Consider the following 114,026-nt stretch of genomic DNA (forward strand, 5'->3'; position numbering starts at 1 on the left):
TGTGCGCGGACTCGGAGTCCCGGGAAATGACCGAGGCCCGCCATCGTGCGGGCCTCGTGTCACGGGGCCGTGTCACGTCAAGGTGTGTCACGCGCCGGGCGCGGATTCGAGCAACAGCGGTCCGGGTAATCCGGCTCCACATCGACCTCCACGCGCCTTGGGCCTGGGTCGATCCCGGCACCGGGCAGGCGAACACGACGACCGTCCGGAATGGCGTCGTCATCGACGACATATCCCGCGATGCTCGCGGCATTGTCGATCGCCAGATCGGGATGTGACCGCCCCCATGCGGGAAGGAACCGTGTGATGTTGCACGGCTTGCCGGTTGCCGTCCCGGTATCGAGGACACGGCTTGCTTCGTGGATGATCACGGACACCTGCGAATCGGCGTGCGCGGACCACGGGCGCATCGTGCAAAACCGCGTCCCGACGAAGGGCATGTGCATTGCGGTGTCCGTCGCACACATGTGCGCGGCTCCCCGATCGGGTCCAGGCGAAATGCTGTTGCATACCGTCGACGCGCCGGCAGCGCTGCCGGTGCGAACGACGCTGTGCTCGTTGAACGAACGGACGACCTCCTGGACTTTCGTCAAGCCGGCCAGAAGCCGTGAGCGCGTCTGCTCGTCGTCGCGACCGAACCACTTGATCACACGGCCTTTCTCGGACTGCGGCCAGCCTTTCAGGGAAGCAATACGCGCCGCCAGCAGGCCGATGGCCAACACCTGCGCCTTCGCGAACATGATGCTGAATGCCAGGTGAGTCATGTTTTCGCAGATCGGTCGCATGTCAACGTCCACCAGCCCCGGTGATCCTTCGGTGGTGTTCATCGTTGTTCCGGCAACGGTAGTTCGACTCCCCATCGCGTCGTTCCCCGCCCGAACGCTGCAGCGTTTGAGCGCGTTCCGTGCCCACATGTCCGGCGCATTCCGCTGCGACGCTCACGCCTCCCGCAGTACGTTGCCGGATCGATCCTCGCCTTGAGGTTGCCTGTTGCTCAAGGATCGTCGTATCCGCTCGTCGCATCATGGTGAGTATCTCGGATGAAGTCGGGGTATGGGTTGTTTCGACGCAGTCTCGTGGATCGACAGTCGATCCACGGGCGCATCGTCGGTTGCAATGGTCGAACGCTTGTGCGATCGCGCCGGTTGAAAAGCGAGCAATGGCCGCCCGGCCGAACAGCACACTATCCAACGAAAGCGCTTGCGAATCAGAACATCCCCCGCGCCTCACCCCGCAAGGGCGAGCGTTTGATTTCGAATTTCTCCGACTGTGAAACGCCCACTTGCGATTTGTCTGGCGACCCGCGTCATTCCAATCGAACCAATTGATACACATCCCAAAAAACTGATTCGCCTGACCAGCAATCGTCCTGCGCCATGGATGCGCATCGGCAATCGGGAAACCGTTATAGACCGTGACGGAGCACCTCCCCGGCCGCCCACCCGCCACTCGTCCGGCGCTGGCCCAAGCGAAACCTCCCGACTGGCGCTACCGCCAAAAACGAGCGCTCACTAACGTGTCGATACCGCGTGCCGCATGCGCGCCAGCGCCTTGCGCACCGCTCACCATTCGACAGGAGACACGTTATGGCAGACACGCTCACCGGCCCCGTCACGGCCGCCACGCTCGCGGCATTTTCCGACGCATTCAACCGTCACGACGCCAACGCGCTGATGGGCTTCATGACCGAGGACTGCGTATTCGACGCGGCCGGTGGCCCCGACATCCACGGCACGCGCTTCGTCGGCCGCGACGCGGTACGCGCCGCGTTCGAAGCCGTGTTCAAGACCTTCCCCGACGCGCACTGGGGTCGCGGCCGCCATTACGTCGCCGGCGAACGCGGCGTCTCCGAGTGGGTGTTCACGGGCACGCACGCCGAAGGCTGGCGCATCGAGGCCGAAGGTTGCGACCTGTTCGAATTCCGCGACGGGCTGATCGCCGTCAAGCGCGCTTTCCGCAAGGAACGGCCGAAGCAACCGGCCTGAGCGCACCACCCAGGGCCACCCTGCCCCGCGCGCATTTTGAAACGAATCATTTCATTTCATTCCACATTCCCCGGCAGCGGGTGGAATGACTTGACCGGCCTTCCCCAGCAAATAGCATCTGGAACAAGGCGTTCCGTTAATTGAACAATCGGAGACAACCCATGAGCGAACAATCCACTTCCCTGCGTGCATCGGCCAACGGTCCGCAGGACATGACGCCGTCCGAAGCCTTCGTCGAGACCCTCGCGGCCAACGGCGTGACCGACATGTTCGGCATCATGGGCTCCGCGTTCATGGATGCGATGGACATCTTCGCGCCGGCCGGCATCCGCCTGATCCCGGTGGTGCACGAACAGGGTGCCGGCCACATGGCCGACGGCTATGCGCGCGTGTCGGGCCGCCACGGCGTCGTGATCGGCCAGAACGGCCCCGGCATCAGCAACTGCGTGACGGCGATCGCGGCCGCGTACTGGGCGCACAGCCCGGTCGTGATCGTCACGCCCGAAGCCGGCACGATGGGTATCGGCCTCGGCGGCTTCCAGGAAGCGAACCAGCTGCCGATGTTCCAGGAATTCACGAAATACCAGGGCCACGTCACGCACCCGGCGCGGATGGCCGAATTCACCGCGCGCTGCTTCGACCGCGCGCAGGCCGAGATGGGCCCGACGCAACTGAACATCCCGCGCGACTACTTCTACGGCAAGGTCAAGGTCGAGATTCCGCAACCGCGCCGGCTCGATCGCGGCGCCGGCGGCGAACAGAGCCTGGACGACGCGGCCGCACTGATCGCGCAGGCGAAATTCCCGGTGATCATCTCGGGCGGCGGCGTCGTGATGGCCGACGCGATCGAGGAATGCAAGGCACTCGCCGAACGGCTCGGCGCACCGGTCGTCAACAGCTACCTGCACAACGACTCGTTCCCGGCGAACCACCCACTGTGGTGCGGCCCGCTCGGCTACCAGGGCTCGAAGGCCGCGATGAAGCTGCTGTCGCGCGCGGACGTCGTGATCGCGCTCGGCTCGCGCCTCGGGCCGTTCGGCACGCTGCCGCAGCACGGGATGGACTACTGGCCGAAGGACGCGAAGATCATCCAGATCGACGCGGACCACAAGATGCTCGGCCTCGTGAAGAAGATCTCGGTCGGCATCTGCGGCGACGCGAAAGCCGCGGCGATCGCGCTCACGCAACGCCTCGAAGGCCGCACGCTCGCGTGTGACAGCTCGCGCGGCGATCGCGCCGACCAGATCGCGACCGAGAAGGCCGCGTGGGAGAAGGAACTCGACGACTGGACGCACGAGCGCGACGCATACAGCCTCGACATGATCGACGAGCAGAAGCACGAGAAGCCGTTCAGCGGCGGCCAGTACCTGCATCCGCGCCAGGTGCTGCGCGAACTCGAGAAGGCGATGCCCGAGGACGTGATGGTGTCGACCGACATCGGCAACATCAACTCGGTCGCGAACAGCTACCTGCGCTTCAACAAGCCGCGCAGCTTCTTCGCGGCGATGAGCTGGGGCAACTGCGGCTATGCGTTCCCGACGATCATCGGCGCGAAGGTCGCCGCACCGCACCGCCCGGCCGTGTCGTATGCGGGCGATGGTGCGTGGGGCATGAGCCTGATGGAAACGATGACCTGCGTGCGCCACAACATCCCGGTCACGGCCGTCGTGTTCCACAACCGCCAGTGGGGCGCGGAGAAGAAGAACCAGGTCGACTTCTACAACCGCCGCTTCGTCGCGGGCGAACTCGACAACCAGAGCTTCGCGGCGATCGCGCGTGCGATGGGCGCCGAAGGGATCACGGTCGACCGCCTCGAAGATGTGGGCCCGGCGCTCAAGCGCGCGATCGACATGCAGATGAACGAAGGCAAGACGACGATCATCGAGATCATGTGCACGCGCGAACTCGGCGATCCGTTCCGTCGCGATGCGCTGTCGAAGCCGGTGCGCATGCTCGACAAGTACAAGGACTACGTGTAACGCCGCGTCGCTGACGCACCCCGTTGCCGGTCGCGCGCCCCTCTCGCGCGGCCGGCCCTCCGGCCGGACGCCGTGCCCCGTGCGGGCCGCCGCATCCGGCCGTTTTTCTTCCTTACCCGAGCGAACGATGAAAGCCCTCGACCGCATTCTCGAATCCGCGCGCCGCCAGCCGATGCGCATCGCGCTGTGCGAAGCCGACGATCCGCGCGTGCTGCAGGCCGCCGCGCGCGCGACTCGCGACGGCACCGCCCGCATCGTGCTCGTCGGCAACCGTGCGGCGATCCACGCGGCGGCCGCGCGCGACGCGATCGATCTCGCCGGCATGACGCTCGTCGATCCGGCCACGTCCCAGCAACGCGATGCCTATGCCGACACGCTGCATGCGCTGCGCAAGAGCAAGGGCATGACGGCCGACGCCGCGCGCGACGCGGTGCTCGACCCGCTCTGCCACGCGAACCTGATGGTGCGGCTCGGCGATGCGGACGGCTCGGTCGCGGGCGCCGTGCATGCGACGACCGACGTCGTGCGCGCGGCGATCCAGTTGATCGGCGTCGATCCGGCGTTCCGGATCGTATCGAGCTTCTTCCTGATGATGCTGTGCGAGCCGTTCCACACGATCAAGGGCGGCCTGATCTTCTCCGACTGCGCGCTGGTCGTCGATCCGGACGCCGATCAACTCGCCGAAATCGCGATGGCTGCCGCCGACAGCGCGCACGCGCTGCTCGGCGAAGAACCGCGCGTCGCGATGCTGTCGTTCTCGACGAGCGGCAGCGCGCATCACGCGGCGGTCGACAAGGTGACGGCCGCGACCGCGCGGGTGCGCGAACTGCGCCCCGCCCTCGCGATCGACGGCGACGTGCAGCTCGATGCGGCGATCGTCGCGGAGATCGCCGAGCGCAAGATCGCGCATTCGCAGGTGGGCGGACACGCGAACGTGCTCGTATTCCCGAGCCTCGAAGCCGGCAACATCGGCTACAAGCTCGCCGAGCGGATCGGTCGCGCGAAGGCCGTCGGCCCGCTGCTGCAGGGGCTGCGCCGGCCCGCGAACGACCTGTCGCGCGGCTGCGGCGCCGACGACGTGTATCACGTGATCGCGGCGACCACCGTGCAGGCGCAGGCGGCCGCGCAACGCGCCGCAACCGGCGAGGCCGCGCACGCATGACAACCGACAAACTGGCGATCCTGATCGCGGTGATCGGCGCCGGCAGCTATTTCCAGACCGTCACCGGCTTCGGGCTCGGGATGATCGTGATGGGCGCGACGAGCGGCTTCGGCCTTGCGCCGCTCGCGACCGTCGCCACGCTCATGAGCGTCGTGTCGCTCGCGAACGGCGCGACCGCGCTGCCCGGCCGGCTGCATCACATCGACTGGCGCGCGGTCGGCGCGGCGACGCTCGGCATCCTGCCGTCGGTCGTCGCGGGCGTGCTATTGCTCGAATGCCTGAGCCGCTCGGCGGCCGACCTGCTGCAACTGATCCTCGGCGCGGTCGTGCTGTACGGCGGCCTGAGCGCGGCGCTGCGGCCGACGCCGCTCACCGAGCGCTCGGACAACCGCAGCTTCTTCGTCAGCGGCCTGTTCGGCGGCTTGCTGAGCGGGATGTTCGGCGTGTCGGGGCCGCCGCTGATCTTCCAGTTCTACCGGCAGCCGCTGACGCTCGTGCAGATCCGCTGCGCGCTGATCGTGCTGTTCACGACCACCTCGGCCACGCGCGTGCTGTACAGCGCATGCGAAGGCCAGCTCGATCGCGACATCTGGCTGCTGGCCGCGATCGCGACGCCGGTCGTGATGCTGACGACGGTGGCCGCGCGCCACTACCCGCCGCCGCTGTCGCCGGTCGCGCTGCGCCGGCTCGCGTTCGGCGTGCTGATGGCGATCGGCATCGGGCTGATCGCAACGTCGCTGCCACCGCTGCTGCGCGGCGTGTGATGCCGCGTGGCGCGGCGCCCCACGCGCGCCGAATCGAACCGCCGTACGCCCGGCACTCTGCCGAGACGCATGCGTATCGCCGCATCCGCATCGAATGCCATCGCCCGCCTCACCGCCGCGCACCGATCCACCTCGCGATTTCGACGAGCCGCTTCATGTCCGGCGCCGACGCAAGATCGATCGCCAGCCGGTGCCAGTAGTACGGGCCGAGATCGAGCCCGACGCCGAGCCCGAGGACTTCGACGCGGCCGGCCGCCTCCTGGCGCGCGACCACCTGCTTCAGGTGGTTGTCGAGATAGAACGGATCGTTCGCGAGCGCCGTCGCGCCGTCCATCGGGCTGCCGTCCGAGATCACGACGAGGATCTTGCGTGCCTCCGGCCGTGCCGCGAGCCGCGCGCACGCCCATTCGACCGCTTCGCCATCGACGCCTTCGCGGAACAGATCTGCCTTGAACAGCGCGGCGATGCCCGTGCGCGCATGCCGCCAGCGCGTGTCCGCGTCCTTGAACACCAGGTGGCCGGCTTCGTTGAGCCGGCCCGGATGACGCGGCTTGCCGCGTGCGAGCCAGTCCTGCCGCGCGCGGCCGCCGTTCCACGCGAGCGTCGTGAAGCCAAGCACTTCGGTCGCGAGACCGGCGGCATCGCCCGCGCGGGCCAGCGTGTCGACCATCAGCGCGACGCCATCGATCCACGTCTTCATCGACCCCGAGCAGTCGATCAGGAACGCGAGCGCGCAGTCGGCGTGCGGCCGCACGCGTTCGAGCCGGAACAGGCGCCGTTCGGCCGGCGAGCTGACGAGCTGCGCGAGCCGGCGGCCGTCGAGGCGGCCATGCTCCTCGCCGAACGACCAGCCGTCGGCCTGCGGCACGACCAGCGCCGCGCGCAGCACGCGTGCGAGCCGCGTGACGTTGATCCGCTGCGCGGCGACCTGGCCGTCGAGCCGGTCGCGGTACTCGCGCAGCAGTGCCGCGCGGATCTGCGCAGCCGGCCGTAGCTCGCGGTCGTAGCGCGTCGTATATGCGCGGTAGACGGCGTCGCCGCCCTGCAGCACAACGCTGTCGCCCGTCTCCACGAGAGCCGGCATATCGATGCCTGACTCGTCGAAATCGACCCACAGCGAGAAACTCGTTAGCGCATCGTCCTGCTCGCGTGCGTCTTCCGTCTCCGTTTCCACGACGGCCGCGCGCGCGTCGCGGATCATCGCAGCAATCCGCTTCGCAAGCGCCAGTGCGTGTTCCGCGAATGCGCGCTGATCGTGCCGGCACCGCTTGAGCCCCGCGAGCTGCACGCCGATCTCGGGCACGATCGCCGCGCGCGACGCTTCGATCAGGTCTTCCGTTTCTTCGAGCACCGGCCAGCCCGTCAGCCGCGACCATGCGATCTGCGCGACCGTGTACACGAGAATCCCGACATGCGTATCGGCCTGCCCCGACCGATGGAACGCGCGCGACCAGGTTTCGAAACGATGGCGCAGGTTCTGCACGACGCCGCGCATCGCAGGTGGCGCGAGCGATTCGCAGCGCAATTGCTCGAGCATTTCGAACAGCACGCGTTCGACCGGATCGTCGCCGGACAGTGCTCGATGCAATTCCGCATCCGAATGCAGGATGCGCAGCGCGGCGCCGTCGGCCGCGCCGCGCCACGACGCGAGATCGTCGTCAGCGGCCGGTGCGCGCAGGTGCGGCGCATGGATCGGCAACGGCCGCAGGTCGCGGCACACGCGGCCCGCACGGTAATGCAACGCCGCGTCGCGTGTCAGCGCACGCACGGTCGACGCGCCCAGTGCTTCGCGCGCCGACGCGCGGCGCGCGGCGTCGCGATCGGCGCTCACCGCCCGGCTCCCGGCTCGCTGCCGCCGGCCCGCGACGCGACCGCCAGCTCCTCGCCGAAACAGCGCTGGTAATACTCGGCGACGACCGGCCGCTCGGCATCGTCGCACTTGTTCAGGAACGTGAGCCGGAACGCGAGCGCCGGATCGCGGAAGATCTGGCAGTTCTCGGCCCAGTTGATCACCGTGCGCGGCGACATCAGCGTCGACAGGTCGCCAGTCGCGAAGCCGTTGCGCGTCAGCTCCGCGAGGCTCACCATCGATTCGAGCAGCGGGCGGCCGGCTTCGTCCGCGAATTCCGGCACGCGTGCGCGCACGATGCCGATCTCCTCGTCGCGCGGCAGGTAGTCGAGCGTCGCGACCACGTTCCAGCGGTCCATCTGCGCATGGTTGAGCATCTGCGTGCCGTGGTAGAGCCCGTTCAGGTTGCCGAGCCCGACCGTGTTCGCGGTCGCGAACAGCCGGAACGACGGATGCGGATGGATCACACGGTTCTGGTCGAGCAGCGTGAACTTGCCGTCGCGCTCCAGGATCCGCTGGATCACGAACATCACGTCGGGCCGCCCCGCATCGTATTCGTCGAAGATCAGCGCGACCGGCCGCTGCAGCGCCCACGGCACGATCCCTTCCTGGAACTCGGTCACCTGCACGTCGTCGCGCACGACGATCGCATCCTTGCCGACGAGATCGAGCCGGCTGATGTGGCCGTCGAGGTTCACGCGCACGCACGGCCAGTTCAGCCGTGCGGCGACCTGCTCGATATGCGTCGACTTGCCGGTGCCGTGCATCCCCTGCACGAGCACGCGGCGATTGCGCGCGAAGCCGGCGAGGATCGCGAGCGTGACGTCCGGGTTGAAACGGTATGCGTCGTCGATATCGGGTACGTGGTCGTCGCGCGTGCTGAACGCGGGCACCATCAGGTCCGAATCGAACCCGAACCGTTCGCGGACCGACACCATGCAGTCCGGCTTGTTCGCCACCCCATCCATTGCGTTGCGCTCCTGTCGTTGCTGGTCGCGCAGGCGTCGATCGTCGCGCCCGCGCCAGTCGTGTTTACGGAACGATTCGTTCCGTTGCCGAAAATACGTGCCGGTTCAACGGCCCCGCCGCCCCGCGCGGCCGGCCTGCCGGGCCGTTCGGTACAATGGCCGCAGTCCAGTTTCCGGAACGCCTGCCATGCTGCCCGCGGATACGCCCACGCTGCGCGCCTTCGCGCTGCTCGAACATCTCGTCCAGGCCGGCGATGCCGTGTCGCTCGCCGATCTCGTGCGCGAAGTCGATATCCCGAAGGCATCGCTGCACCGGATGCTCGCGTCGCTCGAAGCCGGCGGCCTCGTGATCCGCGAGCCGGGCCGCAAGAATGCGTACGCGATCGGCCCGCGCCTCGCGCGGCTCGGCACCGGCGTGATGCTGCATGCGGGCGCGCGCCGGCTGCGCCATGCGATCCTCGAACGGCTCGTCGCCGATCTCGGCGAAACCTGCAACCTGACCGCGCTGCACGAGACGGAAGTCGTCTATCTCGACCGCGTCGAGGCCGACTGGCCGCTGCGGCTCGACCTGAAACCCGGCTCGCGCGTGCCCGCGCACTGCAGCGCCAGCGGCAAGCTGCTGCTCGCGCTGCTGCCGCGCGACGAACGCGCCGCGCTGGTGCACGCGCTGGCGCTGCCGCGCTACACCCCGAACACGATCTCGGATCCCGAGCTGCTCGAAGCCGAACTCGATCGCACCGCGCACAAGGGGGTCGCGATCGACAACGAGGAATTCGTTGCGGGCATCGTGTGCATCGCGGCACCGATCGCAGGCGACGACGGCGCGTGCATCGCCGCGGTCGCCGTGCATGCGCCCGTGTCGCGCACACCGCTGTCGCGGCTGCTCGACCACGTGCCGCGTTTGCAGGAAGCGGCGCGCGCGCTCGCGGAAACGTTCTAGTTCCCGCACGGCGTGGCAACGCACACGCAACGTCATGACGCGCGCTGGTAGTAGATGTTCTGCGGATGCCGCGCATCCGCGAAGAAGAACCAGCGTTCCGCGACCAGCCCCGCATACTGGATCACGAATGCCGCGCCAAGCGCGACGGCCGCCGCGACCGACGTCGGCGCGAGCGCGCCCGCGCCGGTCAGCACGAACGGCACCGCGAATGCGCCGATCAGGAAGCCGGCCTTCACCGCACGCAGCGTGCCGTTGCCCTGCCCGTGAAAGAACTCCCGCGTATTGAACGCGCTGGCCGTGAAGCCGCGCGACTTCTGTTCGACCTTCTCGCTGCGGATCCCGGTCGCGCTCTGCACGGTCGACTTCGGCCGCAGTCGTGCATTGCGTGCGAGCGACGCGAGCCGTGCCACGCAGCCCGCGAGCGTCAGCACGCACGCGGCCACCGCGAGCCGGCCGACCAGCGCCGGCGTGAGCCACGCGGCGCAAGCCGTCGCCAGCGTGCAGCCCGACGCGCAGCCGAGCAGCACGAAGTTCACGAGCGTCAGCGGGCTCGCCCATTCCTGCAGGAAGCGCAGGCACGCGTAGATCATCGCGGTGCACACGAACAACGCGACGCTCGCGAGCGCGCCCGCCGCGCCGATCAGCAACGTGCCGGGCCAGCCGAACAGGTGCGCCGCGCCATACGCGAACGCGCACGCGAGAAACACCGGCAGCGCGATGCACTCGCGTGACAGCCACGACGTGCGCCACATCGCGATCGCGCGCCATGCACGTTCGGGGTGGCCGAGATGGAAGAACGACGCCAGCAGACCGAGTGCGCCGAGCGCGACCGACAGCGCGGCGCCCGTCACGTAGAACGACGCGGCGATCTCGACGCCCGCCGCGCGCGCAAGTGCCTCGACGATCACGAGCGTCAGCAACAGGCCCTGTGCCGCGCCGCACAGGGTGGTGAGGAAAACGACCGAAAAGGCTGGGCGCATGGGGACTCCGTTTTTTCGTATGAGTGAAGGGCTTCGCGCTCAGCGCTGCGCCGCGAGCGACACGAGATTGATATCGCCGCGCGCCGCGCGGGCCTCGAATGAATCGTCTTCGCCGACGCCGTTCGACGCGCTGCCGCACCCGCCGCTACTCCCGCAACCGCACGACGCTTCGGTTTTCACGCGCGGCAGGTAATGGTTCGACGGCCGCGTGCCCCATTCGGGCATCAGCGCATAGCCGCCGCGCTCGCGGATCGCGCGCGACACGTCCGACTCCGGATCGTGCACGTCGCCGAACAGGCGCGCCGACGTCGGGCATGCGAGCACGCAGGCCGGCTTCCGGTCACGTTCGGGCAACGCTTCGTTGTCGATGCGGTCCGCGCACAGCGTGCACTTCGTCATCTCCTTGCGGCCTTCGTCGAGCTCGCGTGCACCGTACGGGCACGCCCATGCGCAGTACTTGCAGCCGATGCACTTGTCGTAGTCGACCAGCACGATCCCGTCCGACTTGCGCTTGTAGCTCGCACCGGTCGGGCATACCGGCACGCACGGCGGATCCTCGCAGTGCAGGCACGATTTCGGGAAATGGATCGTGTCGGTCATCGGGAACACGCCCGCTTCGTAGGTCTGCACGCGGTTGAAGAACGTGCCGGACGGATCGTCGTCGTACGGGCGCAGGTCGGCAAGACTGCCTGCTTCGCCCGACGTGTTCCATTCCTTGCAGCTCGTCACGCAGGCATGGCAGCCGACGCACACGTTCAGGTCGATGACGAGGGCCATCTGGGTCATGGTTGTGCTCCTTCGATCAGCGATCTTCAGACTTCGGGCCGGCCGACGTCGCGCGCCGCAGCCGCGCGGCGAATGCGCCGGTTCCCGCGAAATACGCCTGCACGCGCTGCAGCACGCGCGGCGTGCCCGGCAGCGCCGGCATCGGCGCGAACTGCGGCAAGGTCGTCGCTGCATCGGCTTCGGCCGGATAGATCCGCACCTGTACGTCGTACCAGCCGGCCTGCCCCGTGACCGGATCGGAGTTCGACATCCGCGCCCCGCCGCGTGCCGCATCCGGCAGCTCGTCGGTAATCACGTGGTTCAACAGGAAACCGCGCTGCGACTCGCCCGCCTGCGGCCCGAGGTTCCACGCGCCGGCCGCCTTGCCGATCGCGTTCCACGTCCACACGGTGCCGGGCTCGACTGCCTCGCTGTAGCGCGCGCGGCAGCGCACCTTGCCCCATGGCGATTCGACGTAGATCCACGCACCGTCTTCGATCTGCTGCGCGGCGGCCGTCACCGGATTCACGAACAGGTGGTTCTCGCCGTGGATCTGCCGCAGCCACGCGTTCTGCGAATCCCACGAGTGGTACATCGCCATCGGCCGCTGCGTGATCGCCGCGAGCGGATAGCGGCCCGCATCGGTCAGCCCGCTTTCGAGCGACCGGTGCCAGAACGGCAGCGGATCGAAATAGCGCGCGATGCGCTCGCGCAGGTGGTCGGGCGGCTGGCGGCCCGACGTGCGGCCCTGCGCGGCGAGCCGGAATTTCTGCATCACGTCCGAATAGAGCTGGATCACGATCGGCACGCCGAACTTGCGCATCCCGTTGTCGACCGCCCATTGCATGTACGGGCCGTTGCAGTTGCGCATGTACTGCAGCGGCTCCGGCAGCCGATGGTGGTACACGCAGTTGTTCTCGGCGTAGCGCTTCCACTGGTCGGGGTTCGGCTCGCCGACCACGGCCTTGTCGCCGTCCTTGCCGCGCCAGCCGATCAGGAAGCCGGTGCCCGAATCGGGCGCGGTCTGGAAGTTGATGACGAAATCCGGATAGTCGCGGTACTTGCGCTGCCCGTCGGGCGTCGTGAAGGCCGGAAACTTCAGCCGGCTCGCGAGCTCGATCAGCACTTCCTGGAACGGCTTGCATTCGCCGGTCGGCGGCACGACGGGCACGCGCACCGAGTCGACCGGCCCGTCGAATTCGGAGATCGGCCGGTCGAGCACCGACATCACGTCGTGCCGTTCGAGGTAGGTCGTGTCGGGCAGGATCAGGTCGGCGAACGCCGTCATCTCCGATGCAAACGCATCGCACACGACGAGGAACGGGATCCGGTATTCGCCGTCGTCGCGCTTGTCGACCAGCATCTTGCGCACTTCCGTCGTGTTCATCGACGAATTCCACGCCATGTTGGCCATGAAGATCAGCAGCGTGTCGATCGGATAGGGATCGCCGCGCCACGCATTGGTGATCACCGAATGCATGAGCCCGTGCACCGCGAGCGGGTATTCCCACGAGAACGCCTTGTCGAGCCGTGCAGGCGTGCCGTCCGGGTGGACGAACAGGTCCTCGGGGCCGGCGGGCCAGCCGAGCGGACCGGTGGCGAGCGGCGTGTTCGGCTTGATCTGCGCCGGGTCGTTCGGCGGTTTCGCCGACGGCGGCACCGCGCGCGGATACGGCGCCTTGTGCCGGAAGCCGCCCGGCCGGTCGATCGTGCCGAGCAGCGACATCAGCACCGCGAGCGCGCGGATCGTCTGGAAGCCGTTCGAATGCGCGGCGAGCCCGCGCATCGCATGGAACGCGATCGGCACGCCCTTCACCGATTCGTGTTCCTTGCCCCACGAATCGGTCCAGCGCACCGGCAGCTCGATCGCGTGCTCGCGTGCAACCGTCTCCATCTCGCGCGCCAGGCGGCGGATCGTGTCGGCCGCGATGCCGGTGATGTCGGCCGCCCATTCGGGCGTGCATTCGGCCACCTGTTCGCGCAGCAGCGTGAACGACGGCGCGACGGGCGTGCCGTCGTCGAGCGTATAGCGGCCGTCGAGCGCCGGCTCCGCGCCTTCCGTGTGATGCAGCACCGCGCGGTTCGTCTTCGTGTCCCACCACATCCGGTTCTGCGGATACAGCGCATTGACCTCCGGCGCGCCGGCGTCGCGCACGAACAGCCCGAACGTGTCGGCGCCGTCGCGCTGGTCGACCAGCTCGGCCGCGTTCGTGAAGCGCGACACGAATTCGAGGTCGAACGCATCGCGCGCGATCAGCTCGTGCATCAACGCCATGAACAGCGCGCCGTCGGTGCCGGGGCGAATCGGAATCCATTCGTCGGCGATCGCCGCGTAGCCGGTGCGCACCGGATTGATCGCGATGAAGCGGCCGCCCGCGCGCTTGAACTTGCCGAGCGCGATCTTCAGCGGATTCGAATGGTGGTCTTCCGCGGTGCCGATCATGAAGAACAGCTTCGCGTGGTCGAGATCGGGGCCGCCGAACTCCCAGAACGAGCCGCCGATCGTGTAGATCATCCCGGCCGCCATGTTCGCCGAGCAGAACCCGCCATGCGCCGCATAGTTCGGCGTACCGAACTGTTTCGCGAACAGGCCGGTGAGCGCCTGCATCTGGTCACGGCCCGTGAACAGCGCGAAGCGCTTCGGGTCGGTGGCGCGCAGGTGCGCGAGGCGCTTTTCGAGCACGTCGAACGCGACGTCCCACGACACCGGCTCGAACTGCGCGTCGCCGCGCTCGGCGCCCGGCTTGCGCATCAGCGGCTGCGTGAGCCGGGCGGGCGAATACTGCTTCATGATTCCCGACGAACCTTTCGCGCAGATGACGCCCTGGTTCAGCGGATGCTCGGGATTGCCGTCGATATAGCGCACCTCGCCGTCGCGCAGGTGCACGCGGATGCCGCAGCGGCATGCGCACATGTAGCACGTCGTCGTCTTGATCTCGGCCTGCTCGTCGCGCTCGCGTGCCCGATGTTCCATCGTCTGTCCTCGTTCGTGGATGTGGGCGCACCCCGCCGGGGCGCACCCGTGAATCGGTTCATCCATGCTATGCCGGCACGCGGCCGACATAAAGTCGCATCCTCTGATCGGTGCTATCGGTCGGCCCGATAGTTGCCCCGGCCATCCATCGGATCGGGCCGGAAGCCGCATGCGCGAAGGCCCGGCTTGCGGGCCGGGCCTTCGGTGTCACGCGTTACCGCGCATTACCACGCATCACCGCGGCGGATAGGCGAGCAGTTCGCTGTCGTCGAGATGCTCGCGGCGGCTGCGGCGCGTCAGCCCGTAGGCGACGACCAGCACGCCGAGGCTGGCGACGCCGAGCCACAGCGGCTTGCGCTGGTCCGGGATGAACGCCATCGCGACGAGGATGCCGACCATGCCGATGATCGCAACCCAGGTGAGGTACGGATACGCCCACATCTTGACGCGCAGCTTGCCGGCGGCCACCGGGTCGAGACGCTTGCGCAGGCGCAGCTGCGAGAACGCGATCAGCACGTACACGAACAGCGCGACGGTGCCGTACGAATTGACGAGGAACGCGAACACGGTATCGGGCGACACGTACGACATCACGACCGACACGTAGCCGAACACCGTGCCGAGCAGGATCGCGCGCACCGGCACGCCGCGCTTGTTGACCTTCGCGAGCGCGGCCGGCGCGTCGCCGTGGCGGGTCAGCGCGAACAGCATCCGCGACGCCGCATAGAGGCCCGAGTTGAGCGCGGACAGCACGGCCGTCAGCACGATCGCGTTCATCACGTTGGCGGCGGCAGGCAGGCCCATCACTTCAAGCGCGCTCACATACGGCGTGGCCATCTGATGCGAATTCCACGGCACCAGCGCGACGACGAGCGCGACCGAGCCGACGTAGAACACCAGCACGCGCGTGATCACCGAATTGGTGGCCTTCGCAACCGCTTTCGCCGGCTCCTTGGCCTCGGCCGCCGCGATCGTGACGATTTCAGCGCCGAAGTAGAAGCCGGTCGCCGCGACCGCCCCGCTCATCACCGGCCCGATGCCGAGCGGCATGAAGCCGCCGTGGCCGAGCAGCGTCGGCAGCACGGACGTCGTGTGCATCGACGCGGGCCACAGGCCGAGCACGTAGAGGCCGCCGAGGAACAGGAACACGATGATCGCGCCGACCTTGATCGACGAGAACCAGAATTCGAACTCGCCGTAGCTGCCGACCGAGATCAGGTTCGTGAGCGTCAGCACGATCAGCAGCGCGAGGCTGATGATCCACGCCGGTGTATCGGGCAGCCAGAACTGGATCAGCTTGGCGCCGGCCACCGCTTCGAGCGCGACGACGATCACCCAGAAATACCAGTACATCCAGCCGGTCAGGAAGCCCGCCATCTTGCCGGGCCCGCGCCAGTTGCCGAACGCGAGCCGCGCGTATTCGTAGAACGAACCGACGGCCGGCATCGCGCACGCCATCTCGCCGAGCATCCGCATCACGAGCACGACCAGCCCGCCCGTGATCAGGAACGACAGGATCGCGGCCGGCCCGGTCTGCTGAATCACCACACCGCTGCCGACGAACAGCCCGGCACCGATCACGCCGCCAAGCGCGATCATCGTCATGTGGCGCTGCTTGAGTCCACACTTCAGGTCACTCTGATTCGAGGGTTGCATGTCTTCTCCATATCCAGTTGTCCGGACGCCGCCCGCACGCCACCATCGGGTGAGCACGGGCGCCGCCGGCGACGGCGCGTGCAGGGGCGCCTGCAGCCCCGGCCGCACGGATTTCTGTTGCTTTTATTGTGTTGGACAGCCCGGCGCGGGTTGCATCACGCCGGGCGAAATGCACTGCGTTCAGGGCTTTTCGTCGTTCCTGAAATACGACAGGTAGAGCATCCGCTGCCCGAGGCGCCGGAACGGCGCGAACGGGTGGCCAGGCAGCGGCGACGTGAAGATCGGCAGCGTCTGGCGTGCGCCCTTCCCCGCGATCTGCTCGGCGAGCCGGCGGCCGGCCTGCTGCGAATACGACACGCCGTTGCCGCCGTAGCCGAGCGCGTAGTACACCGACTGCCGCGGGTCGGGCTGGCACACGCGCGGCATCATGTCGTGGCTGACGTCGACCCAGCCCCACCATGAATAGTCGATCTCCACGCCGCTCAGCGCGGGAAACTTGCGCGCCATCCCTTCCTTCAGCAATTCGAAGTGACGCGGATTCGGCGCATCGTCACCGGTAATCGCGCTGCGGCTGCCGATCTGCAGACGGCGATCGGGCAGGAAACGGTAGTAGAAGCGCAGCGTACGCGTATCGGTCAGCACCTGTGTCGTGCGGAAATTGCATGCGTCGATCTCCGCGTCGGTGAGCGGGCGCGTGACCATCGAGTTCGACAGGATCGGCATCACCTTGCTGCGCAACGACGGATGCAGCGTCTGAGCGGTGTATGCACCGGTCGCGATGCCGACCGCGCGGGCCCGCACGACGCCGCCGGGCGTGCGCAGATGATGCACGCCGTCGATCGTCTCGAAGCCGAGCACGGGGCTGCTCGTATGCACCTTCGCGCCGGCTGCGCGCGCGAGGCGCAGGTAGCCGAACGCGAGCTTCAGCGCATGGATGCCGATGCCTTCCGGCTCGTGCAGCGCGCCGGCCGCCTCGTGGTCGTTGATGAATTCGCGGCGGAAGGTTTCGGCGCTCAGCAGCTCGGACGGATAGCCGAACACGTCCTTCCACACCTTCGCCTCGGCCGCGAGCTTCGCCATGATGCGTGGACGGTGCGCGATCAGGAAATGGCCGCCCGGCTGCGGATCGCAGTCGATTTCCGACACGAGCGACTTGAAGTGCTCGAAGCCTTCGAGGATCTCGTCGTGCATCTTCAGCGCGACGTCCTTGCCCCAGCGCTCGATCCACTGCGAGCGCGACAGCCGGCCCGACGCGTTCTGCCCCTGCCCGCCGTTGCGGCTGCTGCAGCCCCAGCTCGTGCGGTTGGCCTCGAGCACGACGGCCTTGATGCCGTGGTCCCTCGCGAGGCACAGCGCGGTCGCGAGGCCCGTGTAGCCGGCGCCGATGATCGCGACGTCGACGTCGAAATCTCGCGTGACGGGGCCGTCGTCGGGCGGCGGGGTGCCGGCTGTCGCGACCCAGTAGGTCGGCGCGTACTGCTTGCCGCACCCGGGCCCCGGCGACACGAGCGGATCGTAGGTCGGGTCGTAACGTGTATCGTTAGCCCGGCCGCCGGCGAAGCCGCTCGCGGTACGTTCGATGGAAGGGGTCGACATGCTCAGACCTCCGACGCGGGCTGGCCTGCCGCGCCGCAACGGGCGCACGAGGCGATTCGACTGACTGATGCGGGGCGCGCGCTCGTCGCACGGGCGAATGCTGCCGACTGCCTGTTGGTCATGCCTGTCTCCTGATCGTTCTCTTCGGGTCGATCGTGTGCAGATGCTTCAATGCGGCGATCTGTCGAGGAAAGTGTAGGCAGGCCGATTTTTCGCAGGTAGGGCCAGTGGCCCGGATTCGCTTGGACCAGCGTGCGGGATGGCGAATGGCGGATAACTTCGGGCGACCGGTGGCCGGCGCCGATCGGCAGCGGTCGCGGCGCGGAGGCGACGCCGCCGGACGGCGGGCAACAGCGGGCGACCAGCAGACGACGACGGTCAGCAAGGATCGGCGGCGCGGGTGCGACGCCGCCGGACGACCGGGACGCCGAACGGCGAGTAACAGCGGGCGACCGGCAGGCGGCGGCGGTCAGCAAGGATCGGCGGCGCGGGTGCGACGCCGCCGGACGACCGGGACGCCAAGCGGCTGACAACAACGGGCGTCGGTCAGCGACGCAGGCACGACACTGCCAGAAAACCAGGCCACCGATACGGCATCACGCCGCGCCCCATCCATCCACCTGGCGCTGCATCACATCGCGCGTACCGCAACGCCGTCCACGCTGCCGCGCTTCTCGATCGCCCGCGCGGAAACGATCGACAGGAGTGCAGACAACATCACGTAAACCCCAACGAGCCAGGGCGCCCCGCCGTTCACGCGCAGCAATGCGGTCGCGACGATCGGCGTGAGGCCGCTCGCGAAGATCCCCGACACCTGGTAGACGAACGAGATGCCCGTATAACGCACGTTCGCGTCGAACAGCTCCGCGAACAGCGCGGCCTCCGGCCCGTACGCCATCGCATAGAAGATCCCGAACGGGATCACCAGCGCGAGCCACACGGCGAGCAGGTTCGACGATTGCGTCTGCAGCAGCCAGAACGCGGGCAGCACCGACAGCCCGCACAGCGTCGCGCCCCACCGGTACACGCGTGCGCGGCCGAGCCGGTCCGACAGGCTGCCGAACACGGGAATGAACACGCACATCACGACCGCCGCGCTCATCACGCCGAGCAGTGCGTCGCCGCGCGAGATCGACAGGTTGCGCGTCATGTAGCCGATCGAGAACACCGCGAACACGTTGAAGAACACACCGTCGATATAGCGCGCGCCCATCCCGAGCAGGATCGCCTGCCGATAATTTGCGAGCAGCTCGACGACCGGCAGCTTCGTGTCGCGCCGCTGGCGCTTGAGCGCAACGAACTCGGGCGTATCGGCCACGCGCGTGCGGATGTAGAAGCCGACCGCCACCAGCAGCAGCGACGCCGCGAACGCGACGCGCCAGCCCCACGCGAGGAACGCGGCGTCCGGCAGCGCGCGCGACAGCGCCGCGACCACGCCGGCCGCGAGGCACAGCCCGATCGCGAGGCCGATCTGCGGCAGGCTCGCATACAGCCCGCGCCGGTGCGGCGGCGCGTACTCGTACGCCATCAGCACCGCGCCGCCCCACTCGCCGCCGAGGCCGATGCCCTGCAGCACGCGCAGCGTCAGCAGCAGCACCGGCGCCCACATGCCGATCTGCGCGTAGGTCGGCAGGAACGCGACGCCGGCCGTCGACACGCCCATGATCAGCATCGTCAGGATCAGCGCGGACTTGCGCCCGACGCGGTCGCCGAGATGGCCGAACAGCAAGCCGCCGAGCGGCCGCGTAACGAAGCCGACCGCGAACGTCGCATACGCGAGCATCGTCGACACGAACGCGTCGCCGGCCGGAAAGTACTGCTTGTCGAACACGATGCCGGCGACCACGCCGTACAGGAAAAAGTCGTACCACTCGACGGTCGCGCCGATCACGCTGGCCGCGGCCACGCGTCGGACGACCCGGGAATCGATTGCCATGCGAGCTTCTCCAGGTAAGGATGCGCCGCAACCTGCCCCTGCGCCGTACCGGCGGGGGCATCGATGAACGCGTGGCGGCCGTCCGGGCGCAGGAGCACGGGCCACGCGGGTGGATGCGTGGCGACGCCCTACGCGAGCGCCTCGGCGGCCGGCGCGACGCTGCGGCCGCGATCGACCGCGCGCGCGTCCTCGAGGATCATGTCGGACGCCTTCTCGGCGACCATCACGATCGGCACGTTGGTATTGCCCGATACGAGCGTCGGCATGATCGAGCAGTCGACCACGCGCAACCCGCGCGTGCCGTACACGCGCAGCCGCTCGTCGACGACCGCGAGCGGATCGCTCGCCACGCCCATTTTCGCGGTGCCGGACGGATGGAAGATCGTCTGTCCGTATTCGCGGCAAAACTCGAGCAATTCGTCGTCAGTCTGCGCGTCCGCGCCCGGCCGTACTTCGCGCTTCATCAGCGGCGCCATCGGCTCGGTGGCCGCGACACGCCGTGCGAAGCGCACGCCGGCCACCGTCGTGCGGCGGTCGCGCTCGGTATCGAGATAGTTCGGCTGGATCGACGGCGCGTCGCGCGCATCGTCGGTGCGGATGCGCACGGTGCCGCGCGATTCGGGCCGCAGCTGGCAGATCGAATACGTGCAGCCGGGAAACGGATGCACGCTGCCGCCCGCCGAATCGGCCGACAGCGTCGAAAAATGGAACTGGATGTCAGGCGTCGCCGATTCGTCCGGCAGCGCACGGCAGAACATCCCGCCCTGGTTGATGCCGATCGCGAGCGGGCCGCCGCGGAACAGCGCCCATTGCAGCCCCATCTTCGCGCGGCCGACCCACGAATGCAGCTCGTCGTTGGTCGTGATCGGCTTCGTCACTTCGTAGATCAGACGAATCTGCAGATGATCCTGCAGGTTCTCGCCGACGCCCGCGCGATCGGCGACGACCGGAATTCCGTGCCGGTCAAGCAGCGCGGCCGGCCCGACGCCCGACACCTGCAGCAGTTGCGGCGACTGCAGCGCGCCGGCCGCGAGGATCACCTCGCGCAACGCACGCACCTCGTGAACCTTGCCATGCTGGACGTAGCGCACGCCGGACGCCTGCGCGCCGTCGAACAGCACCTTCAGCGCCTGCGCGTCGGTTTCGACATGCAGGTTCGGCCGCCCGCGCGCGGGCTTCAGGTAGGCCACCGCCGTCGAGCAGCGCAGCCCGTTGCGCGTGGTGAGCTGGTAGTAGCCGACGCCTTCCTGGTCGCCCGTGTTGAAATCGTCGACCGTGCGCACGCCGAGCCGGTTCGACGCGGCGACGAACGCATCGACGAGTTCGTGCCGCTGCCGGATCGCGGACGCCCACAGCGGGCCGCCGGTGCCGCGCGTCGGCCCTTCTCCGAGCGTGTTGTGTTCGAGCCTGCGGAAATACGGCAGGCACTCGCGCCAGCTCCAGCCGCGATTGCCGAGCGCGGCCCAGTGGTCGTAGTCCTGTTGCTGCCCGCGCACGTAGATCAGCCCGTTGATCGAGCTGCAGCCGCCGAGCGTGCGGCCGCGCGGCCAGTACAGGCGGCGGTTGTGCATGTTCGGATCGGGATCGGTGTGGAAGCCCCAGTTGTACACGGGGTGGAACATCGTCTTGCCATAGCCGATCGGCACGTGGATCCACATGTACTTGTCGGCGGGGCCGGCCTCCAGCAGGCACACCGTGTGGCGGCCGCCGTCGGACAGCCGGTTGGCGAGGACGCAACCGGCCGATCCCGCGCCGACCACGACATAGTCGAAGCTGCGTGTCATTCGTGTCTCCGTTCCGGGGTATTGGAAAAATCCGGTATGTTTTGTCCAAATTTATTGAGCACACGGAACGCATACAAGCCGATTTATTGTCCACGCCGCGAATGTGGTACAAAAACCGTTCAATTCGTTTCATTTCCATCGCACACACCATCCCGGGACGCACGCCGATCCCGACGGAGGAGACACATGCGCGAAACCGCCCCCGCGCCGCCCGACGGCGCGCCCGCCGACGACGCACGCGTGCTGCGCGCGCTCGCGGTGCTCGAAGCGCTCGCGTCGGCCGGCCAGCCGTACACGCTGTCGCAGCTCGCCGCACGTTTGCACATTCCAAAGGCGACGCTGCTGCGGCTGATCGAGTCCCTCGAAACGCGCGGCTACGTGATCCACATGCCCGACTCGCGCGGCCACGACCGCGGCATCGCGCTCGGCCCGCGCGCCGCGCAGTTCGCGCTCGCGGCGCTGTCGAACAACACGTTCACGCGCGGCTGCCGCTCGGTGCTGCGTGCGCTCGTCGACATGCTCGGCGAGACCTGCAACCTCACCGCGCTCGATGGCGACACGGTGCTGTACGTCGAACGCGTCGAGACGGCCGAGCCGCTGCGGCTCGAAATGCGCCCCGGCATGCGCGTGCCGCTGCATTGCACGGCGAGCGGCAAGCTGTTCCTGTCGCAGATGAATGCACTGGAGCGCAACGCGATGCTCGCGCGGCTCACGCTGAAGAAGATGACCTACCGGACGCTGACCGATGCGCAGTTGCTCGCGACCGAGCTCGACCGGCTCGCCGCGCGCGGCGTCGGGATCGACAACGAGGAATTCGTGCGCGGGATGGTCGCTGTTGCGGTGCCGGTGAAGGATGCCGCGAGCGGCCGCATGCTCGCGGCGCTCGCCGTGCATGCGCCGACCGCGCGTGCGACGCTCAACGATTTGCTGGAGAACGTGCCGAAGATGCGGGAGGCAGCCACGCGACTCGCGCCGCTGCTGCATGCGGCTGAGGGCGCGCCGCCGGGTTGATGCAGTCGCGCGCGGTCATGCCGTTACGCGCTCATGCGTTGAAACGTTCAAGCCAGGTGGTAACGCAGCCAGAAAGTCTCGCGGCATGCGTTGTCGAACGTCATTCGCGTCGGGCCGATCAGCTGCGCATCGGGATGGCGAAGCACGTCGTAGTCGATCCAGCATTCGGCGCACAACAGATCGGACGGCGCGCGATCCTGCTCGACCGAGCGGCGCACGATCGCGCCGTTGTCGAAGCGGTATTCGGTTTCGTCGCGCGTGACCTCGACATCGTCGTCGGTCCAGCGGTCGTGCGACGTCGTGTGCGACACGATCGACACCGGGCCCGCGAGCCCGTGGATCGCGGCGACGTAGGAAATGAGCTTGTCCATGGCGAGGCGGCAAACGGATGGATGGCCGCATCGCGCAACGCATGCTGCGCGATGCAACCCGAGCGGCGAGTATAGCCGCGCGCCGAAGACCTTGCCGTCGGCGGGGTTTCGCGCGCTACGCGTCCAGCACCGGCAACGCGAATGTCACGACAAGCCAGTGCCCGCCCACGTAGTCACCGGCCACGTGCGTGCGCGCGCTCGCGAGATGCCGTTCAACCTACGCGAACAACGCTCGCACCGCGTCGAGATGGGGCGCGAGAAACACCGCGCTATCGGCCTTGCCGGTGAACACATCCGCTGCACCGTCCGCCGTCACGAAACGCATGTCCTCGACGCCCAGAAAACCGAACAGCGTTCGCAGCCAGGGTTCGAGGAAGTTGCGCTGCGCCCGTTCCGCGTCCGGCCCGTAACGCCATCCCGCCGCGATCACGAAGGTCGCGCGTCGCCCGCCGAGCAACCCGCGCGGCCCGGACGCCGTCGTTTCGACGGTCACCCCCTGCCTGACGATATGGTCCAGCCAGAGCTTGAAGTTCGCGGACGGCCCCCAGTTGTGCATCGGCACGCCGATCACGTACTCGTCGGCATCGCGCAATTCGGTCGTGAACGTCGTCGACAATGCCAGCATCTCGTTCTGCCGCCCGGTCCGCACGTCCGGCGGCGTGAAGTTCGCGGCGATCCAGGCCGCGTCGATCGGCGGCATCGCGATGCGACACAGATCACGCTCCACGACATGCCCGTCGGGATGCGCACGCAGCCAGTTGCGCGCATACTCCTGCGTCAATCGACGCGAAATGGACGCATCACCCATTGGGCTCGAATCGATTTGCAATAACTTGATCATCGGAATTCTCCGGTTGAAGGCGATCCGATGTTATTCAACCCAAAGGTTGATTGTCAACCTTGAGGTTGAATATAATTTCGCCATGAGTCTCTCCATGAATCCACACGATCGTTCGCCCGACAGGCTGGACGCCATCTTCAGCGCGCTTGCCGATCCGACCCGGCGGTCGATACTCGGGCGGCTGCGCGACGGCAGCCTGACCGTGGGCGAGCTGGCGGCGCCCTACGACGTGAGCCTCAATGCGATCTCCAAGCACGTCAAGACGCTCGAGAAAGCGGGGCTGATCCGCCGCGAAATCCGGGGGCGCGAGCACGCGTGCCAGCTCGACGCGGCGAATCTCGAGGAAGTACAGCGCTGGCTCGACCATTACGCCGAGTTCTGGAGCGAGCGGCTCGACGCGCTCGACCGGCATCTCGCCGCCAAGCGGAAACAGAAGCCGCCCCGGTCATGAGCGGTCATGCGATCACGGTCCGCAAGCTCCTCCATGCGTCGCGCGACGAGGTGTTCGACGCGTGGCTCGACGCGGAGGGCCTGTGCGCGTGGATGCTGCCCGGCACGATGAAGCATTGCGACGCGATGCTGGAACCGCGCGTCGGCGGACGCTTTCACATCTTCATGCGTTCGTCGCGCATCGAATACACGCACTCCGGTGAATATCGCGTGCTGGACCGCCCGTCGAAGCTGGTATTCACGTGGCAGTCCTCGTACATGAACCAGCAGGAAACGCTCGTCACGATCGATCTGTTCGACCGTGACGGCCTGTGCGAGCTCGTGCTGACGCATGAGCGCGTACCGCCCGAGCTCGCGCCGAAGGGCGTAGGGATCGGCTGGCGGCAGATGCTGGACAAGCTTGACGTGTCGCTGCAGGCCCCGGGCGACCACGCGATGGCGCGGCCCCGGGCCTGAACCGCCGGGCAGCCCCCTTCCCGCGCGCTACGCCTCCAGCGCCAGCAACGCGAACGTCGCGAGCCAGTGCTCGCCCATGTAGTCGCCGGCCACGTGCGCGAGCGCGCTCGCGAGGTGCCGGTCGGCCGCGTCGAGCAGCTTCGCGCGTCGCGCATCGCCTTCCGGCAGCGCGCCGGCGAGCGAGCGCTGGCACCACGCGCGGCTCAGGTTCAGCCCGTCGAGGTGCGCGATCTTGCCGTCGCTGCGATCGCTGACCGTCGCCGGCTCGAACAGCGTCGCCGGCTCGCCGAGCGCGAGATCGGGCAGGAAGCGCGCGAACCAGCCGTCGAATTCGGCAGCCGGCAGCACGCGCCGCATCAGCTCAGCTTCCATCAGCGCGGGCGACAGGAATTCGTCGCCCGACGGCTCCCACGCCTGGCACGCGACATCGTTCTGGTGCCAGCGCTTCGCGGTATCGACGATCAGCGCCGCGAGCCCGTCGCGCTGCGTGTCGCGCGCGAAGTCGAGCGTGAGCGCCAGCGCGAACGCGGTGTTGAAGTGCGTGCCGACGCGCAGCGGATAGGTCGCTTTCGGCAGGAAGGTTTCGAAGCGCGATACGAACAGGTCGGTGAGCGGCGCCATCGTCTTCGCCCAGCGCGCGGCTTGCGGCAGCGTGCCCTTCAGCGCGAGCCGCTCCAGCTGCGCCGACAGCGCGAGCAGCCACGCCCAGCCGTACGGCCGCTCGAAACCCGCGTTGTGCGGCCGCGCGAGATACGCGCGCTCGCCGGCGACGTTCGCATCGGTGAAGTGCGCATCGACGATCGCGACGATGCGTTCGGCCTCCGGCAACGCCGGGTAGCGTTCGAGCACGCGCAGCACGAGCCAGTAGCCGTGCACGCACGAGTGCCAGTCGTAGCTGCCGTAGAAGATCGGGTGAAGTGCGCGCGGCCCCTGCACGTCTTGCGGGCCGGCGAGCGAATGCGTGAGCTTGTTCGGATATTCGCGGGTCAGGTGCGCGAGCGCGAGCGACGCGAATTTCGAGGCGAGTTCGGGCGTGAGTCGGTCGGTCATTGGGATCTCGTCAGAAGCGGAATGCGAACGCATACATCAGCAGCGTGTTCACGGCGAGCAGCAGCAAGGCCGTCGGCCACTGCACCTTGATCACGCCATTCTTGTCCTTCAGTTCGAGCAGCGCCGCCGGCACGATGTTGAAGTTCGCGGCCATCGGCGTCATCAGCGTACCGCAGAAGCCGCTCAGCATCCCGATCGCGCCGACGATCGCCGGGTTGCCGTGGAACTGGTGGACGATCAGCGGCAGGCCGATGCCGGCCGTCATCACGGGGAACGCGGCAAAGCCGTTGCCCATGATCATCGTGAACAGCGCCATGCCGACCGTGTAGGCCGCGACCACCGCGAACGGCGAATCGATCGGCACCCAATCCTTCACGAGCCCCGACACCACGCCGCCGACACCCGCGACCGCGAACAGCGCGCCGAGCGCCGCGAGCATCTGCGGCAGGATCGCGGCCCAGCCGACCGCGTCCATCGTGTGGCGTGCCTCCTTCACCGCATGCACGGGCGAATCGCGCAGCATCGCGAGCGCGACGGCGAACGCGACGAGCGTGCCGAGCACGAGCGAGATCAGCGTCACGCTCTTCTGATCGACGAACGGCACGAGCTTGAGCGCGAACGTGCCGATCAGCGTGACGACCGGAATCAGCAGCGCGGGCAGGAACAGCTTGTTGCCGAAACGCTGCGCGAGCGTCTCGCGCCGCACGGCCGCCGCTTCCCCTGCTTCGTCGGACTTGCCGCGCCCGAGCTTGCCCGAGCCGGCGATCACCGCGAGCGCGATCGCGAGGCAGCCCGTCACGAAATGCGGCAGCAGCGCGCCGAACAGGAACGTGACCGCGTAGATCGCCCAGAACGCGAAATTGACGACGCGGCGCGGGTTCGTGCGGTCCGTCAGGTTGAAGAATGCGAACGCGGCGAACATCAGCCCCGCGAGCGTGTACAGCGATTCGAGGCCGATCATCGCGCGCCCTCCTGCCCCACCAGGCCGAAGCCGCGCGTGAGCCGGCGGTCGAGCAGCGCGAGGCGCGTGCAGTGGATCAGCAGCGCGGCGATCGCGGTCGGGATCGCCCACACCGACAGGTGCAGCGGCTCGATGGAAATCCCGTTCTGTTCGAGAAAGCCCTTGATCAGCAGGATCGACTGAATCGCGATGAAGATGTCCTCGCCGAAGAACACGGCGACGTTGTCGACGCCCGACGCATGCGCGCGAATCTGCTGGCGCACCGATTCGGGCAGCTCGCCGTGCCGGTTGACGGCGGCGGCCTCGGCCATCGGCGCGATCAGCGGCCGCACCATCTGCGCATGGCCGCCGAGCGACGTGAGGCCGAGCGCGGCCGTCGCCTGGCGCAGCACGAAGTACAGCATCAGCACGCGGCCCGTGGTGGCCGCCTGCACGCGCGAGATCATCCGCTTCGCCTGCTCCTTGAGCCCGTTGCGCTCGAGCAGCGCGATCACCGGCAGCGTCAGCCAGATGAGCCCCATGTAGCGGTTTTCGGTGAACGCCTTGCCGAATGCGCTGACGATGTCGACGAGATTCAGCCCGCCCGCCAGCCCCGTCGCGAGCCCCGCGATCGTGACCACCAGCAGCGCGTTGAAGCGCAATGCAAAACCGATCACGACGATCGGCACCCCAATCAGCACCAGCATTGCTCCTCCTTGTATCGGACGCGCGGCGCCTTGGAACGCGCCGCCTGCCCGGTTTGGACCGGGCTCTGACGGCGAAATCTAACACGAGACTTTATCGATAAAAAGTCGACAATTTGACGCCTCGGGTAAACGTTGAAGCGCGCGGATACCGTGCCCGGGTCATGTGTCGTTTGTGTTTCATCCGAGGAATCGGCGGTCGGCCGGCCGGTGCGGGCGCGCCGGTCGCGGCCCGCGCGTTTCCGCTCCGGGGGCGGCGTGCGACGGGCCGCCGCGCGTGGCGGAGCCCCGGTGCGCCGACTAAACTGGAAAGCATCGGCAACGGACGGGAGAGCCGCCATGATTGACGTATTCCAGACCATCGGCAGCCGCGCGTTCTCCGCTCATCTGGCGAAGGACGGGATGGTGACGCTGATGGAGCAACGCCATGAGGTCGATCGCGTGACGCTCGCGACCGCATATGCCGCGCTCGTCGAGGAGGCCGAGCAGGAAGGCGACCTGCGCGACGCGACGGTCGAAGGTATGATGCGCGCGCTGATCCAGGGGTACGCGCGCAGCCATTGACGGCGCGGGTGCACGGCCGGTGCACGGCCGGTTTCCGCCCGCGGATGCGGGTGGCGGGCTTGCCCGGGCGCTAGGCGGCCGGCGTACCGGCGCCCATGTCGAACCACCGGCCCGCGCGCAGTTGCCGGTAGTCGGCCTGCGTGAAGATCCTCAGCAGGTTCGCGACCGCGCCGTTGCTGGCGCGGTCGAGTTCGGTCATGAACGCTTCGACTTCCTCGCGGCCGGCAAACAGGATCGTGCGAAAGTAGCGTTCGCGTTCCGCGTCGGACAGGTTCGTTGCGCTCAGCTGGTACGGATGGTGAAGCGCCGCGAACAGGAAGTAAAAGCGCTCGGCGTCGTCGCGCAGCACGCGCACCGCGTCCGGATCGACCGGAAAATCGCGGTAGAACGACGCGTGTCCGCTCTCGATGTAGATCCGGTACATCAACCGGCCGTCGCGTTCGATCACGATCGGCGCGTACGGGTCGCGACTGACGAGTTCGGTGTCGGGCGCGGTCATCGCGAATGCCTCGCGCTCGCGATGCGGTTGCCCGCACCCGTCCGGATTGCCTGCCATGTTCCGCCTGTGAAAGCCATCTGTCGTGATTCCCCGTCTGCTGGAAAAAGCGCTGTGTGACGCTGCCGGCCGCACCCCGCCGGTGCTAGCGCCTGTCGTCAACCAGGCGAAGCAGAAGATACACGGGATGCCATCGCCATGACGATGAGCGCGGCCTCGTGCCCCGACGCCGTTTCGGCGCAACGGCGCGCGAGCCGCCCGGAACCGAACAGTCCGATGGCAAGCAGCAGCATGCCGCCGACCAGAAGCGCCGCGAGCAGCCCGATGCCCCACCCCGGCCAGTTGCCCGCCGGCACGGCAGACAGGAAAAACGCGCTGCCGCCCGCGAAGGCGGCGCCGAGCGTCACCAGATAGCTGCGGCAATACGTGGCGCTCATGTCGCGGTCGCGCTTTCCATACCCCATGTTTCGTGATGGCCATTCTTTTTGTCGAAGGCGGCACGGTAACATGTCCGCTTCGACGGCCCGTGCCCGTTGCCAGCCTGAAACACCGCACAGTCATAGAGGAAACGCACTGAAACGGCACAATGCGCAAAATTTTCGATTGCCGCCGCCCGCGCCGCATGACAGCATGCGGGCGTCGCCAACCAGAAAGAATGCCGTGCCGTCCGGCCGCCGATGCCGCCCGACAGCGCCGAACAGGCAGCGCCTTCCATGAACCCGGCCCACCTCCAACATTACGAACCGACCGGAGAATTCCGCTTGTGAACATCGGCATCGTCAACGACCTCCCGCTTGCCGTCGAGGCGATGCGCCGCGCGATCGCGCGACGGCCCGAGCACCGCGTGCTGTGGGTCGCGACCGACGGCGCGCAGGCCGTCGAACTGTGCGCCACGCAGCCGCCCGACGTCGTGCTGATGGACCTGATCATGCCGAAATTCGACGGGATCGAAGCGACGCGGCGGATCATGCGATCCGAACGACCGTGCGCGATCCTGATCGTGACGAGCTGTATCGGCGCGAATGCGTGGCGCGTGTTCGAGGCGATGGGCGCCGGCGCGCTCGACGCGGTCGATACGCCGCGGCTCGGCGACGGCTCGGCCGGCGACACGACCAAACTGCTGCTCGCGAAGATCGACCAGATCGGCCGCCTGCTCGACGCCCCCGGCGGCTCGCGCCTCGCCGGCACGCCCCCCCGCACCGGCGGCGGCCCGCTGATCGCGATCGGCGCATCGGCCGGCGGCCCCGGCGCGCTCGCGTCGGTCCTCGGCGGCCTGCCGGCCGATTTCAGCGCGCCGATCGTGATCGTGCAGCACGTCGACCGCGCGTTCGCCGAAGGCATGGCGCAATGGCTCGACGGCCAGACGCCGCTCGCCGTGCGTGTCGCACACGAAGGCGACCGCCCGCAGCCGGGCGTCGCGCTGCTCGCCGCGACCGACGATCACCTGCGCATCACGCGCGCCGGCACGCTCGAATACACGCGCGAACCGGCCGCCACGCCGTACCGCCCGTCGGTCGACGTGTTCTTCAACAGCCTGACCGAGCACTGGCCCGGCCGCGTGATCGGCGTGCTGCTCACGGGGATGGGGCGCGACGGCGCGATCGGCCTGAAGGCGCTGCGGATGAAGGGCTACCATACGATCGCGCAGGACGAGGCGACGAGCGCCGTGTACGGCATGCCGAAGGCGGCCGCGACGCTCGGCGCGGCGCGCGCGATCCTGCCGCTCGGGCGCATCGCGGGCGAGCTGGCGGCACTCGCAAGAATCTGAGCCCGACGATGAACCCGCGCAACACCCATGCCTGCCCCCGCAACAACCGCAACAACCCGCCTCGACCATGAACCTTGACCTGACTCGCCCGCCAGGCGGCCACTATGCGCCGCCCGCCGACGTGCCGGCGATGGTGCTGCTGGTCGACGACCAGACGATCGTCGCGGAAGCCGTGCGGCGCGCGCTCGTCGACGAGGAAGGCATCGATTTCCACTACTGCCCGCGCTCGGACGACGCGATGGCCACCGCGATCGAGACGCGGCCGACCGTGATCCTGCAGGACCTCGTGATGCCCGGCACCGACGGGCTGAGCCTCGTGAAGGCGTACCGCTCGAATCCGGCGACGCGCGACGTGCCGATCATCGTGCTGTCGACGCAGGAAGAGCCGGTGATCAAGAGCGCCGCGTTCGCGGTCGGCGCGAACGACTACCTCGTGAAGCTGCCCGACCGCATCGAGCTCGTTGCACGCGTGCGCTATCACTCGCGCTCGTACATGAACCTGCTTCAGCGCGACGAGGCCTATCGCGCGCTGCGGCAATCGCAGCAGCAGTTGCTCGAAGCCAATCTCGAGCTGCGGCGCCTCACGCATTCGGACGGCCTCACCGGGCTGTCGAACCGGCGCTATCTCGACGAATACCTCGCCGCCGAATGGCGGCGCGGCACGCGCGAGCGCAGCGAGCTGTCGCTGCTGATGATCGACGTCGACAATTTCAAGCTGTACAACGACACGTACGGCCACGTGTCGGGCGACAGCGTGCTCAAGCAGATCGCGTCGACCATCGAGCGCTGTCTCGGCCAGTCGGGCGACCTCGCCGCGCGTTTCGGCGGCGAGGAATTCGCGGTCGTGATGCCCGCCACGTCGCCGGGCGCCGCGCGGCTGCTCGGCGAGAAGATCCGCCTCGCGGTCGAGGCGCTGCGGCTGCGGCACGCGCATTCGTCGACCGGCAACACCGTGACGATCAGCATCGGCGGTGCGAGCATCGTGCCGATGCCCGGCCTGCCGACGACCGTGCTGATCGAAGCAGCCGACCGCGCGCTCTATCGCGCGAAGCACGAAGGCAAGAACCGCGTCGAGATCGATGCGACGCCCACGACGCCGGTCCCTGGCGGGTTTGGCGGGCCGCGCGTCGACTGAACGCCGAACGCGCGCCGCGCTCAAGCGGCGCCGAGCCGGCGCGCGTAATCGTTCGGGTCCAGCGGGCGGCTGAACAGATAGCCCTGCTGCATGTCGCAACCGATCTGCTGCAGGAACCACGATTGCGCCTGCGTCTCGACGCCTTCGGCCGTGACCTTCATCCCGAGCGAATGCGCCATCGCGACCACGGCCTGCGTGATCGCCACCGAGTCGTGATGATCGGGCACGCCCGACACGAACGAGCGGTCGACCTTCAGGTTGTGCAGCGGGAAGCGCTTCAGGTACGCGAGCGACGAATAGCCGGTGCCGAAATCGTCGACCGAGATCCGCACGTTCATGTCCGTGAGCGCCTCGAGCATCGGCAGCACGGTGTCCGTGTCGTTCATCAGCAATCCTTCGGTAATCTCGAGTTCGAGCGCGGATGGATCGAGCCGCGTCTGCGCGAGGCAGCGATCGACCGATTCGACGAGCCCTTCGTGGAACTGCCGCGGCGACAGGTTGACGGCCAGCATCAGGTCCGGCGCGATCGTGCGGCGCCATTCGGCTGCCTGCCGGCACGCGGTTTCGAGCACCCACTGGCCGATCGCGACGATCAGCCCCGTATCTTCGGCGACCGGAATGAACTCCGCCGGCGACATCGGCCCGAGTTCGGGGCTCGTCCAGCGCAGCAGCGCCTCGGCGCCGACGGTGCGGCCGCTGCGCGCGTCGACGACGGGCTGATACGCGAGCCTCAGCATGTTCGACGACAGCGCGCGCCGCAGCGACTGCTCGATCGCGAAGCGGCGCTGCAGCCGCAGGTTCAACTGCGCGGTGAAGAACGTGAAGTGGTTGCGGCCGCGCTGCTTCGCGTCGTACATCGCCGAATCGGCGTTGCGCATCAGCGTGGCGGCATCGTCGCCGTCGCGGGGCGCGACGCTGATCCCGATCGACACGCCGAGCCAGTATTCGTTGTTCGCGATTGCAAACGGCTTCGCGATCGCGTCGATCACCTCGCGCGCGAGCGCCGATAGCCGGTCCGGATCGTCGCAGTCGTCGACGAGGATCACGAACTCGTCGCCGCCGACGCGCGTGAGCGCATACTGGCCGCCCCCGCAGGCCGCGAGCCGCGCGGCAACGCTGCGCAGCAGCGCGTCGCCCGCGTCGTGGCCGGCCGTGTCGTTGACCTTCTTGAAGCCGACGAGATCGATGAACAGGATCGCGACGCGCGCGGGCCCGCCCGCCGCATCGTGCCCGCCGAACAGCTCGCGCATGCGGTCGCCGAGCCAGCGGCGGTTGTAGAGGCCCGTCAGCGCATCGCGCGTCGCCAGGTAGCGCAACTGCTGCTGCGCCTCGCGCACGGGGCCGATGTCGTTGAACGACACGAGCACCGAGTCGGCCTGCTTTTCGCCCGGCCTCACGATCGGCACCGCGTTGCCGCGCACCCAGATGATGTCGCCGTCCGCGAGGCCGAAGCCGACCGTGTAGTCGAGCAGCGGCGTGGCTGTTTCGAGCGCGCGCCGGCTCGGCCAGTCGTCGGGCGCGATCGGCGTGCCGTCCTCGTGCAGCTTGCGCAGGATCACCGTCGACAGCCGGCGGCCGACGAGGTCGCCCTTCACGCGCATCATCCGGTTCGCACTCGGGTTGCTCGCGACCACGATGCCGTCGCGCGACACGACGAGGATCCCTTCGTGCAGGCTGTTGACCAGGAGCCGGTGATGTTCCTCGCTGCGCGCAAGCTGTCGCGCGATCCGGTCCTGGTGCACCGCGAGGCCGACACTGTTGCCGATATCGCGCAACAGCTCGGTTTCCTCGTCACTCGGCCGGCGCGGCATGCGGTAATAGACGGCGAACGCGCCGAGCACGGCGCCGGTATCGTCGAGGAACGGTACCGACCAGCATGCGCGCAAACCCAGCGGCAAGGCGACGGCCCGGTAGTCGGCCCACAGGGGATCGGTTTCAATGTCTTCGACGGCGACCATCCGGCGCAGGTACATCGCGGTGCCGCACGAGCCGGCCACCGGCCCGATCGACGCGCCTTCGATCGCCGCGCTGTACTGGGCAGGCAGCGATGGCGCGGCACCGACGTGCACGTGCACGCCGTCGATATCGAGCAGCAGGATCGTGCATGACGCACCGTCGCCGAGCAAAGCCTCGGCACGCCGGCAGACTTCGACCAACAGCTCCGGCAGCGGTGTATTGCGCGTGATCAGCCTCAGCACGCTTTGCTCGGACGCGAGCACTTCCGCCGCGAGCCCGAGACTGTAACGACAACTTTGCGGTTCGGTATTCAAGATGAATCCTGCCGTCCGTCCGATCGGGTCTGATGCGCCCGATTCGTTTTCGGTCCTTCGTGCCGTTTTTCGCTCCGGGTTTACGCCGATACCCGGTGCGCCCCGTGTCGCGCGCGGTGCCAATGCGCGCCGAAATACATTTAACACCAATCCGCGACACCCCGGGCATCCACGCGCATCAGGGGTTACGCGCGGTCGGTGCCGCGTTGGCGGCCGGCAGTCAGCTCGCCGAAAGACTGCACGTGGCGCGCGCCGCGTTTGCAAACGATTCGTCAGATTGCGGCGGCGCGCAGGCTCCGTTCGCGTTCATGCGACCGCGCCGGGATCCGTGCGCGTCACGGCCTTCAACGCATCGATCGCGGCCGTGACCGACACGCTCGCGGGCGCCGCGTACAGCGCGCCGACCGTTTCAGGCATCGTCGACAGCTTCAGCGGCAACCGGCCGACGCGCTCCCCTGCACGCTCGGCGAGTTCGAACGCGCGGGCCGATTGCACGAACAGGCACGGCGACTGCTCGGCCACCGCGCGATTGGTCTGCCATGACACCGATTCCATCAGCACGGAAGGCGGCGGCAGGCCCGCCTTCGCGAACTCGGCGTCCAGCGCCGTGCGCGCGGGCGACCCGAGCGGCGGCGCGATCCACGGGAACGCGGCCGCGTCGCGCCAGCCGATCCGCGCGCGCCTGAGCAGCGGATGGCGCGGACCGCACACGACGATCATGTCGTCGCGGTACAGCGGCGCGACGTCGAGCCCCGCGCTCAGCGCCGACGCGTCGAGCCGGCACACGAGCAGGTCGAGCTCGCGGCGCTGCGCCTGCGCGAGCATCCGGTCGAGCGTGTCCTCGCGCACGTTGAGCTGCACCGGACGGCCGGCGTCCCGCAGCCACGCCAGCGCGCCCGGAATCAGTTGCGGTGCCATGTTCGGCAGCAGGCCGATCGACACCGGGCGGCCGGTGCCGGTGCGCAACGCGTCGAACGCGGGCGCGACGCCGCGCATGTCGGTCAGCACGCGGCCGATGCATTCGAGCAACGCATCGCCGTAGGCGGTCGGCGCGACGCGCCGCGACGTGCGTTCGAACAGCGGCAAGCCGAGCGATTCCTCGAGCTCGCGCAGCCATTTCGACAACGCGGGCTGCGTGATCGATGCGGCCTCGGCCGTGCGCGCGAAGCTGCGCGTGCGCCCGAGCGTGTCGAGCGTTTCCATGTCGCGCACGCGCAGCCGGCGCAGCGCCTGCGCGATGCGCTGTTCGTGGGCCGGCGCGCCGGGTGGCGCGAGCGATTCCGGCCGCGTGCGGCCGGCCGGGCCGCGTGGGTCGTGGGTCACGGGCGTCTCCGTCATTCATGTTCGTCAGGTTATCGATCGACCCCGATCTTTCATCGATCGATACGCGATCCTGCCGCATAGTCGTCCGCATGAAAACCCCCGGCACGAGCCGGCATGACCAGGAGACAGCCGACGTGAAAGACGATCAGGACACCCCCGCCGCCGCCGAACCTACCCCGCGACGCCAGTTTCTCAAGCTGGCCGGCGCGGCGGTCGCGGCGGCCGGCTTCGGCGCCGACGCGCTGGCCGCGAACACGCCGCCGGCCGCCCCGGTTGCCGCCGGCGCGGGCGTCGATCCCGCGCCCGCGTTCCACGGCGCGACGAGCGCGCCCACCGCACCGCCCGCCGGCTACAACATCCTGTTCATCCTGACCGACCAGGAGCGCCACTTCGACCGCTGGCCGTTTCCGGTGCCGGGCCGCGAAGCGCTGCGCCGCGACGGCATCACGTTCATGCACCACCAGATCGCCGCGTGCGTGTGCTCGCCGTCGCGCTCGACGGTCTACACGGGGCAGCACATCCAGCACACCGGCGTGCTCGACAACGCGGGTGTGCCCTGGCAGAAGGACATGTCGCCGGACGTGCGCACCGTCGGCCACATGCTGCGCGACGCCGGCTACTACGCCGCGTATCTCGGCAAGTGGCACCTGAGCGCGTCGATGCACGAAACCGCGAGCCCGTACACGGCGCCCGTGGCCGAATACAACCGCACGATCCGGTCGTACGGCTTCGACGACTATTTCGGCGTGGGCGACCTGATCGGGATGGTGCGCGGCGGCTACCAGTACGACGGAATCACGGCCGAGGCCGCGGTGAGCTGGATGCGTAACCACGCGCCGCGTCTCGCGAAGGAAGGCAAGCCGTGGTTCCTCGCGGTGAATCTGGTGAACCCGCACGACGCGATGTTCGTGAACACCGATACGAACGGCTCGACGGTGCAGGACGCAAACCACCCGATGCTCGGCAACGCGCCGCCGCCGAACGACGCGCTGTATCGCACGTCGTGGCACGACGTGCCGCTCGCGGCATCGCGGCGGCAGCCGTACGACGAGCCGGGGCGGCCGCCCGCGCACGGGATGTTCAACGCCGCGCATGCGAACCTCGTCGGCCGCTATCCGTTCACCGACGAACGCCTGCGCATCTATCAGGATAACTACTTCAACTGCGTGCGCGATTGCGATACGCACGTCGTGCGCCTGCTGCAATCGCTGCAGTCGCTCGGCCTCGACGAACGCACGATCGTCGTGATGACGGCCGACCACGGCGATCACATCGGCGCGCACCAGCTCGTCGGCAAGGGCGCAACCGCGTACCAGCCGCAGAACCACGTGCCGCTCGTGATCCGTCATCCCGCGTATCCGGGCGGCATGCAATGCGATGCACTGACGTCGCACATCGACATCGCGCCGACGCTGCTCGGGCTCACTGGCCTCGACGATGCGCGCCTCGCGTCGATCCGCGGCAGCGCGCTGAAGGGGCACGACCTCACGCGCTGGCTCGCGAAGCCGGCCGATGCGAAGCTGCACGCGGCGCGCGATGCCACGCTGTTCAACTACGCGATGCTGCTCTACTACGACAGCGAATGGATGCTGAAGGAGCTGGGCACGATGCGCCAGAAAGGCGTGCCGGAGGACGAGCTGCTGCGCCGCGCGCTCGCGCAGCAGCCGGATTTCCGGTTGCGCGGCACGATCCGCAGCGTGTTCGACGGCCGCTACCGGTTCACGCGCTATTTCTCGCCGCTCGAATTCAACCGGCCGACGACGATGGAGGACCTGTTCGCGCGCAACGACGTCGAGCTGTTCGACATCGCGAGCGATCCGGGCGAGATGCGCAATCTCGCGATGGACAGGAAGCAGCACGGCGAGCTGCTGCTCGCGATGAACGGCCGCCTGAACGACCTGATCGCGAGCGAGGTCGGCGACGACAGCCCCGACGTGATGCCGATCCGCGACGGCAAGGTGCAGGTGCAGATCCGCAAGTGGCATTGAGGACCCAAGCGCCTCCGGACGCGGTGCAAACCGGGCGCCTTCGCGACCGGTCAAACCGCCTTTCCGTATCCGTGATTCAATGACGATCGAACCGGCGTCGCGCAGTCGGGCGGCACGGCGATTCGACACCTCATCGATCGACCCTCACTGGATCACCATGACGAACCCTGCCGAAATCAAGGCGCTCGTTTTCGATGTCTTCGGAACGATCGTCGACTGGAGAAGCGGCGTCGCCCGCGGCGCCGCCGCGTTCCTCGACCGCTACGCACCCGCGCTCGATCCGCTCGAATTCGCCGATGCGTGGCGAGCCGAATATTCGCCGTCAATGGAAGAAATCCGCAGCGGGCGCCGCCGCTACGTGCGGCTCGACGTCCTGCACCGCGAGAACCTCGTCCGCACGCTCGACCGCTACGGGATCGTCGACGTGCCCGACGCCGACATCGACGCGCTCAACCTCGCGTGGCACAGCCTCGACCCGTGGCCCGACGCCGTCGCGGCGCTGCAACGGCTGAAGCGGCGCTTCATCATCGCGCCGCTGTCGAACGGCAACATCCGGCTGATGGTCGACGTCGCGAAACGCGCGGGGCTGCCGTGGGATGCGATTCTCGGTGCGGAAGTCGTCCGCGCGTACAAGCCGTCGCCGCAGGTGTACAGCGACACGGTAGAGATTCTCGGCGTCGAGCCGGCCGAGCTGTGCCTGGTTGCCGCGCACAACGGCGATCTCGCAGCCGCGCGCCGGCAGGGGCTGTCTACCGCGTTCGTGCTGCGACCGACCGAACACGGGCCCGGCCAGACGACCGACCTGAAAGCCGACGATGCGTGGGACTTCGACGTCAAGGATCTGCACGAGCTCGCCGACCGGCTGGGTTGCCCGGGTTGATGCCGGAGTCGATGCGCGATCGCAGCGCGCTGCCGGCCGCACTGCAGGGCCGGCGGAACAGTGCGTCGGGCGCGTCGCGCATAAAGTCAGACGACTGGTAGACTCCGCCAACCCTGTCCCGTGCGGCCGCGTACCACTATGTCGTCACCCCTGCGTCTTGTCGAAGGCAAACTGACCGCATTGCGCTTTCTCGAGCGCCCCGACCAAGGCACGGCCGGAAGCAGTCAGGTGCCGCCCGTCGACCCCGAAGCCCGCAAGAAATCGCTCGGCTACTGGTTCACGCACAGCGTGGTGCCGATCATGGCAGCCCTCACCGGCAACGGGGCCGCGGCCAATGCGCTGGTGTTTCAGCAAACCGACGAAGACCTCATCCTGGCCCGGTTGAACGCCGCGGCCGACAAGATCGAGCATCCGGCGACGTGGTCCTACGCGAACCTGCGCGAGACCAAAACGTTCGTCTCGGAAAACGCGTTCGTGACCGTAGGGAAGAACGGCAAGATCCTGTTCGCGAAGCTTCCGGTGGAAATCGAAATCGGCGGCGAGTCGTACCGCGGGTTCCTGGGCGGGCAGTGTTTCGATATCGGCGACGACGTGGTTGCCGTGGTCGATCGCCGCGGCCGCCTGTTCGCGCTGTCGTCTCCCGACCGACACCGCATGGTCATGGATCACGCGTGCAGCGACACCGGGCTGGCCGGCCTCACGCACAGCCTCTGGCTGGCGTGGAAATGGATGTTCATCGGCACGAACTGCTTGCTCATCCCGATCATGATCCTGGCGCTATGGACCAGTGACGGCGGCTTTTCCGACAGGGGTATCGATCTGGCCATGCTGCTGGGCGGGCCGCTCACGGTGGGCGTCCTGCTCGCGCTGCTCGTGGGCGTGCGGTTGTCATGGTCCGACTGGCTGCCGGCGTGGCGCACGTCGGGCATCCTGAAGGCGCTGGGCCGGCCGGATCTGTGCACGTTCGATTTCTTCGATACCCGCACCGAGGCCGAACGCAACGGCCAGGCGCGCGACACGGATATCGGGCGGGTCTATTACGCGCCAGCAGCCCGCCAGGCCTAGCGCGCCGGCGCCATCTCGACCGCCTGCCCCCGTGCCGCCATCGCGAGGCGCCGCCAGTTGCGGGCCGCATACCGGTGCGCCTGGCGCAACGCGAGCCACAACCCGATCTGCCGGACCGGCTTGAAGAGGCCACGCGCACTGAACACGGTGCGCCGTTCGACGCGTGTCCTGCCGCCTTCGATGGGCGTCAGCGTGAATTCGTCCTCCAGCAGCCCGACCCAGTCGCGGCACCACACAGTCGACGCCACCATCCGGTAACGCAGCCGGCGATGCTCGTCGAGCACGAGGATCCGCTGGTCGATGGTGCCGCGATCGGTCGTGCACTGCCGCGTGTTGCCCACGGCCGGCACGCCTTCGAGCACGCGGCAACTGACCGGCTTCGGCACGCCGAGGCGGAACAGCAACGGCCGCGTGTCGTCCATCCGGGCATGGAGGAAATGCGGCCATACATGCTCGGGCCGGCAATCGAACGTCCACTGCGAATGAATTTCCACGACCGTCTCCTGGCGGCTGTCGGTGCGGCCATGATGGCACAACCGCGCCGCCGCCTCCGTTACTTCACGACCGCACGCCAGGCGGTTCGCGCATAGATGAGCAGCAACGGCAGCAGCGAAAGCGCAAACAGCAGGCAGAGCGCCAGCACCCACACCGGCCACTGTTCCGGATTCCCCCGCGCCCAGTAGCGGTAAGGCACGCTCAGGAACCCGATTTCCATCAGCAACGCGCCGAGCGGCACGAGCCCGTTCATCACCACCGCCACGCCGAAGCGGGCCGCGCGGTCGAGATTCCGGCCGGCGCCGTACGCCGCGATCAGGTAAAGGAAGTACCCGGTCATTGCGACCATCAGCCCGCCGCCGGCCAGCAGGCCGACACTGCGCACGCTGCGTTCGTGCAGTTGATTCGCGCCCTGGGGCAGCACGACATCGACGCGCTCGCCGATCTCCGGCACGCTGCCCGAGCGGATGTTGCCCGGCAGCACGATCCGCTCGCCATCCGGCATCACGGCTTCCAGGATCGACGTGTACTTGATGCACCGATATGTTGCGGTGCGCCCGCTGCTGTCGCGGCGCTCGCAGGTGTCCCACTCGGACTGGTAGGACACGACGGTCGCCTCGTATTTCGGCGACACCGCCAGTTCGTAGAGTTCGTCGCCGATCCAGTACGCGAACGGGAAGAACAGCGACACCAGGCAAAAGCACACGAGCCACCAGAACGCGACCGCGCCGCCAGCCCCGCGCTTGCCGCCGGTCTGGCGGCGCACCATGCGCGACGCGAGCCAGTACGCGGCGACGCCGAATACGGCCACACAGACCACGAAAACCTTGCCCGCATGCGTCAACGCCATCTGCGTTTCCCCCGATAACCGGCCGGATCTTCGCCAGCCGCTTTTTTCGACCAGATCGATCAAATCGTCGTCACTGCCACCGCAACCGCCGCACTCGCCCGCTCCGCTATTCCGGCTCGCCGACGAATCTCAGCCGCCCCGATTCTCCCGACAGCAGCGCGCGATTCGCGTCCGCCGCCGCGCGCAGGTAATCCCACAGCGCGGTCACGCGCCGCAGCTTGCGCAAATCCTCGCGGCACGTCAGCCAGAAGCACCGCGTGACGACCACGTCGTCCGGCAGCACGGGCACGAGCGCCGGCTGCGTGGCCGCCATGAAGCACGGCAGGATCGCGAGCCCGCCGCCCTGCAGCGCCGCGAAATACTGCGCGATCACGCTCGTCGTGCGCAGCCCGGCCGTCGCGCCCGGCACCGCGCGGTCCAGGTACAACAATTCGTTGCTGAACGCGAGATCGTCGACGTAGCTGATGAACGCGTGCTGCGCGAGATCGGCCGTGCAGGTGATCGGCGCGTGATTCGCGAGATAGTCGCGCGTCGCATAGAGCCGCAGCTGGTAGTCGCACAGCTTGGTGACCACGTAAGGCCCGCGCTCGGGCCGCTCCAGCGTGATCGCGAGATCCGCCTCGCGCTTCGGCAGGTTGACGAAATGCGGCACCGGCAGCAGGTCGACCGTCACGTGCGGGTGCTCGGCGCGAAACTGTGCGAGCTGCGGCGCGAGGAAAAAGCAGCCGAACCCTTCCGTCGACCCGATCCGCACGTGGCCCGACAGCGCCTCGCCCGTGTTCGCGACCTGGTCGCAGGCGGACTGCACGGTCGTCTCCATCGCGTCCGCATACGCGACGAGCCGCTGCCCTTCGGCCGTCAGCGTGAAGCCGCCGGATCGCGACTTGTCGAACAGCAGCGTGCCCATCGCGGCCTCGAGCGCGCGGATGCGCCGCGCGACGGTCGTGTAGTCGACGCCGAGCCGCTTCGCGGCGCCGCTCGCGCGCTGCGTGCGCGCGACTTCGAGGAAAAAGCGCAGGTCGTCCCAGTTCAGGTTGCCGGAAACCGGCTCGGTGGCATGTCGCATCGGCGAGGGAAAAAGGGGCTGGAGTCTCCGGGCCGGCCGTCGATATGCATAAATGCATATCCAACCGGTTTCTTTATCGGTACATGATGAATCTGCGCATAACTATACTCGACCGTGACCTGCGGACTACGAGCCGCGGCACCACCACGGAGACACCATGCAGACCCGATCCACCCTCGATGAGCATGCGACAGTCGCGGCGCCGGCACCCGCCCGCACCGCGAAGCACTACCTGCTGGCCGGCTGGGCCAGCATGGCCGGCACCACGATCGAGTGGTACGACTTCTTCCTCTACGGCACGGCCGCCGCCCTCGTGTTCAACCGCATCTTCTTCCCGTCGCTGGACCCGGTCGTCGGCACGCTCGCCGCGTTCGGCACGTTCGCGGTCGGCTTCATCGGCCGGCCGATGGGCGGCATCGTGTTCGGCCACTTCGGCGACCGCATCGGCCGCAAGTCGATGCTGATGATCACGCTGCTGCTGATGGGCGTGCCGAGCATGATCATCGGGCTGATCCCGTCGTACGACAGCATCGGCTACTGGGCCGCCGCACTGCTGATCGCGATGCGCTTCCTGCAGGGAATGGCCGTCGGCGGCGAATGGGGCGGCGCGGTGCTGATGGCCGTCGAACACGCGCCGAAGGGCCGCAAGGGGCTGTTCGGCAGCCTGCCGCAGACGGGCGTCGGGCTCGGCCTGATCCTGTCGTCGGTCGCGATGGCCGCGGTGGCCGCGCTGCCGGAAGCCGACATGCTGTCGTGGGGCTGGCGCGTGCCGTTCCTCGCGAGCATCGCACTCGTCGGCCTCGGCTGGTTCATCCGCGCGAAAGTGCCCGAATCGCCCGACTTCGAGAAGATGCAGCGCCAGGGCAAGGCCGAGAAGTCGCCGGTGACGGCCGCGCTGCGCCGCCACCCGCGCGAGGTGCTGACGATCGTCGGCGCGCGCGCCGCCGAGAACACGTGGTTCTACATGGTCGTCACGTTCGCGCTCGCGTACGCGACGCAGCAGCTGCACCTGCCGAAGGCCGAGATGCTGCACGCGATCACGGCCGGCGCCGCGCTGTCGCTCGTCACGATGCCGCTGTGCGGCCACCTGAGCGACAAGATCGGCCAGCGCCGGATGTTCGCGATCGGCCTCGTGCTGATGTGCGCGTTCGCCGCGCCGTTCTTCATGATGCTCGCCACGCAGCAGGTGTCGTACGCATGGTGGGCGATCGTGCTCGGCCTCGGCGTCGTGTTCCCGATCCTCTATGCGCCGGAATCGCTGCTGTTCGCGCAGCAGTTCCCCGCGGAAATCCGCTACAGCGGCATCTCGCTGTCGGTGCAGCTCGCCGGCGTGATCGGCGGCGGCTTCGCACCGATGATCGCGACGTCACTGCTCAAGGTCGGCGGCGGCCAGCCGCACTACGTGATCGCGTACCTCGTCGGCTTCGGCGTGTTCGCGCTCATGTGTACCGCGCTGATGCGCCCGGCACGCACCTGAGCACGCCGGCCGCATCCGTTCGATTTCAGTTCAGCCCGCTGCCCGCCGCGCATGCACACGCGGCGGAAGCAGCCCCCCTTTTTTCATCGTCACACCGCTTTCCGGAGAGTTCCATGAACGCCGCAGTTCCCCAGACCACCCTCGCCCTGCCCACCGCCAAGCTGCTGATCGACGGCGCGTTCGTCGAATCGCAAAGCGCCGAATGGGGCGACATCGTCAACCCCGCGACGCAGGAAGTGATCGGCCGCGTGCCGTTTGCGACGCTCGACGAGGTCGATGCCGCAATCGCGGCCGCGCAACGCGCATTCCAGACGTGGAAGACGACGCCGATCGGCGCGCGGCTGCGCATCATGCTGAAGTTCCAGGATCTCGTGCGCCGCAATCTCGAACGGATCGCGCACACGCTGACGGCCGAGCAAGGCAAGACGCTGCCCGACGCGCAAGGCGACATCTTCCGCGGCCTCGAAGTGGTCGAGCACGCGTGCTCGATCGGCACGCTGCAGCAAGGCGAATTCGCGGAGAACGTCGCGGGCGGCGTCGATACCTACACACTGCGCCAGCCGATCGGCGTGTGCGCGGGCATCACGCCGTTCAACTTCCCCGGCATGATTCCGCTGTGGATGTTCCCGATGGCGATCGTCTGCGGCAACACGTTCGTGCTGAAGCCGTCCGAGCAGGATCCGCTGTCGACGATGCAGCTCGTCGAGCTCGCGATCGAGGCCGGCGTGCCGCAAGGCGTGCTGAACGTCGTGCACGGCGGCAAGACGGTGGTCGACCGCCTCTGCACGCATCCGGACATCAAGGCGATCTCGTTCGTCGGCTCGACGCGCGTCGGCACGCACGTGTACAACCTTGGCAGCCAGCACGGCAAGCGCGTGCAGTCGATGATGGGCGCGAAGAACCACGCGGTCGTGCTGCCCGATGCGCACCGCGAGCAGTCGATCAACGCACTCGTCGGCGCAGGCTTCGGCGCGGCTGGCCAGCGCTGCATGGCGACGTCGGTCGTCGTGCTCGTCGGCAAGGCGCGCGACTGGCTGCCCGAACTCGTCGAGAAGGCGAAGGCGCTGAAGGTCAATGCCGGCGCCGAAGCCGGCACGGACGTCGGGCCGGTCGTGTCGAAGGCGGCGAAGGAACGCATCCTGTCGCTGATCGACTCGGGCGTGAAGGAAGGCGCGACGCTGTTGCTCGATGGCCGCGACGTGAAGGTGCCCGGCTACGAGCAGGGCAATTTCGTCGGCCCGACGATCTTCTCGGGCGTGACGACCGACATGTCGATCTACAAGGAAGAAATCTTCGGGCCGGTGGTGGTCGTGCTCGAGGCCGACACGCTCGACGAAGCGATCGCGCTCGTCAACCGCAACCCGATGGGCAACGGCGTGGGCCTGTTCACGCAAAGCGGCGCGGCCGCACGCAAGTTCCAGAGCGAGATCGACATCGGCCAGGTCGGCATCAACATCCCGATCCCGGTGCCGGTGCCCTACTTCAGCTTCACGGGCTCGCGCGGCTCGAAGCTCGGCGATCTCGGCCCGTACGGCAAGCAGGTCGTGCAGTTCTACACGCAGACCAAGACGGTCACCGCGCGCTGGTTCGACGACGACGCGACGGCCGGTGGCGTGAACACGACGATCGCGCTGCGCTGATCGATATGCATGGAATTCGACTAGGTGCTAGAGCGCCAAGCCCGGTCGACCGCGAAGCATGGGACCGGACCAAGCGCTGAAGCGCCAAGTCCGGTCGACAAAGGAACCACACACATGGAAATCGCATTCATCGGGCTCGGCAACATGGGCGGCCCCATGGCCGCCAACCTGCTCAAGGCCGGCCACGCGCTGACGGTGTTCGACCTCGACGCGCACGCGGTCGACGTCGCGGTACGCGCCGGCGCGACGGCCGCCGGCTCGCCGCGCGAAGCGGCCGCGCGCGGGGCCATCGTGATCACGATGCTGCCGGCCGCGCAGCACGTGCGCGCGGTCTACCTCGGCGACGAAGGCGTGCTGGCCGGCGCACGTGCCGGCGCAACGCTGATCGACTGCAGCACGATCGATCCGGGCACCGTGCGCGCGGTGGCCGACGCCGCCGCACAGCGCGACTTCCCGCTCGCCGACGCGCCCGTGTCGGGCGGCACCGGCGGCGCGCAGGCCGGCACGCTGACCTTCATGGTCGGCGCGGACGCGGCACTGTTCGAGCGCATCCGCCCCGTGCTGCTCGACATGGGGAAGAACGTCGTGCACTGCGGCGGCACGGGCACCGGGCAGATCGCGAAGATCTGCAACAACCTGCTGCTCGGGATCTCGATGATGGGCGTCTCGGAAGCGATGGCGCTCGGCGCCGCGCTCGGGATCGATCCGGCCGTGCTGGCCGGCATCATCAATACGTCGACCGGCCGCTGCTGGAGCTCGGACACGTACAACCCTTATCCAGGCGTGAGCGACACCGCGCCGGCCGCGCGCGGCTACGCGGGCGGGTTCGCGGCGAACCTGATGCTGAAGGATCTCGGGCTCGCGACCGAAGCGGCGCGCAGCGCGCACCAGCCGGTGTGGATGGGCGCGCTCGCGCAGCAGCTCTATCAGTCGATGAGCCAGCAGGGGCTCGGCACGCTCGACTTCTCCGCGTGCGTGAAGCTGTACGAGGCGCAGCCGGCGTAACCGCCGCAGCCTGCACCGGACGTGCGCCGACCCGCGATGCGCGTGAACGGCATCGCGGGTCGTTTTGCTAGCGGGGAAAGAAAAACGCGGGCGGCGACGGCGCGTCAACGCCGCCGGTCGTTCAGCCGCGCGGGTTCGACGCGGTCTCGAAGGTCGGATGGCACTCGAACGCGAGTTCGGAGCGCGCGTCGACACTGCTGCGGCCGGTCAACGATTCCTGCTTCATGCTCGCGCGCATCCCGCGCTGCGTGCAGTAATCGGCGGCCTCGCTGAGCGCCTTTTCATGGGCGTCGGCCCACGACGTCGATACACCCACCGTGCGGGTCTTCACGGTGTAAACGTTCGGGTTGGACGTCGCGGTCACGTCGGAAGCGGTCGAACACGCGGCGAGCAAGCATGCAGCAGCCGCGACGGTCAACCATCGCAAGGTTCGAAAGGAAACTGGAGTGGACATGGGGGGCAAGCGCGCGCCGTTCGACGCGCATTGAGCAACATAGCCGACAGTATGCCTGCTCGATCGCCGGAGATCATGCCCCTTTCAGTGAACACATTGTTTCGAATGGTTAAACGATGAGGAAAATGGGGCAATATTTCCGCCCCATTTCCGGGCCAGATCGCGCCAACGAGTAGTTTTGCCCGGTCGGCCCGCCACAGCGCGTTGCACGGTGGCCGATCAGTGCGCGGCTTCCCGCCGGATCCTTGCCGACGCTTCCGCCAGGTTCCGCCAAGCCGGCTGCCCCGGCGCATAGCGCGCGCGGATGTAGGCGGCAAGCTCGGCCATCTGCCGGTCGTCGAACGCGTCGCCGAAACCCGGCATGTAGCCGAGCTCGCCGGTGGCCGGCTGGTCGATCCCGTGATGCAGCACGCGCAGCAGGTTGTCCGGCGCGGCCTGGCTGACGCTCGTGTTGAGCCCCATCAGCGGGCGTACGCCGAAATGCCCGACGCCGCCCGATTCCGCATGACAGACCGCGCACGCGGCGTCGAACGCCCGGCGACCGTTCTCCAGGCCCAGCGTCGCGACGGCTTCCGCGCCGCGCGCCTGCCGGGCGGCCGCGTCCGCGGCGGCCGCCGCATCGACGGGCGGCGACAGCGACGCGAGATAGTGCGCGATCGCCTGGACATCGGCCTCGGGCAGCGACGCGAGCCCTGCGACGACGGGCGCCATCGGCCCGGCCGCGACGCCATGCTGCGCGGAGAAGCCCGTGCGCAGGTAGTCGAACAGCGCACCTTCGGTCCATGGCACCGGCGTCGCCGGCGACGCGACGAGCGGCGGCGCGACCCAACCCTCGGCCTCGCCGCCCGACAGGTACGCAAAACCGCCCTTCTCGGCACCCAGCGCGTTGCGCGGCGTATGGCACGCGCCGCAGTGCCCGGCGCCGTCGACCAGATACTTGCCGCGATTCCACATCGCGGAGCGCGACGGGTCCGGCGCGAACGGCCGCGCATCGTGAAACAGCCAGTTCCAGCCGGCGACGAGACGCCGCTGGTCGAGCGGGAACGGCAGCTTCGTCTTCGGCGGCACGTGCTTCACCGGCGGCTGCGACATCAGGTACGCATAGAGCGCGAGCAGGTCGGGCTCGCTCAGCTTCGCGAACGCCGTGTACGGGAACGCCGGGTACAGGTGCGTGCCGTCGCGCGAGATGCCTTCGCGCATCGCACGCGCGAACGCCGGATACGACCATGTGCCGATGCCGGTTTCCGGATCGGGCGTGAGGTTCGTCGTGTAGATCGTGCCGAACGGCGTATCGAGCGCGAGCCCGCCCGCGTTGGTCGCGCCGCCGGGCGCGGTGTGGCACACCGCGCAGTCGCCGGCGAGGGCGACCAGGCGGCCGCGCTCGAGCGTCGCCGCGCTCCACATCGCGCCGTCCGCGCCGCCGGGCGCAATGGGTACGATCGACGCGGGGCCGGGCAGGATCGCGCAGGCCAGACCGATCAGCCCGCCGACCACCCCACCCACGCCACCGCCGGCCAGCCAGCGGCGCCAGCGCGATGCGCGACGCGGGTCGCTGCGCCCCGCTTCGGCGGAATCGGCCGGCACCGGTCGCGCGAGCGCCGCGCGAATGCGCTCGGCGTCGAACGGCGGGGCGCGAAACCGTACGCCCGTCGCGTCGTACAGCGCGTTCGCGATCGCCGCCGCGGCGGGCGCCGCCGCCTGCTCGATCCGGCGCGCATCGTGCACGGACAGTTCGCCGTGCGCGCGATGCGCGGTGTCGTCGAACGCAATCAGTTCGTGCGCGATCGCATCCGGCTGCGCACTCATGTCGGTTTCGTCGTACGCGGGCCGTGCGGACAAGCGCGCGCCCATCACGCGCGAAATCGCCGCCTCGATCTGCCATGCGGGCAAGCCGCCCATCGACGCGTCGCCCGGCTCGCCGGCGCCCTGCCCGGCCACAACGCGCCGCACCGCGACGTCGCCCGTTGCACGATCGACATCGAGATCGACGACCCATGCGGACCAGCGTGCATCGCCGTCGCTGTCGTGTATCGCATCGGCCGTCGGCGGTGGGTTGCCAGACCGTGCTGCCGCGCCATCGAACGCGAAGCCGCGCCCGCTCAGGCGCGCATGCGCCCCCGCGTCGACCGCGGCCGGCGCGCCCCATGCAGCGCGCTCGCTGACCATCCGGATAATTTCGCGCGGCCCCGCGTCCCGCGCCGCATCGAGATGCTGCAGGCGCAACGCGACCGGGTCGCACCGCAGCGCGTCCGCAAGTTCGTCGACGAAGGATTCGCGCGCGAATGCGTGCGCGTGTCCGGGAATCGTGTGGCCGGCGTCGGCGAGCTCGATCGACGTCCGCGCATGCCGGTAGACGAACGGCGCGGCGGGGCCGGTATCCGCAGGTTCGGTCTTCGCACCGTGCGGCGTGTGACGATCGTCCGTTGCCGCCTGCGCGCGATAGCGCCAGGTCGTCATCCGCCCGTCGGACGCGGTCCGCGCTTCGATGTCGAGCGATACCTGCGCGTCTGCATGCGCATCGCCGATCGGCCATGTGTAGCGCGCGTGGTGCGCGCGCGATGCATCGGTGCCGGCTTCGTCGGGCAGCCCGGGTACCGTCACGCGCTCCGGCGCGACAGGCAAGCCTGCGTCAGGCTTCATCGCCGCCTCGCAGGTAGCGTGCCGCGCGATGCACGGCCCGGATGATCTCCAGGTGCGTGCCGCAGCGGCAAAGATTGAAGCGCAGCGCATCGCGGATCGCCGCATCGTCCGGCACGGGATTGCGGCCGAGCAGCGCCTTCGTGCTCATGATCATCCCGTTCAGGCAATAGCCGCACTGCGCGGCCTGCTCGTCGATGAACGCGCGCTGGATCGGATGCGGCGCGTCGCGCGACCCGAGCCCTTCGAGCGTCGTGACGTCGCGCCCGCTCGCGGCGGCGGCCGGCACGACGCACGAACGCGTCGCCTGCCCGTCGACCAGCACCGTGCATGCGCCGCACTGCCCGAGCCCGCAGCCGTATTTCGGGCCGTTGAGCGCGCAGTCGTTGCGCAGGACCAGCAGCAGCGGCGCATCGGGCGCGGCATCGTCGAAGGTGTGCGGCGTGCCGTTCACGCGAAACGCCAGCGGCCGCGACGGAGAAGCGGGATGGGACATGAATGGATCCGGAATGCGGCGCGCGGGCCGAGGGCGACGGACAGCAGGCGACCGGCTGCGGGCAACCGGCAGCGGGCACTGCCGCCGGTTGGCGCCCGCCGGCGCGCGCCCGACATATAACACGCCGAAAACACACGTACCGGCGCTCGCGACGGCGCAGCGCCGGCCGGCACGGGCATCGCGTACGCGTCAGGCCACGGCCGCGACGCTGTTGCGCGACGGCGAGACGAGCGGCACGTCGAACACGTCGTAGCCGAACACCCACGACGGATCCTCGTTCGTGCGCAGCCACGTGTTGTTGTGCGACACGAGCTGCACCTTCGACGCGCGCGCCGCGCGATTCGCCTCGTACAGCGCGAACGCGCCCGCGTAGTCGCTGACGCCGACTTCGTCGAGGCAGCGCGCGAGCATCGCCGCATCCTCGATCGCCATCGCCGCGCCCTGCGCCATGTGCGGCTTCATCGGATGGCACGCGTCGCCGAGCAGCACGAGGCGGCCGCGGCTCCACAACGGCAGCGGATCGCGCTCGAGCAGCGGCCATTTGGTGATCGACGGCGACACGTCGATCAGGTGCTGGATGTCGGCATGGAAACCCGCGAACGCCTCGCGCATTTCGTCGCGGCTGCTGTCGACCATCGATACGCCCTCCGGCCATTCGGCCTGCGGCACGCCGGTCACGTAGTAATACTCGTCGCGCTTCTCGGTCACGTAGTAGACCATCATGTGGCGATCCTCCGACCACCATTTCACGCACATGTCGTACGGCTTGTTGCCGAGCAGCGACGCCGGGAACACCGCGCGGTGCGCGACGTAGCCCGTGTAGCGCGGCGGTTCCGCGCCGAGCAGGTGCTCGCGGATCCGCGAATTCACGCCGTCCGCGCCGATCACGATGTCGGCCGTGTCGACGCTGCCGTCGGTGAACGTCAGGCGCACCGCGTCGCCGGTGTCCTCCACCGCCGCGAGCCGCTTGCCGAAGCGGATCGTGCCGGGCGTCACCGCCTGCGTCATCAATGCATGGAAATCGCCGCGATGCACGGTCAGGTAGCTCGCGCCGTAGGCCTTGCGAGCGTAGTCGCCGAGCGGGATCTGCGCGAGCACGTCGGCCGTCTGCCAGTCGCGGCTGTACCAGAAATCCGGATGCGAACCCATCGTCTCCAGCGCGTCCTCGCAGCCGATGCGCCGCATGATCTTCATCACGTTCGGGCCAAGGTGGATGCCCGCGCCGAGGCGCGAGAACGCCGGCGCCTGCTCGTACAGCGCGACGTCGTAGCCGCCGCGCTGAAGCAGCGCCGCGGCGGCCGTGCCGCCGAGACCGGCGCCGATGATTGCGATACGGGGTGTGCTCATGCGGATCTCCTGATCGTGGGCCCGTCGCCGGACACGGCGCGAGAACGGGCGGATTGAATGGCGTTTATGTAGCGTACACACTCAATTTATTCAGGACAAGCGGATTATCTTTCGTTGCCCGGACACTCGGGAAAACACCAATAATTCCTCGATAATCCGCACGCTCAAGAGGATGAAGCACGATCGACACCATTTTGATCCATTGCCATTTTCAAATGTACACACTAGACTTTGCTCGACATCCGGCGATCCCGCACCAGCGTGCCGCCCCACCCTTACCGACACGGAGCCTCCCGTCATGAGCAAGACCTACCGCATCGGCCAGATCGTGCCGAGTTCCAACACGACGATGGAAACCGAGATTCCCGCGATGCTGCGGCTACGCGAAACGATCCGCCCCGAGCGCTTCACGTATCACTCGAGCCGGATGCGGATGAAGAAGGTCGTCAAGGAAGAACTCGCGGCGATGGATGCCGAATCCGACCGCTGCGCGGTGGAGCTGAGCGATGCGCGCGTCGACGTGCTCGGCTACGCGTGCCTCGTCGCGATCATGGCGATGGGGCACGGCTACCACCGCGTGTCGCAGGCGCGCCTGACCAAGCACACGGCGGACAACGGCGCGCAGGCGCCGGTGCTGACGAGTGCGGGCGCGCTCGTCGACGCACTGAAGGTGATCGGCGCGAAGCGGATCGTCGTCGTCGCGCCGTACATGTTGCCGCTGACCGAACTCGTGGTCGACTACATCCGCAACGAAGGCTTTGACGTGCTCGCGTACCGTGCGCTGGAGATCCCCGACAACCTCGACGTCGGCCGCCACGACCCGGCACGCCTGCCCGACATCGTGAAAACGCTGCCTTACCAGGACGCCGATGCGATCGTGCTGTCCGCGTGCGTGCAGATGCCGTCGCTGCCTGCCGTCGCGAAGGTCGAGGCGATGACGGGCAAGCCCGTGATCACGGCCGCGATCGCAACGACCTACGCGATGCTGCGCGAGCTCGACCTCGAGCCCGTCGTGCCCGGCGCCGGCGCGCTACTGTCCGGCGCGTACTGAGCGCGGCCCATTCGACGGAGTCCATTCATGCCCTCGACTTTCCTGTATGGCGCGAACATCCGCGCGAACGGCATCCGCCAACACTACCTGCGCTACGGCGGCGCGACCGGCGCGCGCGCAGCGCGCCCGGCGATCGTGCTGATTCCCGGCATCACGAGCCCCGCGATCACGTGGGGTTTCGTCGGCGAAGTATTCGGCGCGGCGTTCGATACCTACGTGCTCGACGTGCGCGGCCGCGGGCTGTCCGACGCGTCGCCGTCGCTCGACTACAGCGTCGATGCACAGGCCGACGACATCGCGGCATTCGTCGCCACGCTCGGCCTGCCACGCACGAGCCTCGTCGGCCATTCGATGGGCGCGCGGATCGCTGCGCGCGCCGCGCGGCGCACCCTCCGCGGGCTCGAATCGGTCGTGCTCGTCGATCCGCCGGTGTCGGGCCCGAACCGCCGCGACTATCCGGGCAAGCTGCCGTGGTACATCGACTCGATGGCGCTCGCGCGCGCCGGCACCGACGCCGAAGGCATGCGCGCGTTCTGCCCGACCTGGACCGACGCCGAACTGCAGTTGCGCGCCGAATGGCTGCACACCTGCGACGAGCGCGCGGTGCGCGCGTCGTACGAAGGCTTCCACACCGACGATTTCCACGCGGATGCCGCGCAGCTGGCCGTGCCGTCGCTGCTGATCACGGCCGAACGCGGCGACGTGGTACGCGACGACGATGTCGTCGAGCTGCAGCGCGCGACGCCGTCAATGCGGCACGTACGCGTGCCCGACGCCGGCCACATGATTCCGTGGGACAACGCACCGGGCTTCTACGCGGCGTTCGGCGACTTCCTCGGCGCGCCGCTCGCGGCCTGATCGCGCGGCGCCCGCCTCTTTCCTTCACGCCTTTACCGGAGCCGACGATGCCAGTCAGCGATACCCAACTGATCGACGCGTGGAAGCAGGTGCTCACGCTGTCACGCCTCGAACCGGGCCAGACCGTCACGATCCTGACGAGTGCGGCCACCCACCCGCAGACGCTGTCGTGCGCGCTGATCGCGACGCAAACGATGGGCGCGATCGTCAACCGGCTCGACCTGCCGCCGGTGAACGGCGACAAGGCGTTCAGCCGCGACCCGCTCGCGTATCTCGGCACGACGCCGCTGACCGGCAACAAGGCCGCGATCGCCGCGCTGCGCGAGAGCGACCTCGTGCTCGACCTGATGACGCTGCTGTTCTCGCCCGAGCAGCACGAGATCCTGAGGTCCGGCACGAAGATCCTGCTCGCGGTCGAGCCGCCCGAAGTACTTGTGCGGATGGTGCCGACGCTGGCCGACCGCACGCGCGTGCTCGCCGCGGCGAAGCACATTGCCGCCGCCCGCGAGATGCGCGTGACGTCGGCGGCCGGCACCGCGCTCGTGTGCCCGCTGGGCGAGTTCCCGCCGACGGCCGAATACGGCTTCGTCGACACGCCCGGTCGCTGGGACCACTGGCCGAGCGGCTTCGCACTGACCTACCCGAACGACCGTACCGCGCGCGGCACGATCGTGATCGATCGCGGCGACATCCTGTTGCCGCAGAAGCACTACGTGAGCGAGCCGATCGTGCTGACCGTCGAAGGCGGCTACGCGACGCGCATCGAAGGCGGCATCGATGCCGACCTGCTGCGCGACTACATGGAAACCTTCGCCGACCCCGAAGGCTATGCGATCTCGCATATCGGCTGGGGGCTGCAGCCGCGCGCACGCTGGTCGACGCTCGGGCTGTACGACCGCGAGGCGACGATCGGGATGGACGCGCGCGCGTTCGAGGGCAATTTCCTGTTCTCGCTCGGCCCGAACAACGAAGGCGGCGGCAACCGCACGACCACCTGCCACATCGACATCCCGCTGCGCCGCTGCACGGTCGAACTCGACGGCACAACCGTCGTGCGCGACGGCCGCGTGACCGACCAACCCGCCTGACCGACGAGCCCCCAACACCATGAACGATCTCTCCCGCCACGCCGAAGCGAACGTCTATCGCCAGCAGGGTTTCGGCACGCCACTGCCGCCGCACGGCAACATCGGCCTCTTGATCGTCGACTTCGTGGTCGGCTTCGCCGATCCCGCGACGTTCGGCGGCGGCAACATCGCACCGGCGATCGCGCGCACGACGCGTGCGCTCGCGCTCGCGCGCGAACGCGGCTGGCCCGTTGCGCACAGCCGCATCGTGTACGCGGAAGACGGCAGCGACGACAACGTGTTCTCGCTGAAGGTGCCCGGCATGGCTACGCTGACCGAGCACCATCCGAACAGCGCGATCGTGCCGGAGCTCACGCCCGCACCCGGCGAGCTCGTCGTGCGCAAGACCGTGCCGTCTGCATTCTTCGGCACGCAGCTGGCACCGTGGCTCGCGCAACGCGCGGTGCAGACGCTGCTCGTCGCGGGCGCCGTGACGAGCGGCTGCGTGCGCGCGAGCGTGGTCGACGCGATGTCGCACGGGTTCCGCCCGCTCGTGCTCGCCGACTGTGTCGGCGATCGCGCGATCGCGCCGCACGACGCGAACCTGTTCGACATGCAGCAGAAATACGCGGCCGTGATGCCGCTCGACGATGCGATCGCGGCGATCGATGCGGTGCAGGCGCGCACGCGCTGAATCGTCGCGGCGGGCCGGCGGCTTCACTGGCCGGCGCCCGCCCGCGCGATTGACGCTGCGCTTTTGGCGGCCTAGATTGGCGTCGCGTGCGCTCGCGACGGCCACCGCCGTTGCGCCCGACGCACCCCGCGAACAGGACGCACGGGCCGCCGGCCGCCTCGCCCCGCGCAAGCCGCAGCCGGCCGCGCGCCGCCCCTCCCTCGACAGGACCCTTCATCCGTGAACCGCTCCGAACTGCTCGCGCGCAACGGCTGCCTGACCGTGATCCGGCCGCCCGCGCCACCCGTCAAGCCGGCGCCCGGCCAGCCGGGCAGCCTGTCGTCCTACGTGCCGGCGCTGCCGGAAGTGTTCGTCGCGATTCTCGACGACGGCCGCATCCTCGCGTTCAACGGCCACGTCGATCTCGGCACCGGCATCCGCACGTCGCTCGCGCAGATCGTCGCCGAGGAACTCGATGTGCCGGTCGCGCGCGTGACGATGGTGCTCGGCGACACGGCCGCGACACCGAACCAGGGCCCGACCATCGCGAGCGCGACGATCCAGATTTCCGCGACGCCGCTGCGCTGCGCGGCCGCGCAGGCACGCCAGGCGCTGCTGGCGCTTGCCGCCGAACGGTTCGATGTCGACGCGGCGCAACTGCACATCGACGATGCGACTATCTCGGCGAACGGGCAAACTGCCACGTTCGCCACGCTTGTCGCCGCGCACCGGATCGCGCTGACACTGGACCTGAACACCCGCACGAAAGATCCCGCCCTATACCGGATCGTCGGCAGGTCGTCGCCGCGCGTCGACCTGCCCGCGAAGGCAACCGGCCAGCTCACGTTCGTGCACGACATGCGCGTGCCGGGCATGCTGCACGGCCGTGTCGTGCGGCCGCCGTATGCAGGGCACGACAGCGGCGCATTCGTCGGCACCTCGCTCGTCGACGTCGACCGCGCGTCGGTGGCCGACGTGCCGGGGCTCGTGGCCGTCGTCGCGATCGGCGATTTCGTCGGCGTGGTGGCCGAGCGCGAGGAACACGCGATCCGTGCGGCGCGCCAGCTGCGCGTGACGTGGCGCCCGCTCCCCGCGCTGCCGCCGCTCGACGCACCGGCTGCCGCGATCGCCGCCGCGCCGGCCAAACGCCGCGTGCTGCTCGACGAAGGCGATGTCGACGCGGCGCGTGCGCAGCCCGACACGATCACACTGTCGCGCACCTACGCGTGGCCGTTCCAGATGCACGGCTCGATCGGCCCGTCATGCGCGCTCGCCGACTATCGCGAGCCCGGCGACGGCCGGATCACCGTGTGGTCCGGCACGCAGAATCCCGTATCGCTGCGCTACGACCTCGCGACGCTCGTCGCACGCGACGAAGCCGATTTCGACGTGGTGCGGATGGAAGCGGCCGGCTGCTACGGCCGCAACGGCGCGGACGACGTGTGCGGCGACGCGCTACTGCTGTCGCGCGCGGTCGGCCGCCCGGTGCGCGTGCAGCTCTCGCGCGCGGACGAACATCTGTGGGAACCGAAAGGCGCGGGCCAGTCGATGCAGGTGACCGGCACCGTCACGCACGACGGCCGCCTGCTCGGCTACGACTTCACGACGCGCTACCCGTCGAACGACGCGCCGCTGCTCGCGGCGCTGCTGACCGGCACGATCGCGCCCGAGCCGCGCGTGTTCGAGATGGGCGACCGCACCGCCGTGTCGCCGTACGCGAGCCCGCATCGCCGCTTCGTCTGCGAGGATCTCGCACCGCTCGTGCGCGCGTCGTGGCTGCGCGGCGTGTCGGCGTTGCCGAACTCGTTCGCGCACGATGCGTTCGTCGACGAATGCGCGGCGCTGACCGGCGTCGACCCGCTCGCGTTCCGGCTGTGCCATCTGCAGGACACCCGCGCAACCGAACTGCTGCAGGCCGTGGCCGACCGCGCGGGCTGGACGCCGCGCGTGCGGCGCACGCCGCATGAACCCTCTGCATCGCGGCTCGCGCACGGCCGAGGGATCGCCTACGCGCGCTACGTGCACAGCCGCTTCCCCGGCTTCGGCGCCGCATGGTCGGCATGGATCGTCGACCTGTGCGTCGATCGCGTGTCGGGCGAGATCCGCATCGAACGCGTGACGGTCGGCCAGGACACGGGCACGATGATCAACCCCGATGGCGTGCGCCACCAGATCCACGGCAACGTGATCCAGGTATTGAGCCGTACGCTGAAGGAGCGCGTGCGCTTCGCCGACGGCAAGGTCGCGTCGCGCGAATGGGCGAGCTATCCGATTCTCACCTTCGCGGAAGTGCCGGACGTCGATGTCGTGCTGATGCCGAGGCAGGGCGAGCCGCCGCTCGGCGCGGGAGAATCGGCGTCGGTGCCGGGCCCTGCCGCCGTCGCGAACGCGTTGTTCGATGCGACCGGTGTGCGGTTCTACGCGCCGCCGTTTACGCCGGAGACGGTCCGGGCCGCGTTACGCGACGCAGGCCGGCTGATGACGGCCGACGCGGCTGGTGCGCAGGTCGCAACCGGCACGGCTTAGGCACCGCGCGCTGCGTCGCAGGATCGAATCGGCCGACCGGACGGGCACGACTACGACCCCGCGAGCGACGCACATCAAGCGTCGCCGTCTTCTTCCATCATCTTGCGCAGCAGGAACTGCAGCGCGACCCGCTCGCCCGGATTGAGCGCGCCATACGTACGCTCCGTCACCTGCCGTGCGAACGGCACCGTGCGGTCGATCAGCGCGACGCCGGTCGCGGTGGCGCGCACGATCAGCTTGCGGCCGTCGTTCGGATCGGGCAGCACCTCGATCAGCGCGCGCGCCTTCAGGCGATCGACCACGCCGCGGATCGTCGCCTGGTCGATCGCGGTCGCCTTGACGATGTCATTCAGCGAGCACCCCTGGCGCTCCTTGACCGCACACAGCGTGACGAACTGCGCGGCCGTGAGATCCGAATCGGGGATCGCTTCCTGGAAGATCGACACGTGCCGCTGATACGCGCGGCGCAGCAGGTGCCCGACCTGGTCGTGAAAGTCGTAGGAATCCTTCGAAGACGCCATGAAAGTAAAGGCCCGTGCCGCATGTAAGTGAAAGACAAGCAGTGTACACCCTCAATTTGGCACAACCTGCAGCCGGGTCGCCGCTTCATTGCGGTGCATCAGGATTCGCGGCACCGGGAGTGCGGCGCGCCTGACGATCGGCCGACAGCTGCGCACTGCCGGCCGAGCACGTCGCCGCGACGGCAGGCCATGCACGTTCGAAGCTGCTGCCGCGCACGTGCTTGCGCGCATCGGCAGACTTTCGTGCACACACTTCACTTTTAAGCGCATACGCACGAATTTTGTGCATGATTCCGCACCTCTCAATCCTCTTTCAAATCGCGCTCATTTCTGTCAAAAACCTCATCAAACACGCGGTTTTTCTCACGCAAACGCTTGCCTTATCGTGGCCGGAATCGTGCCTGTGCGATTCGGTATTTTCTAGTGTGTACGCTATTTAATTGCCGTGATATACAGACTCCAGTGCGCAGCGGAACGTCCGCTCGCGTCGATCGGCCACCCATTCATCCGACACATTCGAACAGGGGCAATCCCATGTCTACCGCACACCCGAGCGCCGCCGTTTCCCCCGACGACGCGCTGCACGGCAATCTGTATCGCAAGGTCACGCTGCGCCTGATCACCCTCTTCTGCCTGTGCTACTTCGCGGCCTATCTCGACCGCATCAACATCGGGCTCGCGAAACTCCAGATGCTCGACGCGCTGAAGTTCAGCGATACCGTGTACGGGCTCGGCGCCGGCCTGTTCTTCGCCGGCTACATCCTGTTCGAAGTCCCGAGCAACCTGGTGCTGCAACGCGTCGGCGCGAAGCTGTGGATCGCGCGGATCATGATCACGTGGGGCCTGCTGTCGGGTGCGACGATGTTCGTGCACACGCCGATGCAGTTCTACACCGTGCGCTTCCTGCTCGGCGCGGCCGAGGCCGGCTTCCTGCCCGGCGTGCTGCTGTACCTGACGCAGTGGTATCCCGATGCGCGCCGCGCGCGGATCGTCGCGCTGTTCATGGTCGGACTGCCGTTGTCGAGCATGATCGGCAGCCCGATCTCCGGGTGGATCATGCGCGCGTTCGACGGCGCGCACGGGCTCGGCGGCTGGCAGTGGCTGTTCCTGCTCGAAGCGCTGCCGTCGGTGCTGCTCGGCTTCGCGGTGCTGCGCTGGCTGCCCAACAACATCGAGTCCGCGCAGTGGCTGAACGCCGACGAGAAGCACGCGCTGCGTACGAACCTCGATGCCGATCCGTCCGGCAACAAGAGTCATGCGCTCGGCAAGGCGTTCTCCGATCCGAAGGTATGGGCGCTCGGCCTGATCGACCTGTGCGTGCTGCTCGGCCTCTATGCGGTGAGCTTCTGGCTGCCGACGATCCTGCGCGACACCGGCGTGAAGGATGCGTATCACATCGGCTGGCTGATGGTGATCCCGAATGCCGCGGCCGTGCTCGCCACGCTGTACTGCGGCGCAAGCTCCGACCGCGCGCGCGAACGCCGCTGGCATATCGTCGTGCCGTTCATGGTGTCGGCCGTTGCGCTGGCGATCGCGGCATCGTCGTCGCACGGCACGTTCGGGACGGTGCTGCTGTTCTCGCTGATCAACGCGGGCGCGGCCGCCGCGATGCCGGTCGTCTGGGCGTTGCCTTCGACGTTCCTGAAGGGCTCGGCCGCCGCCGGCGGGATCGCGTTCGCGTGCTCGATCGCCAACCTCGGCGGGTTCGGCAGCACCTACTTCATCGGCTGGCTGCGCGACACGTTCCATTCGCAAAGCGCGGGACTGTACGGTTTCGCCGCGTGCATGGTGATTGGCTGCGCCCTCGCGCTCGCGTATCCGGCCCGGCTCGTGAACCGCTGACGCAGCGCAACGGCCGCGCAACGCGGTCGTTTTTACAACCGCGCCGAGCGCGCGGCCCACTCCACGTTCCCCGCTTCGCCCCGCGCACGCTGCCCCGCCGGCGCGTGCGCACTTCCCGCCGCCGCTTCCCCACGCCCTTCCCGCCGCCCTTCGCCGCGCAGGCACATCGCTTGCGTCATCCACACGCCCGCCGATCCGGCGGACAGCATCCTTCCCTCAATCGGCGCTGCGCACCGCGCGATCCCTCGCGCGACGATCCCGCATCGCAATCAGGATGCCGGCGAAGACGGCTCGCGATACATGACGAAGTGAATATCGCCGCATGACGCCTCCGCTGATGTCGACGTGGATGGAGCCCGCTGGAGAGCAATTCCCGTGCCGAACCGGCCGTCGGCGGCCCCTGGATTCCATTCATTTTTCAAATGACGCCTAACCGAATATTTAATTTCCCATGACCGTGCCGGCCTTCCATACTCGCGAACAAATCCGAGACATAACGTCCACGGCGGCCGGGCCGGCGCAGCGTTCCCACGCTGCCGGTTTTGCGCCCCGCACATGGAAGGAGACAACGGCGTGCAACTGGAAGCCACCCACCGCCCGGGCATCGTGCTCGGCGCGGACGACGCATCGTATCGAACCGATTCGGCCGCGCGCGACCCGGCGCTGAGCCCGCGGCTGCACAACTCCGACCTCGCGCCCACCAAGGCCGAGGGCCGGACGTGGGGCCGCTACAGCATCTTTGCGCTGTGGACCAACGACGTGCACAACATCGCGAACTACTCGTTCGCGATCGGGCTGTTCGCGCTCGGCCTGTCGGGCTGGCAGATGCTCGCGTCGCTCGCGATCGGCGCGGTGCTCGTGTACTGCTTCATGAACCTGACCGGCTACATGGGCCAGAAGACCGGCGTGCCGTTCCCGGTGATCAGCCGGATGAGCTTCGGCATCTACGGCGCGCTGCTGCCCGCGATGATCCGCGCGGTGATCGCGATCGCATGGTTCGGTATCCAGACCTATCTCGCGTCGGTCGTGCTGCGCGTGCTGCTCACCGCGATCTGGCCGGGCCTCGCCGCATTCGACCAGAATGCGATCTTCGGGCTATCGTCGCTCGGCTGGGTCACGTTCGTCGCGATCTGGCTCGTGCAGATCGGCATCCTCACGTACGGGATGGAAATGGTCCGCAAGTACGAGGGGCTGGCCGGCCCGGTCATCCTCGTCACGACGCTGTCGCTCGCCGCATGGATGTATAGCCGCACCGGCGGCCATCTCGCGATGTCGATCGGCAAGCCGCTGACCGGCTTCAAGATGTGGACGGAGATCTTCGCGGGCGGCTCGCTGTGGCTCGCGATCTACGGCACGCTGGTGCTCAACTTCTGCGATTTCGCGCGCTCGTCGCCGAGCGCGAAGACGGTGCGCGTGGGCAACTTCTGGGGCCTGCCGGTCAACATCCTCGTGTTCGCGACGATCAGCTTCGTGCTTGCCGGCGCGCAGTTCAAGCTGAACGGCCACATCATCCACAGCCCGACGGAAATCATCGCGACGGTGCCGAACAAGCTGTTCCTCGTGCTGGGCTGCCTCGCGTTCCTGATCGTGACGGTCGCCGTGAACATCATGGCGAACTTCGTCGCGCCGGCCTTCGTGCTGACGAGCCTCGCGCCGCATCGCCTGTCGTTCCGCCGCGCGGGCCTGATCAGCGCGACGGTCGCCGTGCTGATCCTGCCGTGGAACCTGTACAACAGCCCGATCGTGATCGTCTACTTCCTGTCCGGCCTCGGCGCGCTGCTCGGCCCGCTGTACGGGATCATCACGGTCGACTACTGGCTCGTGCGCAAGCAGCGCGTGAACGTGCCCGACCTCTATACCGAAGCGCCCACCGGCACCTATTTCTACACGCGCGGCGTGAACCGCAAGGCGCTCGCGGCGCTCGTGCCGTCCGCGCTGATCTCGATCACGCTCGCCGTCGTGCCGGCCTTCAGCGCGATGACGCCGTTCTCGTGGCTGCTCGGCGCGGCCATCGCGGGCAGCGTGTACTGGCTGCTGGCCGATCGCAAACGGCACTACGAGGAGCGCTCGGGCGAACCCATCGCGGTCGCCTGCGCCCAACACTGAAACACACGCATACGGAGTCGCAATGAGGATCCTGGTAGTCAACGTCAACACGACCGAGTCGATCACCGACGCGATCGCCGCGCAGGCGCAGGCCGCCGCGTCGCCGGGCACGGAGATCGTCGGGCTGACGCCGCGCTTCGGCGCGGAGTCGATCGAAGGCAACTTCGAGAGCTACCTCGCGGCGATCGCCGTGATGGATCGCGTGCTGAGCTACGACGAGCCGTACGATGCGGTGATCCAGGCCGGCTACGGCGAACACGGCCGCGAAGGGCTGCAGGAACTGCTGACGGTGCCCGTCGTCGACATCACCGAAGCGGCCGCGAGCGTCGCGATGCTGCTCGGCCACCGTTACTCGGTCGTCACGACGCTCGACCGCACGGTGCCGCTGATCGAGGATCGCCTGAAGCTCGCCGGGCTCGACGCGCGCTGCGCGTCGGTGCGCGCGAGCGGCCTCGCGGTGCTCGAACTCGAGGAGAACCCGGCCCGCGCGATCGAATCGATCGTCGGCCAGGCGCAGCGCGCGGTGAAGGACGATCACGCGGAAGTGATCTGCCTCGGCTGCGGCGGGATGGCCGGCCTCGACCGGCAGATCGAGGAATGCACGGGCGTACCGGTCGTCGACGGCGTATCGGCCGCGGTCGCGCTCGCCGAGTCGCTGGTGCGCCTGAAGCTGAAGACGTCGAAGGTCCGCACCTACGCGCCGCCGCGCCCGAAGCGGATCGTCGGCTGGCCCGGCACCTTCGCAAAATGACGCGCCGCCGGCCCGCTGCTGCGTCGCACTCGGGCATCGGGTTGCCGGGAGGCGGATCGGCATGCGGGACCCACTAGACCCGAACACCCTGCCCCGCGACGTGTCCGACGCCGCGGGCGCGCTCGACGTGCTGGATGCGCGGCTGATGCGCATCCTGCTCGTGCTGCTGACCGAGCGCACCGTGTCGCGTGCGGCCGTGCGCCTGAACATGTCGCAGCCGGCCACCAGCGCCGCGCTCAAGCGCCTGCGCACGCTGCTCGGCGATCCGCTGCTGGTGCGCAGCCGCTACGGAATGGTGCCGACCGAATTCGGCGCGCGGCTGATCGAACCGCTGCGCAACGCGCTGCGCGTGATCGACTTCATCCGCATCCAGCAGCCGACGTTCGACGCGCGCACGTCGGTGCGCACCTACCGGATCGGCTGCCCCGACTACCTGAACGTGCTGTTCGTGCCGAAGCTCGTCGCGCTGTTCCGCGAACGCGCGCCGAACGCACAGCTCGTGTTCCATCCGCTCGGCGACGGCTTCGACGACGAGCGCGCGCTCGCCGACGGCGAACTCGACGTCGTGATCGACAATCGCCCGGCACGCTCGTCGCGGTTCCGGCAGGACGACCTGTTCGACGACCGCGTCGTGTGCCTGATGCGCGCGACGCATCCGCTCGCACGGCGCGGCACGATGACGGCGGGCGATTTTTCCCAAGCCCCGCAGCTGTGCCCGACGCCGTCGTGGCTCGAAGCGTCCGGCGCGATCGACAAGCAGCTCGAACGGGTGGGCCTGCAGCGGCGGATCGTCGTCACGCTGCCGCACTTCGAACTCGCCGCGCATGCGCTCGTGCGCACCGACATGCTGCTGACCACCACGTACCGGCTCGCGCGGCACTATGCGAAGCTGCTGCCGCTCGCCGCCGTCGCGCTGCCGGCCGAACCGCCGGACATCGTGTACCGGATGACCTGGAACGAATCGGGTGAGTGTGCCGAAGGCGTGCGGTGGCTGCGCGGACTGATCGCGGAAGCGACGCGTGCGTGGCTCGATGCGGAAGCGATGCTGCCGGCTGTCGCGGCGGTGGCGGCCGGTGCAGCCTCGAACGCGGACGCGCGGAACGGCACGCCGGCCGCGGCCGATTCACCCGAGCCCACACGGCGTACGCGCCGCAGACAGGCGACGCATTGCCACGCCGCGCATCACCCGCGTGTCGCACATGCGGCACGCATCCACCGGCTCGCGACGAAGTCGCATTGATCGCGCGCGATCGACAGGCGCGACAACCGGCCGATACGTCGTTCCAACTCCGTCGACAAGCCGCATGGCACGACAACCCATCGCGAGACGCGATGTGCGCTGAAGCACTACGCGAATGAGCGACAGCGCGATTTCAAGCATGCCGCGCACGCGCGGGCAGCACGGACAGCAACGCGATCGCCCCGAGCATCGACAGCAGGATCGTGCGCGACGTCACCTGCGCTTCAAGCCCGCAGAACTCGGCCAGCGCCTTTCCCTAGATGGCATGACTGGCCGAGACCCTGGCAACTCGCGCGGGCACCAGGCGAACCAGGAGAAGCATCCCTGTCAACAGCAGGCTCGCTACCACCGTGAGGGCAACATATGGCGTGCCATAGCGGCTGGTGAGCATGCCCATCAGCCCCGAGCCAAACGCGCCACCGAGTGATCCCAATGCGCTGATCATTGCGATGCCGGCCGGCGCGCTACGCTTGTCGAGTTGCGCGGTCGGAATCGTCCAGAACAGGATCGGCACCGTGAACATGGATAGCTGCGCCACGCAGACCAGTCCGACCGTGGCACGAATATCGCCCACCGCGAACTGCAGCAACACAAGGCATAGCGCGGTGGCAAGGAAGCAGCCGGCCAGATGCCAGCGTCGCTCAAGGTAGCGATCGGAGCTGTACGCAATCAGCACGTTGCCGACCATCGTGAAGGCAGAAATCAGGCCGGACAGCTTGCCAATGGTTGCAATGCTGGAGACGCCGGCAGCCTTCAGGATGGTGGGCGTCCAGAACGTGACGGTGCTCAGGCCCAGATGGACGCTGAAGTAGACGACCGTCAATCCGATCACGCGCCGATCGAGCAGAATCGAAAGCAGCGATGCCCGGCCTGCCAACACCATCGCGTTGTCTTGCGTCGCCTGGAGATCGCGCACGAGCATTTCCCGTTCCGCATCGGACAGCCAGGTCACGCTTTCGGGACGATCACTCAACAGGAACGGCGCGAGTATCCCCAGTGCAACCGCCGGCAGACCTTCGAGCAGGAACAGCCACTGCCATCCGTGCAGGCCCCAGCTGCCTTGCATCCGGTTCATGATCCAGCCCGATAGCGGGCCGCCCGTGATACCGGCGATCGGCACGGCGAGCAGAAGGAGGCTGTTGACGCGCGCACGCACTTTGTCGGGAAACCAGTACGAGAGATACAACATCAGGCCCGGAAAGAATCCAGCCTCCGCCGCCCCCAACAGGAAGCGCACGAGGTAAAGCGATGCAGCACCGCTGACGAACATCTGCGCGACCGTACACATGCCCCAGAGCACCATGATCCTCAGCAGCGTCCGCTTCGCGCCAATGCGCGCAAGCAGCAGATTGCTGGGCAACTCGAACGCGGCATAGCTCACGTAGAACACGCCCGTTGCAACACCAAAGACCGTCTCGCTCAACCCGAGATCCGCCAGGAACTGCAGCTTTGCGAAGCTGATGTTGACCCGGTCGACGAAGTTCAGGACGTAACACAGAAACAAGAACGGCAAGATCCGGAGCGCGATCTTTTGATAGAGCCGTGAAGACCGAAACAGGGACATTGGCACTCCTCTACGTCTGGGCTGGATAACGACTCGATCCTTGTCGCATACACGACAGGCGGTGCGGTGACCGAATCCGGAGGCACCATCCGTCGATATCGGCGACCGCGACGGCAGCGCTCGGGCACGACGGAAATGGGCCATTGGACCGAGGCATGCAAGCCCTTACGGTGTGCCGCCATCCCGCTCGACCCTGCGGCAAATTCTAGATTGCCGACGCGGCATCACGCCCTTGGTAATTTCCCTTAAATCCCGTATTTTGGAATTTTAATAAATTTCTGTCGGGAAATTTACAAGACGAAAGAAACATCAATTCCCCAATGAGGAACCTGCGCAAAAATCGAGCCGCACGGCGCGCCATCGCGTTCGCAGCCGGCCCGATTGCAGGCATGCGCCATGCGCGACCGCACACCGGGATGCCGCGCTACGCGTCGCGCATCGGTTGCGCAAGCAACTTGTAGGCGACGACGGCCGCGACCAGCGCGAGCACGCCGCTCACCGTCAGCGCATTGGCGAACCCGCTCGCGAACGCGACGGGCGCCGCCTGCGCGAGCGCACCGGCGGCCGACGGCGGCACCCGCTCGAGCGCCCGCGCCAGGTCGCCGGCCAGCAGGCTCGACATGAACGAAGCATCGGCGAACGCGCGCAGGCCGGGCGCGGCAGACAGCAGCCGGTCGAGCCGCGCATGCGTGCTCGCCGCCAGCACCGCGCCGAGCACGCCGACGGCCGTCACGATCGCCGAGAAGCGCGTCGTCGTGCTGATGCCCGACGCCATGCCCGTGCGGTTCGGCGGCACGCACGCCATGATCGCCTTCTGCGTGTCGCCGTTCATGATCCCCGCGCCGCACCCCGTCACGAACATGCCGAGCGCGACGAGCCGGTAGTCGCCGCTGGCCGTCAGCGCCGCGGTCGCGAGGTTGCCCGCGCCGATCAGCGCGAGCCCGCCCGCGAGCACGCCGCCGGACGACACGCGCGCGGCCAGCGCCGCGCCGAGCGAGGGCCCGGCGATCATCGCGAACGCGAACGGCAGCATCCCGAGCCCCGCGTCGATCGCCGACATCCCGAACGCGTTCTGCAGGTACAGCGGCAGGAACGTCATCATCACCTGCGCGCACGCCGCATAGCCGAACATCGCGAGCACGGCGCCGACGAAGCGCGGCTGGCGGAACAGCGCGAGATCGATCATCGGCCGCGCCTGCCAGCGCTCCGCGCCGATGAACGCCGCGAACAGCGCGGCGGCGAGCGCGAGCCGGCCGAGCGTCGCGGCCGACAGCCAGCCGTGCGACGGCGCGCCGATCAGCGCCGCGATCGCGCACGCGAGCGCCGCACCGAACAGCAGGCTGCCGGCCGCGTCCACGCGCTTCGCGTGCGGATCGCGCGACTCGTCGATCGCCACGCGCGCACCGGCCGCGAGCAGCAGGCAGACGGGCAGGTTCAGCAGGAACACCCAGCGCCAGCCGATCCATTGCGTGATCGCGCCGCCGACGAGCGGCGCGATGGCCGTCGCGATCCCCATGCACATGCCCCAGATCGCCCACGCGCGCGCCCGTTCGCGCCCTTCCGGAAAACGGTTCGCGATCACCGCGAGCGCGGCCGTCAGCAGCAGCGCGGCGCCGCCGCCCTTCACCGCCCGCGCGGCGATCAGCCAGCCGGCCGACGGCGCGACGCCGCAGCCGAGCGACGCGAGAAAGAACAGCGCGAGCCCCGTGAAGAGCATCCGCTTGCGCCCGAACCGGTCGGCGAGCCCGCCGGCCGGCAGCAGGCACGCGGCGAACGCGGTCATGTACGCGCTCACGACCCATTCGATATCGGCGAAGCTCGCGTGGAAACTGCGCGCGATGCTCGGCAGCGACACGGCGACGACGTTCGTGTCGAGCACGATCAGCGAGCAGGTCGCGGACGCGACGGCGAGCGTCGCGGCGGCAGGCATGCGGGCGCCCGGGCGCGGGGTGGCAGCCGCGCCCGCGCGCGACGCCGGTGAAGACTGGGACATCGGCTACTCCGGAACAGGATGAACGAACCGTATGCTAGGCTTGGCCAGTATTGCCTGTCATTGATACTCCGATGCTGTTTTATTGACGAAAATTGCAATCATGGACCGGCTCGAATTCCGTCACGTGCGCGCGTTTCTGAGCGTCGCGCAACACCTGCACTTCGCCCGTGCGGCCGAAGCGCTCGACATGGCGCCGCCCGCGCTCACGCGGCAGATCCAGGAGGCCGAACGCGTGCTCGGCGTGCGCCTCTTTCACCGGTCGCGCCGCGCGGTCACGCTGAGCGCGGCCGGCGAGGCCTATCTCGCCGAGGCGAGCGCCGCGGTCGAGCACCTGCAGCGCGGCCGCGAACTCGCCGCGCTGGCCGAGCGCGGCGAGCTCGGCCGGATCGAGATCGGCTATGTGTCGTCGGCCGTCTATTCGGGCACGCTGCAGCGCACCGTCGGCGCGTTTCGTGACGCGCACCCGCGCATCGAGCTGAACCTGCGCGAAGTGCCGATGGACGACGTCGCGAACCAGCTCGACACGGGCCGGCTCGACCTCGCGTACGTGCGCCCGCCGCTGCCGCTGCCCGGCGGCCTGCGGATCGTCACGCTGCAGCGCGACGTGTTCGTCGCGGCCGTGCCGGCCGGTTCGCGCTACGCATCGATGGCCGCCCTTCGCGCGGCCGACCTCGCCGACGCGCGCTTCGCGGTACCCGAACAGGAGCGCGGCACGCTCGAAGTCGCGCGCCGCGGCCGTTTCGCGCCGCTGATCGCCGCCCGCCCGGGCGGCCTGCTCGCGGTGCTCGCGTGCGTATCCGTGAACGGCTGGGTCGCGGTGATTCCCGATGCGCTCGCCGGCTGCGTGTCGCTGCCGGGCGTCGTGTACCGGCCGATCGCCGGCAAGCCGATCACGTCGGAACTGGCGCTCGCGCATCGGCGCTTCGAAAAGGCGCCGGCGGTGCGCGCGTTCCTGCGGACGGTTTCATCGGCCGCGCAAGACCCCGCATGAAACGCCCGCGTGCGGCGATCTCGGCCATGCCGGCGGTCGCCACGCGAATATGCATTGCACGATTCGATGTTTGTCGGCCGGAAACCGATTCCGTAACCTGCCCGGCAGCCGCGCCGCCCGTGCGCGGATCACCGAGGACACCCCGCCGATGAACCCATCCTCCGCTCCGGCGCGCCGCCGCGTGCTGCAACGTCTTGCCGCCCTCGCCGCCGCGCCGCTCGCCGGCGGCATCGCAGGGCCCGCCGATGCGGCCGGCGCCGACCTGTCGGGCGTCACGCTCGTGCTCGGCGACCAGGCCGGCGGCTTGCGCGCGCTCGCCGAAGCCGCGCGCGTGCTCGACGGTACGCGTTACCGGTTCCGCTGGGCCAACTTCCAGGGTGCCGCGCCGCTGTTCGAGGCGCAGCGCGCGGGCGCGATCGATCTCGCACCGGCCGGCGACCTGCCGGTGCTGACGGCCGCGCTCGGCGACCCGTCGTTGCGGATCGTCGCGACACGCGTCGGCTCGCCGGCGTCGCTCGGCATCGTCGTGCAGCCCGATTCGCCGGTCCGCACCGTCGCCGACCTGAAAGGGCAAACCGTCGTCGTGTCGTCCGCGCGCGGCAGCATCTCGCAGTACCAGTTGTACGGCGCGCTCCGCGAACACGGCCTCGCGCCGAGTGACGTCGACGTGCGCTTCGTGCTGCCCGTCGATGCGTTCGCCGCGTTCGAGGCGAAGCGGATCGGCATCTGGGCGACGTTCGACCCGTACTACGGGCATGCGGTACGGCGCGGCGCACGCATCGTCCGCGACGGCAGCGGCATCAATTCCGGGCTGGCGTTCCTCACGTCGCCGGTCGAAACGCTCGACGATCGCGCGAAGCGCGCGGCGCTCGCGGACGTGCTGGCACGGCTCGCCCGCGCGGGCCAATGGGCGCTCGCGCACCCGGCCGACTATGCGAGCGTCTATGCGTCGCTCACTCGCCTGCCGCCCGACGCGGCCACCGACATCACGCGCCGGGCCGCACTCGCGCAGCGCAGCCTCAGCGGCACCGACATCGACGCGCTGCAGCGTGTCGCCGACCGCGCGGCAGCCGACGCGATCCTGCCGCGGCGCGTCGATGTCGGCGCGATCGCGATCCGCAATGTGTCTGCCTGAACGATGACGCGCGTGGCGGCGCTCAGCGCGGCCGCGCCATATCGAGGTCCGGCACGTCGTCGCCAAAAGTAGAAGCGACGAGCGTGCGCATCGCGGCGACCAGCAGCGTCGGGCCCGACTGGTTGAACGTGCAGCGCTCGCCTGCAGCGGGCACGGCCCGGTACAGCACGGCCCGCCACGGGCCGCGCCCGCCGTCGCGCTCGAATGCGGCGAACGGCAAGCGCTCGACGATCGGGCCGCCGTCCGTCCACGATGTCGACGGCGCGAACGGAGCCGACGCACCGCCCGCCGCGCGAATCGACGTGCACCCGGATGCATCGGCGCGCGGGGCGTCATGGCCAACGGCAACCGCGACCCAGTAATCCAGCGGCGCGCCTGTCAGATCCTGGACTTGCATGACTGTCTCCGTCACCGTCGTCGTCAAGTCGACATGCTAACCGTTGCACACGCGTCCGTTGCAGTCTCCGACGATGCCGCGGCACCGTGCCGTCGCGCCGGCCCTACTGCTGAAGCGCGACGCCTGCTCCTTCCGCGCGGAGCGGCCAACCGTCGCGGCCCGGCCGCTGCGTCGCGCCTGCATCAATTCGTGTTACGAATCCCCGAATCCTGCCTACAATGGATCGGAACACCTGTCGTCCGGCCTGCAGCGGACGACAACCGGATCCATACGGTGCAGCGCAGGCCGGATCTCTCGGGGGACGTATGTCCGTGCATGCCAGAAAGCCACTGGTCTCGCTCGTCGTGCCGTTCCACGACGAGGACGAAGCAATCGACGCATTCTTCGCAGCCACGCTGCCCATCCTCGAATCGATCGATGCAGTCCGTTTCGAGATCGTCTGCGTCAACGACGGCAGCCGCGACGATACGCTGGGCAGGCTGATCGACGTCGCAGCCGGCGACTCGCGCGTGCGCATCGTCGATCTCACCCGGCGCTTCGGCAAGGAAGCCGCGCTCACCGCCGGCCTCGATGAAGCCGCCGGCACCGCGGTGATCCTGATCGACGCCGACCTGCAGGACCCGCCCGCGCTGATCCCCGCGATGGTCGAACGCTGGCTCGCCGGCGCCGAGGTCGTCGCCGCGAAGCGCACCGACCGCATGTGCGACCCGCTGATGCAGCGCGTGGCCGCCGCGCTCTACTACCGTGTGCACAACCGCCTCTCCGAAGTCGAGATGCCCGAGAACGTCGGCGATTTCCGGCTGATGGACCGCCAGGTCGTCGACGCGCTGCGCGCGCTCCCCGAGCGGCGGCGCTTCATGAAAGGCCTGTTCGCGTGGGTCGGTTATCGCACCGAGATCATCGAATACACACGTGCGCCACGCAGCGGCGGCCGCTCCAAATTCTCCGGATGGCGGCGCTGGAACTTCGCGCTGGAAGGCATCACGAGCTTCAGCACCGTGCCGCTGCGCGTGTGGACCTACATCGGCCTCGCGTTCGCGGCGCTGTCGTTCATCTACGGCGCGTTCATCGTGATGCGCACGCTGCTGTTCGGCAACCCCGTGCACGGCTACGCATCGCTGATCTCCGTGATGCTGTTCGTCGGCGGCATCCAGCTGATCGGCATCGGCGTGATCGGCGAATACCTCGGCCGCATCTATCACGAGTCGAAGCAGCGCCCGGTCTATCTCGTGCGGCGGCGCTATCAAGCGCAGCGGGACGCCGCCGCGCATCCGGCGTCGAAGCTGCTGCAGTTTCCGCTCAAGCGCGCGCACGCGGCCCGCCGCCGCGCGGCGCCGCCCGCGGCCGCCGGCCACGGTGCTGCGCGCAAAGCGTCCGTCAAGTAACCGCGCACACGACGCATGGATCTCATCCGGCAATCGATACGATCGGCGGACCAGCCCGTCCGCGCATGGCTGACACCCCGGCGCGTCGCGGCGTACAGCGCGGCAGCGCTCGCGTGCTATGCGCTGTTCGTCGCGATCTGGGTCACCGTCGTCCGTCACGCGCCCGCCACCGCGCTGTCGCGCCCGGGCCCCGACTACGCGGTGTTCTGGTCGGCGTCGTACGTGATGCTGCACGGCGCGCCGTGGCAAGCGTACGATTTGCCGACCTTCTCGCGGCTGGCAGCCGAACTGTTCCCGCAGTTCCGCCGCGACGACCTCGTCGCGTGGCTGTACCCGCCCACCAACCTGCTGCTCGTGACGCCGCTGGCGCTGCTGCCCTATGCGGTCGGCTATCCGCTGTTCGTCGCGTTCGGCGTCGCCGTGTTCGGGTTCGCCGCGTCGCGCGCATCGGGCCTCGGCGCGCTCCCCGGTGCATCGCGCATCGGCGGGTTCGCACTGGTCGCGGCCCCGTGCGTGTTCGTCACCGGACTGTTCGGGCAGAACGCGTTCCTGACCGCGTCGTGCGCGGCGCTGGCCGTCTGCTGGGCGGACCGTCGGCCGATGTGGGCAGGCCTCTGCATCGGCCTGCTCTCGGCCAAGCCGCAACTGGCACTGCTGTTCCCGTTCGTGCTGGTCGCCACTCGCGCATGGCGCACGATCGCATGGGCCGCGCTCGCCACCACCGCATTCGCCGCGTTGAGCGTCCTGATCTGCGGCGTCGAGTCGCTACACCTGTTCGTCGCCGGCACGGCGCTCGCGCGGACACTCCTCCTCGAGCAAGGCGTGGTGTTCTGGCTCGTGTCGCCGGCGCCGTTTGCCGCCTTCCGACTCGCGGGCCTGCCGCCCACCGTCGCATATGCCGCGCAAGCGTGCATCGCGGCGCTGGCGATCGCCGTCGCCTGCCTCGTGTGGACGCGCTCGCGCGACGTCCGCCTGCGCGCGGCGGTGCTGGCAGTCGCGACGCTCGCGGCAAACCCGTACGTGTGGCACTACGAGCTCGCCTGGCTCGGCATCGCGATCGCGTGCATGCTGGCGATCGGCTGGCAGGACGGCTGGCTGCGCGGCGAGCAGACCGCGATCGCGCTCATGTGGCTGCTGCCGGCCGTCGAATACCTGAACCCGTGGCTGCAATGGCCGCAAATCGGCCCGGCCGTGACGCTGTTCACGCTGCTCGTTCTGCTGCGCCGCGCCGGCCCGGGCACTCAAAACGCGAGCCGCGGCGGCACGTATACGCCGTAGTACGGCCCGACGCCGGTCGCGACGCCCGTCATCTTCCAGCCGGCGACGAAGTGGCCCTGGACGTACTTGTATGTGCCGCCCAGCGACACGTCGATATGAAACGGCGCGAACGCGACGATCGGCACGGTGGTGCTGGTCGAGGTCTGCGTGACGACCGGCAGCACTACTGTCGTGCCGACCGGTACCGACGTATAGAGGGTCGCCTTCACGCCGGTCGCGAGATTGATGCTGTCGCCGATACTGAGCGTCGTCGGATTGCCGGTCGCCATCAGGCCGCCCATCGTCGTCGTGTCGGTCGCGGTCGACTGGAACGACGTCCACTGCCCGCCCATGCACAGCAGGCCGTAGACCTGGCCGTTCGTGATCGAGAATTCAAACGGCTGGCCCGTCAGCGGATTGATCAGCGGCTGGTTGGTCGCCGCGTTCCAGTACAGGTTGTACACGCACTGGTCGATCGCGATCGGAAACAGCCCGCCTGCCCCGACCCCGCCCGGCGCCGCCAGCACCGCCACGGCGGTCGCACTATCGGATGCACCGGGGATCCCCAGCAGCCCGCCAAGCAGCAGCGGAATCGAGCCGCCGTTTATACCGGGTGCACGCGACACGGTGACCTGCACCGCCGGCACGTCGTACTGGCCGGGCGTGATGGTCGTCGGCTGCATGGATGCGGGGCTGCGCGTCACGTTCCAGTATCCGGTCGTCACCGTGCCGGTCGACAGCGCCGCACCGGCCGCCGAGTTCTGCGCGATCACACCGTTCGCCGCCGGCGCGGCCTGCGACCAGTTCACCGCACCGCCGCTCGGCGACATCATCGCATCGGCCCCGGCGAGCGCCGCCGCATCGGCCGCGTTCTGCAACTGGTTGTTCACCGTGACCACCCACGCGATATCGATCGCGAGCGCGCCGAACGACAACAGCGGAATCAGGAACAGCAGGAAGAACAGCGCGACCGAACCGCGCTGCCGCACGGGGCCGTCGGGTTGTGTGGCGGTCACGTCATTCATAGAGCATCACCGACGTCGCCGAGACCGTCACCGGGCCGGTCAGCGCACTGAACGCGGACCCCAGCACGAGCCCCGAATACGTGTAGGTCACGGTCACCGTCAGTGCGGTGCCCGACGTCGTGCCGTTCGCCTGCGTCACGGTCACCGCCGGTGTCGTCGCGGTGCCGCCGGTGATCAGGCTGTTCTGCATCGCGTTCTGCGCGATGTTGGCGATCTGCGTCGTGGTCAGCATCGGCACGCGCAGCATGACGCCGGCGCGCGCCGCCTCGCGGCTCGCGTTCGTGATGACGGCCTTGTCGCACAGGATCAGGCTCGTGTCGATGATGCCGATCAGCACCATCAGCAGGAACGGCAGCATCAGCACGAATTCGAGGGACACGACGCCGCGCGCGCGGCGCGCGCTCGTCGCCCCGCGTGTCATTTTGCGGACCCCGCGCTCGGCGGCACGACGCCCGGCTCCAGCGCCGCGCCGGACAACGGCGGCGGGCTGCCGGCCCCTCCGGCAACCCCTGCGCCTCCGCGCGACGCAAGCCGCGCGCGCACCGCCTGGTAGAAGCGCAGGTTGTCGGCCACCGCCGACGCGGGCAAGTCCGCCGACAGCAGCTTCTTCGCCGAATCGGTGTTGCCGAGCACGCCGTACGCGAACGCTAGATTCTGGCGCGCCTGCCACGGCGCGGACGGCAGCCCGGCCACGTCGAGCAGCACGTTCACGCCCTCGCGCGGCCGGTTGCTCAGCACGAGCGACAGCCCGAGGTCGACGCGCAGCCCCTGCGCATCCGGGTGCGCGCGCAGCGCCTCGCGATACACGACCTGCGCATCCGCATGCCGCCCCTGCAGGTCGAGCACGGTGCCGAGCCCTTCCGCCGCGAGCGGATGGTTAGGCTGCGCGGCCAGCAGGTCGCGATAGCGCTGCGCCGCTTCGTCGAGACGCCGCTGCCGCAACGCGACGCGCGCAAGCCCGAGCCGCGGGCCGAGCTCCGCGGGCGCCTGCCGCTGCGCCTCGTCATAGAGGATCCGCGCGCGCTCCAGGTCGCCCGCGCGGTAGTTGACGTCGCCGAGCCCCAGGCGCGCCGCGAGAGAATCGGGATGCTTCGCGAGCACCTTCTCGTACAGCGTCGACGCGAGATCGACGTTGCCGCCGGCGAGCGCGCTGTCCGCGATGCGCAATTCGGCCTGCGGGTCGTCGCTCTTGTGCGACAGCACCGGCCGCGTCTGGATGCCCGGCGCGCCGCAGCCGGCCAGCACCGGCAGCACGGCCGCGAGCGCGAACGCGCGTACGACGGATCGTGTCATCTGAATACCTCGAGCAGGCGGATCGCCGCCGGGCCCGCCGCGATCAGGCAGACCGTCGGCAGGATGAACAGCATCATCGGCAGCGTGATCTTTGGCGCAAGCTTCGCGGCCCGTTCCTCGAGCGCGACGATCTGCTCGGTGCGCTCGGTGCGCGACAGCGTGCGCAGCGCCTGCGTGATCGGCGTGCCGAACCGCTGCGACTGCGTCAGCGTCGTCGCGAGCGAGCGCGCCGACGTGAAATCGACGCGCGTCGCGAAATGCGCGAGCGTCGCGGACACGTCGCCGCTCAGCGTCAGCTCGTCCGCGCACACGGTCAGCTCGTCGGCGAGCGGCGCGCAGATGCGCGACAGTTCATGCGCGACTCGCCGGATGCCCGACGCGAGGCTGTTGCCGGCCATCGTGCAGATCACCAGCAGGTCGAGCGCATCGGGAAAGCACGCGGCGATGATCCGCCGCCGCCGCCGGATCATCACGCCGAGCACGTATTCCGGCACGATCACGCCGATCACGAACGCGGCGATCATCGCCAGCGCGCGGATCACGAAGTATTCGCCGAAGCGCGGAATCAGCGGGCTGAACACGATCGCACCGCACGCGAACAGCACGCCGCAGCTCAGCTTGATCCCGATCATTACCGACACCGCGCGGCGCTCGCGAAAGCCCGCGCGCGTCAGCTGCAGGCCAAGCTTCACGCGCTGCATCGGGTCGAGCACCGGCAGCCGTTCGCCGAGCTGCGCGAGCCGGCGCGTGATGCCCAGGCGAACGCCGCCCGGCTGCAGCCACCCCGCCACCGGTGCCGGCGGGTGCTGCCCGGCAGCCAGCCGCACGCGCGCGGCGATCCGCTGGCGGGTACCGCCGCCGGGCGTGCCGAGCGCCACCGCGACACAGGCGAGCAACAACAGCAACTCGAGGCCGCGGGCGGCCAGTATCGACAGCGTCATCGCGCGGTATCCAGTTTCGAGATCTTGCGGATCACCAGCAGGCCGACCGTCAGCAACCCGGCCGCGATCGTCAGCATCGTGTGCCCCGGGTGCGTCGTGAACAGCAGCATCACGTAGTCGCGGTTCACGACGAACAGCGCGCCGATCATCACGAACGGCACCGCCGAAATGATGTTCGTCGTGATGCGCCCTTCGGCGGTCAGCGCGCGGGTCTTCAGGCGGATGTCGCGGCGCGTGCGGATGATGCTCGACAGCTCGTCGAGCGTTTCGCCGAGACTGCCGCCGGTCTCGCGCTGCAGCAGCAGGTAGACGGTGAAGAACGAGAAGTCCGCGATCATCAGCCGGTCCGCCGCGTGCGTCAGCACGTCCTTGAGATCCGCGCCGACCCGCAGGCTGTCGCCCATCGAGCGGAACGTCGCGCGCACCGGCTCGGCCGCGCCGTCGCCGACCATGCTGATCGCCTGCGTGACCGGAATGCCCGCGCGCACGGCCCGCACGATCACGTCGATCGCGTCGGGGAACGCTTCGAGAAAGCGGATCCGGAAGCGCTCGACCAGCGCACGGTAGCTGGCGCGCATCGCGACCAGCGGCAACCCGGCGTAGATCAGCGGACGCAGGAAGTCCGGCGGCCCGATCAGCTTCACCGCGACGATCGCCGCGATCGCGCCCGCGATCGTGCTCGCGACGACGATCCTCACGCCGCCCTTGCCGCCGACCGCGCGCACGCGTGTCACGCGGCGTTGCAGCCACGCACGCAGGCGGCCTTGCCGGCGCTCGAGGTTGAACAGCGCGACACCGGGTGCGGCGGCCGCGTGCCCGTCGCGCCCGGTCAGCGACGGCGACAGCCGCCGCATCCGGGCGCGGATGCGCTGGGCCGGCGTGTGGCTCGCGCGATCGAACCACGACGACAGCACGAGCCCGATCGCGAGGATCATCAGGAACGCGCCGGCCGCGAACAGGTCGGCGGCCCTCATTGCCGGAATACCTCGGCGAGCGCATCCTCGACGCCGTAATACGCGGCGCGCGCCGCGAATCCCGGCCGCAACGGCGACGCGTCGAACACGCCCTTCACCGAATCACGCGTCGTGTCGCCTTCCTGGCGGAACGCGAACAGGTCCTGCGTGATGACCACCTCGCCTTCCATCCCGACGATCTCGGTGATCCGCGTGACGCGCCGCACGCCGTCGCGCATCCGCTCGATCTGCACGAACAGGTGCACGGCGCTCGCGATCTGGCGCCGGATCGACAGCAGCTGCAGGTTCGCGTTCGCCATCATGACCATGCTCTCGAGCCGGCTGATCGCGTCGCGCGGCGAATTCGCGTGGATCGTCGTCATCGAGCCGTCGTGCCCCGTGTTCATCGCCTGCAGCACGTCGAATGCCTCGGGGCCGCGAATCTCGCCGAGGATGATGCGGTCGGGCCGCATCCGCAGCGCGTTGCGCACGAGATCGCGCTGCGAGATCCCGCCGAGCCCCTCGGTATTCTCCGGCCTCGTTTCGAGGCTCACGACATGCGGCTGCAGCAACTGCAGCTCGGCCGCATCCTCGATCGTCACGATCCGTTCGTGCTGCTCGATGTGCTGCGACAGCGCGTTGAGCAGCGTCGTCTTGCCCGAGCCGGTGCCGCCCGAGATCACGATGTTCAGCCGGCACGCGCACGCAACCTTCAGCACCTGCAGCATCGGAGGCGAGATGTTGCCCTGCTGCGCCATCCGCGCGAGCGTGATGTCGCGCTTCGCGAACTTGCGGATCGAGATCGACGGGCCGCGCATCGCGATCGGCGGCAGCACGACGTTCACGCGGCTGCCATCGGCGAGCCGCGCGTCGACCATCGGGCTGCTCTCGTCGACGCGACGCCCCACCGCCGCCGCGATCCGCTGCGCGACGCTCGCCACGTGCGCGTCGTCGCGGAACTTCAGCGACGTGAGTTCGAGCCGGCCCGCGCGCTCGACGTAGACCTGGTCGGGCCCGTTGACGAGAATGTCGGTGACGGTGTCGTCGGCGAGCAGCGGCTCGATCGGCCCGACGCCGAACATGTCGTTCAGGATCGCATCGACGATCAGCACCTGCTCGCCGGCCGTGATCTTCAGGCGCTCGCGATCGACCGTGTGCGCGGCCACTTGTTCGATGCCCGCGCGCACTTCGTCGCGCGTCTTCATCAGCGCCGCCGACATGTTCATCGACGCGAACACCGCGGTGCGGATCGCGTCGAACTTGCTCGACCGGATCAGCGCTTCGTGGGTATCCGCGGCCACGGGCGCGCGGGCCGGAGCCGGCGCAGGCGCCGGCGTGTCTGCCGCGGCCGGGACCGGAGCCGGTGCGGGCTCATGCGTCACGGCGGGCGTCGCGGCCGGTGTAGCGGCCGGTACGGGGTCCGCCGGCGGCCGGTTGCGGGTACCGAACGTCACGATCCCTTCCTCCACTTGACGAGCCGCGCGTACCACGGCTCGGCGACGACCATCGGCTCACCGGTGATGCCGTTCGCGAGCTGCCGGATCTGGTCCACGAAGCCGTTCCGCTTCGCGCCGTCGATCGGCTCGCCAAGGTTCTCGGCAACCGCGAGCGTCTGCGGCTCGTGCGGCAGTTCGTGCAGCTTCGCGCCGCCGAACGCGTCCTCGAAATCGACCGGCTCGACGCGGCCCGCGACCGGCGCGAGCGGATTGTTCAGCACCATCGACAGCAGCCGCTCGCCGGGCAGCTCCCGCACGAAGCGCACGAGCCGCGCGGCTTCGTACGCGGCGTGCACCGAGCGGTCGACCACGACATGGACGAGATCGGACGCCGCGAGCGCGTCCTCGAGCAGCTTGCCGGCGCCGCTCCCGACGTCGAACAGCACGTAGTGGAAGCGGTCCTTCAGCATGTCGACCAGGCGCGCGACGGCCTCGTCGCCCACCGGCGCGTCGGCGCCGTACGCCAGCTCGGCGGACAGCACGTGCAACCGGTCGCCCTTCGTCACGAACATGCGCTCGAACAACGCGTCGTCGGGACGCTGCCCCATGTTCAGCAATTCGATCAGCCCGTTGTTGCTGGACAGCCCGAACATCGAGTTCGCGCCACCGCCATGCAGGTTCAGGTCGACATAGGCCACGCGGCGGCGCTTCTCGCCCGCCAGGAAGCGCGCGAGGCTGACCGTGATCGTGGTCGCGCCGACGCCGCCGCGCGCGCCGACGAAACTGACGATCTTGCCGGTGCGCGCCTGCACGACCGATTCGGTCGCCGTCAGCGCACGCCGCATCAGCTCGACGGTCAGCGGCTTGACGATATAGTCCTGCACGCCGATGCCGAGCAGGTTGCGAAACAGCCCGACATCGTTCTGCGTACCGATCGCGATGACGCGCACCGACGGGTCGCACACGTCGGCGAGCCGCATCAGGTCCGACACCGGCAGCACCGAATCCGACACGTCGATGACGAGCTGGCGCGGCGAACGCTCGGACTGCTGCAGCAGCCGGATCGCATCGTCGCAGATGCCCAGTTGCAGATGGGTACGCGCGATCGACAGCTCCTGCGTGACGCGCCGTATCACGTCCTCGCTGCCCGAATCGGAGACGACCGCGACGAGATCGGCCGCGCCCGCGGACGCGGCGCGCCGGGTGTGCTGGCGGTCGAGGAGGTTCATGGGCGGCATCGTGATGGCATCCGGGTCAGTTCAATGGCTGGGCGAGCCGGTCGTCAGCGTCTTGCCTGGCGTCGGCTGCTTCACGCGATCCTCGACGTAGCGGCGCACCGCGTCGGCCGCGGTCTGCGCGTCCGCGCCGCCGTACGGCACCGGCGCGACGAGATCCTCCGGCCGCGCGAGCATCGCCGCGAGGTTCGAGTAGGTCGCGCAGCCGAACGGCACGCCGGGCCGCGCGAACCCCGCGTCGACGAGATGCGACGGCTGCATCAGCTTCGCGCAATCGGGCGGCACCGCGTGCGCGCCGTCGAAGCCGATCGCACGCGCATCGGGCAGGTTGACCGGCGGCGGCGCCGACAGGCAGCCCGCAAGCACCAGCGGCAGCAGTGCGGCAACGGTCGATCGGGTTCGCATGCGCGCTCCTCCGGTTCAATACACGAAGCCCGCGGCGCCGACGAGGCGCGGCGTGTCGCCCGACAGCAGGTCGAGCCCCAGGTTGCGCTGCACCGCGAACTCGAGGTCGCTGCTCGGCCGCGCGACGGTGTCGATTGCCTGTTCGAGCTGGCCGGGCCCGGTCGGCTGCACGATGTACGGCGTGACGATCACGACCACCTCGGTCTTGTTGTCCTGGAAGTTCTTCGACGAAAACAGCCGGCCGATGATCGGCAGCCGGCCGAGCCCCGGGATCTGCGACACGGTGTCGGCCGTCTGGCTCTGCAGCAGCCCGCCGATCGCGAAGCTCTGCCCGCTCGACAGCTCGACCGTCGTGTCGACACGCCGCACCGTGAGCCCCGGGACCTTGACGCCGCCGGTCGTCACGCTGTTGTTCGCGTCGACCTCGCTCACCTCCGGCCGCACCTTCAGGCTGATCCGGTTGTCGGCGAGCACGGTCGGCGTGAAGTCGAGCGACACGCCGAACGGCTTGAACTCGACCGTGATCGCGCCGGTGGACGAACCGGCCTGCGCAACCGGGATCGGAATCTCGCCGCCCGCGAGGAAGCTCGCGGTCTCGCCGGACATCGCGGTGAGGTTCGGTTCCGCGAGCATCGTGATCAGGCCCTCCTGGTCGAGTGCGTCGAGCACCACGTCGATCGACCAGCGCCCCGCGCGGAACCCGCCGAGCACCGAGAAGGCGCCCGTCGGCGACAGGTTGAACAGGCCGTTCGTCGGATCGAACAGCGTGCGTCCGTTGAACAGCCCGCCGACGAAGTTGCCGGCGCCGCCCAGCGAGCTCCAGTTGATGCCGAGCTGCTGCGTGATGTTGCGGCTCACCTCGGTCACCCGCACGCGCAGGTTCACCTGGATCGGGCGCGACAGCGTGAGCCGGTTGACGATCTTTTCCTTGTCGTGCAGGTACGGTGTGAGCGACTGCATCACCGCATCCGCGTCGGCCGCGCTCGGTACCTTGCCCGACACCATCAGCGAGCCCGGCGCACCGGATACCGACAGCTTCAACTGCGGAAAGCGGCTGTCGAGCACGCCCTGCAGCGACGCCGTGTCGACCTGCACGATCACCGTCTTGCGCAGGATCGGGCGATGGTTCGCGCCGAGCGCGATCAGCGTGGTCGTGCCCGCCTTCTTGCCGAACACGAACACGGTGCGCGGCGACGGCACCTGGATGTCGGCGATGGCCGGATCGGCGACGAACATCGCGGTCGCGGGCTCCGGCAGCGACAGCAGTTCTCCCTTGCCGGTCGCGATCGACAGCGCCGCGCCTGCGTCCGGCGCCCGCGCGACCTGCGCGAACGCGGCCCCGGACGCAAGGACGCAGGCCAGGCCCAGGAAAGCGATCCAACGAACCATGCGCACCATGCGTGTTCCCGTCAAATGCCGGCCGCCGGGCGGCCGGCCCGAATCGTCAATCCGTCACTGCGCCGCCGCTCCTGCCGGCTGCGCAGTCGCGTCCGCCGCGACATTGGCGCTGCCCGTCGCCGCGGGCATCGTGGGCATCGCGGGTATCGCCGGCCAGGTCGGCAGCCCGGACGGCAGCGGTGGCAGGCCCGGCGTGCCGGTACCGCCGCCACGCGATCCGTCGTCGACCGACGAACCGCGATAGATCACGACCGCATTGCTCCGCCACGCCGGCCGCGTGCCCGTCTCCGGCCCGGCGGATGGCTCGCGTGCGGCCTCGCGGGCCGCGCGCGACACGTCGCCGGCCCACACCGGCTGCGTATCGGGTTCCTGCTCGTCGCCGCCCGCCGGCTGCCGCCGGTCGCTCGTCGCGAAGCTGCGCAATGCGAGCGACAGCGAACCGAGGCGTGTCGCCACCAGCACGACCTGCGCGGTGCGCGGCGCGACCTCGAGCGTGACCGTGCGTGCGCGGGCCGTCGCGTCCGGTGCGCTCGCGGGCGCCTTCGCGCGCTGGAATTCGGAACCGACCGCCAGCACGCGCGCGCGCCGCACCACCGTTTCCGCTTCGAACGTGCCGGGCGACGTCGCCGAGCCGCCGATCTGCTGCGTCAGCAGCACGTCGACGAAGTCGCCCGGCTGGATCAGCCCCGCATTGCCCGACACGTCGTCGACCGGCACCGAGATCGCGCGCATGCCGGGCTGCAACGCGGCCGCGAGAAAATCCGGCGCGCCGGCCGGAATCACGTTCTCGACGCGAATCGGTGCGCCGGCGCCGACGTGGTTGCGCAGCAGCGCACCCTTCAAGTCCGCGCCCGGTTGCGTCTCGACGAACGCGCCAGCCGGCACCTGCGCGCGCGGCATGCGTTTCCACGCAAGATCGTTGTCGCGCAGCAGCAGCCCTTCCGGCAGATCGGCGGCGGCGACCCGCACGCGCGCCTGATCCGTTTCGGCAGGCACCGATGGCGTCGACGCGGCGACGTACAGCTCGCGCAGGATGAACGCACCGATGCCGGCGGCAACGACGAGCACGGCCAGTCTCAGCGGTTTGGGCATGGCGGCGTGCGTCCCCCCGGCTAGGTAAGCGAAACCGTGTGTGGAAACGACGCCCAGACGGCCAGCGTGCCGCCGAGCGCGAGCGCAACACCGTACGGCACGCCGCGCGCGGCAATCGCGCGAACCTGCGCGGCGTGGCGCGGCCGTGACGCCAGCAACGCGAGGCCGCACAACGCACCGCACGCGCCGACGCCCGTCAGCACCGGAAACGCCAGTGCCGGGCCGGCCCACAGGAATACCGCCGCCGCCAGCTTGACGTCGCCTCCGCCGATCCAGCCCGCGTGGCGCATGCCGCCGAACAGCAGCAGCATCGCCGCGCCGGTCGCGACATGGCCCGCCAGCGGCGCGAACCCGTCTCGCGCGAGCGCCGCCGCGACGAAATACAGCGCCGCGAACGCCAGCACCGCGCGATTGGACAGGCGCCGGTCGCGCAGATCCTGCGCGGCGAGCGAGGCCAGCAAGACCGTGGCCACCGACTGCACGAGAGTGAGCATGGGAGAGCCGTCCGTCGACACGCCCCGGCCGGATACGTTCTACCGCTGCAGATCCCGGTGTTCGTCGGTGGCGCGCGGGTTCAGGGGATCAGATCAGGCTCGTCACCTTGTTGATCAGTGTCGTGAACACGCTCGGCAAGCCGCCGCTGGTGCTGCTGAGGATCACGCCGACCGCCGCCAGCGCGACGACGACGATACCGGCCAGCACGGCGTATTCGAGCGAGCTGACGCCGCGTTCGTCACGCAGCAGGGACTTGACGTATTGCAGCATGGCAACCTCCGTGTAACGGGTCGGGACCGACCGTTGAACGCAAAGACGCTCCGTTGCTCCGGTGGTTGCGCAGGGCATTCGCCCATTGCTATCCATGCGTGCGACCCTGGCACAAGGTCGCTCGCATCCCCCGGAATCCTCTCGACTACTGCAACACGCGGTGTGCAACGACGACATCGGTCGTTGCGTGCCTGCATTCCTGGTGCGGGCTTCCCCGCACGATGCAACCGCGCTGATTCGTCTAGGGTATAGACAATTTTTCAGGCGAATTCAAATTATTTGGCGTCGGAATGCATTTATGGATTTCACCGTGCAACGATGAAAGCGATTCCGTTCATTTGCGGTCATTTTTTCTCACATCACATCGAATGGTTCGCGTATCGGAACAGGCATGGCGACTGTTTCGGAGCATGATTTACCGACCGGAAGCCGAACCGTTTCCATTCGATTTACCGGCATGCCGGGGCGCTTCACATGCGCCCGCCGCGCCCCGCCCGACCGGCCGTCCCGGCAATCATGGCGGGCCCGCATCACATTTCCCCGATTACCCGGCCCCGTTTTCCCACCCTGATCCTGCAAGCGGTCCTCACTCGAATTCATGCTCGTCGCCATCGCGATTTTCCAATCGGCGATTTCCTGATTCGGCATCCGGTTTCAATCGACATGATTGGAATCCTGAATAAATGTCCTATGCATGTGAATGCGATTCTCGTTCATATGGAACGAAACGGCCGGCGCGGCAACCCGCAAAGCGGCGATAAGCATAGTTCAAATCGTTTCTTGTCCGGCCCCGGCCCGTCATCGAGAATGCGCCGACGGGCTACGGCCCGGCCTCGCTCCCCAACGTTCCGGATCATCGATTCATGCTTCCACTGCGCCTGCTTCGATCGCTGCTGATCGCATCCGTCTTTGCGTTGCCGGCCGCCGCCGCGCACGCCGACAAGCCCGCCACCATCCGCATCGGCGTCGCCCAGCAAGGCGCCGGCGATCCGCCGACGTTCGGCGGATCGAGCGCCGCCACCGCGCAACTTCAGCAACTGGTCGAAAAGGAGTTCGCGGCCGACGGCATCAAGGTGCAATGGCTGTTCTTCAAGGGCGCGGGGCCGGCCGTCAACGAGGCGATCGCCAACAAGGCGCTCGACTTCGCGTACCAGGGCGACCTGCCCGCCGTGCTCGCGCGGGCGAACGGGATCAAGACGCGCCTGCTGCTCGCCGCGAGCGTGCGCTCGGGCGTCAAGATCGCGGTGCCGCCCGACTCCACCATCCGCTCGATCAAGGACCTGAAGGACCGCCGCGTATCGATCTTTCGCGGCACGAACCTGCAGCTCGTCGCCGACAACGCGCTCGCGAAAAACGGCCTCGGCGAACGCGACCTGCGCGTGATCAACCTTGACTCCGCGAGCTCGCTCGCCGCGCTCGCGTCGAAAGGCATCGACGCGTCGGTGGGCGACTACCAGCTGTACAAGCTGCGCGACGCGGGGCTCGCGAAGATCATCTACGAATCGCAGAACGACGGCCCGCAACTCACGCGCCAGACCCACCTGCTCGTGCTCGACGATTTCGAGCACGCGCATCCGGACATCGTGCAGCGCGTCGTCAACGCGCTCGTGAAGGGCGCGCAATGGTCGTCCGATGAAGCGAACCGCGATGCGCTGTTCAAGCTGTGGGCAAAAAGCGGCGTGCCGGTTTCGTCGTGGCAGGCCGACTATGCGAACCAGCGCCTGAAGGATCGCTTGTCGCCGTTGATCGATCCGTTCGTCGTCGCACGCTACAAGTCCGTCGCGCAGGACGCGCTGGCGCTGAAGCTGATCCGCCAGCCGGTCGACGTCGATGGCTGGTTCGAGCCGAAGTATCTCGACAATGCGCTGCGCACGCTGAAGCTCGAAAGCCACTGGCAACGCTACGACGCGGCCGGCAAGCCCCTTTCCTGACCCGGACCCGCCCCGATGAGCGACACCACCTTTTCCATCCCGTCATCCGGGCGCCATGCGCTCGCCGTACCGCCGCACCGTGCGGCGGGCGTGAAACGGTGGTCGTGGCGGCTCGCGCCGTGGCTGCTGCCTGCGTTGCTGTTCGCGCTGTGGAGCGTCGGCAGCGCGCGTGGCTGGATCGCGCCGCAGATCCTCCCGCCGCCCGAACGCGTGTTCGACGCGCTCGCGGATCTCGCGACGAGCGGCGATCTCGTGCGCCACACGCTGATCAGCCTGCAGCGCGTGCTGGTCGGGTTCGCCGCCGGCACGCTGCTCGGTTTCGCGACCGGCGTCGCGATCGGCCTGTCGCGCACGCTCGAAGCCTACGTGCTGCCGAGCTTCAACGCGCTCGTGCAGATTCCGGTGCTCGGCTGGCTGCCGTTCCTGCTGCTGCTCGTCGGCGTCGGCGAACCGCTCAAGTACCTGCTGATCGCGCATGCGGCGCTCGTCCCCGTCACGCTGAGCGCGTTGCAAGGGTTTCGCCAGACCCCGCCCGCGCTCGACGAAGTCGCACGCGTATTCGGCTACACGCGCCGGCAACGCATCGTGCACGTCGTGCTGCCCGCCGCGATCCCGACGCTCGCGACCGGCGTGCGGCTCGCGTTCACGAAGTCGTGGCTCGCGCTCGTCGTCGTCGAGCTCGTCGCATCGTCCGAAGGGCTCGGCTACCTGATCGTGTACGGGCGGCAACTGTTCCAGCTCGACCTCGTGATGGCGGCCGTGATCGTCGTCGGGGCGGTCGGCCTGCTGATCAACCGGCTGCTCGATGCGCTCGAAGCGCGCTTGCGCCGCGGCGTGCCGTCCGCGTTCCGCGGCTGAACCGCCGCCCCTGCCCGCGCAATCGAAGGAGATTCACCCGTGACGCATTCCGCCTCGCCGGACGCTACCTCGCCGGCCGCCACGGCCGCCCGCCGCCTGCATGCGCCCGACTGGCGCGGCTTCGTGCTGCCGCTCGTCGCGTTCGCGCTGTGGTGGGCGATCGCTTCCGCGCACCTCGTGAGCAGCGGGCTGCTGGTCGGCCCGGGCGACGTGCTGCGTACCGCGTGGGCGCAGGCCACGAGCGGCGCACTCGGCCGCGCGCTGTCCGCGTCGCTCGCGCGTGAAGCCTGCGGTTTCGCGCTCGGTGCGACGGGCGGGCTGCTGCTCGGCGCCGCGCTCGGGCTGTCGCGCGTCGCGGCGCGGATGGTCGGCCCGAGCTTCGACACGTTCAAGCAGATCTCGCTGTTCGCATGGATTCCGCTGATTTCCGTGTGGTTCGGCCTCGGCGACGTCGCCAAGGTCGTGTTCCTGTCGCTCGCCGCGCTGCTGCCCGTCGCCGCGCACACCTGCGACGGCATTCACGCGGTGCCGCGCGCGTATGTCGACGTCGCCCGCGCGCTGCGCTACTCGCGGCTCCAGCTCGTGCGCTACGTGATCCTGCCGGCCGCGCTGCCGTCGATCTTCACCGGGCTGTATCTCGGGCTGATCTATTCGTGGCTCGCAACGCTCGGCGCCGAATACCTGCTGGTCGCCGGCAGCGGCATCGGCAACACGCTGATCGACGGCAGCGAGCAGTTCCGGATGGATCTCGTGCTGTTCGGGATCATCGTCGTCGGCGTGACCGGCTGGGCCCTGAACGCGGTCGCGCGTGCGATCGAACGCAAGGTGCTGGCCCGGCGCGGCGACCTGCCGCGCTGATCGCCCTTTCCCTCCCCCGCCACACCTTCCTCGCACCGCCATGACGACCCTCGCCTCCGATTCGCTCGACATCCTCCACGTGAGCAAGCACTACGCGCAACGCGGCGCCGCGCTCGCCGTCCTCGACGACGTGTCGCTGCACGTGCGCGCCGGCGAATTTGTGACGATCGTCGGCGCGAGCGGTTGCGGCAAGTCGACGCTGCTGCGGCTGATCGCCGGGCTCGATGCCGACTACTCGGGCGAGATCCGGGCCGGTGCCGAGCGCGTGCGCGACACGTCGCTGCAGCGCGGGATCGTGTTCCAGGATCACCGGCTGTTCCCTTGGCTAACCGTCGCGCAGAACATCGAGGCCGCACTGCGCAACGCGCCGCTCGACGCGGCCGCGAAGCGACGCGCGGTCGCGGATCACATCGCGCTCGTCGGGCTGAACGGCTTCGAGCACGCGTATCCGAACCAGTTGTCGGGCGGGATGGCGCAGCGCGTCGCGATCGCGCGCGGCCTCGTGAACCGCCCGCGCGTGCTGCTGCTCGACGAGCCGTTCGGCGCGCTCGACGCGCAGACCCGTGCGCGGATGCAGAACGAACTGCTGCGCATCTGGGAACAGGAGCGCATCACGATGATCCTCGTCACGCACGACGTCGACGAAGCCGTGTATCTCGGCGACCGCGTCGTGACGATGGCGCCGCGCCCGGGCCGCATCGAACGCATCGTCGATGTCGCATTGCCGCGCCCGCGCCGGCGCGATTCGCCGGAATTCGCGCGGCTGCGCGACACCGTGCTCGCCGATTTCGACGACAGCGACCCGCCGGGCGACGATCGCCCGGGCGGCAAGCGGATCGACACGCCCCGCCCGCACCGGATCGGCGAATGGCGGCTGGCGTGGTAGCTCGCACGACGCGGCACATTGCTCAGCATGACGACGCATATCGATCATCGCTGCGCACACGCTAAGGTTGTGACGATTCATCGGTTCCGGTTCCGCGCGGTCCCTGCTTGAATGGAGACTCGACCGATCCGACTCCAGGAGATTCCCGATGTCCGAAGTCCAGCACGCCGCTCATCCGTCTTCGCATGCTTCGCACGCCGCGCCGCGCACGGCCGCCGCCCCGCTCCAGCTTCGCCAGGTCGCCGGCAGGATCGGCGCCGAGATCGCCGGCGTGCGGCTGTCGGGCACGCTCGACGACGCGACATTCGACGCGATCCAGGCCGCGCTGCTGCGCCACAAGGTGCTGTTCTTCCGTGGCCAGCAACATCTCGACGACACCGCGCAGGAAGCATTCGCGCGCCGCTTCGGCAATATCGTCGCGCACCCGACCGTGCCGTCCGCCGACGGCAGCGCGCATCTGCTCGAACTCGATTCCGCGCACGGCGCGCGCGCCAATTCGTGGCACACCGACGTGACTTTCGTCGATGCGTACCCGAAGATCTCGATCCTGCGCGCCGTCGTGATTCCGCCGTTCGGCGGCGACACCGTGTGGGCCAACACGGCCGCCGCGTACACGAACCTGCCCGACCCGCTGCGCGCGCTCGCCGACACGCTGTGGGCACTGCATACGAACGCGTACGACTACGCGTCGACCCACGTGCATGCCGACGATGCGCAACTGAAGCGCTACCGCGAAGTGTTCACGTCGACCGTCTACGAAACCGAGCACCCGGTCGTGCGCGTCCATCCGGAAACCGGCGAACGCACGCTCGTGCTCGGGCATTTCGTGCAGCGGCTCAAGGGGCTGTCGGCGCAGGATTCCGCGCACCTGCTGCAGGTGTTCCACGAACACGTGACGCGCCTCGAGAACACCGTGCGCTGGAACTGGCAGGAAGGCGACGTCGCGATCTGGGACAACCGCGCGACGCAGCACTACGCGATCAACGACTACGGCGATGCGCGCCGCGTCGTGCGCCGCGCGACCGTGCACGGCGACGTGCCGGCCGGCATCGACGGCCGCCAGAGCGTCCTGCTGAAGGGGCCGGGCGCGACGCTGCAATAACGCGCGTGCACCACGGCGGCGGCGCTCCGTGCGCGCCGCCGCGCCCGCTCCGCTTTCCGCCACCGGACACCGACCATGCACTCCCCGCCACCGGGCCGACGCGCACACGCGCAACGATGTCGGCCCTCCGCCCCGTTCACTTCCGCCAGGAGCGTCGCATGAGCGCCCTACTCGAACCCGCCGCCCAGCCGGTCGACGTGATCCCGCTGTCCGCCCACATCGGTGCGGAAATCCGCGGCGTCGACCTCACGCAACCGTTGACCACGCCGCAGATCTCGGCGATCCGCGCCGCACTGCTGAAATGGCGCGTCATCTTCTTCCGCGAGCAGTTCCTCACGCACGAACAGCATGTCGCGTTCTCCGCGCAGTTCGGCGAGCCGACGGTCGGCCACCCGGTGTTCGGGCACGTCGACGGGCATCCGGCCGTGTACTCGGTCGCGAAGCATCGCAAGGCGACCCGCTTCGAAGGCGAGCCGGTGCGCCGGCCGTGGACCGGCTGGCACACCGACGTGACGGCCGCCGTGAACCCGCCGTGGGCGTCGATCCTGCGCGGCGTAACGATCCCGCCATACGGCGGCGACACGCACTGGACGAACCTCGTGCGGGCGTACGAGACACTGTCCGCGCCGCTGCGCGGCTTCGTCGACGGCCTGCGCGGCATTCATCGCTTCACGCCGCCGGCCGGTGCGCGTGCCACCGGCGCGTTCGACGAGGCGGTCGAACGCCGCCCGCTCGTGACCGAGCATCCGCTCGTGCGCGTGCATCCGGAGACTGGCGAACGCGCGCTGTACGTGAGCCCGAGCTTCCTGAAATCGATCGTCGGGCTGACGCCGCGCGAGAGCCAGGCATTGCTCGAACTGCTGTGGGAACACGTGACGCGGCCGGAATTCACGATCCGCTTCAAGTGGGAACCGCGCAGCATCGCGTTCTGGGACAACCGTGCGACCGCCCACCTCGCGCCCGTCGACATCTTCGATCTCGACTTCGACCGCCAGCTCTATCGCACGACGCTCACCGGCGACGTGCCGGTCGGCCCCGACGGCCGGCCGTCGGTCGCGCTCGAAGGCTCGCCGGTCGAAGCCGCGGCGGCGGTCGCGCTCAACTGAACTGCACTGACGGCAGCCGGCGCGCACTGCATCGCGCCGGCCTTTCCCGCCGTCACGCCACGCGGACGAAAGCACCGTCCGCGCGGCCCTCCCGTCAATCCAGCCACACCCCGTCGAAGCGGTGCCCGCCGAGCGGCGAGAACGTCAGCCCGTGCACGCGCTTGGACACCGGCAGCGACACGATCGACGTCGCGATCGGCGTGAACGGCACCTGGTCCTTGAACACGACCTGCGCCTGCTCGTACAGCGCCGTGCGCTTCGCGACGTCCGCATTGGAACGCGCCGCGTCCACCAGCTTCTCGAAATCCTGGTTGCACCATTTCGCGAGATTGCTGCCGTGCACCGCGTCGCAACCGAGCAGCGTGCCGAGCCAGTTGTCGGGGTCGCCGTTGTCGCCCGACCAGCCGTACAGGATCGCGTCGTGCTGCCCGTCGTGCTTCGCGCGGCGGTTGTATTCGCCCCACTCGTAGCTGACGATCTTCGCGCGCACGCCGATCTTCGCCCAGTCCTGCTGGATCAGCTGCGCCATCAACTGCGCATTCGGGTTGTACGGGCGCTGCACCGGCATCGCCCACAGCGTCAGGTCGAAGCCGTTCGGGAACCCGGCCTGCGCGAGCAGCGCCTTCGCGGCCGCCGGATCGCGCGGCGCATCCTTCAGGCGCGGGTTATATGACCATTGCGACGGCGGCATCGGGTTCGTCGCGATCTTCGCGTCGCCGTTGAACACGGTCTTCACGATCGCCGACTTGTCGATCGCGATGTCGAGCGCGCGGCGCACGTCGACGCGATCGAGCGGCGCATGCTGCGTGTTGTACGCGACGAAGCCGACGTTGAAGCCCATCCCCGAGAACAGCGTCAGCTTCGGGTCGCGCCGCACCGTGTCGAGGTCGGCAGGCCGCGGGAACACCGATATCTGGCATTCGCCGGCCACCAGCTTCTGCAGGCGCGCGGCCGGATCGGGCGTGATTGCGAACACGAGACGCGAGAGCTTCACGTCGTCCGGCTTCCAGTAGTCGGGGTTCGCGTCGTAGCGGATCAGCGCATCCTTCTGGTACGTGCGCAGCAGGAACGGCCCCGTGCCGACCGGGAACTGATTGATGTCGGCTTCGCGATGGCGTGCCGTGAGCTGCGACGCATACTCGGCCGACAGGATCGACGCGAACGCCATCGCGAGATTGCGCACGAACACGACGTCCGGCGTCTTCAGCACGAAGCGCACCGTGTAGTCGTCGACCTTGTCGATGCGCTCGACGTTGCGGTCGAAACCGAGGTCGCTGAAATACGGGAAGCTGACCGGATAGGCCTTGCGGAACGGATCGTCCGGATCGAGCATCCGGCGGAACGTGAAGACGACGTCGTCGGCCTGGAACGGCCGCGTCGGCGTGAACCACGCGGTGGTCTGGAATTTCACGCCACGCCGCAGGTGGAACGTGATCGTGCGCTGGTCGGGCGACACGTCCCAGCTCGTCGCGAGCGACGGCTCGAGATCGAGCGTGCCGCGCTTGAACTGCACGAGCCCGTTGTAGACCGTGTACGTGCTCGCGTCGAAATCGGTGCTCGTCGTGTGCTGGCCCGGATCGAAGCCGGCCGGGCTGCCTTCGGTGCAATACACGAGCGTCTTGCCGGACGGTGCGGCGAGCGCCTGTGTGGCCGCGCCGGCGAGCAGCAGCGACGCCGCGATGCAGCGCAGGGCCGTCGCGGCATGGGGGATGCCACGCGCACGACGCGCAGCGGGCGAAACGAAAGCGTTCTTCATGGTGGCGGAGATGAGAGAGGGCTGTCATGCGAATGACGACGGCCGATCTTCGCGCGCATCCCGCCGATCGCTTACCAATTAATTTCGCGTTGCTTATCGCCGTGGATGCATCCCGCTGCCCGTGCATGAAAACGTCCATGCGAGCGCCGGGCGGCCTTCTCGCGCCGCCGCCTTCCGGCCCCCTGCAGACTCTCCCGAAATGGCGCATCGTAGCGGCTGGCACACGCCGGCACGGGCGCGCCGGGATCCGCCCGGCACCGTCGCGCCGCCGTTTCCTGGAGGACATACACGATGTCGATCCGCCCCGATACGTCTTCTCGTCCCGTGAAATCGCCGGGCCCCGATCATCCGATCACGGTCGAACCGCATCCGCGGCGCGTCGTGGTCAAGGTGGCCGGCAAGGTCGTCGCCGATACGCGCCGCGCGCTTGCGCTGCGCGAAGCCAGCTATCCGGCCGTGCTCTACATCCCGCGCGAGGACGCCGACATGTCGCTCCTGCAGCGCACCGATCATTCGACCTATTGCCCGTACAAGGGCGACTGCGCGTACTACTCGATCCCGGCCGGCGGCGCGCGTGCGGCCAACGCCGTCTGGACCTACGAGGCGCCGTATCCGGCCGTCGATGCGATCCGCGGGCACCTCGCGTTCTATCCGGATCGCGTCGATTCGATCGAGGAAAGCCCGGCCGGCTCAGATTGAGCGTCGCGGCAGCCGTGCGTCTGACGCCGGGCGGCTGCGCGAGCGACGCAGCGATTTCGCCTGCCCTGCCCGCCCTGCCGGCTCGGTCCGGCGGTTCGTGTGCTCGCCACCGACCCGACCGACGCCACCGGGTCCGCCGCTGATTTGCATATGCGCATTCGTTGGTTGGCCGCCGGCGCACGCGGACGTATCGTCACGAGTCCGGCGCGGGCCGGCCCGTGGCGTGCAGCGCCCGCATCCGGCCCCGCCCTGCGCCGACCGCGCGCCTTTCGCGCGCGGCCCGCTCCTTCGCACGCAGGACGCCTCGATGAACGACACACCGCACGCAGACGTTGAACCGACACCGGCGAACCCGCATCGCCGCCAGTGGCTGCAAGGCGCGGCCGCCGGGCTGGCCGGGCTCGCGCTCGGCCCGCTCGCGGGCCTGCCCGCGCACGCGCAAGACAGCGGCACGCGGCTGCGCGTCGGTTTCCAGAAATACGGCAACTTCGTCGTGCTCAAGGCGCGCGGCACGCTGGAGAAGCGGCTCGCGAGCCAGGGCGTCACCGTGCAATGGCTCGAATTTCCGGCCGGCCCGCAATTGCTCGAGGGCCTGAACGCCGGCGCGATCGACGTCGGCACGGTTGGCGAAACGCCGCCGATCTTCGCGCAGGCGGGCGGCGTCGATTTCGTCTACATCGGCAACGAGCCGCCCGCGCCGCAGGGCGAGGCGATCGTCGTGCTGCCCGATTCGCCGATCCGCAACGTCGCGCAGCTGCGCGGCAAGAAGGTCGCATTCAACAAGGGTTCGAACGTCCACTTCCTGCTGGTGAAGGCGCTCGAACACGCGGGCCTCACGTATGCCGACATCCAGCCGATCTACCTGACGCCCGCCGACGCGCGCGCCGCGTTCGTGCAGCGCAACGTCGATGCATGGGTGATCTGGGATCCGTACCTGGCCGCCGCCGAGCGGCAGATCGGCGCGCGCGTGATCGCGAACGGCGAAGGGCTCGTGCGCAATACGCAGTACTACCTTGCCGCGCGCAAATACGCGTCCGCTCACCCGCAGGTGGTGCGCGCGCTGCTCGAAGAAGTCGACGCGGTCGACCGCTGGGCGCGCGACCATGTGCCGGAAGTCGCCACGCAACTGTCGCCGCTCGTCGGCCTCGACGCGCCGACGCTCGAAGTCGCGCTCAAGCGCGCGGGCTACGGCGTGCAGCCGATCAGCGACGCGACGCTCGCCTATCAGCAGAACATCGCCGACACGTTCAGCGCGCTGAAGCTGATTCCGGGCAAGCTGTCGGTCGCGAGCGCACGCTGACGCACCGCCGCGACCGACGCACGGCGCGGTACGCGTGCATCAGCACACGGGTGCCGCGCCGACGCGCCGCCATTCGTCGTAGTCGGTGACGAGGCCCGCTTCGTCAACTGCGACATCGGCCGCATACGTGCCGCTTTCGTAGCGGTACACGTGCTCCGCCGTACGCGTATAGCGCTGCTCGCCGCGCACGAACGCGAAATCCGGAAAGCGCAGCCACGCGGTATGAATCACCGCCGCCTCGCCGACGGCCAGTCCGAGCCGGCGGATCGGCAACGTATTCGTCGATGGGCTGAAGCCGAGATCGATATCGGTCGCGCCCGCGAGCGCCGGTACGTCCACGCCATCGATCGTCCATCGCCCTGCTTCGCACGCGATATCCCACTGCCGCGGCGGCTGCGTGCCGCCCCACTGCGTGATGCGTGCCGAGCGCGTGAGCCAGTCGGCGCCGCATGCGATCGCATAATCGATGCGAAACGGCGAGCCGTCGATCGCGCCCGACACCGAACCCGACAGGTCGATTCCGGATCGCGACTCGACGAGCCGGCACCATTCGGCCGCCTGCCACGTCTGCACGATCTGCCATGCGACGCAGCGCGTGCGCACCGCTTCATCCTGTTGCGTCATGTCATCGTCTCCATTCGATCGCACGGAAGCGAATTGTCACTCATCGCTCCGGCGAACACACGCGACTCCGGCAACCGATGGTCAGTATCGGTTCAACGCGCACCTTCGGGCTGCCCTGCTTTGGTACCATCCGTCGATCGGCATCAACCGGAACCGGACAAGGGGCGCGACTTCATGGATTTGCTGGCGACGATGCGCATCTACGTCAGGGTCGTCGAGCGCGGGACGATGTCCGGCGCGGCGCGGGATCTCGACATGGGCCAGCCGGCCGTCAGCGAGCGCATCGAGCGGCTCGAGAAACATCTCGGCACACGGCTCCTGTTGCGCAGTGCGCGCACCCTCGCGTGCACGGAAGAAGGCCGGATCTTCTACGAACGCAGCAAGGAACTGCTCGAAGCGGCCGACGATGCGGTCGCATCGGTGTCGAAGACGGAAAACGCGCTCGACGGCACGATCCGGCTCGCGGCGCCGCAATGCTTCGGCGAGATCGTGCTGCCGGGCGTGCTGATGCATGTCCGCACCGCGTATCCGAATCTGCACATCGACCTGGTCCTGAACGACGACATCGTCGATCCCGTCACGGAAGGTGTCGACATCTCGATCCGCGTCGGACAGCTCGGCGACGGCGGGTTCGTCGCGCATCCGGTCGGCGCGGTCGGCCGCCGGCTCGTCGCCGCGCCGTCGTATCTCGAGCGGCATGGCCCGATCGACACGGCGGCCGATCTCGCGAACCATCCGTTCATCCGCGTGAAAGGCGTCTTCGCCAGCGAACGGCTGCCGCTGCAGCGCGCAGGCGACGCGCTCGAATACGCGCGCATCCGCACGATCATGACGACGAGCCACTGGCGCCCGATGTTCGACACGATCGTGGCCGGCGGCGGCATCGGCGTGGTCCAGCAGCCGGCCTGCGCCGAGGCGCTCGAGGCCGGCACGCTCGTCGAGCTCCTGCCGCGGTACGCGATTCCCGACTTCGCGCTCAACGTGCTCGTGCACGCGCAACGGCCGCTGCCGCCGCGCGTGCGGGCCGTCGTCGACCTGCTGAAGCAGGACATCCCGCCGCTGCTGGCCCGCGCTGCCCGATAACGGCGGCGACCGCCGCCCCCGTCACGCCTGCAGCGACTTCCCCGGCTCCTTCACGTGCGCGTCGACTTCCATCTGGTAGAAGCGCGCGCTGACGAAGCCGAACAGCGTCCAGCCCAGGAACACGCACAGGCCGCCGAGCATCAGCGCCTGCTCGCCCGAGCTGAACAGCGCATAGAAGCTGTACGCGGTGGCCACCATCGCGATCGCGTTGGTCAGCAGCGCCTTGGCCGGCGGCACCTTCGCGACCTTCTGGATCGTGATCAACGCGGCCATCGACATCACGTAGGGCACGAGGTTCGTGACGACCGCCAGATCGACGATCTTCTGGAACTGGCTGCTCAGTTCCGGGCTGATCGTCATCAGCGCCAGCGCGACCTGCGCGACCAGCAGGATCACCATCCCGACGATCGGCGTGCCGGTGCGCGTCGCACGCGCGAACACCGGCAGGAAGTAGCCGACATCCGCCGAACTCTTGAACACCTGCGCGACCGTGAACTGCCAGCCGAGCAGCGAGCCGATGCACGCAATCACCATCAGCGCGGTGACGATCGTGCCGACCGTCGGCGTGAACATCGTCGCGAATGCGATGCCGAACGGCGCGTTCGACTTCGCGAGGATCGCGTTGGGCACGATCCCCGCGATCACGTTGGTCGACACGATGTAGAAGATTGCCGACGCGATCGTGCCGCCCAGCACGGCGATCGGCACGTTGCGCTCCGGATTCTCGACGGCATCCGAGTTCGCGCACGCCGATTCGAGCCCGAGGAACGCCCACAGCGTCACCGCGATCGAGCTGCCGACGGCCGGCCCGAACGGTATGTTGTTCGGGTTCCACGCGGCGCCCCAGGTCGCGCCGCTGAACCAGAACCAGCCGATCAGCGACACGACGACGACCGGAATGATCACGCCCCACACCGTCACCGCGCCGATCCGGCCGGTGATGCGCGAGCCGCCGAAGTTCGCGACCGTCGTCAGCACGAGCAGGAAGATCGTCCACAGGCCGGTCTGCAGCGGCGACAGCGTCGCGTCGAACAGCACGGTGCCGTAGCCGACCGCCGTGACGCCGATCGCGACGTTGGCGATCACGAGCGACAGCCCGTACGTGTAGTTCGCCATGTAGTTGCCGGCCTTGCCGAATGCGTATTCCGCATAGCCGCCCATCCCGCCCGGCTTGCGGCTCAGCATCCCGCAGCGCGCGAACGCATAGGCCAGCGCGAGCGAGCCGCCGGCCGTGACGATCCACGACAGCAGCGAGATCGTGCCGACCTGCGCGAGCTTCGACGGCAGCAGGATGATGCCCGAGCCCATCATGTTGACCGCCGTGAGGATGGTCAGCTGCCAGACGTTCATCCGGTTCTTCGGCGCGGCCGCGGTGGCCGCGCCGGACATGCTCGCTGCGTTTTCCATGATGTCGATCCTTCGATGTGAGGCCGTCGCGCGGCCGGTCGCTCGTTCAGGCCGTCAGGCAGTAAACGCGGTACGTGCCGTCCTCGACTTCCACGCCGTGCGTGTCGTGCGCGAAGCCCGGGAAGCGCCGGTCGTACGCTTCGAGCGCCTTCAGGTAGCCGAGCACCGGGCCGTCCGCCGGCCCCGCGTTCTCGCCCGGCATCAGCAGCGGAATGCCCGGCGGATACGGCACGACGCCGGTGGCGACCGTGCGCCCGGCCAGCTCCTCGAGCGTGACCTGCTCGACGCGGCCCTGCACCAGATGCTCGTACGCGCGCACCGGGCTCATCTCCGGCTTCGGCAGGATCGAGAACGCTTCCGACATCAATCGCGTCGTACCGAGCTGCTCCATCGCCGCGAACATCGTGTCGGCCAGGTCCTTCAGCCCCATGCCCGCATAGCGCGAGCGATGCTCCTTCACGAGCGACGGAATCGCCATGTCGAGCGGCAGGTTCGCATCGTAGTCGCGCTTGAAGTCGCACAGCGCGCTGACGAGCGAGCCCCACTTGCCCTTCGTGATGCCGATCGAGAACAGGAACAGGATCGTGAAGTCGGTCGTCTTCTCGACGACGATCCCGCGCGCATCGAGATACGCGGTCACGACGCTCGCCGGAATGCCGACCGGCATCAGCCCGCCGGCCGGCGCGACGCCCGGCGTGACGATCGACACCTTGATCGGATCGAGCATGCAGTAGCCGTCCTCGATATTGCCGAAGCCGTGCCATTGCGCGCCGGGGCGCAGCACCCAGCACGACGGGTCGCTCGCGAGCAGCTCGGGCGGCGCATCGTGGAACGGCAGCGTGCGGCCCGTGCGCGTCTCGAGCACGGTGTCGGGCTGCCAGCATTCGAAGAACCAGTCGCCCTTCGCGCCGAACTCGGCGTTCATCCGCGCAATCATCTGCCGGAACGCGACGGCCTCCTCGATCGACTCGTGCGTGAGCGCCGCGCCGCCGGGGCCGTCCATCATCGCGGCCGCGACGTCGTTCGACGCGATGATCGCGTAGTTCGGCGACGTCGACGCGTGCATCATGAACGTTTCGTTGAACTGGCCATGTGGAATCGGGTTGCGGCCGTCGCGCACGTGGATGTAAGACGCCTGCGACAGCGCGGTCAGCAGCTTGTGCGTCGACTGCGTCGCGAACACCGTCGGGCGGTCCGCACGATGGTCGCGCGGGTCGCCGTGCATCGCATGGCGATCGCGGTAGATCGGATTGAAACGTGCATAGCCGTACCAGGCTTCGTCGAAATGCAGCCGGTCGACGCTCGCGCCGAGCAGCTCCTCGACGCGCGCGACGTTGTAGCACAGGCCGTCGTACGTCGAGTTGGTGACGATCGCATGCTTTGGCTGGCGGTCGGCGAGCCCGGCCGTGAGCGGGTTCGACGCGATCGCCTCACGGACCGCCGCCTGCGTGAGGCGCTCCGACGCGATCGGCCCGATGATCCCGTAGCGGTTGCGCGTCGGCACGAGGTAGGTCGGGATCGCGCCCGACATCGTCATCGCGTGTTCGGCCGACTTGTGGCAATTGCGGTCGCACAGCGCGATCTGGTCGCGGCTCACGCTCGCCATCAGGATGATGCGGTTCGACGTCGACGAGCCGTTCGTCACGTGATACGTGCGATGCGCGCCGAACACGCGCGCCGCGTAACGCTCGCTTTCGCCGATCGGGCCCGAGTGGTCGAGCAGCGAACCGAGCTCACCGACCGAGATCGACAGGTCGGAACGGAACAGCGCTTCGCCGAAGTATTCGAAGAACGCGCGGCCGACCGGCGATTTCAGGAAGCCCGTGCCGCCCGTGTGGCCGGGCGTATGCCATGAGTATTCGTAGACGCGCGAGAATTTCGCGAGTGCGCCGAACATCGGCGGAAGCACGGTGGCGCGATAGCGTTCGATTGCCGCATGGATGCGCCCGCCGATGAAGTCGGCCGTATCTTCGAGCAGCCACACGAAATCGTCGACCTGGCCCATCACCGCGGACGGCACCGTCGATGCGACGCTGCGGTCGGCCAGCAGGAAGATCGGCACGTTGCCGTTGCGATGCCGGATCGCGTCGACCACGGCCTCGGACGGCCCGTGGCCGTCCACGCCGAGATCCCAGTCGAGCAGCACGCACTGGATCGACGGATCGGAACGGATCAGCATGATCGCATCGTCGGCCGAGGTTGCCGTGAGCACGTCGATGTCGCGCTGCGCGAGTTCCGCGCTCAGCGTGCGAACCGCACGCCCGGTCGCGGTTTCCTGCGCGATTTCGTCGTCGACCAACAGTGCGCGCATGCCGAGACGACGAATACCACCGACGGACGTATTCATGTTGTTGCCCTCGTTGTTCCGATGCTTCGTTGGGGTGATGCGTCTCACGAGCACGCGGACAGCAGGCCACGGGCGGCGGCGTGAGACGCACGCAAATCCGGTTTGATTCGCCATCCAATTCGGTGCCGACTATGCCATAGATGCCTTTTGATGAAAAGCAGACGATTCGGTGAAACGGTCGACCGTTTTCAAATCGCATTTCACGATCGGTTCATTTTGATGTGCATTGCAGCACGCCGATTTCCGATTATTAGATCGGTTTCGCCTACCAATCGGATTGACGATTCCGGTCGATTGAATTCGCCCGGTTTTGTTGCTACGATCGGCTGCGCCGTGCATTGACCGATGGCGGCTGCGCCTCGCCGCGCAAGGCTTCTTCGTGCGGCGCGCCGTTCGGCATTCAGCATTCGCGGGAGCGTTTCAATCGGCTGCAGCGCGTGTCGGATTACGCGGATTATGCGCCCGTGCGAATGCGGCTCTCGTTTTCCGCACATTTACGGGAGAGTCGCGTGAGCCTGTTGAAAATCGCAGTCGAGCCGGCGCTGATTGGCGCCTTCCTCACCACGCACGAACAGGTCGACGTATTTCAGACCGATTTCACGAATATCGCGGCAATCGTCGTCGGAATCGATTCGGCGCAACAGGTGCTTGAATCCGTCGAGAGAACCGGGTTCGCGATTCCGTTCTTCGTCGCGGTCGAGCCCAACCAGGAAGTGCCGCCGTCGATCCTGCCGAGCGCGAGCGGCGTGATCCAGCTCCGCCATGGCGGCCGCCACTACTACGGCCGGCAGATTTCCGCCGCCGCCGACATCTACAGCGAGAACCTGCTGCCGCCGTTCTTCAAGGTGATGCGCGAATACGTGCAGCGCGGCTACGTCGAGTTCGACTGCCCCGGCCACCAGGGCGGCCAGTTCTTCTCGAACCACCCGCTCGGCCGGATGTTCTTCGATTTCTTCGGCGAGACGATCTTTCGCGCCGATCTCTGCAACGCCGACGTCCGGCTCGGCGACCTGCTGATCCACGAAGGCCCCGCGCTGGAAGCACAGCGCAATGCCGCGCGGATCTACAACGCGGACAAGACCTGGTTCGTGCTGAACGGCACGTCGACGTCGAACAAGGTCGTCACGAGCGCGCTGCTCGCCCCCGACGATCTCGTGCTGTTCGACCGCAACAACCACAAGTCGGTGCACCTCGGCGCGCTCGTGCTGTCGGGCGCGCGACCGGTCTACCTCGAGACCGCGCGCAACGCGTGGGGCCTCATCGGCGGCGTCGACAGCGCGGCGCTCGACGAAGCGCGCATTCGCGACGCGATCCGCGACGTCGCGCCGGAACGCGCCGACCGGCCGCGCCCGTTCCGGCTCGCGGTGATCCAGCTCGGCACCTACGACGGCACGATCTACAACGCGCGCGAGATCGTCGACCGGATCGGGCATCTGTGCGACTACATCCTGTTCGATTCGGCGTGGGTCGGCTACGAGCAGTTCATCCCGATGATGCAGGACTGCTCGCCGCTGATGCTCACGCTCGGCCCCGACGATCCCGGCATCTTCGTCACGCAGTCGGTGCACAAGCAGCAGGCCGGCTTCTCGCAGACGTCGCAGATCCACAAGAAGGACAGCCATATCGAAGGCCAGAAGCGCTTCTGCGATCACCGGCGCTTCAACAACGCGTACATGATCCATGCGTCGACGAGCCCGTTCTACCCGATGTTCGCGGCGCTCGACGTCAACGCGCAGATGCATGCGGGCCCGGCCGGCAAGCGCCTGTGGCGCGATTGCGTCGCGCACGGCGTCGATGCGCGCAAGCTGCTGCTGAAGACCTGCCGGCAGATCCGGCCGTTCGTTCCGCAGCACGTCGACGGTCGCCCGTGGGCCGACTACCCGACCGAGCAGATCGTCGACGACCTGCGCTTCTTCCGCTTCCATCCGGCCGACACGTGGCACGGATTCGAAGGCTATGCGGACGACCAGTACTTCGTCGACCCGTGCAAGCTGCTGCTGACGACACCCGGCATCGATCGCGACACGCATGAATACGCGCCGTTCGGCGCCCCGGCGCCGATCCTTGCGCGCTATCTGCGCGAGCACGGCGTCGTGCCCGAGAAGGCCGACCTGTACACGATCCTGTTCCTGCTCACGCCGTCGGAGAGCTTCGGCAAGCTGCAGCATCTGGTCGCGCACCTCGCGCAGTTCGAGCGCCATCTCGACCAGGACACGCCGCTGCGCGAAGCCATTCCGTCGCTGTGCGAAGCGTATCCCGAGCTATACGGCAACATGCGCCTGCGGCAGCTGTGCCAGCGGATGCACGACTTCTACCGTAGCCACGACATGAAGCGTCTGCAGAAGCTGATGTTCCGTCGCACGCAGTTCCCGAAGCAGGCGATGCTGCCGCAGGCCGCGAATGCCGAGCTGATCCGCAACAACGTCGAGCTCGTCACGCTCGATCGCATCGAAGGCCGGATCGCGACGGAAGGCGCGCTGCCCTATCCGCCCGGCATCTTCTGCGTGGTGCCCGGCGAAGCATGGGGCGGCCCGGCGCTCGACTACTTCCGCGCGCTCGAAGCCGGGATCAACGCGCTGCCGGGTTTCGAACCGGAAATCCAGGGTGTCTATCTGCAAACGCAGCCGGACGGCACGAAGCAGGCTTCGGCATACGTGGTGGCAGCCGGCGCCGACGCATCACGCGCGTAACGGCGGCCTGGCGGGCGGCCACGCGCCGCTCGCGATGCTGAGCGCATCGCGAGACATGACGGGCGGCGCGACGCGCACGCCCGCCGCGTCACCACGCCTGCCGGTAGATCTCCAGCGCGTCGGCCTCCGTCACCTCGCGCGGATTGTTCACGAGCAGGCGCGTCTGCAGCATCGCATCCGACGCCATCCTCGGCAGGTCGCCTTCCCCGATGCCGACCTCGCGCAGCGTGCGCGGGATGCTCGTCGCGACGATCAGCCGGTCGATCTCGGTGATCAGCGCGTGCGTGCGCGCTTCATCGCTGCCCGTCGCCGACGGCGCGACGATCGACGCGAGCTCCGCATACAGCGGCGCGGCGGCGGGTGCGTTGAAACGCAGCACGTGCGGCAGCACGAGCGCATTCGACAGCCCGTGCGGCACATGGAAGATCCCGCCGACCGGATAGGCGAGCGCATGCACGGCCGCGACCGGTGCATTCGCGAACGCCTGCCCCGCGAACATCGCGCCGACCAGCATCGCCTCACGCACGTCACGGTTGCGGCCGTCGTCGCATGCCGCGAGCAGGTTGCGCGACAGCAGCGTCAGCGCGTGCACGGCCAGCATGTCGGACACCGGGTTCTTCAACCGCGCGGACGTATAGGCCTCGATCGCATGCACCATCGCGTCGATGCCCGTCGCGGCCGTGGCCGCGCGCGGCAGGCCGAGCGTCAGTTCGGCGTCGAGGATCGCGACGTCCGCGAACAGGTGCGGCGACACGACGCCCATCTTGCGCGCCTCGCCGACCGTGACGATCGACACGGCCGTCACTTCCGAGCCCGTGCCGGCCGTCGTCGGCATCTGCACGAGCGGCAGCCGCGCGCTCGTGACCTTGTCGACGCCATACATGTCGGCCAGCGCCTGCTGCCCCGGCGCGAGCACCGCGATCAGCTTCGCGACGTCCATCGACGATCCGCCGCCCAGGCCGAGCACGATCTCGGCATCGGCCGCGACGGCCCGTTCGGTCGCTTCCAGCACCACGTGCTCGGGCGGATCGGCGATCACGTCGTCAATCACGGTGACTTGCCAGCCTTGCGCGGCGAGGCTCTCCAGTGCGGGCGCGAGCACGCCGCTGCGATGCAGGAACGCATCGGTGACGACACACAGCCGCACGAGCGCCGGAAAGCGTTCACGCAACAACGCGCCGAGCCGGCGCGCGGCGCCGAACTCGACAACCTGCGTCGGAACGGTACGGAATTGAAACGGGTTCATCGGGTGCCTCCCGGTGGCGTCGCCGTGCCGGTGTCCGGCTGCACCATGTAGCTCGACACTTCGCGGCGATCGAGCAACGGAATGATCGCGCCGAACCCGATCCGCTGGAAATGCGGCGTTTCCCGATGCACGTCGAGGCCGTCCGCGTCGCGGTAGCGTTCGAGGATCACGACGTGGTCGGGGTTCTCCGGCGACCGGAAATACGCGTAGTCGAGATTCTTCGGCTCGGCGCGCGTGGGCGGGGCGAGTTCGCCGAGCAGTTCGATCACGCGGTCGCCGTTGCCGGGTTTTGCGTAGAAATGGGCGATAACCTGCAGGTAGGGTTCGTTCATGTTGCGCTCCGTGTTCGACTGGGGGCCGTCACGACGGGGACGCACGCAATGCGCGGCGAACCGGAGGGATTCGAGCGCGACGGCGCAACGCCGTGTCACTGGCTGGCCGTCCATTGTATTGAATCGGCACGGCCTTCGCAGTACCGCCACCGTGCCGCGAAAACCTCGCGAATCCCGCGCCGCTTTCACCGCACGGCGGATCGCAATTGGCCGCTACCCCACGATGCGCCGATGCACCGACTACCACGGCACCGTCCTCCCCAGATAGTCGAGATATTCGAGCCCCGGGCGGGCACGCTTTGCGATCAGCACATCGACGAGACTCGGCACGCTTTCCTCGATCGTCAGGCGCGCATCGGGCCCGCCCAGCTCCGTGCGGACCCAGCCGGGCGCCATCAGCACCATCGCACGCCGCGTATCGGCCTGGCGCGCCGCGAAGCTGCGCATGAACTGGTTCAGCGCGGCCTTGCTGCCGCGATAGACCTCACGCATCCCGCTGACGTTGTTCGCGACGCTGCCCTGCCCCGACGACATCGCGCCGATCAGGCCGTCCGCGATCACGAGATCCTGCAGCGTCTCGATCACGCGCATCGGCGCCAGCGCATTCGTGATCATCACGCGCACGAATTCGTCGGTCGCCACTTCGCCGATCGTTTCGGTTGGCTCGTTCGTCGTTCCCGCATTCACGAACAGCATGTCGAAACGCCGGCCCGACAGCCGCTCGCGCAACGCGGCCAGTTGCGCCGGCTCGCAGATGTCGAGCGTCTCGATGTCGAGCCGGCCGTCGAACCGGTCGGCCAGGTCGTGCAGCTTCGTGCGCTCCGACCCGGCACGCACGGTGCCCGTTACGTGCCAGCCTTTGCCCAGGAACGCCTCCGCCATCGCGAGCCCGAGGCCGCGCGACGCCGCGACAAGCAGGATCGCGGGTACGTTCCGGTTCGATACAGTTGATTGCATGGTTTCCGCCTTTGCCGGGTTTCGTCATGCAGCCACTATAGGTGCGCATCACGACAGGCGCCAGACGCACCGGATTCAACCCATAGTTGCATCGAACGCCATGCCAAACCGTGCAGAGGCGTATCCTGTCGCCATGGAAGACATCGACCTGAACCTCGTCACCGCGCTCGACGTGCTGCTGTCGGAAGGCAGCGTGACCGGCGCCGCGCGCCGGCTTGGCCTGAGCACCTCCGCGATGAGCCGCACGCTCACGCGGCTGCGGCTGTCCACCGGCGATCAGTTGCTCGTGCGCGCCGGGCGCAAGCTCGTGCCGACGCCGCACGCCGCCGCGTTGCGCGACCGCGTGCACGCGATCGCAAGCGATGCGCGCGCGGTGCTGCGGCCGGCGACGGCCGACGTGGACATGGCGACGCACACGTCCACGTTCACCCTCCGCGCGGCCGCATCGTTCATGGAAATGCTGTCCGGCCCGGTGGTCGCCGCACTCGGCGAAATCGCGCCGCAGGTGCGCATCCGCTTTGTCCCGAAGCCCGACCGCGATCCGCAGGCGCTGCGCGACGGCACCGTCGACCTGGAAATCGGCAAACGCGGCGACGATGCGCCCGAACTGCACACCCGCATGCTGTTTCACGACTGGCACGTCGCGGTGGCACGCGCCGGTCATCCGCTGTTCGCATCGGGCAGGATCACGCCCGCGCGCTACGCGGCCTGCCGTCACGTGATCGCGTCGCAACTCGGCGATTTCGGCGGCCCGGCCGGCGATTCGACCGACGAGGCCGGCCCGGACCACACCGTGTGCGTCGTCGTACCGGGCTACCCCGATGCAATGCGGGTCGCGGCCGGCACCGACCTGATCGCACTCGTGCCGCGCTCGAGCCTCGGCAACGCGTTCTCGCCGGGGCTCACGGAGGCCCTCGGGCTATGCAGCTTCGAGATCCCGGTGCGCCTGCCCGGGATTCTCGTTTCCGCGCTGTGGCATCCGCGCATGCACGGCGACCCCGTGCATCGCCGCCTGCGCGACGCGGTCATCGCCGTCTGCCAGCGCGCGTATCCGGATGCCCGCGCGCCACGCCCGCCGGCGCGCCGCACCGGCACGCGCATCGCAGGCTGACACACGGCTCAGACCAGCCGGCCGCCGCCGTCGATGTGCAGGATCTCGCCGTTCATGAAGCCGTTGCTCAGCAGGAACGCGATCGCGTCCCCCACTTCATCCGCGCGCCCGACACGGCCGCCGGGCAATGCCGACGCGGCGCCCGCGAGGATCGTGTCGCGTGCTTCCGGGCCGAACGCGTCGTACAGCGGCGTCTCGACGAAGCCGGGCGCGACGACGTTCACGCGAATCGGCTTCAGCTCCAGCGCGAGCGACTGCGCCAGCGCCTCGATACCGCGCACCGCGGCGGCAATGACGGACACGCCCTGAGCGGCCGGACGATCCGACAGTTGCCCGCCGGTCAGCACGATCGAGCCGGTCGCGGGCATCAGCGGCAACGCGGCCCGGATCGCGTAGACCGGCCCGGCGATACGCTCCTGCAGCGCGGCGAGCAGGTGATCGGGATCGGTCTCGTTCAGCTTGCCGGCAATGAACCGGCCGGCCGTGACGACCAGATGGTCGACGCGCGTGATCCCGTCGAACACGGCCTGCACCGCATGCCGGTCGGCGATGTCGGCCACCGCGATGCGCGCGCCGCCGATCGCCTGCGCGGCAGACTCGAGCTTCGCACGGGTCCGGCCGACCAGCGTGACACTGGCGCCTTTTGCCTTCGCGGCGGCCGCGGCCGCAAGGCCGATTCCGGAGCTTCCGCCGAATACCACGACGTGCGCACCGTCCAGTGCCGAAGATTGCGTTGCCTCGTTCATGTCGACTCCTCATCAGGGTTTGAAGGTTCGCGAACGTTAGGTCATTCTCGATTGCGCAGGAACGTGCGAGACTTGAATAAGGTTCATGCCATAAAGGAATAAGATGGATTCGCTGCGATCCATGCGCGTGTTCGTCCGCGCGATCGAGCTCGGCAATTTCTCGGCGGTCGCGCGCGAGGAAGGCACCGGCCAGCCGACGATCAGCAAGATCGTCGCCGCGTTAGAAAAGGAACTGGGCGTTCGCCTGCTCGAACGCTCGACCACGAGCCTCGCCCCCACCGACGAGGGCCGCCGGTTCTACGATCGCTGCAAGCGCGTGATCGACGAATACGCGAGCGCGGTGGCCGAGGTGCGCGGGCAAACGGTGCGGCCGGTCGGCAAGCTGGTCGTCAATGCGCCGCTGGGGCTGGGCGAGCTGAGGCTGAACGCGCTCGTGCTCGAATTCCTCGCCGCGTGGCCGGAGATCGAGGTCGAGCTGCAATTGACCGACCGCGTGATCGACCTGGTCGAAGAAGGCGTCGATGTCGCCATTCGCCTCGGCCACCTGCTGCCGCCGGATGCCGTGGCGCGCCACATCGCGTCGTCGTCGCGCCTGCTGGTCGCCGCGCCGGAGTATGTGTCGCGGGCACCGAGGCTCCGCCGGCCGGAAGACCTGGCGAAGCACGAGTACGTCGGCTACGCGCGCGCGGACATCGGCAACGAACTGGCCTTCGCCCGCGGCGACGAGCAGGTCGTCGTTCCGGTACGCGGCCGATATCGCGTGAACAGCTCGATGGCGTTGCGGGAATGCTTTCTGGGTGGGAACGCGGTGGGCAGCGGGCCAGCGTGGCTCGTGCAGGACCTGATCGACAGCGGGCAACTCGTGCGGTTGCTGCCGAAGTGGGACATGGTGCCGCCGCACGAGCTGCACCTCGTGTACGCGTCGCGCCGGTATCTGCCGCTCCGGACCCGCACGTTCCTGCAGTTCATGGAGCGGCGGATTCCCGAGCTGCCCGGGTTCCGTGCGACCACCGCTCCGGCCGCCACTCCGACCGCGCCCGCACCGCGGCAGGCCCGCTGACCGACGCGCGCCGCGGTCACGGCCGGCCCGGGCACCGATCCGCCACCGTTTTCCCGATCCGCCGAATCCCTGCTATTGCAGCGGCGCCGGCGGGCCGTTCGGCTAAAATGCCGCACTTTCCACCTTGTCCGGCCCGCTCGCCATGCAACCCGCCTCCCCCGCCCAACCCGCCGTCCACGGCGCCGACGCCGCAGATTCGGCCCGCGACCTCGTCTATGGCCCGAACGACCGGCCGGCGCCGATGGTCGCCTTCGTCGCCGCGCTGCAGCACCTGCTGGCGATCATCGTGCCGATCGTCACGCCCGGCCTGCTGATCTGCCAGGCGCTCGGCGTGTCCAGCCGCGATACGACCCTTATCGTGTCGATGTCGCTGGTGATTTCCGGTATCGCCACCTTCGTCCAGTGCAAGCGCTTCGGCCCGCTGGGCGCCGGCCTGCTGATTGTCCAGGGCACGAGCTTCAACTTCGTCGGCCCGCTGATCGCCGGCGGCAGCCTGATGGTCAAGCAAGGCACGCCGGTCGAGACCGTGATGGCAGCGATCTTCGGCGTCGTGATCGCCGGGTCGTTCGTCGAGATGGCCGTGTCGCGCATCCTGCCGTTCGTGAAGCGCCTGATCACGCCGCTCGTCACCGGCATCGTCGTGCTGCTGATCGGCCTCACGCTGATCAAGGTCGGCCTCATCAGCATGGGCGGCGGCTATGGCGCGATGGCCAAGGGCACCTTCGCGAGCGCGGAGAACCTGACGCTGTCGGGCCTCGTGCTCGGCACGATCATCCTGCTGAACCGCGTGCCGATCGTATGGGTGCGCAGCACCGCGCTCGTCATCGCACTCGTCATCGGCTATCTCGCGGCCGCGTTCCTCGGCCGCCTCGACTTCACCGGCATGCACCAGGCCGCGTTGTTCCAGGTCCCGACGCCGCTGCACTTCGGCATCGGCTTCTCGTGGTCGCTGTTCGTGCCGATGCTGATCATCTACCTCGTCACGTCGCTCGAAGCGATCGGCGACGTCACGGCCACCAGCAAGATCTCGAACGAGCCGGTCGAAGGCCCGGTGTGGATGCAACGGATCAAGGGCGGCGTGCTCGTCAACGGCGCGAACTCGCTGCTGGCCGGCGTGTTCAACACGTTCCCGAGCTCGGTGTTCGCGCAAAACAACGGCGTGATCCAGATCACCGGCGTCGCCAGCCGCTATGTCGGCGTCTGGATCGCGGGGATGCTCGTGGTGCTCGGGCTGTTCCCGGTCGTCGCCGGCGTGCTGCAGGCCGTGCCGGAGCCCGTGCTCGGCGGTGCGGCGATGGTGATGTTCGGCGCGGTGGCCGCATCGGGCATCAACATCCTCTCGGGCGTCCAGCTCGACCGTCGCGCGCTGCTGATCATCGCGGTGTCGCTCGCGCTCGGCCTGGGTGTGTCGCAGGTGCCGGACATCCTCAACAGCCTGCCGCACGCGCTGAAGAACGTGCTCGAATCGGGCGTGGCAACGGGCGGCATCTGCGCGCTCGTGATGAACTGGTTCCTGCCGGAAAAGAAGTAAAGGAAATGGCGGTGCGAACCGCCTGACGACGCGGCGCGTGACCGGCCGCGTCGTTCGTCATGCCAAGCAGCCTCGGGCACGCGTGCAGGCCACGCGATCAACACCCCAACCCGCGCTTTCGACGCACCCCGGGGCTGTCGCCCCCGCCACGGTGGAGATCGATCGTCAAACCCGGTCAAGCCGGCTTGGCCGATCGATTTGTGCTGGTTAGAATCACGCCATGCCCCAAGCCCCCGCCCCCAACAACACCCCCGAAACAAGCACCGTCCCGGTCAAGGAACGCGCGACCATCGTCTGCTACCGCGGCGAGCAAGTCTTGCTCGTCGCCCGCGCGGCGTCGCGCTGGGCCCTTCCCGGCGGCACGATCAAGCGCGGGGAAACGCCGCTCGAAGCCGCACATCGCGAGTTATCCGAAGAAACCGGCATCACCGGCCAGCATCTCGTCTACTCGATGCAGTTCACCGGGCTCGCCAAGATCCATCACGTGTTTTTCGCGGAAGTCGGCCCGGACCAGACGCCGCAAGCGAGCAACGAGATCGAGAAATGCAAGTGGTTTCCGATCGACAGCGTCGACGGGTTGCGCGCCAGCATTCCGACGAAGCGCATCGTCGAACTCGTTTACCAACACGAAATCACCAAGGCGTAGTGCGCTACGGACGAGCGCACTCATGAGCCGACGGCCGGCTCAAGTCGCTTTTCGTGGATCCGCGACGCGCGAACGCTCAGTGCGCGCGCTTTCTGCGTAATTCGCGTGCGGAATAAACGACGAGGAAGATGCCCAGCATCGCGGCGCCGGACGCCATGAAGTCGTTCGCGCTTCCCGAGCTGTACAGGGACTTCGGGAAAATGCCGAGACTCAATCCCGCACCAGCAAGAAGCAATCCTGCCGCCATGCCCCAGATTGGTCCGGTGGTCTTGTCGATTTTATTTTTCATACAGCACCCGTCTACAGTCATTACCTGAACGGTATCGGCAAGGGACGCCGCGTCTACCTTCAGTGATTCCACTATAGCCCGGAAAAAATTCGCAAACTTTTAGTGCTTTTCCCGATCAAGATTTTCCGATCTCGACCGCGAGGTACAGTTCGGATCGCGCAACACGATGCCGGCGGTTACGTGACGGTACTCGAAGCGTGCGGCTGCTTGCCGGATGCAGCATGTCGCTCGGCAATGCAGCCGCATCCGGAGCGTCATTGGCCGCGCCCGCCCACGTGCGGGATCACCTCGTCATAACTGATCGGCTGCGATTCGGCGTCGCATCCGTATTCGTCCGCCCAGTTTCCAATGAAAAACACCCCGCCTTTGTGCCCATGATCGACCGCGTCGTCATAGCTCGCTTGTGAGTCGAACGCCAGTTTTCGCAGCTCGCCATACTCGTGTCGATTGCCGCAGCCGAACGTCACCCGTTTGCATTGCCCGTTGTCATTCAGATCCATGTAATAGATCGAGCTACGCCTGTCGATATGTTCACCTTGCTTTAGCGTGCGCTCGTAGACACGAGCGACGGCTCCGCCCTCTCCTTCGTCGCGGCACGTCATGTCGAGCCTGTCGTAAAAGTCGTGCGCCTTCGCGTGCGAGGTGAGTTGCAGGCGAACCTTCTTGTCATCACCGACGCCCTTGGTCATGTGCCGCACGGCCTCATCGAGGACCCGGATTCCCAACCCCTGTCCTCGCGCGTTCTCGGCTACGCACAGCACGTGCAATTCAACTTGCCTGGCGATGTCGCTTCCCTTCTTCCCTGATTCCTTCGTACTGACGCTTTCGTAAGCGAATACCCCGACCGGCTTCGCCTTCTCGTACGGTGTCGCGCCGTTCGGGCCGGTGTCCTTGCAAAGGTATCGGGTCAGTTCGGGCTGATTCGGCCTCGATTTGACGAAGAGATCGGCGCCGTCTCGCTGCCGCGTGAGCGGGTTGTCGTGGAGCGGGTAATAGTTGCCATACAGCCAGTAATCGTCGGCACGAGCCCAGTCGGGTCTGCACAGCGAGTTGACCGTATTGTCGACATCGCCGGCGCTTTGCAGATGATGCAGCTGTTTCCCCCACGTCGAGTTCAACTCGCGCCCCTCTTTCACGGCGACAGGCCGGCAATCGATTTCCGCCGATGCGTGCCCTGGCAGGGTGCCGACCGCAATCGCGACCGCAATCAGCGCACCCCGTTTCGAAACGAATTCACCCCAGATTCGCGTGTTCATGATATTGCCCTCCGTTGGTTGGTCAGTCTTCGCTGCATGCCGCGCGCTCACAGGCACATCACCTTCTTCGCGATCGCCCATCGGCGCATCCGGTCTTCGAGTCCATTGACACCGCCGTTGATGCGTCTCGTCAGCAACGCGAAATCGCCAGAATCGGCGAGCGCGTTGCAGCCGTGCCGCTCCCACCACCAGGCCGCCGAGCGCGCGGCCAGCAGCTCGTGTTCGAGGCGTTCCGGCTCGCGCTCGAGATCGGCGCCGAGTGCGTGGCCGCATTCGCGATAGTTCGCACGCCCCGTGATCTGAATGAGCCCGCGTCCGAGGAAGCGCCGGCCGTCGCCCGGCTGAACGTTGCCGAGCGCCGCAGCCTTGCGCGAAGGCGGTTCATAGGCGCGCTGCGCGGGCGTCGGCCCCCACAGCTCGCGCGTGAGCGTGAAGCCGAGCGTCTCGTGGCCCGTTTGCGCGACGAACGCCGCCATGCGCGCGTTGGTCGAAATGCCGAACTCGGCCATCGCGGCGGCAAACGCCGGATGCCAGCGTTGCGCGAGCGCGCCGGATATCGCGGCAGCGGCCCGGAATTCATCGAGTGTCATCGTGTTCTCCTTGCGGCGCATGGGCGGGCGGGACAGTAGCAAGTGCACCCGGCGGTGATGAATCGGTCGAGACAGTCGCCGCGGCTCCACCGTCGATGAGCGTCCCAAGCGGATTGCGCGGCGACGGCGGCGTGTCGTGCGCTGCATCCGACGCGCTACGCCGCGATTGCGCGTCCATCGCAGCAACAATCACGCGCAGCGGCTCCGGCTTGACGCTGACTTCGCCCGCGAACGGACGGTCGACGGCGAGCACGAAGAAGAACGCGAGTCCGAGCGTGAGCGCCCAGCTCGTGACGAGCGCGATGTTGAAGCGCGTGCCCGGCAGGATGTAGAGAAGCAGAAACGACACGACGCTCGCGAGCACCACCACGCCCCACAGCGTGGCCGGCATCGCGACGTCGAGCGTCAGCAGGCGCTGTTCGCGATGCTTCGCCATCTCGTTCACGCGCGCGAGCACCTCGCCGAGCAGCACGCGCTGCCGCTCGCTGCGCGGCTCGATCTGGTTGGTCATGTCGAACAGGTGATCGAAGCGGGCCGCCGCCTGCGCATCGGCACTCGCCTGCTGCTGCATCTTCGGCCACTCGTAACGGACGACCCCGTCGAGATACGCACGCAGCGCGCCCGATGCGGCATCCGCGACCGGGTCGCCGAACGCGACGAGATCGCGCGACAGTTCGCCGGCCGCGGTCGCTTCGGCGTCGACCGTCCGCTCCGCGCCGTTGTATGCGTCCCACACGCTGATCGCCGAAAACGCGACGAGCAGCGAGTTGATCGTCGTGATGACCGATACCATCGTGATCGCCATCGCCCGCTGCTCCGGCAGCAGGTCGACGGGCAGGATGCGACGGAACAGCGCATAGCCGCCGAGCGCGGCCGCGACGGTCGCGATCACGACGAAGCCCCCCATCAGCCATGATGGCCAGTTGTAGAGAAAGAGCATGGTCATTCCCTGCTTGCGCTTGCGTTTGCGCCGTCGCGACGCCCTGCCTGCGGCATATCCGCCGACAGCATCGCGCGCGTGAATTCGGCAAGCCGCTGCCTGACCGCATCGGCCGGCATCCCGGTTTCAAGCGATTGCTGAAGCCGCAACAGGTCCGCCGCAAGTTCGCTTTGCCATTGCACACGCTCGGTCGCCGCATGGGCGCGATGCGCTTCGAACGTCGCCTGCGCGGCGGCCGCCGTATCGCCACGCACGAGCGTCTCGAGCGTCTCGACGAGCCGGTGCAACAGCCGATGCACGGCCGTCGCCGAAAACCCGCCGAGCATCGCAAGCGCCGGCTTGCCGAAGCTGCGCATGCTGCCGCCGTCGTACAGGTGAGGCGGTAGCAACTCGACGAGGATCACGCCCGCGATCACGCCGAGAATCAGCCGCGCGCCGTACGACGCGTCGTACTTCGGGTCGTAGGTCGAATTCGCGACGTAGCGGTGCGCCTGGAACAGTGTTGCAAACGACGCGCCGAGCCCCGCGCAGAACAGCAGGAACAGCGCGTTCCACAGCAGCCGGGTGCCGTGCGAATCGAGAAACCCCTGATCGATGTTCGCGACCGACACTTCCGGCGACAGCGACGTCGCGATCACGGCGACCAGGAACGTCGCGGCGGACAGCGTCAGCGCGCGAATCAGCGGCACGGGTCCGAGCCACGCGAAGCGCGAGCGGACGCGCAGTTCGCGGTCGAGCAGCGTGATGGCCTGTGGTGTGGCCGGCGCGATCGCGACTGCAAGCCGGCGATGAATCGCGGCAAGCGCGTACGATGCGCCGTGTACCGACGACGCATCCGCCGCCGCGGTGTCGGCCGCGGCATGCGACACCGCGGCCATCAGCATCGACAATTGCGCGATCAGATCGGGCGCGACGGCAATCCCGTGCTGCAGCGCGTAGCGCGCCATCGCATTGCATTCGGTCTGCAACTGCCCGACCAGATCGCGCTTCGACGGGGCTGCGTTCGCGCCGTCCGCTTCGGGCGGTGCGTCCGCCGCTGTCCGGAACCACGAGCGATGCGTTCGCATGGCGATTCTCCAACGTGTCGGCCGGCAACGTGCGCTACAGCCGCACTTCGTCGCCGCAATTGCCGCCCGGCGCCACGACGAGCATGCCGCCCTTGTCGCGATACACGAACACGTCGGACCAGTCGCGCAGCCGGTAGCGCACCTCCGCGAGCCGTCCTTCGGGCGTGCACAGGAACTGCACGGACTTGTCCGCGCCGACGAAGAAATCGTGCAGTTGCGCATTCTTCAGCTCGTCGAGCCGCACCACCTTGTTGTCGTTCTCCCGCAGGTAGCGGCCGAGATTCGTGAGGCCGACCGCACGCGCCATTGCGGCGAGCTCGGCGGCATAACCGGCCGGCGCGTATCCCGTGCAGCTCCCGTAGCGATTCCAGTGCTGCTGGAAGGCGTCGGCGCTCGCCGGCGCGATATACGGCGCGGCATCGTCGGACAGCGTGCCGGCCGGCACCGGCGTCGTGTCGCAGTCGCGCCGCGGCGTATACAGGCCGATCGCCGTGATCCGGATCGGCGCGCCGTCCGCGGCCTGGCGCGCGGACGGCGGCTGGGCGGCCGTGCACGTCTGGGCGCCATCGCCGCCGACGCACGTGCCGAGCTTCCAGGACAGCGCCAGCGTCCAGTCCTGCGCGTGCGCGCCGGCGCAGGTCAGAATCAGGCTGGCGGCGCAGGCAGCCCGGGTCATGCGCAACAGGGTCGACATGATGCGTTTCTCCTTGTCTTGTGTATGTGACGACTTGCGCCGGCCGACGGAATCGGCCGGCGGCCGGCGCGACTCGCGCGCCGTCAGCGGCCCGCCTGCTGCAACAGCTGGCGAAGGTTCTGGAAGCGCGGCAGGCCTGCGCCGAAACGGTTCGTGACGTCGTACTGCACGATCGGCGTGCAGATCATCCGGATCAGCTGAAACAACGCGGCGACGCGTTCCGGCCGGCGCGGCCCGAGATGGCCGGCGATCTGCGGATCGCTCACCAGCAGCGCCGCGAGCCCCGTGATGTGCGGCGCCGCCATCGACGTGCCGGATTCGGCATTGAACGCCGCGCCCGGTACCGTCGATACGACGCCCACCCCCGGCCCGCACACGCCGATCTGCGGACCGTGGCACGAGAACGTCGGCGAGAAGAGGCCGTCAGCCGTCGCAGCCTGCGCGACGATTTGCGTTTGCTCCCACGTGTTGACGGGCAACTCCCGATGCAGCCCCAGCGCCGACACCGCGAGCACGTACGGCGACGACGCCGGGTACTGGACCGGGCCGCCCGAATTGCCGGCCGCGACGATGCATGCGACGCCGGATTGCACGGCCTCCATCAGCTTCTGCTCGACGGCGAGCGACGCCTGCGGCGCGCCGAGGCTCAGGTTCACGACGTCGATGTCGTGGTCGATGCAATAGTCGAGCGCCTGGATCAGCGTACTGAACTGGCCGCCGGGGAATATCTTCAGCACATGAATCTCCGCGTCGGGCGCGAAGCCGCGCATCGCCATCTGCGCGTCGGCAGCCTGCGGACTGATGCGCGCGGCGATCACGCCCGCGCAATGCGATCCGTGGCCGATCACGTCGTCCTTCCAGGTATCCGGATTCTGATCGTTGGTCAGATCGGCGCCG

102 protein-coding genes and 1 pseudogene (1 of these 103 only partly in view) are annotated in these 114,026 nt (G+C 68.3%); 44 read left to right on the forward strand and 59 right to left on the reverse strand.

What is annotated here, in order from left to right; translation table 11 throughout:
• Positions 1–77: 77 nt before the first annotated feature.
• Complete coding sequence (locus BCO18175_RS21680) at positions 78–827, reverse strand: hypothetical protein (RefSeq protein ID WP_254608143.1); 750 nt, start codon at positions 825–827, stop codon at positions 78–80.
• Positions 828–1,586: 759 nt separating this feature from the next.
• Between BCO18175_RS21680 and BCO18175_RS21685 the strand changes: the two genes are divergently transcribed.
• From BCO18175_RS21685 to BCO18175_RS21700, 4 genes are all read left to right on the forward strand, one after another.
• Positions 1,587–1,985: a nuclear transport factor 2 family protein gene (locus tag BCO18175_RS21685; protein WP_174930439.1), complete on the forward strand. Its 399-nt coding sequence runs from the start codon at positions 1,587–1,589 to the stop codon at positions 1,983–1,985.
• A 161-nt stretch (positions 1,986–2,146) separates the two neighbouring features.
• Positions 2,147–3,964 (forward strand): sulfoacetaldehyde acetyltransferase, encoded by a 1,818-nt coding sequence (gene xsc, locus BCO18175_RS21690; RefSeq protein ID WP_174983866.1) that lies wholly within the window; start codon positions 2,147–2,149, stop codon positions 3,962–3,964.
• Between the two features lie 127 nt (positions 3,965–4,091).
• Positions 4,092–5,126: a phosphate acetyltransferase gene (gene pta, locus BCO18175_RS21695; RefSeq protein ID WP_174983868.1), complete on the forward strand. Its 1,035-nt coding sequence runs from the start codon at positions 4,092–4,094 to the stop codon at positions 5,124–5,126.
• Positions 5,123–5,890, forward strand: coding sequence for a sulfite exporter TauE/SafE family protein (locus BCO18175_RS21700; RefSeq protein ID WP_174983870.1), 768 nt, complete (start codon positions 5,123–5,125; stop codon positions 5,888–5,890). Before pta ends, BCO18175_RS21700 begins: the two co-directional genes overlap by 4 nt.
• Positions 5,891–5,999: 109 nt before the next feature.
• On the opposite strand, the gene BCO18175_RS21705 is transcribed toward BCO18175_RS21700, so the two are convergent.
• On the reverse strand, positions 6,000–7,721 hold the full coding sequence (locus tag BCO18175_RS21705) for a cobaltochelatase CobT-related protein (RefSeq protein ID WP_174983872.1): 1,722 nt from the start codon (positions 7,719–7,721) through the stop codon (positions 6,000–6,002).
• The gene (locus tag BCO18175_RS21710; protein WP_174983873.1) at positions 7,718–8,707 is read right to left on the reverse strand and encodes an AAA family ATPase; all 990 of its coding nucleotides are present in this window, start codon (positions 8,705–8,707) and stop codon (positions 7,718–7,720) included. Before BCO18175_RS21710 ends, BCO18175_RS21705 begins: the two co-directional genes overlap by 4 nt.
• 187 nt (positions 8,708–8,894) lie before the next feature.
• Between BCO18175_RS21710 and BCO18175_RS21715 the strand changes: the two genes are divergently transcribed.
• Positions 8,895–9,647, forward strand: a complete 753-nt coding sequence (locus BCO18175_RS21715; RefSeq protein ID WP_174983875.1) for an IclR family transcriptional regulator — start codon at positions 8,895–8,897, stop codon at positions 9,645–9,647.
• 32 nt (positions 9,648–9,679) lie between these two features.
• On the opposite strand, the gene BCO18175_RS21720 is transcribed toward BCO18175_RS21715, so the two are convergent.
• From BCO18175_RS21720 to BCO18175_RS21750, 7 genes are all read right to left on the reverse strand, one after another.
• Positions 9,680–10,627, reverse strand: coding sequence for a dimethyl sulfoxide reductase anchor subunit family protein (locus BCO18175_RS21720; protein WP_174983877.1), 948 nt, complete (start codon positions 10,625–10,627; stop codon positions 9,680–9,682).
• Between the two features lie 39 nt (positions 10,628–10,666).
• Positions 10,667–11,413, reverse strand: a complete 747-nt coding sequence (locus BCO18175_RS21725) for a 4Fe-4S dicluster domain-containing protein (RefSeq protein WP_174969267.1) — start codon at positions 11,411–11,413, stop codon at positions 10,667–10,669.
• A 16-nt stretch (positions 11,414–11,429) separates the two neighbouring features.
• The gene (locus tag BCO18175_RS21730) at positions 11,430–14,366 is read right to left on the reverse strand and encodes a molybdopterin oxidoreductase family protein (protein ID WP_174983879.1); all 2,937 of its coding nucleotides are present in this window, start codon (positions 14,364–14,366) and stop codon (positions 11,430–11,432) included.
• 234 nt (positions 14,367–14,600) lie between these two features.
• Entirely contained in the window at positions 14,601–16,022 is a 1,422-nt protein-coding gene (locus tag BCO18175_RS21735; protein WP_174910950.1) for an amino acid permease, read from the reverse strand.
• A 180-nt stretch (positions 16,023–16,202) separates the two neighbouring features.
• Positions 16,203–17,618 carry an NAD(P)/FAD-dependent oxidoreductase gene (locus tag BCO18175_RS21740; protein WP_174983881.1) on the reverse strand — a complete coding sequence of 472 codons (1,416 nt, stop codon included), beginning with the start codon at positions 17,616–17,618 and terminating at the stop codon, positions 16,203–16,205.
• Positions 17,619–18,249: 631 nt separating this feature from the next.
• Positions 18,250–19,554 carry an MFS transporter gene (locus BCO18175_RS21745; RefSeq protein ID WP_174983882.1) on the reverse strand — a complete coding sequence of 435 codons (1,305 nt, stop codon included), beginning with the start codon at positions 19,552–19,554 and terminating at the stop codon, positions 18,250–18,252.
• A gap of 128 nt (positions 19,555–19,682) precedes the next feature.
• Positions 19,683–21,338: a GMC family oxidoreductase gene (locus tag BCO18175_RS21750; RefSeq protein WP_174969263.1), complete on the reverse strand. Its 1,656-nt coding sequence runs from the start codon at positions 21,336–21,338 to the stop codon at positions 19,683–19,685.
• A gap of 186 nt (positions 21,339–21,524) precedes the next feature.
• On the opposite strand from BCO18175_RS21750, the gene BCO18175_RS21755 reads away from it, so the two are divergent.
• The gene (locus BCO18175_RS21755) at positions 21,525–22,349 is read left to right on the forward strand and encodes an IclR family transcriptional regulator (RefSeq protein WP_174983884.1); all 825 of its coding nucleotides are present in this window, start codon (positions 21,525–21,527) and stop codon (positions 22,347–22,349) included.
• Between the two features lie 47 nt (positions 22,350–22,396).
• On the opposite strand, the gene BCO18175_RS21760 is transcribed toward BCO18175_RS21755, so the two are convergent.
• Entirely contained in the window at positions 22,397–22,720 is a 324-nt protein-coding gene (locus BCO18175_RS21760) for a hypothetical protein (RefSeq protein ID WP_174983886.1), read from the reverse strand.
• A 217-nt stretch (positions 22,721–22,937) separates the two neighbouring features.
• Positions 22,938–23,561 carry an FMN-dependent NADH-azoreductase gene (locus BCO18175_RS21765; RefSeq protein WP_174983887.1) on the reverse strand — a complete coding sequence of 208 codons (624 nt, stop codon included), beginning with the start codon at positions 23,559–23,561 and terminating at the stop codon, positions 22,938–22,940.
• 94 nt (positions 23,562–23,655) lie between these two features.
• Here BCO18175_RS21765 and BCO18175_RS21770 point away from each other — a divergent pair, with 94 nt between their 5' ends.
• Both BCO18175_RS21770 and BCO18175_RS21775 read left to right on the forward strand, forming a co-directional pair.
• Entirely contained in the window at positions 23,656–24,012 is a 357-nt protein-coding gene (locus BCO18175_RS21770; RefSeq protein ID WP_174969260.1) for an ArsR/SmtB family transcription factor, read from the forward strand.
• Entirely contained in the window at positions 24,009–24,467 is a 459-nt protein-coding gene (locus tag BCO18175_RS21775; RefSeq protein ID WP_174969259.1) for an SRPBCC family protein, read from the forward strand. The genes BCO18175_RS21770 and BCO18175_RS21775 overlap by 4 nt, the downstream gene beginning before the upstream one ends.
• Before the next feature lie 27 nt (positions 24,468–24,494).
• Here the strand turns inward: BCO18175_RS21775 and BCO18175_RS21780 are convergent, their stop codons facing one another.
• Genes BCO18175_RS21780 through BCO18175_RS21790 form a run of 3 tightly spaced genes read right to left on the reverse strand, consistent with a single transcriptional unit; the run spans position 24,495 to position 27,164 of the window.
• Positions 24,495–25,517 carry a DUF2891 domain-containing protein gene (locus BCO18175_RS21780; RefSeq protein ID WP_174983888.1) on the reverse strand — a complete coding sequence of 341 codons (1,023 nt, stop codon included), beginning with the start codon at positions 25,515–25,517 and terminating at the stop codon, positions 24,495–24,497.
• A 10-nt stretch (positions 25,518–25,527) separates the two neighbouring features.
• Positions 25,528–26,478, reverse strand: coding sequence for a DUF979 domain-containing protein (locus tag BCO18175_RS21785; RefSeq protein WP_174983889.1), 951 nt, complete (start codon positions 26,476–26,478; stop codon positions 25,528–25,530).
• On the reverse strand, positions 26,475–27,164 hold the full coding sequence (locus BCO18175_RS21790; RefSeq protein ID WP_174983890.1) for a DUF969 domain-containing protein: 690 nt from the start codon (positions 27,162–27,164) through the stop codon (positions 26,475–26,477). Before BCO18175_RS21790 ends, BCO18175_RS21785 begins: the two co-directional genes overlap by 4 nt.
• 336 nt (positions 27,165–27,500) lie before the next feature.
• On the opposite strand from BCO18175_RS21790, the gene BCO18175_RS21795 reads away from it, so the two are divergent.
• Positions 27,501–27,725, forward strand: a complete 225-nt coding sequence (locus BCO18175_RS21795) for a hypothetical protein (protein WP_027782734.1) — start codon at positions 27,501–27,503, stop codon at positions 27,723–27,725.
• Positions 27,726–27,795: 70 nt separating this feature from the next.
• Here BCO18175_RS21795 and BCO18175_RS21800 read toward each other — a convergent pair whose 3' ends face one another.
• The 3 genes from BCO18175_RS21800 to BCO18175_RS21810 all read right to left on the reverse strand — a co-directional run bounded on the left by BCO18175_RS21800 (position 27,796) and on the right by BCO18175_RS21810 (position 28,936).
• Complete coding sequence (locus BCO18175_RS21800) at positions 27,796–28,281, reverse strand: hypothetical protein (RefSeq protein ID WP_254608144.1); 486 nt, start codon at positions 28,279–28,281, stop codon at positions 27,796–27,798.
• Between the two features lie 98 nt (positions 28,282–28,379).
• Complete coding sequence (locus BCO18175_RS21805; protein WP_217483921.1) at positions 28,380–28,658, reverse strand: hypothetical protein; 279 nt, start codon at positions 28,656–28,658, stop codon at positions 28,380–28,382.
• Entirely contained in the window at positions 28,655–28,936 is a 282-nt protein-coding gene (locus BCO18175_RS21810) for a hypothetical protein (protein WP_174969253.1), read from the reverse strand. Before BCO18175_RS21810 ends, BCO18175_RS21805 begins: the two co-directional genes overlap by 4 nt.
• 48 nt (positions 28,937–28,984) lie before the next feature.
• Here BCO18175_RS21810 and BCO18175_RS21815 point away from each other — a divergent pair, with 48 nt between their 5' ends.
• Both BCO18175_RS21815 and BCO18175_RS21820 read left to right on the forward strand, forming a co-directional pair.
• On the forward strand, positions 28,985–29,989 hold the full coding sequence (locus BCO18175_RS21815; RefSeq protein ID WP_174983891.1) for a chemotaxis response regulator protein-glutamate methylesterase: 1,005 nt from the start codon (positions 28,985–28,987) through the stop codon (positions 29,987–29,989).
• A gap of 67 nt (positions 29,990–30,056) precedes the next feature.
• Entirely contained in the window at positions 30,057–31,124 is a 1,068-nt protein-coding gene (locus BCO18175_RS21820) for a response regulator (RefSeq protein ID WP_174969252.1), read from the forward strand.
• Positions 31,125–31,144: 20 nt separating this feature from the next.
• Here the strand turns inward: BCO18175_RS21820 and BCO18175_RS21825 are convergent, their stop codons facing one another.
• Together BCO18175_RS21825 and BCO18175_RS21830 are read right to left on the reverse strand one after the other, a co-directional pair.
• On the reverse strand, positions 31,145–33,394 hold the full coding sequence (locus tag BCO18175_RS21825; protein WP_174983892.1) for a putative bifunctional diguanylate cyclase/phosphodiesterase: 2,250 nt from the start codon (positions 33,392–33,394) through the stop codon (positions 31,145–31,147).
• 306 nt (positions 33,395–33,700) lie between these two features.
• On the reverse strand, positions 33,701–34,717 hold the full coding sequence (locus BCO18175_RS21830; protein WP_174983893.1) for a LysR substrate-binding domain-containing protein: 1,017 nt from the start codon (positions 34,715–34,717) through the stop codon (positions 33,701–33,703).
• A 134-nt stretch (positions 34,718–34,851) separates the two neighbouring features.
• Between BCO18175_RS21830 and BCO18175_RS21835 the strand changes: the two genes are divergently transcribed.
• The 3 genes from BCO18175_RS21835 to BCO18175_RS21845 all read left to right on the forward strand — a co-directional run bounded on the left by BCO18175_RS21835 (position 34,852) and on the right by BCO18175_RS21845 (position 38,650).
• On the forward strand, positions 34,852–36,705 hold the full coding sequence (locus BCO18175_RS21835) for a sulfatase-like hydrolase/transferase (protein WP_174983894.1): 1,854 nt from the start codon (positions 34,852–34,854) through the stop codon (positions 36,703–36,705).
• Positions 36,706–36,862: 157 nt separating this feature from the next.
• On the forward strand, positions 36,863–37,585 hold the full coding sequence (locus tag BCO18175_RS21840; protein ID WP_174983895.1) for a haloacid dehalogenase type II: 723 nt from the start codon (positions 36,863–36,865) through the stop codon (positions 37,583–37,585).
• A gap of 138 nt (positions 37,586–37,723) precedes the next feature.
• Positions 37,724–38,650 (forward strand): hypothetical protein, encoded by a 927-nt coding sequence (locus BCO18175_RS21845; RefSeq protein WP_174983897.1) that lies wholly within the window; start codon positions 37,724–37,726, stop codon positions 38,648–38,650.
• On the opposite strand, the gene BCO18175_RS21850 is transcribed toward BCO18175_RS21845, so the two are convergent.
• The 3 genes from BCO18175_RS21850 to BCO18175_RS21860 form a co-directional block, all read right to left on the reverse strand.
• The gene (locus BCO18175_RS21850) at positions 38,647–39,144 is read right to left on the reverse strand and encodes an SRPBCC family protein (protein ID WP_174983899.1); all 498 of its coding nucleotides are present in this window, start codon (positions 39,142–39,144) and stop codon (positions 38,647–38,649) included. The genes BCO18175_RS21845 and BCO18175_RS21850 overlap by 4 nt on opposite strands.
• A 59-nt stretch (positions 39,145–39,203) precedes the next feature.
• Positions 39,204–39,995 (reverse strand): uracil permease, encoded by a 792-nt coding sequence (locus BCO18175_RS21855; RefSeq protein ID WP_174983901.1) that lies wholly within the window; start codon positions 39,993–39,995, stop codon positions 39,204–39,206.
• A gap of 106 nt (positions 39,996–40,101) precedes the next feature.
• Positions 40,102–41,061 (reverse strand): LysR family transcriptional regulator, encoded by a 960-nt coding sequence (locus BCO18175_RS21860; RefSeq protein WP_174974531.1) that lies wholly within the window; start codon positions 41,059–41,061, stop codon positions 40,102–40,104.
• A 157-nt stretch (positions 41,062–41,218) separates the two neighbouring features.
• Here BCO18175_RS21860 and BCO18175_RS21865 point away from each other — a divergent pair, with 157 nt between their 5' ends.
• The 3 genes from BCO18175_RS21865 (at position 41,219) to mmsB (ending at position 45,183) form a co-directional block, all read left to right on the forward strand.
• Positions 41,219–42,538, forward strand: a complete 1,320-nt coding sequence (locus BCO18175_RS21865) for an MFS transporter (protein ID WP_174983903.1) — start codon at positions 41,219–41,221, stop codon at positions 42,536–42,538.
• Positions 42,539–42,651: 113 nt separating this feature from the next.
• Positions 42,652–44,178, forward strand: a complete 1,527-nt coding sequence (locus BCO18175_RS21870) for a CoA-acylating methylmalonate-semialdehyde dehydrogenase (protein ID WP_174983904.1) — start codon at positions 42,652–42,654, stop codon at positions 44,176–44,178.
• A gap of 114 nt (positions 44,179–44,292) precedes the next feature.
• Positions 44,293–45,183 carry a 3-hydroxyisobutyrate dehydrogenase gene (gene mmsB / locus BCO18175_RS21875; protein ID WP_174983906.1) on the forward strand — a complete coding sequence of 297 codons (891 nt, stop codon included), beginning with the start codon at positions 44,293–44,295 and terminating at the stop codon, positions 45,181–45,183.
• 121 nt (positions 45,184–45,304) lie between these two features.
• Here the strand turns inward: mmsB and BCO18175_RS21880 are convergent, their stop codons facing one another.
• The 4 genes from BCO18175_RS21880 to BCO18175_RS21895 all read right to left on the reverse strand — a co-directional run bounded on the left by BCO18175_RS21880 (position 45,305) and on the right by BCO18175_RS21895 (position 50,117).
• On the reverse strand, positions 45,305–45,637 hold the full coding sequence (locus BCO18175_RS21880) for a hypothetical protein (RefSeq protein WP_174911019.1): 333 nt from the start codon (positions 45,635–45,637) through the stop codon (positions 45,305–45,307).
• Between the two features lie 219 nt (positions 45,638–45,856).
• Positions 45,857–48,277 (reverse strand): c-type cytochrome, encoded by a 2,421-nt coding sequence (locus tag BCO18175_RS21885; protein ID WP_174983908.1) that lies wholly within the window; start codon positions 48,275–48,277, stop codon positions 45,857–45,859.
• Positions 48,267–48,770: a (2Fe-2S)-binding protein gene (locus BCO18175_RS21890; RefSeq protein ID WP_174983910.1), complete on the reverse strand. Its 504-nt coding sequence runs from the start codon at positions 48,768–48,770 to the stop codon at positions 48,267–48,269. The genes BCO18175_RS21885 and BCO18175_RS21890 overlap by 11 nt, the downstream gene beginning before the upstream one ends.
• A 189-nt stretch (positions 48,771–48,959) precedes the next feature.
• Complete coding sequence (locus BCO18175_RS21895; RefSeq protein ID WP_174911028.1) at positions 48,960–50,117, reverse strand: FAD-dependent monooxygenase; 1,158 nt, start codon at positions 50,115–50,117, stop codon at positions 48,960–48,962.
• 298 nt (positions 50,118–50,415) lie between these two features.
• Between BCO18175_RS21895 and BCO18175_RS21900 the strand changes: the two genes are divergently transcribed.
• From BCO18175_RS21900 to BCO18175_RS21920, 5 genes are all read left to right on the forward strand, one after another.
• Positions 50,416–51,168, forward strand: a complete 753-nt coding sequence (locus tag BCO18175_RS21900) for a maleate cis-trans isomerase family protein (protein WP_048246304.1) — start codon at positions 50,416–50,418, stop codon at positions 51,166–51,168.
• A gap of 27 nt (positions 51,169–51,195) precedes the next feature.
• Positions 51,196–52,026, forward strand: coding sequence for an alpha/beta fold hydrolase (locus tag BCO18175_RS21905; protein ID WP_174983912.1), 831 nt, complete (start codon positions 51,196–51,198; stop codon positions 52,024–52,026).
• Between the two features lie 47 nt (positions 52,027–52,073).
• Positions 52,074–53,114, forward strand: a complete 1,041-nt coding sequence (locus tag BCO18175_RS21910) for a 2,5-dihydroxypyridine 5,6-dioxygenase (RefSeq protein WP_174983913.1) — start codon at positions 52,074–52,076, stop codon at positions 53,112–53,114.
• Between the two features lie 19 nt (positions 53,115–53,133).
• Positions 53,134–53,787 carry an isochorismatase family protein gene (locus BCO18175_RS21915; RefSeq protein ID WP_174983915.1) on the forward strand — a complete coding sequence of 218 codons (654 nt, stop codon included), beginning with the start codon at positions 53,134–53,136 and terminating at the stop codon, positions 53,785–53,787.
• 219 nt (positions 53,788–54,006) lie between these two features.
• Entirely contained in the window at positions 54,007–56,292 is a 2,286-nt protein-coding gene (locus BCO18175_RS21920) for a xanthine dehydrogenase family protein molybdopterin-binding subunit (protein ID WP_174983917.1), read from the forward strand.
• 74 nt (positions 56,293–56,366) lie between these two features.
• Here the strand turns inward: BCO18175_RS21920 and BCO18175_RS21925 are convergent, their stop codons facing one another.
• Complete coding sequence (locus BCO18175_RS21925) at positions 56,367–56,813, reverse strand: MarR family winged helix-turn-helix transcriptional regulator (RefSeq protein WP_174911047.1); 447 nt, start codon at positions 56,811–56,813, stop codon at positions 56,367–56,369.
• Between the two features lie 534 nt (positions 56,814–57,347).
• Between BCO18175_RS21925 and BCO18175_RS21930 the strand changes: the two genes are divergently transcribed.
• The 4 genes from BCO18175_RS21930 to BCO18175_RS21945 all read left to right on the forward strand — a co-directional run bounded on the left by BCO18175_RS21930 (position 57,348) and on the right by BCO18175_RS21945 (position 62,752).
• Entirely contained in the window at positions 57,348–58,655 is a 1,308-nt protein-coding gene (locus BCO18175_RS21930) for an MFS transporter (protein ID WP_174983919.1), read from the forward strand.
• 555 nt (positions 58,656–59,210) lie between these two features.
• Positions 59,211–60,761 carry an NCS1 family nucleobase:cation symporter-1 gene (locus BCO18175_RS21935; RefSeq protein WP_174983922.1) on the forward strand — a complete coding sequence of 517 codons (1,551 nt, stop codon included), beginning with the start codon at positions 59,211–59,213 and terminating at the stop codon, positions 60,759–60,761.
• 22 nt (positions 60,762–60,783) lie between these two features.
• Complete coding sequence (locus tag BCO18175_RS21940; protein ID WP_027791222.1) at positions 60,784–61,512, forward strand: aspartate/glutamate racemase family protein; 729 nt, start codon at positions 60,784–60,786, stop codon at positions 61,510–61,512.
• Positions 61,513–61,573: 61 nt separating this feature from the next.
• On the forward strand, positions 61,574–62,752 hold the full coding sequence (locus BCO18175_RS21945; RefSeq protein ID WP_174983923.1) for a LysR family transcriptional regulator: 1,179 nt from the start codon (positions 61,574–61,576) through the stop codon (positions 62,750–62,752).
• Positions 62,753–63,008: 256 nt separating this feature from the next.
• Here the strand turns inward: BCO18175_RS21945 and BCO18175_RS21950 are convergent, their stop codons facing one another.
• Both BCO18175_RS21950 and BCO18175_RS21955 read right to left on the reverse strand, forming a co-directional pair.
• Entirely contained in the window at positions 63,009–64,316 is a 1,308-nt protein-coding gene (locus BCO18175_RS21950) for an MFS transporter (RefSeq protein WP_174983925.1), read from the reverse strand.
• 424 nt (positions 64,317–64,740) lie between these two features.
• Positions 64,741–66,309, reverse strand: coding sequence for an MFS transporter (locus BCO18175_RS21955; RefSeq protein WP_174983927.1), 1,569 nt, complete (start codon positions 66,307–66,309; stop codon positions 64,741–64,743).
• A gap of 100 nt (positions 66,310–66,409) precedes the next feature.
• Here BCO18175_RS21955 and BCO18175_RS21960 point away from each other — a divergent pair, with 100 nt between their 5' ends.
• Positions 66,410–67,300 (forward strand): LysR family transcriptional regulator, encoded by an 891-nt coding sequence (locus BCO18175_RS21960; RefSeq protein ID WP_174983929.1) that lies wholly within the window; start codon positions 66,410–66,412, stop codon positions 67,298–67,300.
• Positions 67,301–67,448: 148 nt separating this feature from the next.
• Positions 67,449–68,435: an ABC transporter substrate-binding protein gene (locus tag BCO18175_RS21965; protein WP_174983931.1), complete on the forward strand. Its 987-nt coding sequence runs from the start codon at positions 67,449–67,451 to the stop codon at positions 68,433–68,435.
• A 22-nt stretch (positions 68,436–68,457) separates the two neighbouring features.
• Here the strand turns inward: BCO18175_RS21965 and BCO18175_RS21970 are convergent, their stop codons facing one another.
• Positions 68,458–68,832, reverse strand: coding sequence for a phage protein NinX family protein (locus BCO18175_RS21970; RefSeq protein ID WP_174983933.1), 375 nt, complete (start codon positions 68,830–68,832; stop codon positions 68,458–68,460).
• A 305-nt stretch (positions 68,833–69,137) separates the two neighbouring features.
• Between BCO18175_RS21970 and BCO18175_RS21975 the strand changes: the two genes are divergently transcribed.
• Together BCO18175_RS21975 and BCO18175_RS21980 are read left to right on the forward strand one after the other, a co-directional pair.
• Positions 69,138–70,217: a glycosyltransferase family 2 protein gene (locus tag BCO18175_RS21975; RefSeq protein WP_174983935.1), complete on the forward strand. Its 1,080-nt coding sequence runs from the start codon at positions 69,138–69,140 to the stop codon at positions 70,215–70,217.
• Between the two features lie 15 nt (positions 70,218–70,232).
• Positions 70,233–71,495: a glycosyltransferase family 87 protein gene (locus BCO18175_RS21980; RefSeq protein WP_174983937.1), complete on the forward strand. Its 1,263-nt coding sequence runs from the start codon at positions 70,233–70,235 to the stop codon at positions 71,493–71,495.
• Here the strand turns inward: BCO18175_RS21980 and BCO18175_RS21985 are convergent.
• The 13 genes from BCO18175_RS21985 to BCO18175_RS22045 all read right to left on the reverse strand — a co-directional run bounded on the left by BCO18175_RS21985 (position 71,459) and on the right by BCO18175_RS22045 (position 82,665).
• Entirely contained in the window at positions 71,459–72,499 is a 1,041-nt protein-coding gene (locus BCO18175_RS21985; RefSeq protein WP_174983940.1) for a TadG family pilus assembly protein, read from the reverse strand. The genes BCO18175_RS21980 and BCO18175_RS21985 overlap by 37 nt on opposite strands.
• Complete coding sequence (locus BCO18175_RS21990; protein WP_174983941.1) at positions 72,492–72,920, reverse strand: TadE/TadG family type IV pilus assembly protein; 429 nt, start codon at positions 72,918–72,920, stop codon at positions 72,492–72,494. Before BCO18175_RS21990 ends, BCO18175_RS21985 begins: the two co-directional genes overlap by 8 nt.
• A complete protein-coding gene (locus BCO18175_RS21995; protein WP_174983943.1) occupies positions 72,917–73,792 on the reverse strand; it encodes a tetratricopeptide repeat protein in 876 nt (291 codons plus the stop codon). Before BCO18175_RS21995 ends, BCO18175_RS21990 begins: the two co-directional genes overlap by 4 nt.
• Positions 73,789–74,733 carry a type II secretion system F family protein gene (locus tag BCO18175_RS22000; RefSeq protein ID WP_174983945.1) on the reverse strand — a complete coding sequence of 315 codons (945 nt, stop codon included), beginning with the start codon at positions 74,731–74,733 and terminating at the stop codon, positions 73,789–73,791. Before BCO18175_RS22000 ends, BCO18175_RS21995 begins: the two co-directional genes overlap by 4 nt.
• The gene (locus BCO18175_RS22005; RefSeq protein WP_174983947.1) at positions 74,730–75,707 is read right to left on the reverse strand and encodes a type II secretion system F family protein; all 978 of its coding nucleotides are present in this window, start codon (positions 75,705–75,707) and stop codon (positions 74,730–74,732) included. The genes BCO18175_RS22000 and BCO18175_RS22005 overlap by 4 nt, the downstream gene beginning before the upstream one ends.
• Positions 75,704–77,140 carry a CpaF family protein gene (locus tag BCO18175_RS22010; protein WP_174983949.1) on the reverse strand — a complete coding sequence of 479 codons (1,437 nt, stop codon included), beginning with the start codon at positions 77,138–77,140 and terminating at the stop codon, positions 75,704–75,706. Before BCO18175_RS22010 ends, BCO18175_RS22005 begins: the two co-directional genes overlap by 4 nt.
• Positions 77,137–78,360, reverse strand: a complete 1,224-nt coding sequence (locus BCO18175_RS22015; RefSeq protein ID WP_174983951.1) for an AAA family ATPase — start codon at positions 78,358–78,360, stop codon at positions 77,137–77,139. The genes BCO18175_RS22010 and BCO18175_RS22015 overlap by 4 nt, the downstream gene beginning before the upstream one ends.
• A gap of 21 nt (positions 78,361–78,381) precedes the next feature.
• Positions 78,382–78,762, reverse strand: a complete 381-nt coding sequence (locus BCO18175_RS22020; protein WP_174911107.1) for a CpaD family pilus assembly lipoprotein — start codon at positions 78,760–78,762, stop codon at positions 78,382–78,384.
• 15 nt (positions 78,763–78,777) lie between these two features.
• Positions 78,778–80,160, reverse strand: a complete 1,383-nt coding sequence (locus BCO18175_RS22025; protein ID WP_174911110.1) for a type II and III secretion system protein family protein — start codon at positions 80,158–80,160, stop codon at positions 78,778–78,780.
• Between the two features lie 54 nt (positions 80,161–80,214).
• Complete coding sequence (cpaB, locus tag BCO18175_RS22030; RefSeq protein WP_174983953.1) at positions 80,215–81,252, reverse strand: Flp pilus assembly protein CpaB; 1,038 nt, start codon at positions 81,250–81,252, stop codon at positions 80,215–80,217.
• Between the two features lie 20 nt (positions 81,253–81,272).
• A complete protein-coding gene (locus BCO18175_RS22035; protein ID WP_174983955.1) occupies positions 81,273–81,746 on the reverse strand; it encodes an A24 family peptidase in 474 nt (157 codons plus the stop codon).
• An 88-nt stretch (positions 81,747–81,834) separates the two neighbouring features.
• On the reverse strand, positions 81,835–82,017 hold the full coding sequence (locus BCO18175_RS22040; protein ID WP_041493341.1) for a Flp family type IVb pilin: 183 nt from the start codon (positions 82,015–82,017) through the stop codon (positions 81,835–81,837).
• Between the two features lie 354 nt (positions 82,018–82,371).
• Positions 82,372–82,665: a hypothetical protein gene (locus tag BCO18175_RS22045; protein ID WP_174983957.1), complete on the reverse strand. Its 294-nt coding sequence runs from the start codon at positions 82,663–82,665 to the stop codon at positions 82,372–82,374.
• 215 nt (positions 82,666–82,880) lie between these two features.
• On the opposite strand from BCO18175_RS22045, the gene BCO18175_RS22050 reads away from it, so the two are divergent.
• The 6 genes from BCO18175_RS22050 (at position 82,881) to BCO18175_RS22075 (ending at position 88,758) form a co-directional block, all read left to right on the forward strand.
• A complete protein-coding gene (locus tag BCO18175_RS22050) occupies positions 82,881–83,948 on the forward strand; it encodes an ABC transporter substrate-binding protein (protein ID WP_174983959.1) in 1,068 nt (355 codons plus the stop codon).
• A gap of 15 nt (positions 83,949–83,963) precedes the next feature.
• On the forward strand, positions 83,964–84,806 hold the full coding sequence (locus BCO18175_RS22055) for an ABC transporter permease (protein WP_174983961.1): 843 nt from the start codon (positions 83,964–83,966) through the stop codon (positions 84,804–84,806).
• A gap of 39 nt (positions 84,807–84,845) precedes the next feature.
• Positions 84,846–85,664, forward strand: a complete 819-nt coding sequence (locus BCO18175_RS22060; protein ID WP_174983963.1) for an ABC transporter permease — start codon at positions 84,846–84,848, stop codon at positions 85,662–85,664.
• 40 nt (positions 85,665–85,704) lie between these two features.
• Positions 85,705–86,550 carry an ABC transporter ATP-binding protein gene (locus BCO18175_RS22065; protein WP_174911127.1) on the forward strand — a complete coding sequence of 282 codons (846 nt, stop codon included), beginning with the start codon at positions 85,705–85,707 and terminating at the stop codon, positions 86,548–86,550.
• Between the two features lie 148 nt (positions 86,551–86,698).
• Positions 86,699–87,652 carry a TauD/TfdA dioxygenase family protein gene (locus BCO18175_RS22070; RefSeq protein WP_174983965.1) on the forward strand — a complete coding sequence of 318 codons (954 nt, stop codon included), beginning with the start codon at positions 86,699–86,701 and terminating at the stop codon, positions 87,650–87,652.
• 158 nt (positions 87,653–87,810) lie between these two features.
• Positions 87,811–88,758: a TauD/TfdA dioxygenase family protein gene (locus BCO18175_RS22075; RefSeq protein ID WP_174970940.1), complete on the forward strand. Its 948-nt coding sequence runs from the start codon at positions 87,811–87,813 to the stop codon at positions 88,756–88,758.
• A gap of 94 nt (positions 88,759–88,852) precedes the next feature.
• Here BCO18175_RS22075 and BCO18175_RS22080 read toward each other — a convergent pair whose 3' ends face one another.
• Entirely contained in the window at positions 88,853–90,514 is a 1,662-nt protein-coding gene (locus BCO18175_RS22080; RefSeq protein WP_174970937.1) for an ABC transporter substrate-binding protein, read from the reverse strand.
• Positions 90,515–90,805: 291 nt separating this feature from the next.
• Between BCO18175_RS22080 and BCO18175_RS22085 the strand changes: the two genes are divergently transcribed.
• Positions 90,806–91,213 (forward strand): DUF427 domain-containing protein, encoded by a 408-nt coding sequence (locus BCO18175_RS22085; protein WP_174970935.1) that lies wholly within the window; start codon positions 90,806–90,808, stop codon positions 91,211–91,213.
• Positions 91,214–91,520: 307 nt separating this feature from the next.
• A complete protein-coding gene (locus tag BCO18175_RS22090) occupies positions 91,521–92,513 on the forward strand; it encodes a sulfonate ABC transporter substrate-binding protein (RefSeq protein ID WP_174983967.1) in 993 nt (330 codons plus the stop codon).
• 39 nt (positions 92,514–92,552) lie between these two features.
• Here BCO18175_RS22090 and BCO18175_RS22095 read toward each other — a convergent pair whose 3' ends face one another.
• Positions 92,553–93,137: a putative glycolipid-binding domain-containing protein gene (locus BCO18175_RS22095; protein WP_174983969.1), complete on the reverse strand. Its 585-nt coding sequence runs from the start codon at positions 93,135–93,137 to the stop codon at positions 92,553–92,555.
• A 174-nt stretch (positions 93,138–93,311) separates the two neighbouring features.
• Between BCO18175_RS22095 and BCO18175_RS22100 the strand changes: the two genes are divergently transcribed.
• On the forward strand, positions 93,312–94,220 hold the full coding sequence (locus BCO18175_RS22100) for a LysR family transcriptional regulator (RefSeq protein ID WP_174983971.1): 909 nt from the start codon (positions 93,312–93,314) through the stop codon (positions 94,218–94,220).
• Positions 94,221–94,241: 21 nt separating this feature from the next.
• On the opposite strand, the gene potE is transcribed toward BCO18175_RS22100, so the two are convergent.
• Entirely contained in the window at positions 94,242–95,627 is a 1,386-nt protein-coding gene (potE, locus tag BCO18175_RS22105) for a putrescine-ornithine antiporter (protein WP_174983973.1), read from the reverse strand.
• 46 nt (positions 95,628–95,673) lie between these two features.
• On the reverse strand, positions 95,674–97,974 hold the full coding sequence (locus BCO18175_RS22110) for an Orn/Lys/Arg decarboxylase N-terminal domain-containing protein (protein ID WP_174983975.1): 2,301 nt from the start codon (positions 97,972–97,974) through the stop codon (positions 95,674–95,676).
• Between the two features lie 509 nt (positions 97,975–98,483).
• Between BCO18175_RS22110 and BCO18175_RS22115 the strand changes: the two genes are divergently transcribed.
• A complete protein-coding gene (locus BCO18175_RS22115) occupies positions 98,484–100,664 on the forward strand; it encodes an ornithine decarboxylase (RefSeq protein WP_174983977.1) in 2,181 nt (726 codons plus the stop codon).
• Positions 100,665–100,752: 88 nt separating this feature from the next.
• On the opposite strand, the gene BCO18175_RS22120 is transcribed toward BCO18175_RS22115, so the two are convergent.
• The 3 genes from BCO18175_RS22120 to BCO18175_RS22130 form a co-directional block, all read right to left on the reverse strand.
• Complete coding sequence (locus tag BCO18175_RS22120; RefSeq protein ID WP_174983979.1) at positions 100,753–101,910, reverse strand: iron-containing alcohol dehydrogenase; 1,158 nt, start codon at positions 101,908–101,910, stop codon at positions 100,753–100,755.
• Positions 101,907–102,242: a putative quinol monooxygenase gene (locus tag BCO18175_RS22125; protein WP_174970915.1), complete on the reverse strand. Its 336-nt coding sequence runs from the start codon at positions 102,240–102,242 to the stop codon at positions 101,907–101,909. The genes BCO18175_RS22120 and BCO18175_RS22125 overlap by 4 nt, the downstream gene beginning before the upstream one ends.
• A 240-nt stretch (positions 102,243–102,482) precedes the next feature.
• Positions 102,483–103,199 (reverse strand): SDR family NAD(P)-dependent oxidoreductase, encoded by a 717-nt coding sequence (locus BCO18175_RS22130; protein WP_174983980.1) that lies wholly within the window; start codon positions 103,197–103,199, stop codon positions 102,483–102,485.
• 133 nt (positions 103,200–103,332) lie between these two features.
• Here BCO18175_RS22130 and BCO18175_RS22135 point away from each other — a divergent pair, with 133 nt between their 5' ends.
• Positions 103,333–104,310, forward strand: coding sequence for a LysR family transcriptional regulator (locus tag BCO18175_RS22135; RefSeq protein WP_174983982.1), 978 nt, complete (start codon positions 103,333–103,335; stop codon positions 104,308–104,310).
• Positions 104,311–104,318: 8 nt separating this feature from the next.
• Here BCO18175_RS22135 and BCO18175_RS22140 read toward each other — a convergent pair whose 3' ends face one another.
• Entirely contained in the window at positions 104,319–105,056 is a 738-nt protein-coding gene (locus tag BCO18175_RS22140) for an SDR family oxidoreductase (protein WP_174983985.1), read from the reverse strand.
• Between the two features lie 103 nt (positions 105,057–105,159).
• Here BCO18175_RS22140 and BCO18175_RS22145 point away from each other — a divergent pair, with 103 nt between their 5' ends.
• The 3 genes from BCO18175_RS22145 (at position 105,160) to BCO18175_RS22155 (ending at position 108,293) form a co-directional block, all read left to right on the forward strand.
• Positions 105,160–106,116 (forward strand): LysR family transcriptional regulator, encoded by a 957-nt coding sequence (locus BCO18175_RS22145; protein WP_174983987.1) that lies wholly within the window; start codon positions 105,160–105,162, stop codon positions 106,114–106,116.
• Between the two features lie 142 nt (positions 106,117–106,258).
• Positions 106,259–107,647: a nucleobase:cation symporter-2 family protein gene (locus BCO18175_RS22150; RefSeq protein WP_174983989.1), complete on the forward strand. Its 1,389-nt coding sequence runs from the start codon at positions 106,259–106,261 to the stop codon at positions 107,645–107,647.
• Between the two features lie 220 nt (positions 107,648–107,867).
• Positions 107,868–108,293, forward strand: coding sequence for an NUDIX hydrolase (locus BCO18175_RS22155; RefSeq protein WP_174983991.1), 426 nt, complete (start codon positions 107,868–107,870; stop codon positions 108,291–108,293).
• Positions 108,294–108,369: 76 nt separating this feature from the next.
• Here BCO18175_RS22155 and BCO18175_RS22160 read toward each other — a convergent pair whose 3' ends face one another.
• The 7 genes and pseudogenes from BCO18175_RS22160 to BCO18175_RS22190 form a co-directional block, all read right to left on the reverse strand.
• Positions 108,370–108,582 carry a hypothetical protein gene (locus BCO18175_RS22160; protein WP_174983993.1) on the reverse strand — a complete coding sequence of 71 codons (213 nt, stop codon included), beginning with the start codon at positions 108,580–108,582 and terminating at the stop codon, positions 108,370–108,372.
• Between the two features lie 617 nt (positions 108,583–109,199).
• Positions 109,200–109,919, reverse strand: a pseudogene (locus tag BCO18175_RS22165) (hypothetical protein); the annotation flags it as partial.
• Entirely contained in the window at positions 109,886–110,428 is a 543-nt protein-coding gene (locus BCO18175_RS22170; RefSeq protein WP_174983998.1) for a glycoside hydrolase family 19 protein, read from the reverse strand. The pseudogene BCO18175_RS22165 and the gene BCO18175_RS22170, both read right to left, overlap by 34 nt.
• Positions 110,415–111,374 carry a DUF4239 domain-containing protein gene (locus BCO18175_RS22175; protein WP_254608146.1) on the reverse strand — a complete coding sequence of 320 codons (960 nt, stop codon included), beginning with the start codon at positions 111,372–111,374 and terminating at the stop codon, positions 110,415–110,417. The genes BCO18175_RS22170 and BCO18175_RS22175 overlap by 14 nt, the downstream gene beginning before the upstream one ends.
• Complete coding sequence (locus tag BCO18175_RS22180) at positions 111,371–112,435, reverse strand: hypothetical protein (RefSeq protein WP_254608147.1); 1,065 nt, start codon at positions 112,433–112,435, stop codon at positions 111,371–111,373. Before BCO18175_RS22180 ends, BCO18175_RS22175 begins: the two co-directional genes overlap by 4 nt.
• Positions 112,436–112,469: 34 nt before the next feature.
• Complete coding sequence (locus tag BCO18175_RS22185) at positions 112,470–113,129, reverse strand: hypothetical protein (protein WP_174983999.1); 660 nt, start codon at positions 113,127–113,129, stop codon at positions 112,470–112,472.
• 83 nt (positions 113,130–113,212) lie between these two features.
• A protein-coding gene (locus BCO18175_RS22190) for a S8 family serine peptidase (RefSeq protein ID WP_174984001.1) crosses the window boundary here: on the reverse strand, positions 113,213–114,026 show its 3' portion. 890 nt of this gene lie beyond the right edge of the window; 814 of the gene's 1,704 nt are visible here — the last part of the coding sequence; its start codon lies off the right edge, out of view; it ends in the stop codon at positions 113,213–113,215.

Source organism: Burkholderia lata, assembly GCF_902499335.1.
Lineage (GTDB): Bacteria > Pseudomonadota > Gammaproteobacteria > Burkholderiales > Burkholderiaceae > Burkholderia > Burkholderia lata_B.

Excerpts from the sequence above, each read along its gene's own strand:
- pta (WP_174983868.1), top strand. The coding sequence starts at position 4,092 with ATGAAAGCCCTCGACCGCATTCTCGAATCCGCGCGCCGCCAGCCGATG.
- BCO18175_RS21700 (WP_174983870.1), top strand. The coding sequence starts at position 5,123 with ATGACAACCGACAAACTGGCGATCCTGATCGCGGTGATCGGCGCCGGC.
- BCO18175_RS21890 (WP_174983910.1), bottom strand. The coding sequence starts at position 48,770 with ATGTCCCATCCCGCTTCTCCGTCGCGGCCGCTGGCGTTTCGCGTGAAC.
- BCO18175_RS22000 (WP_174983945.1), bottom strand. The coding sequence starts at position 74,733 with ATGACGCTGTCGATACTGGCCGCCCGCGGCCTCGAGTTGCTGTTGTTG.
- BCO18175_RS21965 (WP_174983931.1), top strand. The coding sequence starts at position 67,449 with ATGAACCCATCCTCCGCTCCGGCGCGCCGCCGCGTGCTGCAACGTCTT.
- BCO18175_RS21925 (WP_174911047.1), bottom strand. The coding sequence starts at position 56,813 with ATGGCGTCTTCGAAGGATTCCTACGACTTTCACGACCAGGTCGGGCAC.
- BCO18175_RS22170 (WP_174983998.1), bottom strand. The coding sequence starts at position 110,428 with ATGACACTCGATGAATTCCGGGCCGCTGCCGCGATATCCGGCGCGCTC.
- BCO18175_RS21780 (WP_174983888.1), bottom strand. The coding sequence starts at position 25,517 with ATGACCGACCGACTCACGCCCGAACTCGCCTCGAAATTCGCGTCGCTC.
- BCO18175_RS22150 (WP_174983989.1), top strand. The coding sequence starts at position 106,259 with ATGCAACCCGCCTCCCCCGCCCAACCCGCCGTCCACGGCGCCGACGCC.
- BCO18175_RS21960 (WP_174983929.1), top strand. The coding sequence starts at position 66,410 with ATGGACCGGCTCGAATTCCGTCACGTGCGCGCGTTTCTGAGCGTCGCG.
- BCO18175_RS21935 (WP_174983922.1), top strand. The coding sequence starts at position 59,211 with ATGGAAGGAGACAACGGCGTGCAACTGGAAGCCACCCACCGCCCGGGC.
- BCO18175_RS21740 (WP_174983881.1), bottom strand. The coding sequence starts at position 17,618 with ATGTCGACCCCTTCCATCGAACGTACCGCGAGCGGCTTCGCCGGCGGC.
- BCO18175_RS21865 (WP_174983903.1), top strand. The coding sequence starts at position 41,219 with ATGCAGACCCGATCCACCCTCGATGAGCATGCGACAGTCGCGGCGCCG.
- BCO18175_RS21895 (WP_174911028.1), bottom strand. The coding sequence starts at position 50,117 with ATGAGCACACCCCGTATCGCAATCATCGGCGCCGGTCTCGGCGGCACG.
- xsc (WP_174983866.1), top strand. The coding sequence starts at position 2,147 with ATGAGCGAACAATCCACTTCCCTGCGTGCATCGGCCAACGGTCCGCAG.
- BCO18175_RS21985 (WP_174983940.1), bottom strand. The coding sequence starts at position 72,499 with ATGAATGACGTGACCGCCACACAACCCGACGGCCCCGTGCGGCAGCGC.
- BCO18175_RS21790 (WP_174983890.1), bottom strand. The coding sequence starts at position 27,164 with ATGCTGGTGCTGATTGGGGTGCCGATCGTCGTGATCGGTTTTGCATTG.
- BCO18175_RS21915 (WP_174983915.1), top strand. The coding sequence starts at position 53,134 with ATGAACGATCTCTCCCGCCACGCCGAAGCGAACGTCTATCGCCAGCAG.
- BCO18175_RS21765 (WP_174983887.1), bottom strand. The coding sequence starts at position 23,561 with ATGATCAAGTTATTGCAAATCGATTCGAGCCCAATGGGTGATGCGTCC.
- BCO18175_RS21940 (WP_027791222.1), top strand. The coding sequence starts at position 60,784 with ATGAGGATCCTGGTAGTCAACGTCAACACGACCGAGTCGATCACCGAC.
- BCO18175_RS21990 (WP_174983941.1), bottom strand. The coding sequence starts at position 72,920 with ATGACACGCGGGGCGACGAGCGCGCGCCGCGCGCGCGGCGTCGTGTCC.
- BCO18175_RS22070 (WP_174983965.1), top strand. The coding sequence starts at position 86,699 with ATGTCCGAAGTCCAGCACGCCGCTCATCCGTCTTCGCATGCTTCGCAC.
- BCO18175_RS21680 (WP_254608143.1), bottom strand. The coding sequence starts at position 827 with ATGAACACCACCGAAGGATCACCGGGGCTGGTGGACGTTGACATGCGA.
- BCO18175_RS21755 (WP_174983884.1), top strand. The coding sequence starts at position 21,525 with ATGCGCGAAACCGCCCCCGCGCCGCCCGACGGCGCGCCCGCCGACGAC.
- BCO18175_RS21805 (WP_217483921.1), bottom strand. The coding sequence starts at position 28,658 with ATGAGCGCCACGTATTGCCGCAGCTATCTGGTGACGCTCGGCGCCGCC.
- BCO18175_RS22140 (WP_174983985.1), bottom strand. The coding sequence starts at position 105,056 with ATGAACGAGGCAACGCAATCTTCGGCACTGGACGGTGCGCACGTCGTG.
- BCO18175_RS21945 (WP_174983923.1), top strand. The coding sequence starts at position 61,574 with ATGCGGGACCCACTAGACCCGAACACCCTGCCCCGCGACGTGTCCGAC.
- BCO18175_RS21820 (WP_174969252.1), top strand. The coding sequence starts at position 30,057 with ATGAACCTTGACCTGACTCGCCCGCCAGGCGGCCACTATGCGCCGCCC.
- BCO18175_RS22120 (WP_174983979.1), bottom strand. The coding sequence starts at position 101,910 with ATGAACCCGTTTCAATTCCGTACCGTTCCGACGCAGGTTGTCGAGTTC.
- BCO18175_RS21775 (WP_174969259.1), top strand. The coding sequence starts at position 24,009 with ATGAGCGGTCATGCGATCACGGTCCGCAAGCTCCTCCATGCGTCGCGC.
- BCO18175_RS22095 (WP_174983969.1), bottom strand. The coding sequence starts at position 93,137 with ATGACGCAACAGGATGAAGCGGTGCGCACGCGCTGCGTCGCATGGCAG.
- BCO18175_RS22065 (WP_174911127.1), top strand. The coding sequence starts at position 85,705 with ATGACGACCCTCGCCTCCGATTCGCTCGACATCCTCCACGTGAGCAAG.
- BCO18175_RS21720 (WP_174983877.1), bottom strand. The coding sequence starts at position 10,627 with ATGCGCCCAGCCTTTTCGGTCGTTTTCCTCACCACCCTGTGCGGCGCG.
- BCO18175_RS22035 (WP_174983955.1), bottom strand. The coding sequence starts at position 81,746 with ATGCTCACTCTCGTGCAGTCGGTGGCCACGGTCTTGCTGGCCTCGCTC.
- BCO18175_RS22155 (WP_174983991.1), top strand. The coding sequence starts at position 107,868 with ATGCCCCAAGCCCCCGCCCCCAACAACACCCCCGAAACAAGCACCGTC.
- BCO18175_RS21800 (WP_254608144.1), bottom strand. The coding sequence starts at position 28,281 with ATGGCAGGCAATCCGGACGGGTGCGGGCAACCGCATCGCGAGCGCGAG.
- BCO18175_RS21750 (WP_174969263.1), bottom strand. The coding sequence starts at position 21,338 with ATGACACGCAGCTTCGACTATGTCGTGGTCGGCGCGGGATCGGCCGGT.
- BCO18175_RS21725 (WP_174969267.1), bottom strand. The coding sequence starts at position 11,413 with ATGACCCAGATGGCCCTCGTCATCGACCTGAACGTGTGCGTCGGCTGC.
- BCO18175_RS21955 (WP_174983927.1), bottom strand. The coding sequence starts at position 66,309 with ATGTCCCAGTCTTCACCGGCGTCGCGCGCGGGCGCGGCTGCCACCCCG.
- BCO18175_RS21900 (WP_048246304.1), top strand. The coding sequence starts at position 50,416 with ATGAGCAAGACCTACCGCATCGGCCAGATCGTGCCGAGTTCCAACACG.
- BCO18175_RS22175 (WP_254608146.1), bottom strand. The coding sequence starts at position 111,374 with ATGACCATGCTCTTTCTCTACAACTGGCCATCATGGCTGATGGGGGGC.
- BCO18175_RS21870 (WP_174983904.1), top strand. The coding sequence starts at position 42,652 with ATGAACGCCGCAGTTCCCCAGACCACCCTCGCCCTGCCCACCGCCAAG.
- mmsB (WP_174983906.1), top strand. The coding sequence starts at position 44,293 with ATGGAAATCGCATTCATCGGGCTCGGCAACATGGGCGGCCCCATGGCC.
- BCO18175_RS22090 (WP_174983967.1), top strand. The coding sequence starts at position 91,521 with ATGAACGACACACCGCACGCAGACGTTGAACCGACACCGGCGAACCCG.
- BCO18175_RS21885 (WP_174983908.1), bottom strand. The coding sequence starts at position 48,277 with ATGAAGCCTGACGCAGGCTTGCCTGTCGCGCCGGAGCGCGTGACGGTA.
- BCO18175_RS22110 (WP_174983975.1), bottom strand. The coding sequence starts at position 97,974 with ATGAATACGTCCGTCGGTGGTATTCGTCGTCTCGGCATGCGCGCACTG.
- BCO18175_RS22025 (WP_174911110.1), bottom strand. The coding sequence starts at position 80,160 with ATGGTGCGCATGGTTCGTTGGATCGCTTTCCTGGGCCTGGCCTGCGTC.
- BCO18175_RS22040 (WP_041493341.1), bottom strand. The coding sequence starts at position 82,017 with ATGCTGCAATACGTCAAGTCCCTGCTGCGTGACGAACGCGGCGTCAGC.
- BCO18175_RS22135 (WP_174983982.1), top strand. The coding sequence starts at position 103,333 with ATGGAAGACATCGACCTGAACCTCGTCACCGCGCTCGACGTGCTGCTG.
- BCO18175_RS21970 (WP_174983933.1), bottom strand. The coding sequence starts at position 68,832 with ATGCAAGTCCAGGATCTGACAGGCGCGCCGCTGGATTACTGGGTCGCG.
- BCO18175_RS22125 (WP_174970915.1), bottom strand. The coding sequence starts at position 102,242 with ATGAACGAACCCTACCTGCAGGTTATCGCCCATTTCTACGCAAAACCC.
- BCO18175_RS22005 (WP_174983947.1), bottom strand. The coding sequence starts at position 75,707 with ATGAGGGCCGCCGACCTGTTCGCGGCCGGCGCGTTCCTGATGATCCTC.
- BCO18175_RS22055 (WP_174983961.1), top strand. The coding sequence starts at position 83,964 with ATGAGCGACACCACCTTTTCCATCCCGTCATCCGGGCGCCATGCGCTC.
- BCO18175_RS21795 (WP_027782734.1), top strand. The coding sequence starts at position 27,501 with ATGATTGACGTATTCCAGACCATCGGCAGCCGCGCGTTCTCCGCTCAT.
- BCO18175_RS21930 (WP_174983919.1), top strand. The coding sequence starts at position 57,348 with ATGTCTACCGCACACCCGAGCGCCGCCGTTTCCCCCGACGACGCGCTG.
- BCO18175_RS22160 (WP_174983993.1), bottom strand. The coding sequence starts at position 108,582 with ATGAAAAATAAAATCGACAAGACCACCGGACCAATCTGGGGCATGGCG.
- BCO18175_RS21880 (WP_174911019.1), bottom strand. The coding sequence starts at position 45,637 with ATGTCCACTCCAGTTTCCTTTCGAACCTTGCGATGGTTGACCGTCGCG.
- BCO18175_RS22050 (WP_174983959.1), top strand. The coding sequence starts at position 82,881 with ATGCTTCCACTGCGCCTGCTTCGATCGCTGCTGATCGCATCCGTCTTT.
- BCO18175_RS21995 (WP_174983943.1), bottom strand. The coding sequence starts at position 73,792 with ATGACACGATCCGTCGTACGCGCGTTCGCGCTCGCGGCCGTGCTGCCG.
- BCO18175_RS21715 (WP_174983875.1), top strand. The coding sequence starts at position 8,895 with ATGCTGCCCGCGGATACGCCCACGCTGCGCGCCTTCGCGCTGCTCGAA.
- BCO18175_RS21685 (WP_174930439.1), top strand. The coding sequence starts at position 1,587 with ATGGCAGACACGCTCACCGGCCCCGTCACGGCCGCCACGCTCGCGGCA.
- potE (WP_174983973.1), bottom strand. The coding sequence starts at position 95,627 with ATGGAAAACGCAGCGAGCATGTCCGGCGCGGCCACCGCGGCCGCGCCG.
- BCO18175_RS22180 (WP_254608147.1), bottom strand. The coding sequence starts at position 112,435 with ATGCGAACGCATCGCTCGTGGTTCCGGACAGCGGCGGACGCACCGCCC.
- BCO18175_RS21855 (WP_174983901.1), bottom strand. The coding sequence starts at position 39,995 with ATGGCGTTGACGCATGCGGGCAAGGTTTTCGTGGTCTGTGTGGCCGTA.
- BCO18175_RS22145 (WP_174983987.1), top strand. The coding sequence starts at position 105,160 with ATGGATTCGCTGCGATCCATGCGCGTGTTCGTCCGCGCGATCGAGCTC.
- BCO18175_RS22015 (WP_174983951.1), bottom strand. The coding sequence starts at position 78,360 with ATGCCGCCCATGAACCTCCTCGACCGCCAGCACACCCGGCGCGCCGCG.
- BCO18175_RS21730 (WP_174983879.1), bottom strand. The coding sequence starts at position 14,366 with ATGGAACATCGGGCACGCGAGCGCGACGAGCAGGCCGAGATCAAGACG.
- BCO18175_RS21975 (WP_174983935.1), top strand. The coding sequence starts at position 69,138 with ATGTCCGTGCATGCCAGAAAGCCACTGGTCTCGCTCGTCGTGCCGTTC.
- BCO18175_RS22130 (WP_174983980.1), bottom strand. The coding sequence starts at position 103,199 with ATGCAATCAACTGTATCGAACCGGAACGTACCCGCGATCCTGCTTGTC.
- BCO18175_RS21745 (WP_174983882.1), bottom strand. The coding sequence starts at position 19,554 with ATGGCAATCGATTCCCGGGTCGTCCGACGCGTGGCCGCGGCCAGCGTG.
- BCO18175_RS22100 (WP_174983971.1), top strand. The coding sequence starts at position 93,312 with ATGGATTTGCTGGCGACGATGCGCATCTACGTCAGGGTCGTCGAGCGC.
- BCO18175_RS21785 (WP_174983889.1), bottom strand. The coding sequence starts at position 26,478 with ATGATCGGCCTCGAATCGCTGTACACGCTCGCGGGGCTGATGTTCGCC.
- BCO18175_RS22080 (WP_174970937.1), bottom strand. The coding sequence starts at position 90,514 with ATGAAGAACGCTTTCGTTTCGCCCGCTGCGCGTCGTGCGCGTGGCATC.
- BCO18175_RS21710 (WP_174983873.1), bottom strand. The coding sequence starts at position 8,707 with ATGGATGGGGTGGCGAACAAGCCGGACTGCATGGTGTCGGTCCGCGAA.
- BCO18175_RS22085 (WP_174970935.1), top strand. The coding sequence starts at position 90,806 with ATGTCGATCCGCCCCGATACGTCTTCTCGTCCCGTGAAATCGCCGGGC.
- BCO18175_RS21840 (WP_174983895.1), top strand. The coding sequence starts at position 36,863 with ATGACGAACCCTGCCGAAATCAAGGCGCTCGTTTTCGATGTCTTCGGA.
- BCO18175_RS22185 (WP_174983999.1), bottom strand. The coding sequence starts at position 113,129 with ATGTCGACCCTGTTGCGCATGACCCGGGCTGCCTGCGCCGCCAGCCTG.
- BCO18175_RS21845 (WP_174983897.1), top strand. The coding sequence starts at position 37,724 with ATGTCGTCACCCCTGCGTCTTGTCGAAGGCAAACTGACCGCATTGCGC.
- BCO18175_RS22045 (WP_174983957.1), bottom strand. The coding sequence starts at position 82,665 with ATGCCGAATCAGGAAATCGCCGATTGGAAAATCGCGATGGCGACGAGC.
- BCO18175_RS21810 (WP_174969253.1), bottom strand. The coding sequence starts at position 28,936 with ATGGAAGGCGCTGCCTGTTCGGCGCTGTCGGGCGGCATCGGCGGCCGG.
- BCO18175_RS21910 (WP_174983913.1), top strand. The coding sequence starts at position 52,074 with ATGCCAGTCAGCGATACCCAACTGATCGACGCGTGGAAGCAGGTGCTC.
- BCO18175_RS22075 (WP_174970940.1), top strand. The coding sequence starts at position 87,811 with ATGAGCGCCCTACTCGAACCCGCCGCCCAGCCGGTCGACGTGATCCCG.
- BCO18175_RS21860 (WP_174974531.1), bottom strand. The coding sequence starts at position 41,061 with ATGCGACATGCCACCGAGCCGGTTTCCGGCAACCTGAACTGGGACGAC.
- BCO18175_RS21950 (WP_174983925.1), bottom strand. The coding sequence starts at position 64,316 with ATGTCCCTGTTTCGGTCTTCACGGCTCTATCAAAAGATCGCGCTCCGG.
- BCO18175_RS21735 (WP_174910950.1), bottom strand. The coding sequence starts at position 16,022 with ATGCAACCCTCGAATCAGAGTGACCTGAAGTGTGGACTCAAGCAGCGC.
- BCO18175_RS22020 (WP_174911107.1), bottom strand. The coding sequence starts at position 78,762 with ATGCGAACCCGATCGACCGTTGCCGCACTGCTGCCGCTGGTGCTTGCG.
- BCO18175_RS21905 (WP_174983912.1), top strand. The coding sequence starts at position 51,196 with ATGCCCTCGACTTTCCTGTATGGCGCGAACATCCGCGCGAACGGCATC.
- BCO18175_RS21980 (WP_174983937.1), top strand. The coding sequence starts at position 70,233 with ATGGATCTCATCCGGCAATCGATACGATCGGCGGACCAGCCCGTCCGC.
- BCO18175_RS21760 (WP_174983886.1), bottom strand. The coding sequence starts at position 22,720 with ATGGACAAGCTCATTTCCTACGTCGCCGCGATCCACGGGCTCGCGGGC.
- BCO18175_RS21770 (WP_174969260.1), top strand. The coding sequence starts at position 23,656 with ATGAATCCACACGATCGTTCGCCCGACAGGCTGGACGCCATCTTCAGC.
- cpaB (WP_174983953.1), bottom strand. The coding sequence starts at position 81,252 with ATGCCCAAACCGCTGAGACTGGCCGTGCTCGTCGTTGCCGCCGGCATC.